92 protein-coding genes and 2 tRNA genes (1 of these 94 running past the window's edge) are annotated in these 115,343 nt (G+C 71.6%); 51 read left to right on the forward strand and 43 right to left on the reverse strand.

Annotation, left to right across the window (positions count from 1 at the left end; genetic code table 11):
• Positions 1 to 27: 27 nt before the first annotated feature.
• The 6 genes from HAV39_RS43030 to HAV39_RS33275 all read right to left on the reverse strand — a co-directional run bounded on the left by HAV39_RS43030 (position 28) and on the right by HAV39_RS33275 (position 7,994).
• Positions 28 to 540: a DUF559 domain-containing protein gene (locus HAV39_RS43030; RefSeq protein ID WP_239120416.1), complete on the reverse strand. Its 513-nt coding sequence runs from the start codon at positions 538 to 540 to the stop codon at positions 28 to 30.
• A gap of 534 nt (positions 541 to 1,074) precedes the next feature.
• Positions 1,075 to 2,070, reverse strand: coding sequence for a succinate dehydrogenase/fumarate reductase iron-sulfur subunit (locus tag HAV39_RS33255; protein WP_191843147.1), 996 nt, complete (start codon positions 2,068 to 2,070; stop codon positions 1,075 to 1,077).
• A 67-nt stretch (positions 2,071 to 2,137) separates the two neighbouring features.
• Positions 2,138 to 4,021, reverse strand: a complete 1,884-nt coding sequence (locus tag HAV39_RS33260) for a fumarate reductase/succinate dehydrogenase flavoprotein subunit (RefSeq protein ID WP_191843148.1) — start codon at positions 4,019 to 4,021, stop codon at positions 2,138 to 2,140.
• Between the two features lie 20 nt (positions 4,022 to 4,041).
• A complete protein-coding gene (locus HAV39_RS33265; RefSeq protein ID WP_191843149.1) occupies positions 4,042 to 4,848 on the reverse strand; it encodes a hypothetical protein in 807 nt (268 codons plus the stop codon).
• 331 nt (positions 4,849 to 5,179) lie between these two features.
• Positions 5,180 to 6,493: a TldD/PmbA family protein gene (locus tag HAV39_RS33270; protein ID WP_191843150.1), complete on the reverse strand. Its 1,314-nt coding sequence runs from the start codon at positions 6,491 to 6,493 to the stop codon at positions 5,180 to 5,182.
• Positions 6,494 to 6,557: 64 nt separating this feature from the next.
• The gene (locus HAV39_RS33275; RefSeq protein WP_191843151.1) at positions 6,558 to 7,994 is read right to left on the reverse strand and encodes a TldD/PmbA family protein; all 1,437 of its coding nucleotides are present in this window, start codon (positions 7,992 to 7,994) and stop codon (positions 6,558 to 6,560) included.
• Between the two features lie 240 nt (positions 7,995 to 8,234).
• Between HAV39_RS33275 and HAV39_RS33280 the strand changes: the two genes are divergently transcribed.
• The 6 genes from HAV39_RS33280 (at position 8,235) to HAV39_RS33305 (ending at position 14,912) form a co-directional block, all read left to right on the forward strand.
• Positions 8,235 to 9,302: an ABC transporter ATP-binding protein gene (locus HAV39_RS33280; RefSeq protein WP_191843152.1), complete on the forward strand. Its 1,068-nt coding sequence runs from the start codon at positions 8,235 to 8,237 to the stop codon at positions 9,300 to 9,302.
• Positions 9,299 to 10,312 carry an ABC transporter ATP-binding protein gene (locus tag HAV39_RS33285; protein WP_191843153.1) on the forward strand — a complete coding sequence of 338 codons (1,014 nt, stop codon included), beginning with the start codon at positions 9,299 to 9,301 and terminating at the stop codon, positions 10,310 to 10,312. The genes HAV39_RS33280 and HAV39_RS33285 overlap by 4 nt, the downstream gene beginning before the upstream one ends.
• Before the next feature lie 64 nt (positions 10,313 to 10,376).
• Positions 10,377 to 11,378, forward strand: coding sequence for an ABC transporter permease (locus HAV39_RS33290; RefSeq protein WP_191843154.1), 1,002 nt, complete (start codon positions 10,377 to 10,379; stop codon positions 11,376 to 11,378).
• A gap of 10 nt (positions 11,379 to 11,388) precedes the next feature.
• Positions 11,389 to 12,375 (forward strand): ABC transporter permease, encoded by a 987-nt coding sequence (locus tag HAV39_RS33295; protein WP_191843155.1) that lies wholly within the window; start codon positions 11,389 to 11,391, stop codon positions 12,373 to 12,375.
• A gap of 96 nt (positions 12,376 to 12,471) precedes the next feature.
• Positions 12,472 to 14,202, forward strand: coding sequence for an ABC transporter substrate-binding protein (locus tag HAV39_RS33300; RefSeq protein ID WP_191843156.1), 1,731 nt, complete (start codon positions 12,472 to 12,474; stop codon positions 14,200 to 14,202).
• 200 nt (positions 14,203 to 14,402) lie between these two features.
• On the forward strand, positions 14,403 to 14,912 hold the full coding sequence (locus tag HAV39_RS33305) for a hypothetical protein (RefSeq protein ID WP_191843157.1): 510 nt from the start codon (positions 14,403 to 14,405) through the stop codon (positions 14,910 to 14,912).
• Positions 14,913 to 14,921: 9 nt separating this feature from the next.
• Here the strand turns inward: HAV39_RS33305 and HAV39_RS33310 are convergent, their stop codons facing one another.
• Entirely contained in the window at positions 14,922 to 16,637 is a 1,716-nt protein-coding gene (locus tag HAV39_RS33310; RefSeq protein ID WP_191843158.1) for a S9 family peptidase, read from the reverse strand.
• Positions 16,638 to 16,705: 68 nt separating this feature from the next.
• On the opposite strand from HAV39_RS33310, the gene mshB reads away from it, so the two are divergent.
• Together mshB and HAV39_RS33320 are read left to right on the forward strand one after the other, a co-directional pair.
• The gene (gene mshB / locus HAV39_RS33315; protein WP_191843159.1) at positions 16,706 to 17,584 is read left to right on the forward strand and encodes an N-acetyl-1-D-myo-inositol-2-amino-2-deoxy-alpha-D-glucopyranoside deacetylase; all 879 of its coding nucleotides are present in this window, start codon (positions 16,706 to 16,708) and stop codon (positions 17,582 to 17,584) included.
• The gene (locus tag HAV39_RS33320) at positions 17,581 to 17,997 is read left to right on the forward strand and encodes a hypothetical protein (RefSeq protein ID WP_191843160.1); all 417 of its coding nucleotides are present in this window, start codon (positions 17,581 to 17,583) and stop codon (positions 17,995 to 17,997) included. Before mshB ends, HAV39_RS33320 begins: the two co-directional genes overlap by 4 nt.
• 90 nt (positions 17,998 to 18,087) lie before the next feature.
• Here HAV39_RS33320 and HAV39_RS33325 read toward each other — a convergent pair whose 3' ends face one another.
• Entirely contained in the window at positions 18,088 to 18,843 is a 756-nt protein-coding gene (locus tag HAV39_RS33325) for a bestrophin-like domain (protein WP_191843161.1), read from the reverse strand.
• Positions 18,844 to 18,901: 58 nt separating this feature from the next.
• On the opposite strand from HAV39_RS33325, the gene HAV39_RS33330 reads away from it, so the two are divergent.
• Positions 18,902 to 20,356, forward strand: coding sequence for a DUF6923 family protein (locus tag HAV39_RS33330; RefSeq protein WP_191843162.1), 1,455 nt, complete (start codon positions 18,902 to 18,904; stop codon positions 20,354 to 20,356).
• Positions 20,357 to 20,366: 10 nt separating this feature from the next.
• Here HAV39_RS33330 and HAV39_RS33335 read toward each other — a convergent pair whose 3' ends face one another.
• Complete coding sequence (locus tag HAV39_RS33335) at positions 20,367 to 21,776, reverse strand: DUF2254 domain-containing protein (protein WP_191843163.1); 1,410 nt, start codon at positions 21,774 to 21,776, stop codon at positions 20,367 to 20,369.
• Between the two features lie 90 nt (positions 21,777 to 21,866).
• Here HAV39_RS33335 and HAV39_RS33340 point away from each other — a divergent pair, with 90 nt between their 5' ends.
• Together HAV39_RS33340 and HAV39_RS33345 are read left to right on the forward strand one after the other, a co-directional pair.
• Positions 21,867 to 23,579: a VanW family protein gene (locus tag HAV39_RS33340; RefSeq protein ID WP_239120417.1), complete on the forward strand. Its 1,713-nt coding sequence runs from the start codon at positions 21,867 to 21,869 to the stop codon at positions 23,577 to 23,579.
• A gap of 10 nt (positions 23,580 to 23,589) precedes the next feature.
• Positions 23,590 to 24,039, forward strand: a complete 450-nt coding sequence (locus tag HAV39_RS33345) for a hypothetical protein (protein ID WP_191843164.1) — start codon at positions 23,590 to 23,592, stop codon at positions 24,037 to 24,039.
• A gap of 51 nt (positions 24,040 to 24,090) precedes the next feature.
• On the opposite strand, the gene HAV39_RS33350 is transcribed toward HAV39_RS33345, so the two are convergent.
• Both HAV39_RS33350 and HAV39_RS33355 read right to left on the reverse strand, forming a co-directional pair.
• Positions 24,091 to 24,909, reverse strand: coding sequence for a hypothetical protein (locus HAV39_RS33350; protein ID WP_191843165.1), 819 nt, complete (start codon positions 24,907 to 24,909; stop codon positions 24,091 to 24,093).
• A 34-nt stretch (positions 24,910 to 24,943) separates the two neighbouring features.
• Complete coding sequence (locus tag HAV39_RS33355) at positions 24,944 to 25,894, reverse strand: GNAT family N-acetyltransferase (RefSeq protein WP_191843166.1); 951 nt, start codon at positions 25,892 to 25,894, stop codon at positions 24,944 to 24,946.
• A gap of 106 nt (positions 25,895 to 26,000) precedes the next feature.
• Between HAV39_RS33355 and fdxA the strand changes: the two genes are divergently transcribed.
• From fdxA to HAV39_RS33375, 4 genes are read left to right on the forward strand one after another with little or no spacing between them, the layout of a single operon-like run.
• The gene (gene fdxA, locus HAV39_RS33360) at positions 26,001 to 26,327 is read left to right on the forward strand and encodes a ferredoxin (protein ID WP_120318129.1); all 327 of its coding nucleotides are present in this window, start codon (positions 26,001 to 26,003) and stop codon (positions 26,325 to 26,327) included.
• A gap of 32 nt (positions 26,328 to 26,359) precedes the next feature.
• A complete protein-coding gene (gene dapC / locus HAV39_RS33365) occupies positions 26,360 to 27,433 on the forward strand; it encodes a succinyldiaminopimelate transaminase (RefSeq protein WP_239120426.1) in 1,074 nt (357 codons plus the stop codon).
• Positions 27,434 to 27,493: 60 nt separating this feature from the next.
• Positions 27,494 to 28,021 carry an AAA family ATPase gene (locus tag HAV39_RS33370; RefSeq protein WP_191843168.1) on the forward strand — a complete coding sequence of 176 codons (528 nt, stop codon included), beginning with the start codon at positions 27,494 to 27,496 and terminating at the stop codon, positions 28,019 to 28,021.
• Entirely contained in the window at positions 28,018 to 28,242 is a 225-nt protein-coding gene (locus tag HAV39_RS33375; RefSeq protein WP_191843169.1) for a hypothetical protein, read from the forward strand. Before HAV39_RS33370 ends, HAV39_RS33375 begins: the two co-directional genes overlap by 4 nt.
• Positions 28,243 to 28,267: 25 nt before the next feature.
• Here HAV39_RS33375 and HAV39_RS33380 read toward each other — a convergent pair whose 3' ends face one another.
• From HAV39_RS33380 to HAV39_RS33395, 4 genes are read right to left on the reverse strand one after another with little or no spacing between them, the layout of a single operon-like run.
• Positions 28,268 to 29,554, reverse strand: a complete 1,287-nt coding sequence (locus HAV39_RS33380) for an AAA family ATPase (RefSeq protein WP_191843170.1) — start codon at positions 29,552 to 29,554, stop codon at positions 28,268 to 28,270.
• A complete protein-coding gene (locus tag HAV39_RS33385; protein ID WP_191843171.1) occupies positions 29,551 to 31,089 on the reverse strand; it encodes a hypothetical protein in 1,539 nt (512 codons plus the stop codon). Before HAV39_RS33385 ends, HAV39_RS33380 begins: the two co-directional genes overlap by 4 nt.
• Positions 31,086 to 32,018, reverse strand: coding sequence for a hypothetical protein (locus HAV39_RS33390; protein ID WP_191843172.1), 933 nt, complete (start codon positions 32,016 to 32,018; stop codon positions 31,086 to 31,088). Before HAV39_RS33390 ends, HAV39_RS33385 begins: the two co-directional genes overlap by 4 nt.
• Before the next feature lie 42 nt (positions 32,019 to 32,060).
• The gene (locus HAV39_RS33395) at positions 32,061 to 32,999 is read right to left on the reverse strand and encodes a DapH/DapD/GlmU-related protein (RefSeq protein ID WP_191843173.1); all 939 of its coding nucleotides are present in this window, start codon (positions 32,997 to 32,999) and stop codon (positions 32,061 to 32,063) included.
• Between the two features lie 18 nt (positions 33,000 to 33,017).
• On the opposite strand from HAV39_RS33395, the gene dapE reads away from it, so the two are divergent.
• Positions 33,018 to 34,088, forward strand: coding sequence for a succinyl-diaminopimelate desuccinylase (gene dapE / locus HAV39_RS33400; protein ID WP_191843174.1), 1,071 nt, complete (start codon positions 33,018 to 33,020; stop codon positions 34,086 to 34,088).
• A 34-nt stretch (positions 34,089 to 34,122) separates the two neighbouring features.
• Here dapE and HAV39_RS33405 read toward each other — a convergent pair whose 3' ends face one another.
• Positions 34,123 to 34,260 carry a hypothetical protein gene (locus HAV39_RS33405; RefSeq protein WP_191843175.1) on the reverse strand — a complete coding sequence of 46 codons (138 nt, stop codon included), beginning with the start codon at positions 34,258 to 34,260 and terminating at the stop codon, positions 34,123 to 34,125.
• A 161-nt stretch (positions 34,261 to 34,421) separates the two neighbouring features.
• On the opposite strand from HAV39_RS33405, the gene HAV39_RS33410 reads away from it, so the two are divergent.
• Positions 34,422 to 35,210, forward strand: a complete 789-nt coding sequence (locus tag HAV39_RS33410) for an LOG family protein (RefSeq protein WP_120318134.1) — start codon at positions 34,422 to 34,424, stop codon at positions 35,208 to 35,210.
• Positions 35,211 to 35,323: 113 nt separating this feature from the next.
• Here HAV39_RS33410 and HAV39_RS33415 read toward each other — a convergent pair whose 3' ends face one another.
• Positions 35,324 to 36,763, reverse strand: coding sequence for a DUF4407 domain-containing protein (locus tag HAV39_RS33415; protein WP_191843176.1), 1,440 nt, complete (start codon positions 36,761 to 36,763; stop codon positions 35,324 to 35,326).
• Between the two features lie 349 nt (positions 36,764 to 37,112).
• Between HAV39_RS33415 and HAV39_RS33420 the strand changes: the two genes are divergently transcribed.
• The 9 genes from HAV39_RS33420 (at position 37,113) to nudC (ending at position 52,996) form a co-directional block, all read left to right on the forward strand.
• Entirely contained in the window at positions 37,113 to 39,113 is a 2,001-nt protein-coding gene (locus tag HAV39_RS33420) for a glycosyl hydrolase family 28-related protein (protein ID WP_203736171.1), read from the forward strand.
• A 128-nt stretch (positions 39,114 to 39,241) separates the two neighbouring features.
• Positions 39,242 to 42,631 carry an ATP-dependent helicase gene (locus HAV39_RS33425; protein ID WP_373311676.1) on the forward strand — a complete coding sequence of 1,130 codons (3,390 nt, stop codon included), beginning with the start codon at positions 39,242 to 39,244 and terminating at the stop codon, positions 42,629 to 42,631.
• A 70-nt stretch (positions 42,632 to 42,701) separates the two neighbouring features.
• The gene (locus tag HAV39_RS33430) at positions 42,702 to 45,989 is read left to right on the forward strand and encodes an ATP-dependent helicase (RefSeq protein WP_191843178.1); all 3,288 of its coding nucleotides are present in this window, start codon (positions 42,702 to 42,704) and stop codon (positions 45,987 to 45,989) included.
• A 146-nt stretch (positions 45,990 to 46,135) separates the two neighbouring features.
• Complete coding sequence (locus HAV39_RS33435) at positions 46,136 to 46,288, forward strand: hypothetical protein (protein WP_170213157.1); 153 nt, start codon at positions 46,136 to 46,138, stop codon at positions 46,286 to 46,288.
• A 44-nt stretch (positions 46,289 to 46,332) separates the two neighbouring features.
• Positions 46,333 to 47,547 carry a S8 family serine peptidase gene (locus tag HAV39_RS33440; RefSeq protein ID WP_191843179.1) on the forward strand — a complete coding sequence of 405 codons (1,215 nt, stop codon included), beginning with the start codon at positions 46,333 to 46,335 and terminating at the stop codon, positions 47,545 to 47,547.
• Positions 47,548 to 47,765: 218 nt separating this feature from the next.
• On the forward strand, positions 47,766 to 49,277 hold the full coding sequence (locus HAV39_RS33445) for an FAD/NAD(P)-binding protein (RefSeq protein ID WP_191843180.1): 1,512 nt from the start codon (positions 47,766 to 47,768) through the stop codon (positions 49,275 to 49,277).
• Between the two features lie 84 nt (positions 49,278 to 49,361).
• On the forward strand, positions 49,362 to 50,675 hold the full coding sequence (locus HAV39_RS33450; protein WP_191843181.1) for a M16 family metallopeptidase: 1,314 nt from the start codon (positions 49,362 to 49,364) through the stop codon (positions 50,673 to 50,675).
• A gap of 58 nt (positions 50,676 to 50,733) precedes the next feature.
• On the forward strand, positions 50,734 to 52,056 hold the full coding sequence (locus tag HAV39_RS33455; protein WP_191843182.1) for a M16 family metallopeptidase: 1,323 nt from the start codon (positions 50,734 to 50,736) through the stop codon (positions 52,054 to 52,056).
• 37 nt (positions 52,057 to 52,093) lie between these two features.
• Complete coding sequence (gene nudC, locus HAV39_RS33460; RefSeq protein ID WP_191843183.1) at positions 52,094 to 52,996, forward strand: NAD(+) diphosphatase; 903 nt, start codon at positions 52,094 to 52,096, stop codon at positions 52,994 to 52,996.
• On the opposite strand, the gene HAV39_RS33465 is transcribed toward nudC, so the two are convergent.
• Both HAV39_RS33465 and HAV39_RS33470 read right to left on the reverse strand, forming a co-directional pair.
• Positions 52,919 to 54,175 (reverse strand): MFS transporter, encoded by a 1,257-nt coding sequence (locus HAV39_RS33465; protein WP_191843184.1) that lies wholly within the window; start codon positions 54,173 to 54,175, stop codon positions 52,919 to 52,921. The two genes, nudC and HAV39_RS33465, sit on opposite strands and share 78 nt — an antisense overlap.
• 30 nt (positions 54,176 to 54,205) lie before the next feature.
• Entirely contained in the window at positions 54,206 to 54,778 is a 573-nt protein-coding gene (locus HAV39_RS33470) for a winged helix-turn-helix domain-containing protein (protein ID WP_191843185.1), read from the reverse strand.
• Positions 54,779 to 54,987: 209 nt separating this feature from the next.
• On the opposite strand from HAV39_RS33470, the gene HAV39_RS33475 reads away from it, so the two are divergent.
• On the forward strand, positions 54,988 to 55,923 hold the full coding sequence (locus HAV39_RS33475; RefSeq protein ID WP_191843186.1) for a helix-turn-helix domain-containing protein: 936 nt from the start codon (positions 54,988 to 54,990) through the stop codon (positions 55,921 to 55,923).
• Positions 55,924 to 56,100: 177 nt separating this feature from the next.
• The gene (locus HAV39_RS33480; protein WP_120321679.1) at positions 56,101 to 56,349 is read left to right on the forward strand and encodes a hypothetical protein; all 249 of its coding nucleotides are present in this window, start codon (positions 56,101 to 56,103) and stop codon (positions 56,347 to 56,349) included.
• Positions 56,350 to 56,444: 95 nt separating this feature from the next.
• Here HAV39_RS33480 and HAV39_RS33485 read toward each other — a convergent pair whose 3' ends face one another.
• The gene (locus HAV39_RS33485; protein ID WP_120318147.1) at positions 56,445 to 56,705 is read right to left on the reverse strand and encodes a mycoredoxin; all 261 of its coding nucleotides are present in this window, start codon (positions 56,703 to 56,705) and stop codon (positions 56,445 to 56,447) included.
• A gap of 182 nt (positions 56,706 to 56,887) precedes the next feature.
• Here HAV39_RS33485 and HAV39_RS33490 point away from each other — a divergent pair, with 182 nt between their 5' ends.
• The 3 genes from HAV39_RS33490 (at position 56,888) to HAV39_RS33500 (ending at position 59,992) form a co-directional block, all read left to right on the forward strand.
• Positions 56,888 to 59,029: an ATP-dependent DNA helicase UvrD2 gene (locus HAV39_RS33490; protein ID WP_191843187.1), complete on the forward strand. Its 2,142-nt coding sequence runs from the start codon at positions 56,888 to 56,890 to the stop codon at positions 59,027 to 59,029.
• 128 nt (positions 59,030 to 59,157) lie between these two features.
• Positions 59,158 to 59,511, forward strand: a complete 354-nt coding sequence (locus HAV39_RS33495; RefSeq protein ID WP_191843188.1) for a hypothetical protein — start codon at positions 59,158 to 59,160, stop codon at positions 59,509 to 59,511.
• 121 nt (positions 59,512 to 59,632) lie between these two features.
• Positions 59,633 to 59,992, forward strand: a complete 360-nt coding sequence (locus HAV39_RS33500; protein WP_120318150.1) for a WhiB family transcriptional regulator — start codon at positions 59,633 to 59,635, stop codon at positions 59,990 to 59,992.
• 278 nt (positions 59,993 to 60,270) lie between these two features.
• On the opposite strand, the gene HAV39_RS33505 is transcribed toward HAV39_RS33500, so the two are convergent.
• The 3 genes from HAV39_RS33505 to HAV39_RS33515 form a co-directional block, all read right to left on the reverse strand.
• Positions 60,271 to 61,605, reverse strand: coding sequence for an ABC1 kinase family protein (locus HAV39_RS33505; protein ID WP_191843189.1), 1,335 nt, complete (start codon positions 61,603 to 61,605; stop codon positions 60,271 to 60,273).
• Between the two features lie 66 nt (positions 61,606 to 61,671).
• A complete protein-coding gene (locus tag HAV39_RS33510; RefSeq protein WP_191843190.1) occupies positions 61,672 to 62,793 on the reverse strand; it encodes a hypothetical protein in 1,122 nt (373 codons plus the stop codon).
• A 175-nt stretch (positions 62,794 to 62,968) separates the two neighbouring features.
• Complete coding sequence (locus tag HAV39_RS33515; RefSeq protein ID WP_166381884.1) at positions 62,969 to 63,124, reverse strand: DUF5679 domain-containing protein; 156 nt, start codon at positions 63,122 to 63,124, stop codon at positions 62,969 to 62,971.
• Between the two features lie 362 nt (positions 63,125 to 63,486).
• Here HAV39_RS33515 and HAV39_RS33520 point away from each other — a divergent pair, with 362 nt between their 5' ends.
• A complete protein-coding gene (locus HAV39_RS33520; protein WP_120318153.1) occupies positions 63,487 to 64,014 on the forward strand; it encodes a M48 metallopeptidase family protein in 528 nt (175 codons plus the stop codon).
• Between the two features lie 194 nt (positions 64,015 to 64,208).
• Here HAV39_RS33520 and HAV39_RS33525 read toward each other — a convergent pair whose 3' ends face one another.
• Complete coding sequence (locus tag HAV39_RS33525) at positions 64,209 to 65,498, reverse strand: zinc-dependent metalloprotease (RefSeq protein WP_191843191.1); 1,290 nt, start codon at positions 65,496 to 65,498, stop codon at positions 64,209 to 64,211.
• 108 nt (positions 65,499 to 65,606) lie between these two features.
• Between HAV39_RS33525 and HAV39_RS33530 the strand changes: the two genes are divergently transcribed.
• The 4 genes from HAV39_RS33530 (at position 65,607) to HAV39_RS33545 (ending at position 70,379) form a co-directional block, all read left to right on the forward strand.
• A complete protein-coding gene (locus HAV39_RS33530) occupies positions 65,607 to 66,680 on the forward strand; it encodes a YlbL family protein (RefSeq protein WP_191843192.1) in 1,074 nt (357 codons plus the stop codon).
• Between the two features lie 158 nt (positions 66,681 to 66,838).
• Complete coding sequence (locus HAV39_RS33535) at positions 66,839 to 69,730, forward strand: UPF0182 family membrane protein (protein ID WP_191843193.1); 2,892 nt, start codon at positions 66,839 to 66,841, stop codon at positions 69,728 to 69,730.
• An 88-nt stretch (positions 69,731 to 69,818) separates the two neighbouring features.
• Positions 69,819 to 69,892: transfer RNA gene (locus tag HAV39_RS33540), tRNA-Met, on the forward strand.
• Positions 69,893 to 69,953: 61 nt separating this feature from the next.
• Positions 69,954 to 70,379: a helix-turn-helix domain-containing protein gene (locus HAV39_RS33545; protein ID WP_191843194.1), complete on the forward strand. Its 426-nt coding sequence runs from the start codon at positions 69,954 to 69,956 to the stop codon at positions 70,377 to 70,379.
• A 23-nt stretch (positions 70,380 to 70,402) separates the two neighbouring features.
• Here HAV39_RS33545 and HAV39_RS33550 read toward each other — a convergent pair whose 3' ends face one another.
• Entirely contained in the window at positions 70,403 to 71,872 is a 1,470-nt protein-coding gene (locus HAV39_RS33550; RefSeq protein WP_191843195.1) for a cellulose binding domain-containing protein, read from the reverse strand.
• A 144-nt stretch (positions 71,873 to 72,016) separates the two neighbouring features.
• On the opposite strand from HAV39_RS33550, the gene HAV39_RS33555 reads away from it, so the two are divergent.
• A tRNA-Met gene (locus HAV39_RS33555) sits at positions 72,017 to 72,090 on the forward strand.
• A gap of 65 nt (positions 72,091 to 72,155) precedes the next feature.
• On the opposite strand, the gene HAV39_RS33560 is transcribed toward HAV39_RS33555, so the two are convergent.
• The 4 genes from HAV39_RS33560 to HAV39_RS33575 form a co-directional block, all read right to left on the reverse strand.
• On the reverse strand, positions 72,156 to 73,643 hold the full coding sequence (locus tag HAV39_RS33560) for a S1 family peptidase (RefSeq protein ID WP_191843196.1): 1,488 nt from the start codon (positions 73,641 to 73,643) through the stop codon (positions 72,156 to 72,158).
• Between the two features lie 51 nt (positions 73,644 to 73,694).
• On the reverse strand, positions 73,695 to 74,672 hold the full coding sequence (locus HAV39_RS33565) for a LysR family transcriptional regulator (protein WP_191843197.1): 978 nt from the start codon (positions 74,670 to 74,672) through the stop codon (positions 73,695 to 73,697).
• Positions 74,673 to 74,851: 179 nt separating this feature from the next.
• Positions 74,852 to 75,955, reverse strand: a complete 1,104-nt coding sequence (locus HAV39_RS33570) for a hypothetical protein (RefSeq protein ID WP_191843198.1) — start codon at positions 75,953 to 75,955, stop codon at positions 74,852 to 74,854.
• On the reverse strand, positions 75,952 to 76,470 hold the full coding sequence (locus tag HAV39_RS33575; RefSeq protein ID WP_191843199.1) for an RNA polymerase sigma factor: 519 nt from the start codon (positions 76,468 to 76,470) through the stop codon (positions 75,952 to 75,954). Before HAV39_RS33575 ends, HAV39_RS33570 begins: the two co-directional genes overlap by 4 nt.
• A gap of 129 nt (positions 76,471 to 76,599) precedes the next feature.
• Between HAV39_RS33575 and HAV39_RS33580 the strand changes: the two genes are divergently transcribed.
• From HAV39_RS33580 to HAV39_RS33590, 3 genes are all read left to right on the forward strand, one after another.
• Positions 76,600 to 76,965: an iron chaperone gene (locus tag HAV39_RS33580; protein ID WP_191843200.1), complete on the forward strand. Its 366-nt coding sequence runs from the start codon at positions 76,600 to 76,602 to the stop codon at positions 76,963 to 76,965.
• Positions 76,966 to 77,051: 86 nt separating this feature from the next.
• Positions 77,052 to 78,869, forward strand: a complete 1,818-nt coding sequence (gene recQ / locus HAV39_RS33585) for a DNA helicase RecQ (protein WP_191843201.1) — start codon at positions 77,052 to 77,054, stop codon at positions 78,867 to 78,869.
• A 108-nt stretch (positions 78,870 to 78,977) separates the two neighbouring features.
• Positions 78,978 to 80,411 (forward strand): glycoside hydrolase family 76 protein, encoded by a 1,434-nt coding sequence (locus tag HAV39_RS33590; RefSeq protein WP_191843202.1) that lies wholly within the window; start codon positions 78,978 to 78,980, stop codon positions 80,409 to 80,411.
• A gap of 221 nt (positions 80,412 to 80,632) precedes the next feature.
• On the opposite strand, the gene HAV39_RS33595 is transcribed toward HAV39_RS33590, so the two are convergent.
• Entirely contained in the window at positions 80,633 to 81,526 is an 894-nt protein-coding gene (locus HAV39_RS33595; RefSeq protein WP_191843203.1) for a siderophore-interacting protein, read from the reverse strand.
• 131 nt (positions 81,527 to 81,657) lie between these two features.
• Positions 81,658 to 83,304: an MFS transporter gene (locus tag HAV39_RS33600; RefSeq protein ID WP_191843204.1), complete on the reverse strand. Its 1,647-nt coding sequence runs from the start codon at positions 83,302 to 83,304 to the stop codon at positions 81,658 to 81,660.
• A gap of 118 nt (positions 83,305 to 83,422) precedes the next feature.
• Between HAV39_RS33600 and HAV39_RS33605 the strand changes: the two genes are divergently transcribed.
• Both HAV39_RS33605 and HAV39_RS33610 read left to right on the forward strand, forming a co-directional pair.
• Entirely contained in the window at positions 83,423 to 84,172 is a 750-nt protein-coding gene (locus HAV39_RS33605) for a TetR/AcrR family transcriptional regulator (RefSeq protein ID WP_191843205.1), read from the forward strand.
• Between the two features lie 30 nt (positions 84,173 to 84,202).
• The gene (locus HAV39_RS33610; protein WP_191843206.1) at positions 84,203 to 85,606 is read left to right on the forward strand and encodes a hypothetical protein; all 1,404 of its coding nucleotides are present in this window, start codon (positions 84,203 to 84,205) and stop codon (positions 85,604 to 85,606) included.
• Here the strand turns inward: HAV39_RS33610 and HAV39_RS33615 are convergent.
• The 4 genes from HAV39_RS33615 to HAV39_RS33630 all read right to left on the reverse strand — a co-directional run bounded on the left by HAV39_RS33615 (position 85,490) and on the right by HAV39_RS33630 (position 88,320).
• Positions 85,490 to 86,053: a hypothetical protein gene (locus tag HAV39_RS33615; RefSeq protein ID WP_191843207.1), complete on the reverse strand. Its 564-nt coding sequence runs from the start codon at positions 86,051 to 86,053 to the stop codon at positions 85,490 to 85,492. The two genes, HAV39_RS33610 and HAV39_RS33615, sit on opposite strands and share 117 nt — an antisense overlap.
• Positions 86,050 to 86,619 carry a hypothetical protein gene (locus HAV39_RS33620; protein WP_191843208.1) on the reverse strand — a complete coding sequence of 190 codons (570 nt, stop codon included), beginning with the start codon at positions 86,617 to 86,619 and terminating at the stop codon, positions 86,050 to 86,052. The genes HAV39_RS33615 and HAV39_RS33620 overlap by 4 nt, the downstream gene beginning before the upstream one ends.
• A gap of 70 nt (positions 86,620 to 86,689) precedes the next feature.
• Complete coding sequence (locus HAV39_RS33625; RefSeq protein WP_191843209.1) at positions 86,690 to 87,412, reverse strand: hypothetical protein; 723 nt, start codon at positions 87,410 to 87,412, stop codon at positions 86,690 to 86,692.
• Positions 87,413 to 87,486: 74 nt separating this feature from the next.
• A complete protein-coding gene (locus HAV39_RS33630) occupies positions 87,487 to 88,320 on the reverse strand; it encodes an aldo/keto reductase (protein WP_191843210.1) in 834 nt (277 codons plus the stop codon).
• Between the two features lie 281 nt (positions 88,321 to 88,601).
• On the opposite strand from HAV39_RS33630, the gene HAV39_RS33635 reads away from it, so the two are divergent.
• Positions 88,602 to 91,553, forward strand: a complete 2,952-nt coding sequence (locus HAV39_RS33635; protein ID WP_373311680.1) for a glycoside hydrolase family 48 protein — start codon at positions 88,602 to 88,604, stop codon at positions 91,551 to 91,553.
• Positions 91,554 to 91,717: 164 nt separating this feature from the next.
• Here the strand turns inward: HAV39_RS33635 and HAV39_RS33640 are convergent, their stop codons facing one another.
• The 5 genes from HAV39_RS33640 to HAV39_RS33660 form a co-directional block, all read right to left on the reverse strand.
• Positions 91,718 to 92,296, reverse strand: a complete 579-nt coding sequence (locus tag HAV39_RS33640; RefSeq protein ID WP_191843212.1) for a hypothetical protein — start codon at positions 92,294 to 92,296, stop codon at positions 91,718 to 91,720.
• Positions 92,297 to 92,299: 3 nt separating this feature from the next.
• Positions 92,300 to 93,133 carry a carbohydrate ABC transporter permease gene (locus tag HAV39_RS33645; protein ID WP_191843213.1) on the reverse strand — a complete coding sequence of 278 codons (834 nt, stop codon included), beginning with the start codon at positions 93,131 to 93,133 and terminating at the stop codon, positions 92,300 to 92,302.
• Entirely contained in the window at positions 93,133 to 94,116 is a 984-nt protein-coding gene (locus HAV39_RS33650) for a carbohydrate ABC transporter permease (RefSeq protein ID WP_373311681.1), read from the reverse strand. Before HAV39_RS33650 ends, HAV39_RS33645 begins: the two co-directional genes overlap by 1 nt.
• Positions 94,117 to 94,273: 157 nt before the next feature.
• Positions 94,274 to 95,638: an ABC transporter substrate-binding protein gene (locus HAV39_RS33655; protein ID WP_239120419.1), complete on the reverse strand. Its 1,365-nt coding sequence runs from the start codon at positions 95,636 to 95,638 to the stop codon at positions 94,274 to 94,276.
• A gap of 5 nt (positions 95,639 to 95,643) precedes the next feature.
• Positions 95,644 to 96,690, reverse strand: coding sequence for a LacI family DNA-binding transcriptional regulator (locus HAV39_RS33660; protein WP_191843214.1), 1,047 nt, complete (start codon positions 96,688 to 96,690; stop codon positions 95,644 to 95,646).
• Between the two features lie 247 nt (positions 96,691 to 96,937).
• On the opposite strand from HAV39_RS33660, the gene HAV39_RS33665 reads away from it, so the two are divergent.
• From HAV39_RS33665 to HAV39_RS33700, 8 genes are all read left to right on the forward strand, one after another.
• The gene (locus HAV39_RS33665) at positions 96,938 to 98,251 is read left to right on the forward strand and encodes a Gfo/Idh/MocA family protein (RefSeq protein ID WP_191843215.1); all 1,314 of its coding nucleotides are present in this window, start codon (positions 96,938 to 96,940) and stop codon (positions 98,249 to 98,251) included.
• Entirely contained in the window at positions 98,242 to 99,714 is a 1,473-nt protein-coding gene (gene uxaC, locus HAV39_RS33670) for a glucuronate isomerase (RefSeq protein WP_191843216.1), read from the forward strand. The genes HAV39_RS33665 and uxaC overlap by 10 nt, the downstream gene beginning before the upstream one ends.
• The gene (locus HAV39_RS33675) at positions 99,711 to 100,991 is read left to right on the forward strand and encodes an enolase C-terminal domain-like protein (RefSeq protein ID WP_191843217.1); all 1,281 of its coding nucleotides are present in this window, start codon (positions 99,711 to 99,713) and stop codon (positions 100,989 to 100,991) included. The genes uxaC and HAV39_RS33675 overlap by 4 nt, the downstream gene beginning before the upstream one ends.
• Positions 100,988 to 102,346, forward strand: a complete 1,359-nt coding sequence (locus HAV39_RS33680) for a mannitol dehydrogenase family protein (RefSeq protein WP_308440868.1) — start codon at positions 100,988 to 100,990, stop codon at positions 102,344 to 102,346. The genes HAV39_RS33675 and HAV39_RS33680 overlap by 4 nt, the downstream gene beginning before the upstream one ends.
• A gap of 22 nt (positions 102,347 to 102,368) precedes the next feature.
• The gene (locus tag HAV39_RS33685; RefSeq protein ID WP_191843219.1) at positions 102,369 to 103,484 is read left to right on the forward strand and encodes a Gfo/Idh/MocA family protein; all 1,116 of its coding nucleotides are present in this window, start codon (positions 102,369 to 102,371) and stop codon (positions 103,482 to 103,484) included.
• A gap of 178 nt (positions 103,485 to 103,662) precedes the next feature.
• On the forward strand, positions 103,663 to 105,021 hold the full coding sequence (locus HAV39_RS33690) for a pectate lyase family protein (protein ID WP_239120420.1): 1,359 nt from the start codon (positions 103,663 to 103,665) through the stop codon (positions 105,019 to 105,021).
• Between the two features lie 157 nt (positions 105,022 to 105,178).
• Positions 105,179 to 106,831, forward strand: a complete 1,653-nt coding sequence (locus HAV39_RS43425; protein ID WP_275413913.1) for a pectate lyase family protein — start codon at positions 105,179 to 105,181, stop codon at positions 106,829 to 106,831.
• 12 nt (positions 106,832 to 106,843) lie between these two features.
• Positions 106,844 to 108,451 (forward strand): pectate lyase family protein, encoded by a 1,608-nt coding sequence (locus HAV39_RS33700; protein WP_239120421.1) that lies wholly within the window; start codon positions 106,844 to 106,846, stop codon positions 108,449 to 108,451.
• A gap of 51 nt (positions 108,452 to 108,502) precedes the next feature.
• On the opposite strand, the gene HAV39_RS33705 is transcribed toward HAV39_RS33700, so the two are convergent.
• From HAV39_RS33705 to HAV39_RS33715, 3 genes are all read right to left on the reverse strand, one after another.
• Positions 108,503 to 111,376, reverse strand: coding sequence for a glycoside hydrolase family 9 protein (locus HAV39_RS33705; RefSeq protein WP_239120422.1), 2,874 nt, complete (start codon positions 111,374 to 111,376; stop codon positions 108,503 to 108,505).
• Positions 111,377 to 111,662: 286 nt separating this feature from the next.
• The gene (locus HAV39_RS33710) at positions 111,663 to 112,709 is read right to left on the reverse strand and encodes a LacI family DNA-binding transcriptional regulator (protein ID WP_191843220.1); all 1,047 of its coding nucleotides are present in this window, start codon (positions 112,707 to 112,709) and stop codon (positions 111,663 to 111,665) included.
• A 292-nt stretch (positions 112,710 to 113,001) separates the two neighbouring features.
• A protein-coding gene (locus tag HAV39_RS33715) for a glycoside hydrolase family 3 protein (protein ID WP_191843221.1) crosses the window boundary here: on the reverse strand, positions 113,002 to 115,343 show its 3' portion. It continues 538 nt past the right edge of the window; the window shows 2,342 of its 2,880 coding nt (coding positions 539–2,880); the start codon falls outside the window, past its right edge; its stop codon occupies positions 113,002 to 113,004.

The raw sequence follows: 115,343 nt of genomic DNA on the forward strand, positions 1-115,343 counted from the left end.
TGGGGGTGGGGGTGGGGTGGGGTGGGGTTAGGGAGGGGTGAGGAGGGGGTGGAGGGTGGTGAGGATGCGGGTGGGGTGGCGGTAGAGGTCGGTGTCGGTGAAGTGGCGCATGCGCCAGCCTCGGGTGGCCAGCCAGTTGCCGCGGTGGCGGTCGTGGCGGATGCGGTCGCGGGTGAGGTGCGAGGAGCCGTCGTACTCGATGCCGACCTTGAGTTCTTCGTATCCGAGGTCGAGGCGGAAGTAGCCGACCTGAAGCTGGGGTTCGGGGTGGGGGAGTCCGCCGTCGATGACGACCAGGCGCAACTGGCTCTCCTGGCGGCATTCGGCGCGGGCGTCGGCGAGGGGGACCAGTTCGCGGGCCTGGCAGACGCCGGGGAGGCCGCCGTGGGTGATGAGTTCAGCGTGCAGTGCCTCGAGGCTGACGGCCTCCGCGCGCAGTGCGGCGTCGAGGATCGGCAGGGCGTCGATGCGGCGTACTGTGCGCGCCAAGGTCACCGCGACGCGCTCGGGCGGCAGCGCCGGGACTCCGTGGAGCAACACCGGCGTGGGGAGCGGGAGGACCGACTCGCCGGACCGCACTCCAGTGAGCCTCGGGTGAGGACTGCCCTGCGGCACCGTCACATGGATCAGTGGAGAAGGCGACACCCCGAAGCCGTACCATGCCGCAGCCGTCGGCCCCGACAGCCGAGCACCCTCGGGGAGCAGCGCGAACAGCGCCTGCACCCGACTGATCTCATCCGTGTCCAGCGCATAGACACCCCGCCAGGGCCGGCTCAGATCACCACGGCCGTACGCGGTCCGCAGCGCCGACACCGAAACCCCTGCGGCTCCCAACTGCCGAAGCGTCCCAGGAACAGTCACGCCCCGCAGCCTGCGACGCCCCCGCCCCTAACTCCACCACCCCGCCCACACCCCTGTGGACAACCCCACCCTTGTGGACAACCCCCACCCACCCGGGCTCTGTGCTACACGCCCCAAGCAAGATCGCGACGATCTTGCTTGAACTGTTGAGGATATGACCGGTTTACCCGTGTCATACCCACAGTCCAAGCAAGATCGTCGCGATCTTGGGGGTCAGCGCTCGGGGTGGTAGTAGTTCAGGCTGTTCGGGTTGATGGGGAACGTGATGTCGTCGCCGAAGGGGGACGCGGCGGCGGCCCGGTCGGAGAGCATTTCGTTCAGGTTCACGTGGCCCGAGGGGTTGACCTCTGACGGCTGCGGCGGGGTGAGCTCGCGGCTGAAGTCGACCGGGGCCTGGCCGTCGGCGACCGTCACGGGGCCTGCGTGCACCGTGGGGCCGGCGGGCACGGTGGCGGCCAGCTGGTCACGGCGGAGAATCTTGCGTCCGAATACCACCAGCGGATCATACCGGCGATCCACGACCCGTTCCTTCATGGGGATGATGGCGTTGTCGGTGATCTTGATGTGCTCGGGGCAGACCTCGGTGCAGCACTTGGTGATGTTGCAGTAGCCCAGGCCCTGGGACTGCTGCGCGATCTCCTTGCGGTCGTGCCGGGCGTCGAGCGGGTGCATGTCCAGCTCGGCGGCGCGGATGAACAGGCGCGGGCCGGAGAAGGCCGGCTTGTTGTCGTCGTGGTCGCGCACGACGTGGCAGGTGTTCTGGCAGAGGAAGCACTCGATGCACTTGCGGAACTCCTGCGAGCGCTCCACGTCGATCTGCTGCATCCGGTACTCGCCGGGGGCCAGATCGGCGGGCGGCGCGAACGCCGGCATCTCCTGTGCCTTCTGGTAGTTGAAGGACACGTCGGTGACCAGGTCGCGGATGACCGGGAAGGTCCGCAGCGGGGTGACCGTGATGGTCTCGTCCTCCTCGAAGGTGGACATCCGGGTCATGCACCCGAGGCGGGGCATACCGTTGATCTCCATCGAGCAGGAGCCGCACTTGCCGGCCTTGCAGTTCCAGCGGCAGGCCAGGTCGGGTTCCTGGGTGGCCTGCAGCCGGTGGATGACGTCGAGCACGACCTCACCCTCGTTGACCTCGACCTTGTAGTCGTTCAGCTGGCCACCGGCGGCGTCGCCACGCCACACCTTGAACTGACGAACAGTCATGCCGTCACCTCGCTGCGCTCGGCTCCGTCATGACGGGCGTCCGACACGATGAGTTCGCTCCGCTCACTCATGACAGCTCCTTGTCGGTCATGTACTTGGCCAGCTCGGACTTGTCGAACAGGGCGAGCAGGTCGGGGGTCATCGTGGGGATCGGCTGGTGGGTGAGGTCCACGTCGCCGTCGGGGGTGAGCGCGCAGACCAGGTTGACCTGCCGCCACTTCGCGTCCATCTTCGGGAAGTCCTCGCGGGTGTGGCCGCCGCGCGACTCCTCGCGCTCCAGCGCCGCCTTCGCGGTGCACTCCGACACGACCAGCATGTTGCGCAGGTCGAGGGCGAGGTGCCAGCCCGGGTTGTAGCGGCGGCCGCCGGTCGCGCCGACCTTGCGGATGCGCTCGCGCAGTTCCGACAGGCGGGACAGGGACTCCTGCAGCTCGCCCTTGCGGCGGATGATGCCGACCAGGTCGCCCATGACGTCCTGCAGATCGCTCTGCAGGGTGTACGGGTTCTCGCCGCCGTCACGGGCCAGGGGCGTGAGCGCCTCCTCGACCGCGGCCGCGACCTGCTTGTCGTCGACCTTGGGCCGCTTACCGAGCGTGTCGGTGTAGCTCGCCGCGTACTCGCCCGCGCGCTTGCCGAAGACCAGCAGGTCGGACAGGGAGTTGCCGCCGAGGCGGTTGGAGCCGTGCATACCGCCGGAGACCTCGCCCGCCGCGTACAGGCCGAGCACGCCCGCGGACGCGGTGTCCGGGTCGACCTCGACGCCGCCCATCACGTAGTGGCAGGTCGGGCCGACCTCCATCGGCTGCGCGGTGATGTCCACGTCGGCCAGCTCCTTGAACTGGTGGTACATGGACGGCAGCTTCTTGAGGATCTCCGCGGCGGGGCGGCGCGAGGCGATGTCGAGGTAGACGCCGCCGGCCTTGGTGCCGCGACCGGCCTTGACCTCGGAGTTGATGGCGCGGGCCACCTCGTCGCGGGGCAGCAGCTCGGGGGGACGCCGGTTGTTGTCCGGGTCGGTGTACCAGCGGTCGGCCTCCTCGGGCGTCTCCGCGTACTGCTTGCGGAACACGTCCGGGACGTACTCGAACATGAAGCGCTTGCCCTCGGAGTTCTTGAGGACGCCGCCGTCGCCGCGCACCGACTCGGTGACCAGGATGCCCCGCACCGAGGGCGGCCACACCATGCCGGTCGGGTGGAACTGCAGGAACTCCATGTTGATCAGCTTCGCCCCGGCGCGCAGCGCCAGCGCGTGGCCGTCACCGGTGTACTCCCACGAGTTCGAGGTGACCTTGTAGGAGCGGCCGACGCCGCCCGTGGCCAGCACCACGGCGGGCGCCTCGAACAGCACGAACTCGCCGGACTCGCGGTGGTAGCCGAACGCGCCCGCGATCCGCTTGGTCCCGCCGGTCTCGTCGAGCAGCAGCTCGGTGATGGTGCACTCGGCGAACACGCGCAGCCGCGCCTGGTAGTCGCCGTGCTGGACCTTGTCCTCCTGCTGCAGCGACACGATCTTCTGCTGCAGGGTGCGGATCAGCTCCAGGCCGGTGCGGTCGCCGACGTGGGCCAGGCGCGGGTACTCGTGGCCGCCGAAGTTGCGCTGCGAGATCTTGCCGTCCTTGGTCCGGTCGAAGAGCGCGCCGTACGTCTCCAGCTCCCAGATCCGCTCCGGCGCCTCCTTGGCGTGCAGTTCGGCCATCCGGTAGTTGTTCAGGAACTTGCCGCCGCGCATGGTGTCGCGGAAGTGGACCATCCAGTTGTCGTTCGAGTTGACGTTGCCCATCGCGGCCGCCGCGCCGCCCTCGGCCATGACCGTGTGGGCCTTGCCGAACAGCGACTTCGAGATGATGGCGACCTTCTTGCCGGCCAGCCGGGCCTCGATCGCGGCGCGCAGACCCGCGCCGCCGGCGCCGATCACGACGACGTCGTACCAGTGCTTCTCAATGTTGATCATTTTGTGTCACCTATCCCGGCTCAGCCGATGAACCGCAGGTCGCTCCACCAGTTGGCGGCGAGACCCATGATGTAGAAGTCGGTGAGCGCCAGCGTCGCCAGCGTGATCCAGGCCAGTCCCATGTGCCGGGTGTTCAGCACGGAAACCCAGCTCCAGAGCTTGTAGCGCACCGGGTGCTTGGAGAAGTGCTTGAGCCGGCCGCCGATGATGTGCCGGCAGGAGTGGCAGGAGGCGGTGTACGCCCACAGCATGATCACGTTGATCCACAGGATCACGTTGCCCAGGCCGAACCCGAAGCCGCTCGGGGAGTGCATGGCCAGCACGGCGTCCCAGGTGTTGATGAGCGAGATCAGCACGGCGGCGTAGAAGGCGTAGCGGTGCGCGTTCTGGAAGATCAGCGGGAAGCGGGTCTCGCCGGTGTACTTCGCATGGCCGTCAGGGACGGCGCAGGCGGGCGGCGACAGCCAGAACGACCGGTAGTACGCCTTGCGGTAGTAGTAGCAGGTCAGCCGGAAGAGCAGCAGGAACGGCAGGGACAGCGCCGCGAACGGGATCAGCGGGTTGTCCGGGATGAACCGTCCGAACTCGGCGGCGGCCGGGTAGCAGCCCTTGGAGACGCAGGGGGAGTAGAACGGGGTCAGGTAGTGGTACGCGTCGACCCAGTACAACTTCTGCATGAACACCCGGAACGTCGCGTAGGCGACCCAGGCGGTGAGACCAATGACCGTCAGCACCGGTGCGAGCCACCAGCGGTCGGTGCGCAACGTCTTGGCCTCGATCGCGGCGCGCGGTTTCGCGCCGGCCGGCCTCGTTGCCGTCGTCGTCATCTTCGTCGCTCCCTGAGATACGCAGTCGTGGGAACACGTGCGTGGATCAATCACGGACACGTTACGCCGAAAGATGTCGATCATGTGACTCGGGACACTGTGATGTGTCGCATCGTTCCCTTGTCGAGGGTCGTCACCAGCGCTGATGCGGCAATCCGAGATCGATCCGCCACTTGTCGCACGACCGGGCGACGTCGTCTGTGCACAGGTGGCGGCCACCGCCGCGCCCATGACCGCTCGACTTGCCAGGCAGGTGTGCGAATGAGGGCTCAAGATACGCACAGGTGCCGGGCAAGTCGAGCGATCATGGCGGGTGGGCCGCCGGGTGGGGTCAGCCGCTGGCGTTGCCGGTGATGTTCCAGGAGGCCAGGTGCAGGGCGGGGGCGGTCCATGCGCCGAGGAAGACGCGGGACGGCTGCGGCACCGCTTCCGCGCCGACGCCGAGCACCGCGCCGGGACCGAGGGCCTGCGGGTACAGCTGGGTGAAGCGCATGTTGCGCACCGGCCGGGTCACCTCGCCGCCCTCGATCAGCCAGACGCCGTTGCGGGTCAGCCCGGTGAGCGCCAGCGTGCGCGGGTCGAGCACGCGGGTGTACCAGAGGTCGGTGATCAGCAGGCCGCGCTCGATCCGCGAGATCATCTCTTCGGTGCTGCTGACCCCGGGCGCGAACCCGAGGTTGTTGAGGATCGGACCCCAGGCCGCGCTGCCCCCGTGTCCGGTCGAGACGGACCCGGCCACCGCCGCGGTGCGCCGGTCGTGCGCGAGTGCCGCGGTGACACCCTTCTCGACCAGGGCGAGCCGGGTGCGCGGGGTGCCCTCGCCGTCGAAGGGCTCGCGCGGCTCGTCGTACAGGCTGATCGCCTCGTCGAACTGGGCCGCGCCCACCTCGGCGAACGAGCGCCGCTCCTGGACGGCCTTGGCGTTGAAGCCGAACAGGGCGAAGTTGGTGAGCAGGTCGGCGACCGCCTCGGGTTCGAGGACCACCTCGTACCGGTCGGGCGGCAGTTCCACCGGATCGGCCTGCGAGCGGGCCTTGCCCGCGGCGCGCGCGCCCAGTGCCGTGCCGTCGAGGTCGGACAGGCGCACGCTGGAGCGGCGAGCCACCCCGTCCGCGCCGGCGTCGCGCGCGATGCCGTCCAGCTCCGCGGTCGTGGCCTGGGCGGCCAGGGCCTGGCCCGTTGAGTTGCGGTACGCGCCGGACCAGTGGCCGGTCTGGCAGTAGCCGGCCGTCTCCAGGCCGCCCGCCGCGTCGACGAAGTCCCGCACGCGGGCCGCCCGGTCGTCGGGCGAGGCGTCCCGGGTCGCCTCGTCGACGACGCCGGGCAGGGCGAGCGGCGCCGCCGGGGCCAGGCCCGGCCAGCCCGGATCGCGTGGCGCCGAGCGCACCGCGGCAGCGGTCCGCGACACCAGCGAGGTCAGCCCTTCCGGGCTGGTCAGCGTCGTGGTGGTGGTGACGGTGCGGCCGTCGAGGTGCGCGCGCAGCCGCACGCTGACGGTGTCCTCGGCGACGTTCTGGTGGATGCGCGAATTCGCGAACCGGGTCAGCGCCCGGTGCACGGCGTCGGCCGTCACGTCGACCTCGGCCCCGGGCAGCGCCCGCACCGCGAGATCGAGCACCTGCTCAGCCGTAGTGGACACGTTCATGCCCGCTCCTCGCTGCGCTCGTCGCCGGCATGGCACCGGCTCATGATTCGCTCGCTGCGCTCGCTCATGCCCGCACCCCCACCCGCACGTTCTGGAAGCGGGCCGGGGCGGACGGGTGGCCGGTGTGGCCGACCTGCGTCGGCTGGCCCTTGCCGCAGTTCGGCGTGCCCCAGTACTCGATCTCGCTGGACAGCATGTCCATCGACTGCCAGAACTTCGGCCCGATCCCGGTGTACGTGGGATTGCGCAGCATCCGGCCCTTCTTCCCGTTCTTCACCTCGTACGCGATCTCGCAGCCGAACTGGAAGTTGAGCCGCTTGTCGTCGATGGACCAGGAGCGGTTGTGCTCCATGAACACGCCGTCGTCGGTCTCGGCGATGATCTGCTCCAGGGTGTGCGGGCCGGGCTCCAGGCCGACGTTGGTCATCCGCACCATGGGCAGCCGGGCCCAGCCGTCGGCCCGCACGCTGCCGCCGTAGTCGAGCCCGGCCAGCGCCGCCGAGTCGCGCCCGGCCAGCACACCGACCCAGATCCCGTCCTTGACCGCGTACCGCTTGGCCGCGGGGGTGCCCTCGTCGTCGAAGCCGAAGCTGCCCAGCGCGCCGGGCAGGGTCGGGTCGATGGTGATGTTCATCAGCTCCGAGCCGTAGCGCAGCGAGCCCAACTGCGACAGGTCCAGCCAGGACGTGCCCGCGAAGGCGGCCTCCCAGCCGAGGATCCGGTCCAGCTCGATGGCGTGCCCGACGGACTCGTGGATCTGCAGGAACAGCTGCTCGCCGCCCAGGATCAGCGCGGTCTCGCCGCTCGGGCACAGCGGCGCGGTCAGCAGCTCCCGCGACTCCTCGGCCAGGCGCGGCGCGTGGGCGAGCAGGTCCAAGCCCTGCACGAGCTCCCAGCCGCGGGTGCCGTACTGGCCGCGGGCGGCGGGGTAGGAGCGCACCTGCGTCTCGCCCTCGCCGATCGCGGTGGCCTGGATGCCCGCGCCGCACTCGCGTACGTGCTGGTCGATGCGGTGGCCCTCGCTGGAGGCGAACCACTTGCGGGTGTCCCAGATCTGGTAGACGCCGGTGGCCTGGTCCGCGCCGTGGTCGACCATCGTCTTGGTGGCGTGGGTCAGCAGGTCGCCCTTGTCTGACAGCGGCACCGCGAGCGGGTCGATGCGGCACTCGCTGGCCCAGGTGGCGGTGCTGACCGTGGTCGGCACCAGGTCCACGCCCGGCCCGGCGACGCGGGCGCTGGCCTTGGCGATCGCCGTGGCACGTGCCCCGGCCAGCCGGGCCGCGCTGTCGGACAGGTCCGGCACGGCGTAGAAGCCCCAGCTGGAGCCGACGAGCGCGCGTACGCCGATCCCGGCGGACTCGTCCGAGTTCAGCTCCTCGACCTCGCCGTTGCGGGCCTCCATGGACTCGTATCGCTTGTGCATCACCCGCGCGTCGGCGTAGCGCGCGCCCGCGTCCAGTGCCGCCGCCACCGCCGCCTCCGCGACGTCGAAAAAGCTCATGATCGCCACCCTAGCCCTCGAATGACCGATCCGGTGCCCTCGCGACGTGATCGTCGGACTTGCCTGGCAATCGGAGGAAACACGGACGCTCTTTCGCCCGTTTGCCAGGCAATTCGAACGATCAATCCGGTGGTGTTAGCCAGTTGTTACGTAGCGCGTCTGGTGACGACACGCCGGGGTCCGTTACCTTTTGGCCGACGAGTATGAAAGTTTTCTTCATCGGCAGGGACGGGAGCGGCAATGACGCACGATGCTGCAAGCCCCCCGTATCTGCAGGTCGACGACCTGCGGGTGCGCTTCGGCACCGCGGACGGAGAGGTCCGCGCGGTGGACGGGGTGAGCTTCGGCCTCCACAGAGGGCGGACGCTCGGCATCGTCGGCGAGTCCGGCTCGGGCAAGAGCGTGACGAGTCTAGCGGTCATGGGCCTGCACGACCCGGCCCGCACCAAGATCTCGGGCGCGATCAAGCTGGGCGGCCGGGACCTGGTCGGGCTGTCCGACGGCGAGATGCGCAAGCTGCGCGGCCGCGACGTCGCCATGATCTTCCAGGACCCGCTGTCGGCCCTGCACCCGTTCTACCCGGTCGGCCGCCAGCTCGTGGAGGCCTACCGCACGCACCACTCGGACGCGTCGAAAGCGCAGGCCAAACAGCGTGCGCTGGACATGCTCGACCGGGTGGGCATCCCGCAGCCGGACCGGCGCTTCAGCCAGTACCCGCACGAGTTCTCCGGGGGCATGCGCCAGCGCGTGATGATCGCGATGTCGCTGATGAACGACCCGGCGCTGCTCATCGCCGACGAGCCGACCACCGCGCTCGACGTGACCGTGCAGGCGCAGATCCTCGACCTGCTGGCCGACCTGCAGCGCGAGTTCCACAGCGCGATCATTCTGATCACCCATGACCTGGGCGTGGTCAGCCAGGTCGCCGACGAGGTGCTGGTCATGTACGGCGGCCGGGCCGTCGAGCACGGCTCGGTGGCGCAGGTGATGCGCGGTCCGCAGCATCCGTACACGTGGGGACTGCTGGCCAGCATCCCGAGCCTGCACGGCGACCCGGAGGTCGACCTCAAACCGATCAAGGGCAACCCGCCGAGCCTCATCAACGTGCCGGCCGGCTGCGCGTTCCACCCGCGCTGCGCGTACGCGATGAAGCCCGAGCCCTGTGCGGGACAGGTCCCGCAACTGCTCGCGGTGCAGGCCGACGGCGGTGACACCGGGATCCCGCACCGGGTCGCCTGCCACCTGCCCGAGCCGCAGCGCATCAGCACCTATACCGACGAGATCGCGCACGTGGGGGTGGCCCAGTGAGTGAGGCCTTGCTGAGGGTGCGAGGGCTGACCAAGCACTTCGCCGTGCGCCAGGGCGCGACCGGGGCGAAGGCCGCGGTGCGCGCGGTCGACGGGCTCGACTTCGACGTGCATGCGGGCGAGACGCTGGGCCTGGTCGGCGAGTCGGGCTGCGGCAAGACCACCACCGGCCGGATGCTGGTGCGCCTGCTGGAGCCGACCGCGGGCAGCATCGAGTTCCAGGGCCGCGACATCACCACATTGGGCCGCCGGGCGATGCGCCCGCTGCGGCAGGACCTGCAGATCATCTTCCAGGACCCGTACTCCTCGCTGAACCCTCGGCACACCGTCGGCAAGATCGTGGCGATGCCGCTGGAGGTCAACGGCATCAAGCCGGCGGGCGGTGTGAAGGCGCGGGTGCAGGAGCTGCTGGAGCTGGTCGGGCTCAACCCCGAGCACTACAACCGCTTCCCGCACGAGTTCTCCGGCGGCCAGCGCCAGCGCATCGGCATCGCGCGGGCGCTCGCGCTGCGCCCGAAGCTGATCGTGGCGGACGAGCCGGTGTCGGCCCTGGACGTGTCGATCCAGGCGCAGGTGGTGAACCTGCTCCGGGATCTGCAGCGGGAGCTCGACCTGGCCTTCGTGTTCATCGCGCACGACCTGGCGATCGTGCGCCACTTCAGCCGCCGGGTCGCGGTCATGTACCTGGGCAAGGTCGTCGAGATCGGCGACCGGGCCGACATCTACGAGCGGCCGCGGCACCCGTACACCAAGGCGCTGCTGTCGGCGGTGCCGGACGTGGCCGCGTTCGGCGAGCAGCGCCAGCGCATCCGGCTGACCGGCGACGTGCCGACGCCGCTGAACCCGCCGTCGGGCTGCCGCTTCCGCACCCGCTGCTGGAAGGCCCAGGAGGTGTGCGCGAGCGAGGAGCCGCCGCTGATCGCCCGCGAGGGCAGCGCGCAGCAGGTGGCGTGCCACTTCCCCGAGCCGGTGGGCGTCACATCCGAGCACGTGAGCGAGGTGGCCGCATGAGCGAGCGCAGCGAGCGAATCGGGTGCCGCCGCGATGCCGCCGACGAGCGCAGCGAGGAGATGGCATGAGCCTGTCGCAGATCGAGACGGACGCTGCGGGCGTCGACGCGACCGCGGTGCCGGTCGCGCCGCGGCCCGGCATGGTGGGCCGCTCGCCGGGGCGGCTGGCCTGGGCTCGGCTGCGGGCGAACCGCACCGCCATGGTCAGCGCCTGGATCATGGTGTTCTTCATCGTGCTCGGCATGGCCGCACCGCTGGTCGAGCTGCTGTACGGCATCAGCCCGTTCGAGCAGTTCCAAGACAAGATCGCCAACAACAGCCTGCCGCTGGGCTACTTCGGCGGCGTCTCCGGCGAGCACTGGTTCGGCCTGGAGCCGCAGCTCGGCCGCGACATCTTCATCCGGCTGGTGTACGGCCTGCGCACCTCGCTGTTCATCGCGACCTCGGCCGCGCTGCTGACCACGGCCCTGGGCATCGTGCTGGGGATCGTCTCGGGCTACCTGGGCGGCTGGATCGACGCGGTGATCAGCTGGGTCATCGACTTCGCGCTGGCGCTGCCGTTCCTCATCTTCGCGCTGGCGATCATGCCGACGGTGACCGCGCGCTTCTACGGGCCGCGTGACGAGATCCCGGTGCCGTTCCGCATCGGCGTCATGATCTTCCTGTTCGCGCTGTTCGGCTGGACCGGCACGGCCCGGCTGGTGCGCGGCCAGGTGATCTCGCTGCGCGAGCGGGAGTTCGTGGAGGCGGCCCGGGCCAGCGGCGCCGGCCTGTTCCACATCCTGTTCCGCCAGCTGCTGCCGAACCTGTGGGCGCCGATCCTGGTGTCGTTCTCGCTGGCGGTGCCGGGCTACATCACGGGCGAGGCGGCGCTGTCCTTCCTGGGCATCGGCGTGGTCGACCCGACCCCGGACTTCGGCGTGATGATCAACAAGAGCCTGAGCTACGCGCAGACCGACCCGGCGTACCTCATCTTCCCCGGCGTGGCGATCTTCCTGCTGGTGCTGGCGTTCAACCTGTTCGGCGACGGTCTGCGCGACGCACTCGACCCCAAGTCGTCCCGGTAGGAGGCACGAGATGCTGCGATTTCTGATCAAGCGCCTGCTGCTCGGCACGCTGACCATGTTCGCCGTGAGCCTGGTCGCCTTCGGCATGTTCTTCATGCTGCCCCGCGACGCGGTGGCCACCATGTGCGTGAAGAACTGCAACCCGGAGCGGCTGGAACGGGTGCGCGCCGAGCTGGGCCTCAAGGACCCGCTGATCGACCAGTACACCGGCTACATGAGGGGCATCTTCGTGGGCCGGGACCTGGGCAGCGCGCAGGGCGGCTTCTGCGACGCGCCGTGCCTGGGCTACTCGTACACCAGCAGTGAAGAGGTCTCCGACATCTTCGCCCGGGTGCTGCCGGTGACCCTGAGCATCGTCATCCCGGCGGCCGTGCTGTGGCTGGGCCTCGGCATCGGCCTGGGCATGATCTCGGCGCTGCGGCGCGGCACCGTCTTCGACCGGCTGGCCATCGGCTTCTCGCTGACCGGCGCGTCCATGCAGCTCTACTTCGTGGGCGGCATGCTGATGATCATCTTCGTGTACACCCTGAGGATCCTGCCCGTGCCGCACTACACCTCGCTGTGGGACGACCCGCTGGACTGGGCGAGCGGGCTGGTGCTGGCCTGGGTGGCGCTGGCCTTCCTGTTCTCCGCGGTCTACGCGCGGCTGTCGCGGGCGCAGATGCTGGAGACCCTGGCCGAGGACTTCGTGCGCACCGCACGGGCCAAGGGCCTGAGCAAATCGCGGGCGTACGGGCGGCACGCGCTGCGCGCGGCGATCACCCCGATCGTGACCATCGCCGGTCTGGACATCGGCGGCGCGCTCGGCGGCACCGTGATCACCGAGACCACCTTCGGCATCCAGGGCCTGGGCCGCACCGCCGTGGAGGCGGTCCGGCTCGGCGACCTTCCGACGATCATGGCGACCGTGCTCGTCTCGGCGGTCTTCATCGTCGTCGCCAACATCGTGGTCGACCTGCTGTACGCGGTCATCGACCCGCGGGTGCGGCTCAGCTAGCGCTCCCCGCCGCCGTATCGCAGGGTATGGCGAAATCCATCAATCACTGCTACACAGTTCGTAAGTTTCCTTCACACCACCGGCACGGGAGTGAATATGAGATCCAGAGCGGTACTGGCAGCGGGAGGCGTGCTCGCGCTGACCGTGGCCCTGGGCGCGTGCAGCGAGAACAAGAACACCGACAGCGACGTCGACACCGACCGCGTGGCCTCCGGCGCGATCGCGACCGACCCCAAGGACTCGATGGGTCCGGCGAAGGCGGTCGAGGGCGCGGCCAAGGGCGGCACGTTCACCGTGATCCGCCAGACGAAGATCTCGCACATGGACCCCCAGCGGGTCTACTCGTTCGTGGGCCTCAACACCGCCCCGCTCTACGCCCGCTTCCTGACCACGTGGAAGGACGACGGCAAGGGCAACGTGACCCTCGTCGGCGACCTCGCGGAGACGCCGGGCGTCAACGTCAACAAGGACTGCAAGGTCTGGGAATTCAAGATCAAGGACGGGGTGAAGTTCGAGGACGGCAGCGCGATCACCTCCAAGGAGGTCGCGTACGGCATCGCCCGCTCGTTCGACCCGGACCTGGCCGGCGGCCCGACCTACATCCAGGAGTGGCTGGCCAACGACGCGGCCTTCGACACCAAGTGGGACTTCAAGGCCAACAAGACCTCGCTGCCCCCGGGTCTGACCACCCCGGACGCCAAGACGCTGCGCTTCGAGTTCGCCAAGGCGCACTGCGACCTGCCCTTCGCGGCCTCGCTGCCGGCCACCGCGCCGCTGCCGCCCGCCAAGGACACCGGCGTCGAGCTGGACAACAAGCCGTTCTCGTCCGGCCCGTACAAGCTGGTCAAGAACACGGTCGGCGTGGAGATGCTGTTCGAGCGCAACGAGCACTGGGACGCCAACACCGACCCGGTGCGCAACGCGTACCCGGACAAGTTCGTCTACAAGTTCGGCCCGAACGCCGAGGCGCAGACCAACCGGCTCATCGCCGACGGGGCCGACGACCAGGCCACGCTCGGCTGGAACGGCGTGGACTCCTCGCTGGTGGCCAAGGTCGCCGGTGACGCCGCGCTGATGGGCCGTACCCTGCGCGAGCCCACCCCGAGCGCGTGGCGCCTGTCCATCAACACCCAGCGGGTGCCCGAGCTGTCGGTCCGCCAGGCGCTCAACTACGCGATCGACCGTCCCGGCATGGTCAAGGCCGCCGGTGGCGACCTGAAGGTGGCCGCGCTGACCACCCTGATGCCCCCGTCGACGCTCGGCTTCAAGAAGTACGACGCCTACCCGGCCGACATCGAGAAGGCGAAGTCCACGCTGGCGGGCAAGACCCCCGAGCTGGTGCTGGTCATCGGCGACGACTCGGGCGCGCAGGAGCTGGGCACCCAGGTCAAGAACAACCTGGAGAAGGCCGGCTTCAAGATCACCATCAAGGTCATCCCGGCGGACAGCAAGCTGGACGAGACCAAGAAGAAGGACAACCCCTGGGACCTGTACCTGGACACCTGGGCGGCGGACTGGCCGAGTGGCGCCGCGCTCCTGCCGGTGCTCTTCGACGGCCGCACCATCAAGGCCGAGGGCAACAGCAACACGTCCTACATCAACAATGACGCGATCAACGCGGAGTTCGACCGCGTGCTGGCCCTCGACCCGGCTGCCCAGGCGCCCGAGTGGGCCAAGCTGGACGAGCGGATCATGAAGGAGCTGGCCCCGGCCGTCCCGCTGTACGCGGACGTCATGTTCGTGATGCACGGTTCGAAGGTCGGCGGCGTCTACATCGACAGCATCTTCGGCTACCCGGCCTTCACCCGCGCCTTCGTCAAGCAGTAACCGCCAACCCTGCCTCATCGGGGCGGCGCCTGTCCGGGTGCCGCCCCTTTCTGGTCCCCGAAGAAACTGACTTTCGGGGGGTGCGGGAGCTGGCTTTCGACGGGTGCGCAAGGGCGGTGACCTGCGGGATCGTGAGAACTGCCCAGGGCGACGACGCCGTCGGCCAGGGCAGGTCACGGATTCACCCGGGAGGTCAGGTCATGGCAATGCGCACGAGCCGGTTCGCCGTTCTCGCCACACTCACCGCCGCGCTCTGCGCGCCCGTGCTCATGCATGCCACTCCGGCGCTCGCGGCCCCGCCGCCGCACCTGCTCGTCGAGTCGCCTGACGCCAGGGCCGCCGAGAAGGCCGCGCAGCGGGCCGCCACCGCGCAGGGTGTCGCCGACGAGACGGCGATTCAGGCCAGGCTGTCGGCCCGCGCCGCCGCCACGGCGAAGCAGCGCGCCGCAGACGCCAAACGACAGGCGAAGGCGGCCGCGGCCCAGCTGCGCGCCGACCTGAAGGCCCGGCTCGACGGCGCCCGGGTGGAACAGGACGCGCAGCTCGCCGACCGGGCCAAGCGGCGGGCGGCGAGCGCCGCCGAGATCGCGGAGCAGGCCGCCGTGCAGGCCCGCGTCGACGCCAAGGCCGCCGACAAGGCCCGCCAGAAGGCCGCCGCCGCCGAGGAGGTCGCCGAGCAGGCCGCCGTCAAGGCCCAGCTGGGCCGCTGACCGGCCCGCTCAGGTGGGGATCTCGACGGGTGCGGTCTCCTGGATGATCACGGTGGGCGGCAGGTCCTCCAGGGCGTGCCGCGCGTAGATCTCGCTGTCCAGCTCCTGCGGGCCGAGGTAGCGCTCGGCCAGCGGGGCGGGCAGCGCGGCCCAGTCCCACGGCTCGACGGCGACCGCCGCCCGCACCGTCTCCGGCCGCCGGGCCGCCAGCAGCGCGGCCAGCCACCCGCCGAAGCCGCGGCCGTACGCGGTGACCCGGGTCAGGTCCAGGTCGGAGTGCTTGTCGGCGATGATGCGCAGCGCTTCGGCATGATCGGCGACGGCCAGGTCGGCCACCCGCCGATGGGTCACCTTCTCGAAGCTCGGCGACACCCCGACGGTGCCCCGGCCGTCGACCATGACCACCGCGAAACCTGCCTCGGCCCAGTGCCGCGCCGCGGCGAACGCGCCGTGGTCGTTGCGCACCTGCTGCTGGGTCGGGGTGTCCGGCAGGCACAGCAGCACCGGCAGCCGGCGGCCGAAGACGTGGCCGGGCGGGTAGAGCACGGCGGTCGGCAGCCGCCGGTCGGTGACCCGGTCCAGCGCGGGACGGTTCGTCGTCGCGGGCACCGGGCGGCGCGGGGTCAGCTCGGCCACCTGGTTGCCGGCGAACCACACGGTGAGCTGCACGTCCTCGTCGTCGAGGCTGCGCAGGCCGGTCACCACGGTGTCGCCGCCGCAGGCGGCGCTGTGCCAGCCCGGCACGCTGGTCAGCCGGTGCACCACCATGCCGCCGCTGGTGCTGCTGCGCACCCGGAACAGGTGCTGCTCGGCGGGCTCGCCCTCGCTGGCCTCGATGAGCAGGTCGCCCAGCTCGCCGCCGGCCGAGCCGGGGCCGAGCCGGCCCACCACGCGCCGGACGTACAGGTTGGGCGGGGTGAGCAGGGTGCCGTCGGCGAACAGGCAGCGCGCGTCGTACCCGTCGTGGGAGATCTCGCCGCCGACCAGCACCCGGCCGTCGGCGAGGTGGCGCGGCGTGCCAGCGATCGGATTGACCCAGCGCGGGTCGGCCAGCTCGGCATGCACCTGGGTCTCCCCGGTGCGGCGGTCCACCGCCAGCACCAGGCCGTGTCCCTGGGAGCGGCGCAGCGCCGTGATCAGCGGGCCGCCGTCGGCCCAGCGCACCGTGCCCAGGTACGGGTAGATCTCGCGGTCCCAGTGCACGTCGACCCAGCCGCCGTCGAGGTCCAGCAGGTGCAGCGAGACCTGCTCGCCGCTGCGGCGGGTGGCCAGGATGCTCTCCCCGTCGGGCGCCCACCACCAGCCGGTGTGCCGGCCGAACCAGCACGCGTGCGGATCGGCCTCGCCCCAGCGGACCCCGTCCGGCTCGCCGGCCAGCAGCTCGTCCTCGCTGCCGACGGCCACCCGCAGCGTGCCTTCGTGCAGGTACGCGATGCGGCGGCCGGTCGGATCGGGCCGGGCCGTGTCGACCGGACCCGGCGTCGACGGCACGGTCACTCCGTCGGCGTCCCGGCGATACAGGCGGCCGCCCGAGGTCCAGACGACGACGGCGCCGGTGCGGTCGAAGGCGAAGTCGTCCACCGCCTCGGCCACGGTATGGACCCGGCCCGAAGCCGGTTCGCACACGTCCAGCACGTGATCATGCAGGTGGCCCACCCGAAGGCCGTCAGCACTGACGGCTATGCGGTGGCCAGGCCCCGGACCGTCAGGCTGCTGCGCCTCCATGGCCGCGATGCTATCGACGCGAGAGGCAGGCGCGTGGCGGTTTGCCTGATGCGGGCTAGAGTGACCGGGTGGCTCGCAGCATCCTCTTCGTGCACGCGCACCCCGACGACGAGTCGATCGGGACCGGCGCGACCATGGCTCACTACGCGGCGCAGGGCGCACACGTCACGCTGGTGACGTGCACCCTCGGCGAGGAGGGCGAGATCCACGTGCCCGAGCTCGCGCAGCTGGAGGCCGCCCAGGCCGACCAGCTGGGCGGATACCGGCTGACCGAGCTGCGGACCGCGCTGGCGGCGCTGGGCGACATCGACCACCGGATGCTCGGCGGCGCGGGACGCTACCGGGACTCGGGCATGATGGGCACCCCCGCCAACGAGCACCCGCGCAGCTTCTGGGGCGCGGACCTCGAAGCGGCGTCGGCACACCTGGTCGAGATCATGGACGAGGTGCGGCCCCAGGTCGTCGTCACGTACGACGCGAACGGCTTCTACGGCCACCCGGACCACATCCAGGCCCACCGGGTCGCCATGCGCGCCTCGGAGATCGCCGCGGAACGCGGCTTCGGCCCCTCCAAGATCTACTGGACGGCCATGCCGCTGAGCGTGCTCAAGGCAGGCGTGGAGGCGCTGGCCGACTCGACGGACAACCCGTTCGCCGCCGTCACCGACGTGGCCGACTTCCCGTTCGGCACGCCCGACGAGGAGGTCGCGGCCTGCATCGACGGCTCCGACCACCACGACGCCAAGGTCGCCGCACTGAAGGCGCACGCCACCCAGATCCCGGAGACGTCCTGGCTGTACTCCATCGCCGGCAACTTCGGCCAGGAGTTCATGGGCGTCGAGCACTACACGCTGGCGCACGGGGTCCGCGGTCGCGGCGACGGGCCGTACGGCTGGGAGACGGACCTGTTCAGCGGCCTGCCCGACGGCTCGCCCGCCGCGCGGTGAAGCTGCTCGACCTCGCCCTGCGCGGGTTCGGGGGCGTGCTCGCGGTCTTCCTGGGCGTCGCGTCGGCGGTGCTGGAGGCCGTCTACACGCCGTACCGCATCGGTGGCTGGCCCGCGGTGTGGCTCGTGCCGACGGCGCTGCTGGTCAGCCTGTTCCTGGGCTGGTTCGCCCGCACGGCCACGGGCCTGGCCTGGGGCTGGTGGCTCGCCGCGGTGCCGTGGTTCCTCGTCATGATCTTCGCGGTGGGCGGCACCCAGGAGGGCGACCAGATCGCCGCGACCTGGCTCGGCCTGCTGGTGCTCGCCACCGGCGGCATCGGCTTCGTCGGCCCGGCCGCTTACCGCGCCGGCAAGCGCACCACCGCGCCGCCGCCGCGGACCGCCGCCCCGCAACTCACGCCCCACCAGTCCTGACTGTATCCGCCCTGCTCAGAACCGCTGAGTGGTGAGGAAGGGCACCTTCCGCACCAATAGCGACAAGAAGGTGCCCTTCCTTCTGGCAGGTCAGGTGTTGAGGGCGTCAAGGCGGAGGACGACGTTCTGGTAGGCCGTCGGTGGGACCCGTTCGGTGCTGGTGAACGGGCGCTCGATCTGGTGGATCGTGAACAGCAGCAACGTGATCATGCCGACCACGGCGGTGGTCATGGCGAGCTGCGTGCCGATGTGGTCGAACCGGAAGAACAGGATCGGCATCCCGGCCAGCAGCGCGCCGAACAGCAGCGCGAACCAGGTCACATCGCCGATCCGCTTGTCCGCCAGGGCGAGCCGGTCCTCCCGGGCCTGCATCACCGCATGCACGGTGGCCTCCGGCGACTCGCTCTCGGGCGGCACCGGCACCCGGGCCGTCGCCTCCCGCAGATCGTTCAGCAGCGCCCAGCCCTGCTCGCCGACGGGCTTGCCGGCGCGCAGCCGGGGCAGTTCCTGATCGAGGATCTCGCGCAGGTAGGCGCGCGACAGCAGGTGGATCGCCGCGCGCACCTCCGGCGGGCCGCTCTCGGCGGCCCAGGCCACCGACTGCACCGCCTGCGCCTCCCGGTACGTGGCGTCGCGGGCGTCGTTGCCGATCTGCCACACGTCGATGAAGACGAACGCGGCGACCACGGCGTACAGCGTGCCGGTCATCGAGAACACCACGCTGAGCACGTCGTGGGTGTCGGCGCGGCGGTCCGGTGGCCACGAGCGGCGGATGAACACCACGGCCAGCGCCGCGATGCCGCAGATGCCGAGAAACCACAGGAGACCGCTCGCGTACGCCCGCATGAGTTCCTCCAAAAACACTATTCGCCCAAACGGGACGTTTAGGGCTATACAAGATGCTATGCGTGCGACGTCCAGAATTCGACCCCTCGTCGTCGGGCTGTTCCTGGCCACGGCCATCGGCCTGCCCTCGGCCGTCGCGCTGCTGACCCCGCGCGCGGCGCTCGGTCATGCCGCAGCGCCGGCGGGTGAACTGCTGCAGGTGCGTTCGGCGGTGCCCAACGCACCGTCCGAGCTGGTCAGTCTGCATCCCGGCACCGGCGCGGTGCTGCGCCGGGTCTGGCTGCAACACACCGTCAACGCCATCGGGTACGACCCCGCGCAGGGCCTGCTCTACGGCATCGCGGCCCGGTTCCGGCTGGTGCCGCTCGGGGGCGGTGGCCACCTCGTCGCGATCGGTCCGGATGGGACGGTCGTCGACCACGGGCCGGTCCCTGCGTCTCTGAGCAGCGCGAATGCGGGTGCCGTCGTCGGTGGGGAACTGCTGCTCCCGGTCGGCGGGCGGTTGATCGGGGTCGACGTGCGTGCCGGCGGGGCGACGTTCGGGCAGGTCACGAGGAACGTGGCGCTGTCCGTGCCGGTGCGCGTCGGGGACTGGGACTACGACCCGTACCGGCAGGCGCTGGTGGGGGTGGACGCGTCAGGGCCGTCGCCCCGGCTGATCGCGGTGGACCCGGTCAGCGGGCAGGTCAGCAGTAGTGCTCTCACGGGTGACCTGCGGCGGGGCGGGACATACGGCTCCGTGGCGCTGACCGGCGACACGCTGTACGTGACCGGCAACGGGCTGGGCCGGGCGCTGCGGCAGTACCGCATCGCGCTGTCCACCGGGGCGGCGACCCTGCTGGACACCTCGCAGCCGGTGTATCTCACCGACGCGGCCTGGCTGCCCGCCGCGCCGAGCCCGTCACCGTCGCCGAGCCCCAGTCCGTCGCCGTCCCCGTCTCCCTCCCCGAGCCCTTCACCCTCACCATCGCCGAGTCCTTCGCCGTCCCCGTCCCCGAGCCCGTCGCCATCTCCGTCGCCATCTCCTTCGCCGTCCCCGAGCCCGTCTCCGTCGCCAAGCCCCTCGCCATCACCTAGCCCCAGCCCTTCGCCGGCTCCATCGCCGTCCCCGTCCTCGAGCCCGTCTCCGTCGCCGAGCCCCAGCCCATCGCCGAGTCCAAGTCCCTCCCCGTCACCGAGTCCTAGTCCGTCACCGAGTCCATCACCGAGTCCGTCGCCGGCGCCGAGTCCGAGCCTGTCGCCGACACCGAGCCCGTCACCTGCGGTGGTGGCGCCGATCGTGCCGTTGCCCGAGCCGCAGGCGCCGCCGGAGCCGTCGCCCGAGCCGAGTCCGTCCCCGGAGCCGTCGCCGTCCGTCCCGCCGAGCCCGGTGCGGCGGTCCGTGGTGATCGCGCCGGAGCCGGTGCGGCACGTCCGGGATGTCGTCGAGACGGGCCGGAACACCGTCGTGATCTTCATCCTGGGCCTGTCCGGCAGTCGCCTGCTGCTCTCCGCTCGGCGGCGTCGCCGCTGACCTGCCGGGCTCAGGCCGGCCGGGTGACGGGTGGGCCGCCGCGGGCACCGGCCGCGGCGGCTTCCACCATGGCGAGGTCCGCGGGCAGCATGCCGGTGGCGCGTACGCCCGCGAGCGTCAGCTCGATCTGCTTGTCCAGCGCGGCGAGGGTGCGTACCCGGCCGGGGGTCACTTCGCCGCGGTAGCCGGACAGGCAGCAGTCACGCAGCATGCCCATGGTCCGCAGCAGCGGGATCACGACGCTGGGGTGCGGCGCGGCGTAGTGCCGCAGCTGGTTGAAGGCGTGCTTGACGTACTCGGTGTGGTCGAGGTCGCACGGGGTGAGCAGGACGCGGCCGTCCTGGTCGCGCATCGCCTGGGCGGGGCACTCGGCCAGCAGCAGCGGGCGCATGACCGTGCCGATACGCAGGATGACCTCGACCGCGGTGGTCGGGTCGTTGACGGCCTGGGACAGCGCGCGCAGGCCGACGTCGGTGAGCTGGCGCAGCCCGAAGTCGATGTCCTGCTGCATGGTGCGGGCGACGCCGATGATGACCGCCTCGGCGATCAGGCGGGCCGACGTGGCCGGGTCGTCCGGCGGCGGCCACATGGTGACCAGGGGCGTGCCCGCGGTCACGAACGCGCCGACGCGGGTCTCCAGCCGCACCACCGTGTCCGGCGGCACGGCCGCGACGATGGCGCGCCGGCTCAGCTGCTGCACCCACCCGTCGGTGACGGCGGTGACGATGAGCGGCCGGCCGAGGGTGCCGACGTCGGGCGGGTCGACCGGTTCGCCGATCTTGACGCCGATGCGCGGCCCGTACGGCATTTCGCTGATCAGGCTCTGGGTTTCCCGGGCGACCCGCTGCACGATCCGGCCGACGTACTGGTTGCGGCTGATCCGGTCCAGGTAGACGACGATCGCGATGACCGAGAGCAGGGTGAGCAGGAGGGCGAAGCCCACGGTCAGCGGGGGCGCGTGGTCGGCGGCGGTGTCGACGCGCGCCAGTGCCAGCACGCAGAACGCGAACGTGCTGAGCAGCAGGCCGACGAGCACCTGGCCGTGGCGGTCGCGCCAGAAACCGCGCAGCACCCGCGGCGAGAACTGGCCACTGGCCAGCTGGAGCGAGACCACCAGCAGTGAGAAGACCACGCCGGCCGTAGTGATCATGGCACCGGCGATGATGCCCAGCAGGGTGATCGCGACGTCCGGGGTGAAACTCATCACTTTGCCCGGGTCGGTCATGTAGCGCTCGTCGATCTCCGCGAGCAGCATCGCGATGATCATCGAAGCGGCGAGCATCAGGATCGGCAGGAACAGCAGGCTCTCCGCCAGGCGGTCGCGCAGCGCCCGGGAGCGCAACCGGCGCACGTGCGGGGCCACCTCGTGCTCGTAGTGGGCGGCCGTCCCACTGTCACCATGCCGGACAAACTCGGCCATTAGCCACCATTTTCTCGAATGTGGGCCAGCCTCATATAGCGCGCTAACCTGGTCGCCAACGTCTCCCACCAATGATGATGAGGTGCCGCCTTGTCCGTCGCCCCCGTTCCCCACCGACGCTGGCTGATCGCCGCCCTGGCTTCCGTCCTCGCGCTCACCGCGACCGGCGCCTTCGCCGGCCACGCCTTCAGCGCCGATGTGCCCCGCGGCGCGAAGGTGCTCGGCATCTCCATCGGCGGCACCGCGGCCGAGGCCGCCGACGCGCTGCGCACCGGCCTGGCCGGCAAGGCCGACCAGCTGGCCGCGCCGCTGACGGTGCGCGTCGGCGAGCAGACCGCCACGGTGCAGCCGCAGGACGTCGGCCTGGCGGTCGACGTGGACGCGACCGTCGCGCGGGCCGTGTCGCGGGGCCACAACCCTTTCGCCACCCTGTTCGGCGGCGCCGAGGTGGCACCCGTGGTCTCCGTCGACGAGGCGCGGCTCGCGGCCGCGCTGGCCCCGGCGGCGCAGCAGTCCGGCGCGGCGATGACCCTGCCGGGTGTCGGCTTCGACGGCACCACGCCCAAGCCCGTGTATCCGAAGGCGGGCCGCGGGCTCGACGCCGCCGAGGCGGCGGACGCTGTCCGCGACGGCTGGCTGCGGCGCGGCGAGGTCGAGGTGCCGCTGGGCGAGAAGGCCCCGGTCAGCTCGAAGGACGACGTCGACCGGATGGTCGCCGAAGTGGCGACGCCCGCGGTGTCCGCGCCGGTCACCGTCACCACGCCCAAGGGCGCCGTCACGGTGTCGCCGAAGGCGATCGCGGCCAGCCTCGTGATCACCTCGGACCCCAAGGGCGAGCTCTACAGCCGGGTCGACGCCAAGCGGCTGCGCAAGGCGCTGGGCAAGGAGCTGGCCAAGGTCGAGGTGCAGCCGAAGAACGCCACCATCGACGGTTCCGGCGGCGCGCCGCAGGTCGTGGCCGCCAGCGGCGGCACGCTGGTCGACACCGCGAAGCTGGCCGGCGACCTGCTGCCGGTGCTCAAGCGGAGCGCCGACCGTGCCGTGTCGGCCGGCTTCAAGGACGTGAAGCCCGCGACGACCACCGGCGACCTCGCCGAGCTGGGCATCAAGGAGCAGGTCTCCAGCTTCACGACGTACTTCACCGGTGGCCTGTCCAGCCCGCGCAGCAAGAACATCGTGCAGATCGCGAAGGAGGTCGACGGGGCGATCGTGCGGCCCGGCGAGACCTTCTCGCTCAACGGGCACACCGGTCCCCGCGGTTACGCCGAGGGCTACCACGACGCGCCCGTGATCATGGACGGCAAGCTGGTCCCGGGTGTCGGCGGCGGCGCGTCGCAGTTCACCACGACGATCTTCAACGCGTCGTACTACGCGGGCATGAAGGACGTCGAGCACAAGCCGCACTCGTACTACTTCACGCGGTACCCGGCGGTCATCGAGTCGACCATCATGTACCCGACGCTGGACCTCAGGTTCACCAACACCACCCCGTACGGCGTGCTCATCGACACCTCGCACACCGACAGCTCGGTGACGGTCAGCATGTGGTCGACCAAGGTCTACGACAGCATCACGACGCAGTACGACCCGAAGCGCGACATCGAGCAGCCGAAGAAGGTCGCTCTCGAGGACGGCCCGACCTGCATCGCTACTGAGGGTAGCGAAGGTTTTACTCAGGACGCCTGGCGTATCTTCCGCAAGGACGGTAAAGAGATCAAGCGGGAGAAGTTCACCTGGCGGTATAACGCTGAGCCACAGTTCGTGTGCGAGGCGAAGAAGCCGCCGTTGACTGCCAAGCCCTGAGGAGGCTTCGATGAAGGAGCGGTGGCTGCCGGTAGGCGTGATCGCCGGCGTGCTGTTCGTGGTCAATGTGGTCGCCCGATGGGTGGCCAAGGGCATTGACGATCCGGACACGGAAGCCACGGCGGGGTTCATCGCACTGGGTGTGATCGGGCTCGTGTTCTTCGCGATGGCGCTGTACTGGGGCCGCCTGCGGCCGTGGTCGCGCGTGGTCGCCGACCTGGGCGCCGCGGCCTTCGCCGCCTGCCTGCTGAGCATCTTCGTCGGCCCGCTCGCGGCCGGTGAAGGCCCGTTCGCACACGGCGCGGGCGCGTTCTTCAACCAGGTCTGGGTCTACGCCGCGGTCTTCGCCATCGGCACCGGCCTGGGCATGGTCGGCCTGATCGCGTTCGCCGCCGACTACCGCGCCAGGCAGCTCAAGCTCTTCGCCGAGCGCGCCAAAGCCCACCCCCGCCGCGTCTAATCAAAGGAAGGGCACCTTCCACAACGCTCCGCGTTGTGGAAGGTGCCCTTCTTAACGCCCGTCGGGCGGCGGGGCTGGGTCGGCGGGGGAGATGTGAAGGAGGTCGGCGACCCGTAGCAGTTGGGACGTCAGCCGCCGGGCGCGTTTCGGGGTGAGCGGGAGCAGCGTCCGGTGGACGATGTACAACTCGTCGTCGATGATCGCCCACGGAGGGATCTGCCTGCGCAGATGGGCGCGGCGCAGCTCCGCCGAGATCAGCTGGTCGGCGAAGGTCATGTCGTCGATGATGACCCGGTACTCGTTCCAGAACGCGTCCTCACCCTGCCCGCGCCTGCCGCCGGCCGCCCGCCGCTGCACGGTGGTGTACGCGTACCCGGTCGGCAGTTTCAGCACCGCGAACGAGCCCGATCCGGTGGACACCGTCACCGCGCCGCTCAGACAGGCCCCGTCCTCCTCCCACTTGACCCGGCCCACGACGACGGGGAAACCGCCGACGGTGGTCCGCACCGCGAAACCCACCGTGACCTGGCCGGTGGCTTCGCGCATGGCCCGCGGCCAGTCGGCGCGGTCGACGGACGCGGTTCCGCCGGACCGGACGGCCCACCGGGCCGCCGCGCGCCGGCCGAACCACTCGCACAGGCCGTACCCGATGGCGGCCACGCCGCCGGCGGCCAGCAGCAGCCCGTAGACCGGGAAACCGCCGACGTGACGGTCCAGCGCGGCTGCGCCGACCACCAGCAAACTCAGCCCGCAGCACAGGGCGAGGCTGAGCCCGAGGCAGCCGAGCGCGGTCGACCAGGAGCTGGACGCCCGGTGCGTGCGCACCGGGTCGCGGGACACCTTCCGGTTCGCGTGGGGGAGCTGGCGCACGCGGCAGACGGTAGCGCCGGGCGTCCAGCGCCGGTCAGCGAAGCTGGTAGCGGGTGTAGTGGTGGTGGCGGGTGAAGCCGAGCTTGGCGTACATCGCCAGGGCCGGCGCGTTGCGCGATTCGACCTGCAGGAAGGCGTCGGTCGCGCCGTGCCGTGCGGCCCAGCGGGCCAGCACGCCCATCGCCTCCTGGGCCAGGCCCCGCCGGCGCGCGGCGTGAGCCGTCTCCACGCCGAAGACACCCAGCCAGCGGCCGTTGCCGGTGACGGTGCCGCGGGCCCGGGCCAGTAGCTCTCCGCTGTCGTCGTACCGCTGGGCGAACACCAGCTCGGGCACCGCCGTCAGCACGTGCAGCGCGGCCTCGGGCAGCGGCCCCCGGTCGTCGGCCACCATCGCCAGGAAGCCCGGGGACATGTCCCGGCTCAGCTCGAACGCGTCGCCGGGCGGCGTCACCGCGATCAGCTCGTCGAGCGCGCACACCTGGACCTCGACCGTGCACTCGGCGTGCCAGCCGGCTTTGATCAGCTCCCGCTCGACGCTCGCGGCCAGCGGCAGCGGCACGTCGACCTGCGGAGGCAGTCCCTGGCGGCGGTAGAAGCCGACGACCGCGTCCAGCGCCGCGGGCAGCGGCAGGCCCGGGTCGCCGACCGGCAGCGCCGAGTTGGCCCGGCCGGTGTAGCCGCCGGCCGCCCGCAGCCGCCAGGCGCCCAGCTCCTCGACCACCGGCGGCGGCCAGGCCTCGGTGGCGGCCAGCTCCAGCGCCGCGATCTCACGGGCGGTCGGGCCGCGCCGCGCCGGCACGACCTTGGCTCGGTGCACCTCGGCCAGCGGCACGACGACCACTCCGTGGGAGGTCGCGACGGTGAGGGAGGAGTCCCCGACCTCGGTGAGATCGCCCAGCAGATCGGTGAACTGCGGGCGATCATCCCGGTATCCGGCGAATCTGCGTACCACCACGCGGGACCCGAGATCACTCTTAGCCAACACTGACTACCTACCTCCCTCACCCGGATACTAGGCTTTGACTTGGCCGCGTGGAGCGGCGGAACGTGCACTGTCATGTTCCGTATGAGAGTGCGTGGAGGGACGACCCGTGACCTACATCATCGCCGAGCCGTGCGTCGATGTGCTCGACAAGGCCTGCATCGAGGAGTGCCCTGTCGACTGCATCTACGAGGGCAACCGCATGCTCTACATCCACCCGGACGAGTGCGTCGACTGCGGTGCCTGTGAGCCGGTCTGCCCGGTGGAGGCGATCTTCTACGAGGACGACGTGCCGGAGCAGTGGCGCGACTACACCACCGCGAACTACGAGTTCTTCAACGAGCTCGGCTCGCCCGGTGGCGCCTCGAAGATCGGCAAGATCAGCGCGGACGCGCCGTTCGTCGCGGCCCAGCCCGCCAAGGAAGGCGACCACTGAGCACGCCGGTTTCCGGTGCAGGCCGGCGGAGGATCTCCGCCGGCCTGCCCGACTTTCCCTGGGACCTGCTGGAGCCGTCGAAGCGGCGTGCCGCCGCGCACCCTGACGGCATCGTGGACCTGTCCATCGGCACGCCCGTCGACCCGGTGCCCGCGGTCATCCGCAAGGCGCTGGCCGAGGCGTCCGACGCCCCCGGCTACCCGCTGACGGCGGGGACCGCCGAGCTCCGCCAGGAGATCACCGCCTGGGTCGCCCGCTCCTGCGGCGCCGCGCCCGGGTTCGGCGTGCTGCCGACGATCGGCTCCAAGGAGCTGGTGGCCTGGCTGCCCACGCTGCTCGGCGTCGGCGCGGGCGACACCGTGGTCATCCCCGAGGTCTGCTACCCGACGTACGAGGTCGGCGTGCAGCTCGCCGGGGCACGGGTGCTGCGGGCCGACACCCCGCCCGCGGGGGAACGCCCCGCCCTGATCTGGATCAACTCGCCGGGCAACCCGCACGGCCGGGTCGCCTCCGAGGCCGAGCTGCGCGCCTGGATCGCGTACGCCCGCGCCACCGGAGCCGTGCTGGTCAGTGACGAGTGCTACCTGACCCTGCCGTGGACCGCGACGCCGGTCTCGGTGCTGTCGCTGTGCGACGGTGACTTCACCGGGGTGCTGGCGGTCCACTCGCTGTCCAAGCGGTCCAACCTGGCCGGCTACCGGGCCGGCTTCGTCGCCGGTGACGCTGACCTGGTCGGCGAGCTGCTGGCGGTCCGCAAGCACGCGGGCATGATCATGCCCGCGCCGGTGCAGGCCGCCATGATCGCGGCGCTGGCCGACGAGTCGCATGTGGATGAGCAGCGGGCCCGCTACGCCGCCCGCCGCGAGCTGCTGCGGGGAGCGCTGCTCGGCGCGGGGTTCACCATCGAGCACTCCGAGGCCGGGCTCTACCTGTGGGCGACCCGCGGCGAGGACTGCTGGGCGACCGTCGACGCGCTGGCCGAGCTGGGTGTGCTGGTCGCGCCGGGCGCGATCTACGGACCCGGCGGCGCGAAGCACGTGCGGGTGGCACTCACCGCCACCGACGAGCGGGTCCGCGCGGCCGTGACCCGGCTGGACATCGGCTAGCGCGACTTCGGCGGAATGACGATTTTGCGAGGCTGACCCGTCCGGACGGTGAGGGCACGGATGTACATCACCAGGATCGAAGTTCGTAACATCCGGGGCTTTCGCGGTGCCAAGTCGGTGGACCTCGAACTCGGCCGGCGTGACGACGGCACCTACGCCGGCTGGACCGTCATCGCCGGGCGGAACGGGTCGGGAAAGACGTCGCTGCTACGAGCCGTGGCGTTGGCGGTGGGCGGCCCGGCAGCGGCCCGCAACCTCGTACCGGACTTCGAGAACTGGATATCCGTCGGCCAGCCTGACGCCGACGTGAAGGTTCACCTGGACTACGAGCCCTCATTCGACGAGTTCGCCGGCGCCGGCGGCCTTCCCCGGTCGCCCATCGTGGCCGGTCTCTCGTGGGCTCAGCCGGAGGTCGCTGGTTCCGGTCGGCAGCCGTCGCTGGGGGAGACAGGTCCCAAGACGGCTCCGCGGAGAGGCCCCTGGCAGGACAATCCCACCGGATGGTTCTGTGCCGCGCACGGGCCGTTCCGTAGGCTGGCCGCAACCGGCCCATCCTGGTGGAAGGCCGTCAGCGGGCACGTCGTGTGATCGCCGGCCTTGCCCTGCCCCGCTGGGCGCAAGCGTACGAGGAAGACGATCGCCGGAGCATGGCCGAATGCGTGCTCACCATCAGGAAGCAGCCGTTCGCGGAGGTCATCGCGGCGATGCTCGCCCACGCCATGCGGCCGGGCGCCGAAGTGGTCTTCTCGGGTCAGCCTGAACTTCCGCAGATCCTGCGGAACCGGCACCTCCGAGCGCAACTGCGCTAGGCGGCGGTCGCGGAGACCGGTGCGGTCAGCGGGCCGGGATGCGGTGCGGGGCGAGCCGTTCCAGGAAGGCCCGGTTGGCTTCCCAGCCGTCGACCTGCGGCGGGTCGGTGCCGAGCCAGACCGGCTCCGCCGCCGGGTAGGCGTGCAGCTGCTCGTCGACCCCCGCCCGGCTCACCACGACACACGCCTGCCGGTGCCGGGACGCCAGCACGCACAGCCGTCCCGCCTCCAGGTGGAAGGCGCTGGCGTCGCGCCGCCCGCTGAGCGGGTGCCAGGCCAGCACCACCTCGTACTGCCGCCCCTGCAGCCGGTTTGCCGTGTCGACGGTGACCTCGGTGATGCCCCGGCGCTGCAGTGCGGCTTCGACGTGTGCCTTCTGGTCGCGGTGCACCACCCCGACGGCGACGTCGGCCCGGCTCAGCGGCCGCGGCCCCGACGGGTCCACCGTGGACACCTCGGCGGTCACCAGCTGGTGCACCAGGTCGGCGAGCGTCGCGACCAGCGCCGGGTCGGTGCGTGGCACGTGTGCGGCGGGCAGTTCCAGCAGCGCCCAGCCGTGCTCGGCGGCATGCGCCAGCGCGGGGTGGGCGAGGCTGGCCAGTTCGAGCCGCCGGTCGGTCGGTGCGGCACCGGCGGTGAACGCGCGGGTGTAGAACGCGTCGGAGATCACCGGCGCGGTGTGCGGGGCGAGCCGCCAGCTCACCGGCAGCGGGATGACGGGGGTGTCCGGGTGGTGGCGCAGCAGGGTGCCCGCGGCGGTGTCCAGCGGCCAGGTGGCCAGCGAACGCACCGAGTGCTCGTCGGCGACGGTGAACGGGGCGAGCTGTCCCGGGTCGCCGACCAGCAGCAGCCGGTCGAACAGGTGGCCGACGCGCACCAGCGCCGCCGCCGACATCTGGTAGGCCTCGTCGATGACGCCCAGCGGCCAGGTGCGCTCGTCGGCCTTGACGTACGCCCACTTCGCGGCGGTGCCGACGATGACGTCACAGCCGCCGAGCTCGCCGAGCTTGGTGCCGGTGCGCACCTTGGTGCGCGGCCAGCCCGTCGGGGGCGTCCACTCCTGGCCGTGCAGGCGGCCGGTGGACAGCCCGGCCCCGGCGAGCGCGATCACGAGGTCGTCGGCCTGGTCGTTGGTCTGCACCACGATCGGCACGTTTTCGCCCACCGCGACCAGGCGTTTCGCGAGTTCCCGGACGAGGGTGGACTTGCCCGCGCCGGGCGGGGAGTCGACGACGACGGCCCGGTCGGTGCCGCGTACCCGATCCCAGACCTGCTCGATCGCGGCCTCATGCCGCGCGCCGGCGCTGCTCACTGCGCACCTCGCGGCTCGCGTGCCGGGTCCGGCACTGCTCGGGGCCCGGGAACGCGGCCGGGTGCGATGTCCGGATCGGTCGCGGTCCCGGATTGCCGGGCGGCGATCGCCAGGTCGGTGTCCAGGTCGTCGTCCAGCTCGGGTTCGGGGGCGGGTTTCGGGCGGGACGAGCGGGTCGGCCAGGGCAGCTCGTCGGGCAGGTTGTCGGGGAAGTACTGCTGCGGGCCGAACGGGGCCAACACCACCTCGGCGTCGGCGTCGGGCAGCAGGCCCAGCTTGGGCCGGGTCACCGCGCCGCTGGTGACCATCAGCTCGACGGTGTCGTCGGTGGAGCCGCGCACTGCCATGCCGACCTTGCCCCACCACAGTTCGGTGCCCGCGGGCCGGTCGAACGCGGACCCCGTGCGCACCCACAGCAGGGGCCGCAGCACCGAGCGGCCGCCGGAGTTGACCACCGTGTGCTCGGGGTCGCGCTTGATGACGACCCCGGCGACGGCCTCGCCGGTGGCCAGGTAGCGGGCCATGACCAGGGGATCGTCCAGGGCCATCTGCCGGTCCAGGGCGGCCGTGCGGGTCTCCAGCTCGTGCAGGAAGCGGTATGCCGGCACGTCGGACAGCCGCGCGCTGAACGACACCGTGCCCGCCAGCACCCGTTCCCGGTGCCGGGTCCACGACCAGCGGTCGGACTCCCAGCGCTTGGCCACGTGCTCGCCCGGCGGCAGCATCCGCACCAGGTCGATCGCCGCCCAGGTGTCGCGCCACGCCCCGTCGAGCACCTCGGCGGCGGCCAGCTTGAGCCGGCGTACGTCGCCCTGCTGCTTGGCCCGCTCCAGGGCGGGACGCAGCACGACCTGGTCCCAGGACGGGTCGCTGGCCGGGCCGGCCGGCGGCATCGCCTCGGCGTCGCGGGCGGCCTGCCAGGCGTCAACCCCGGCGGGCGGCTCGATCCAGGCCAGCAGCCGGCCCAGGTGCCCGTCCTCGGTGGGCAGCTGGCCGGTGCGCCAGTGCGCGGTGAGCAGGTCGGTCGCCGTCAGCAGCACGTTGGAGCCGGGCAGGTGGCGGCGCGAGGCGATCCAGCCCAGGTGCGCCCCGGCGGCGGCGAGCACCGGGTCGTCGAGGGTGCGCAGGTACTGCCCGAGCAGGCCGACCCAGTGCGCGGTGGCCTCGTTGGGCACCACCAGCTGCGGGGCGTCCACGCAGCACTGGTCGACGTCCAGCTCGCGGCCGTTGCCGGTGGCCCGGACGACGGGTTCGGTGACGGTGTAGCGGCTCAGGTAGGTGGCCAGGTCGCGGGCCAGGCCGCCGAGCGCGGCGAAGCGCAGCGCCCGGTCCCGCGGTTCGGCCACGGTGAGCAGCTTGGGGGAGTCGCGGAAGGAGCCGTAGCGGATCGCGACCGGCGCGGACGGTTCGCCTGCCAGGTGGTATCCGGTGAGCAGCCAGGGCCGTGGCGACAGGTGCCGGTGGGCGCGGGAGGCCGCGGGCACGGCACGGGCCCGTGACAGCGCGAGCAGCCGCTGGTAGACGTCGAGGCTCACGGGATGCTCCGTCCGCCGGTCGCCCAACCGTACGCCGCCGCGGCGCGGGCCAGCTCGTCCGCGATGGCCTGTTCCGCCTCCCCGGACGGGGTGCGCTCGCCGTGGGCCAGGGCCAGCGCGTGCACGGCCGTGCCGACCGGGCCGCACAGGTTCGCCGCGGCGCCGCCCGCGCGGGCGACCGTGCCGGTCTGCTCGGCGTCCTGGCGGCAGTGGGTGTACATCGGACAGCTCGGGCAGCCGTCGCCGAACCGCGCCTCGACCGCGGTCAGCGCGTCGACCAGCGCCGGTCCGCCCAGCTCGGGCACGCGCAGCCGCGCGGGCAGGTCGACGGCGTCGAGCCGGTCCAGCGACCAGCCCAGGCGGCGCACCTGGGGTGCGACGTCGAGCAGGGTGCCGACGGGGGCGAGGCCGAAGTTGCGCGGCAGCACCAGCAGGCAGCGGCTGCTGACCCGCTCCGGCACCGGGGCGGCCTGCCGCAGCGCGGCCACCACCACGGCCAGCTCACGGGCGGTTCCGGCGACCTTGGTCGGGTCGGCGTGACCGTCCAGGCAGGCGTACGACCTGATCTCGACCGGGAACAGGCGGGTGCCGTCGCCGGCCAGCACGATCTGGCCGGGGGTGACCGGCAGGTCGCGCAGGCGCAACTTCGGTTCGCGCCACAGCCACAGGCCCGCGCCGACCGGCAGCTCCGACGTCTCGACGGCGGCGGCGCAGTCGATGCCGAGGTGCCGTCCGACCAGTTCGGGCAGCCGAGCCGTGGCCAGGTGGGTGAAGGTGCCGTCGCGCTCCCGGGCGTACGGGCTCTGCCCGCCCGGCGGCGCGCCGATGGCGTCGGCCAGCAGCCCGAGGTCGACCTGCGCGGCGTCCAGGGCCTGCCGGCGACGGCAGCCGGGCGCGTCGAGCAGCCCGGCTATCCGTCGCGGATCCAAGCCAGCACCCCCAAAGCGCGTGCCTCCCCAGGCGTGGGCGGATCAGTCGTTGGCGTGCAGCGCCGCGTTGAGCACGATGCCGGTGCCGGTGCGCGGCCGGGCCTCGACCGCGCCGGTCACCGAGTTGCGCAGGAACAGCACGTTGGACGCGCCGGACAGGGTCGCCGCCTTGACCACCTCGCCGGTGGAGACCAGGGTGACCTTGGTGCCCGCGGTGACGTAGCAGCCGGCCTCGACCACGCAGTCGTCGCCGAGCGAGATGCCGATGCCGGCGTTCGCGCCGACCAGGCTGCGCTGCCCGACGCTGATGGTCTCCTTGCCGCCGCCGGACAGGGTGCCCATGATGGACGCCCCCGCGCCGATGTCGGAGCCCTCGCCGACGACGACGCCCGCGGAGATGCTGCCCTCGACCATGGAGGTGCCCAGCGTGCCGGCGTTGAAGTTGACGAAGCCCTTCTGCATGACCGTGGTGCCGGACGCCAGGTGCGCGCCGAGGCGCACCCGGTCGGCGTCGGCGATGCGCACGCCCGCGGGCACCACGTAGTCGGTCATCCGCGGGAACTTGTCCACGCCGTACACGGCGAGGTGGCGGCCGGCGGCGCGCTCGATCAGGCGCAGCTCGTCGACGCGGTCGGGCGGGCACACGCCGGCCGAGGTCCAGGCGTTGTTCGGCAGCAGCCCGAAGATGCCGTCGAGGTTGGCCTCGTGCGGCTGGATGAGCCGGTTCGAGAGCAGGTGCAGGCGCAGGTACGCGTCGGCGGTGTCGCGCGGCGGCTCGGCCAGGGTGGGGATGACCGTGTGGACCCGCGCGATGCGCAGGCCGGGCAGGGCGGGCTCGGCGCCCTTGAGGTCGAGCGCGGAGATGCCGCAGATGTCCAGGCCGAGCTGGCCGGTGGGATACCACACCTCCAGCGTCTGATCGCCGCTGACGGTGGCGAGACCGAAGCCCCAGGCGGGCCGGTCGGAACGTGTGCTGCTCACGGTGTCTACGCTACCGGTATGCCGAACCCGCTGACGCCGCAGGTGCTCGTCGATCCCGTCGCGTTGACCCGTGCGCTGGTCGACATCGAATCGGTCTCGGGAAACGAGAAGGAGATCGCCGATGCGGTGCAGGAGGTCCTCGAAGCCTGCGCGCACCTGCGCGTGGAGCGCATCGGGCACACCGTGATCGCGCGCACCGAGCTGGGCCGCCCGCAGCGGGTGGTGCTGGCCGGGCACCTGGACACCGTTCCGCTCGCGGACAACTTCCCGTCCACCGTGGACGACAAGATCATGTGGGGTTGCGGCACCTCGGACATGAAGAGCGGCACCGCCATCGCGCTGCACCTGGCCGTGACCTGCCCGGATCCCCGCTACGACGTCACGTACTTCTTCTATGAGTGCGAGGAGGTCGAGGCGGTCCGCAACGGCTTGAAGATCGTCGGTGACCAGCGGCCGGAGCTGCTGGAGGCCGACTTCGCGGTGCTGCTGGAGCCGACGTACGGCATCGTCGAGGCGGGCTGCCAGGGCACCATGCGGGCGCGGGTGCGGACCACCGGCGTGCGGGCGCACGCGGCCCGCTCGTGGCTCGGCGACAACGCGATCCACAAGGCGGGCGAGGTGCTCCGGCGGCTGTCGGACTACCAGGCGCGCGAGGTCGAGATCGACGGCTGTCGGTACCGGGAGGGCCTGAACGCGGTGGCCGTCAGCGGCGGGGTGGCCGGCAACGTGATCCCCGACGCGTGCGAGATCGAGGTGAACTTCCGCTTCGCCCCGGACCGCTCGGAGGAGCAGGCCGCGACGCACCTGCGGGAGGTGTTCGGCGGCTACGAGATCGAGATCACGGACTCGGCGCCCGGGGCGCTGCCGGGACTGTCGGCGCCGCCCGCGGCCGAGTTCCTGGCGCTGACCGGGGCGACGCCGGCGGCGAAGCTGGGCTGGACCGATGTGGCGCGCTTCGCGGCGCTGGGCATCCCCGCGCTCAACTTCGGGCCGGGTGACCCCAACCTGGCGCACAAGCGCGACGAGCTCGTGGAGCTCGACAAGATCGAAGCTGGCGCGGACCTACTGCGCCGCTGGCTGACGAGCTGATCAGGAGCCCGCCGCCTGGCTGGCTCCGCACGACTCAGCGGGCCGCGGTGGGCTCCTCGACCGGCTCGAACTCCTTGGCGTCGACCACCATGGCGATGCGGCGGGCGTGCACGGTGGCGCGGATGCGCTGGCGCATCGCCTGCCTCTGGCGGAGCACCTCGCTGCGGGTCATCACATTCATCGCCTCCCTCGTCGTCGGCCTTATTCAATCCACGCGGTATGACAACCTTGACGCCACAGCATGGCGAAAAGTTGCGGAATCCGCTGGGAATTTGCTGCGGATGTGCGCGCCGCGTCGTCACGTAAACGAGCGAGCCGGTCTACGGTGATGGCATGACGCAAAGCAACAATCGGCCCGAGCGGCACCGGGGCCCGGTGACGCTGCGCCGCGACGCGGTGTCCTCGGGCACTGCGGACCAGGCTCTGCTGGACTCGGCGGGGCGTCCGGATTGGAAGGTCCGCGACTCGTGGCGCACGCTGCGCATCCTGAGTGAATTCGTCGAGGGCTTCGACACGCTCAGTGAGCTTCCCCCAGCGGTGAGCGTGTTCGGCTCCGCCCGCAGTGCCGCCGACTCGCCCGAGTGCGAGCTGGCCGAGCGGCTGGGCGCGGCGCTGGCCCGGGCCGGATACGCCGTGATCACCGGTGGCGGGCCGGGGGTGATGGAGGCGGCCAACCGCGGATGCACCGAGGCGGGCGGGCTCTCCGTCGGCCTGGGCATCGAGCTGCCGTTCGAGCAGGGCATGAACGAGTGGGTCGACATGGGCATCGACTTCCGCTACTTCTTCGTGCGCAAGACCATGTTCGTGAAGTACGCCCAGGCGTTCGTGGTGCTGCCGGGCGGCATGGGCACCATGGACGAGCTGTTCGAGGCGCTCACCCTGGTGCAGACGGAGAAGGTCACCCGGTTCCCGGTGGTGATGATGGGCAAGGCCTACTGGAGCGGCCTGCTGTCCTGGATGCGGGACACCATGCTGGCCGACGGCAAGATCAACGCAGTGGACCTGGACCTCATCGTGTGCACCGACGACGTCGACGAGGCGGTCGAGCACATCGCGCACGCCGACAAGGCCCTCGCCGCCGAGCAGCAGGCCATCCGCTCCTCCGGCGGCATCGCCGACTGAGGCCGTGGGTCGGCTGCGGGCCATGATCGCTGTTTCGTGTCAGAAGGTGCGGTCACGCCGCAGTTTCCGACACGAAACAGCGATCATCGTCGCAGCGACCAACCCCCAGCGCGTCAGACGCGCTCGCTGAGGCGGTCGGCGGCGCGGTGCAGGCGGCTGTTGAGCTCGGCCTTGTGTTCCAGGATCTCCAGGTCGATCTCGGCGCGGCGTTTGCGGAGCACGGCCTCGCGCTCGGCGTACTCGGCCTCGATGTCGTGGTTGAGGTCGCGTTCGGCGACCGCGAGCTGGGCGCTGACCAGCTTGTCGTAGGTGGTGGAGCCGCCGACGAACTTCACCAGGATCGGCATGCAGTCGACCAGGATGAAGAAGATGCGCACCGCCCAGATGCCCACCGCCAGCACGCCGCTGGAGTCGGCCAGGTCGTGCAGCGCCCCGAGGCGCTCCAGCAGGCCGATCTTCCCCTGGTGGCTGCGCTCCTCGGCGACCCGGTCCTGGATCTTCGTCTCGCGTTCGGCCTCGAACGCGGCGTGCGAGGTGCGCGCCGCCGACTCCAGTTCCGAGATCTGGGTACGCAGGTTGACCAGCTTCACACCGTTGGCGTCGAGCTGGCGGGTGCGCTTGAAGGCATCGGCCTCGGCGCGCAGCCGGCGGCAGTTGGGGCCGACGCCGCGCTGACCGGTCAGCCCGGACCCGGAGTCGCCGACGCACTCCCGCCGGGCCATGTCGTTGATGGCGCGCAGCTGAGCCGAATCCCCGTCGATCGTCTTGGCCAGCGCTTCCGCGTCGGCGCGGCGGGTGCTCAGCTCGCGCAGCGTCGCCACCGGGGACTGGTCGAAGTTGAAGGTCTCGGTGGCCTTGCAGTCGGCGGGCGCGGGCGGCTCGGTGGAGCCGGGCACCGGGTTGCAGGTCTTGAGCCGCCCGGACAGCTGCGCCAGGGCCTCGGTGCGCTGGTCGGCGACGTGCTGGATGACCGCGGTCTCGAAGATGCGCAGCACCAGCGGCTCGGCGATGATCACTCCGAAGAAGAACGCCATCAGCACGCGCATCGCCAGCACGGGCACCCGGCGGAACCAGCCCTCCCCGAGCCGGCTGGAGACCAGCCACCGGTCCACGTTCAGGATGAACAGGAACCAGACCAGCACCGGGAACACGGCCAGCCAGCTCGACGCGCCCATCGCCTGGGTGATCGCGAAGTACATGGAGATGGCGGCGATGGTCGCGGTGCCCAGCACCACCCCGCCGAGTGAGGTGTACCAGGCGCGCTCCTGCGGCACCCGGTCCAGCAGCCGCTCGTCGACGCCGGCCAGCACCCGCAACCGCCGCCCGAGCTGCGCTTGCGGCAGTCGCCGCCGCGGCGGGCGGGGCTCAGCCGGTGGGGCGGGCTCGGTCGGCGGGCCGGGCTCCTCGGGTGCGGGGGCGGCCGTGGGCCGTAGCGGCACCGTGTCGTCCGGATCGGAGGGACGGGCGTGGCGGCCCGGTGGGTCGCCTTCCGGCTGGGCTGGGGGTTCCGAGGGGTACACGCCGAGCTCCCTGTCGGTGAGGTTGCGGTCCATCTTCCCGTCAACACACGCCTGTGTCTGTCCGGTGGTTGCCGGGGTCTGCCCCTAAGTGCGCCGTCGCCCATCAGGGATCGACATGAGTCTTCGCAAGGAATTGCGTTGAGAGCGCAACAACCTAATGGCTACTTGTATTTGCCGGGCCAGCGTTACGAAAAGATTACGCAGAACCTTGTGGTGGGCGACACAGGGAATCTAAAGTCACCTACACCTCCTGGCGTCCGCTCCGCCTCGAGCGTCTCAGGCGTTCCATCGTTCCTCCGTTCCCTCCAGAAACGAGTCTTCGATGTCACGGAGCATCACAGGAGCTGCGGCGAGGCACCGCCGGCCCCGGCGGTGGGCCCCGATGGCGGTCGCCTCGGCCACCGTCGCGGCCGTCGGTCTCAGCCTCGTCGGCAGCGCCGGCACGGCACTAGCCAGCACCACCAGCGCCGCGCCCGTGGTGACGCGCGCCGCGCTCGACCCGGCGCTCGTCGCGGGCCGGGGCGCCGGCGTCGGCTTCCTCGATCAGGAAGCCGAGAACGCGGCGACCAACGGCACCCTCATCGGCCCGGACCGCGCGGCGTACTCGCTGCCCGCGGAGGCCTCCGGCCGCAAGGCCGTCAAGCTGACCGGTGGCCAGTACGTGGAGTTCACGCTGCCGGCCGCGGCGAACGCGATCACCGTTCGCTACAGCATCCCGGACGCGCCGAACGGCGGCGGCATCACCGCGCCGCTCAACGTCACCGTGAACGGCAAGAACAAGCAGGTCATGACCCTGACCTCCGAGTTCTCCTGGCTGTACAACCAGTACCCGTTCAGCAACGACCCCAACGCCGACCTGCTGCACGCGGACTGGTGGATCACCGAGTGCGCGTGCGTGCCGGCGTTCACCGAGCCGAAGCCGGTCATCACCAAGCCGTTCCGCCCCATGCACTTCTACGACGAGCAGCGCCTGCTGCTCGGCAAGACGTACAAGGCCGGCGACAAGGTGCGGCTCACCGTCCCGGCGGGCAGCAACGCCGCCTGGACCGTCATCGACCTGCTCGACTCCGAGCTGGTCGGCAAGCCGCACGTGCGGCTCGTCGCGTCCAACGTGCTGGCCTTCGGCGCCGACCCGACCGGCCGCCGCGAGTCGGCCGACGCGTTCGACCGGGCCATCGCGTTCGCGAAGAAGTGGCACCTCAAGGTGTACGTCCCGCCGGGCGTCTACCAGGTCAACCGGCACATCATCGTCGACGACGTGACGATCGAGGGCGCGGGCAACTGGTACACGGTCATCCGGGGCAGCGAGGTCGCGCTGACCGAGCCGGCCGAGGACGGCTCGGTGCACACCGGCGTCGGCTTCTACGGCAAGTACGCCGAGGACGGCGGCAGCAGCAACGTGCACCTGTCCGGCTTCACCATCCAGGGTGACGTCAGCGAGCGCATCGACACCGACCAGGTCAACGGCATCGGCGGCGCGCTCAGCGACTCGACGATCGACGGCCTCTACATCCAGCACACCAAGGTCGGCATGTGGTTCGACGGCCCGATGGACAACATCAAGATCACTGACAGCATCATCGTGGACCAGATGGCCGACGCGCTGAACTTCCGCAAGGGCGTCACGAACTCGCTGGTGTCGAACAACTTCATCCGCAACACCGGTGACGACGGCCTGGCCATGTGGTCCGACGGCGTGGCGGACGCGAACAACGTCTACGACCACAACACGGTGCAGACCCCGACCCTGGCCAACGGCATCGCGATCTACGGCGGCACGAACAACACGGTGTCGAACAACCTGGTCGCCGACCCGATCCGGGAGGGCTCCGGCCTGCACGCCGGTTCCCGCTTCGGGGCGACCGCGTTCGACGGCCACCTCAAGTTCACGAACAACACCGTGGTCCGGGCCGGCACGTACGAGCTGAACTGGAACATCGGTCTCGGCGCGATCTGGATCTACGCGCTGGACAAGACCATCGACGCGGACATCCAGGTGACCGGGGACCACTACCTCGACAGCACCTACAACGCGATCATGATGGTCAGCGAGTGGGGCGTGAAGGACCTGGTCCAGATCCGCGGGGTCAAGTTCAAGAACCTGCGGATCGACGGTACGGGCACCTCGGTGCTCAGCGGCCGGGTCGAGGGCGGCGCGTCGTTCGAGAACGTGGACGCCCGCAACGTCGGCGCGGTCGGCATCAACAACTGCGGCTCGTTCCACTTCACCCCGGCCGGTTCCGAGTTCGTGGTGACCGACCTGGGCGGCAACGACGGCGGCGGCACCACCGGCCCCTGGATGGCCTCCTGGGAGCTGCCGAACACCATCACCTGCGACGACCGCCCGCCGGTCGTCGTGCCCCCGGCGCCGTCCCCCTGGTGACGACGCATCACTGCCAGACCGGATGAGGCACGGGCGGGCGTTCGAGTGCACAGACACCGGGCGCCCGACCGGAAATCCGGTACCCGCACCGGGCGGGATCCGAGCGCTAGCGGCTCGGATCCCGCCCGATGCCATCACAAACCGGCTCGGCTGCTGCCGCGGTGTCGCCCGGGCGTGCTGGAATGTTCGGCGTGAGCAGCGGCGTTCAGCGGGACTGGCGGCTGGTCCGGGGCAGCGGCCCCGACCGGCCGTCGTTGCGTGCCGACGCCGCCCAGCAGCGGGTGATCGCGCACGAGTCCGGCCCCCTGCTGGTGCGCGGCGGACCGGGCACGGGCAAGACGACGACCCTGGTCGAGGCCGTCGCGCGGCGGGTCGCCGACGGTGTGGACCCGCAGCGCATCCTGGTGCTGACGTTCGGCCGGCGTGGATCGCAGTCGCTGCGGCGGCGCATCGAGGCCCGCATCGCCCGCGGTGTCGGGCATGAACCGCTGGTCAGGACCTTTCCGGCGTACGCCTTCGGACTCCTGCGCCGCTCCGCGGCGCTGCTGGGCGACCCGTCCCCGCGCCTGCTCTCCGGTCCCGAGCAGGACCTCGTCATCCGTGAGCTGCTGCCCGGCGAGGACGCCGGCTGGCCGGACCGGCTGCTGCCCGCGCTGGGCACCCGCGCGTTCGCCGAGCAGCTGCGTGACCTGCTGCTGCGGGCCGCCGAGCGGGGCATCGGCCCCGCCGACCCGCTCTGGCAGCGGCGCGACGACTGGCAGGCCGCGGCCCGCTTCCTGCACGAGTACGAGCAGACGATGGCGCTGCGCGACGCATCCACCCGCGGCTCGGCCGGCTACGACCATGCCGAGCTGGTCCGGGCCGCCACCGCCATGCTGCGCCGCGACCCCGAGCTGCTGGCCGCGGAGCGCTCCCGGCTGTCCGCGGTGTACGTCGACGAGCTGGCCGACACCGACCCGGCTCAGGTGGAACTGCTGCAGCTGATCGCGGGCGGTCTGCCGCTGACGGCGTTCGCCGACCCCGACTCGTCGACCTACGCCTTCCGCGGTGCCGACCCGCAGATCGTGCGGACCTTCAGCGAGCTGTTCCCGGGCACGGAGCAGGTGGTGCTGGCCACCACGCACCGGGCCGCACCAGCGGTGCGCACCGCGACCGCGCGTATCGCCCGCCGCCTGCCCGGCCACCTGCCCGTCGTGCCCGCACCGCGTCAGGAGCAGACCGCGTCATTCGCGGACGGCACGCGGCCCGCGGCCGCTACGGACGGCGCGGCGCTGCCGACGGCCGTCACCAGCGGGTCCGCGCAGTCGTCGACTCCTGCGGGCGATGCCGGAGCGGGCGGGCGAAGCGCGCCGCCGGACGATCCCGATGTCGGGGTCGAGGTGGTGGCGCTGCGCAGCCGGGTCAGCGAAGCCGCGTTCGTGGCGCACCGGCTGCGGCGCGCGCACCTGGTCGACGGGGTGCCGTTCTCGCGCATGGCCGTCATCATGCGTTCCACGAACTCGCAGCTGCCCGCCTACGAGCGCGCGTTGCGGCAGGCGGGCGTGCCGACCAAGGTGCTGGCCGAGGACCTGCCGCTGCACCAGCAACCTGCGGTGAAGCCGCTGCTGATCCTGCTGCGCTGTGCGTTGAAGCCGGAGCTGCTGACCGAGGACGCGGCGGTCGCCCTGCTGCACTCGCCGCTGGGCGGGGCCGACCCGATGGCGGAGCGGCGGTTGCGGCAGGGCCTGCGCGCACTCGCGATCTCCGGTGGCGACACCCGCGCTTCGGGAGAGCTGCTGGTCGAGGCGCTGCGCGACCCGGCGGAGCTGGCCGCGCTGGACCGGCGCTGGGCCGCTCCCGCGACCCGGATCGCCATGCTGCTGGCCACCGCGCGGGAGACGGCGGGCCGTCCGCGGGCCACCGCGGAGGAGGTGCTGTGGTCGGTCTGGCGGGCCAGCGGCCTGGCCGAGCGCTGGGCCGCGGTCGCCACCGCGCCCGCGATGGGCCTGGACCAGCAGCGCCGTGCGGAGACCGCGGACCGGGACCTGGACGCGATCATGGTGCTGTTCGACGCCGCGGCGCGGTTCACCGACCGCCTGCCGGGCGCGCGCATCGACACGTTCCTCGAACACGTCGCCGACCAGCAGCTGCCCGCCGACTCGCTGGCCGCCAGCGGCGACCGGGGCGAGGCGGTGCGGCTGCTCACCGCACACGCGGCCAAGGGCCTGGAGTGGGACGTGGTGGTGGTGGCCGGAGTCCAGGAGGGCGTCTGGCCCGACCTGCGGCTGCGCGGCAGCCTGCTCGGCTCCGAGCAGCTCGTCGACGAGGTCTCCCAGCGCGCCCAGCCCGGTGCGAAGGCGCAGCGCGTCGCGCAGACCGCCGCCCTGCTCACCGAGGAGCGGCGGCTGTTCTACGTGGCGGCGACCCGGGCCCGGCGGCGGCTGGTGGTCACCGCGGTGGACTCCGGCGCGGTCGGCGGCGCGGACGGCGAGGACCGGCCCAGCCGCTTCCTGTTCGAGCTCGCCCCGCCGGTCAAGGTGGACGAGGACGAGGTCGCCGAGCTGGAGCTGGCCCGGCCGCCGCGGGCGCTGACGCTGTCGGCGCTCGTCGCCGAGCTGCGTTCGGCGGTCACCGGCCCGGACCCGGTCCGGCGGCACGCCGCCGCCCGCGAGCTGGCCCGGCTGGCCGCCGCCGGGGTGCCCGGCGCGCATCCGGACAGCTGGTGGGGGCTGCCGGAGCTGTCCGACGACGGCCCGCTGCACGGCCCGGACGAGCCGGTGCGGGTCACTCCGTCCACCATGGAGAGCGCGCTGCGCTGCGGGCTGCGGTGGCTGCTGGAGCGGCACGGCGGCGCGGCGGCCTCGACGGCCGCGCAGGGTGTGGGCAACCTGGTGCACGCCGCGGCGATGCTGGCCGACGAGGCGATGAGCGACCCGGCGGTGCTGGTGGACTACGTCGCAGCCCGGTTCGACGCGATCGAGCTGGCCGCGGCCTGGCTGGCCGGGCGGGAGAAGGACCGCTCGGCGGAGATGCTGGGCAAGCTGACCCGCTGGCTGGCCGAGAACCCCCGGCGGCTGGTCGCGATCGAGCGCGAGTTCACCGTGCGGCTGGCAGCCGAGCCGCCGATCGACCTGGTCGGCCGGGTGGACCGGTTGGAGGTCGACGACCAGGGCCGGCTCGTGGTCATCGACCTGAAGACGGGCAAGACCACCACCGCCACCCGCGAGGAGCTGCCCGAGCACCCGCAGCTGGGGGCGTATCAGGTGGCGGTCGAGGCGGGCGGGTTCCCCGAGGGCGACGAGTCCGGCGGAGCGGCGCTGGTGCAGCTGGGCACCACCCACCGGGACGCCAAGGAGCAGGTGCAGGACGCGATCGGCGAGACCGCCGACCCGCAGTGGGCGCACGCGATGGTGCACCGCACCGCGGCCACCATGGCCGCCTCCACCTTCGTCGCGAAGGTCAACGACAAGTGCCGGGTCTGCCCGGTGAAGAGCAGCTGCCCCGTCTCCGGCAAGGGCCGCCAGGTGGTGGAGCCGTGAGCGAGCGCAGCGAGCGAACCGGAAGCGCCGGGAAAGTTCACGGGAGCGCCGAGCGTAGCGAGGTGCGAGCGTGACAGAGCTTGTCAAGAAGGCTGTCGTCGAGGAGGGGCCGCGGTGGACGCCGGAGGAGCTGGCGTCGCAGCTGGGGCTCAAGCCGCCGACCGCCGAGCAGGCCGCGGTGATCAGCGCCCCGGTCGCGCCGCTGCTGGTCGTCGCGGGCGCGGGTTCGGGCAAGACGGAGACCATGGCGGCCCGGGTGCTGTGGCTGGTCGCCAACCAGCACGTACGCCCGGAGCACGTGCTGGGGTTGACCTTCACCCGCAAGGCCGCGGGTGAGCTGGCGCACCGGGTGCGGGTGCGGCTGGGGCAGCTGCGCCGGCACGTCGGCACCCGGTTCACCGAGGGGCTCGACGGTGAGCCGACGATCGCCACGTACCACTCCTTCGCCGCGCGCATCGTCACCGAGCACGGCCTGCGCGCCGGGTACGAGCCGAGCACCCGGCTGCTCACCGAGGCGTCCTGCTGGCAGCTGGCCGACGAGGTGGTGCGCTCGTACACCGGGGACATGTCGGCGGTGGAGGCCGCTCCGAGCACGGTGGTGTCGGCGGTGCTGGCGCTCGCCGGGGAGCTGGCCGAGCACCTGGTCACCCCGGACAGCCTGGCCACCTGGACGGGCCGCTTCCACGCGAGCGTCGACGCGAAGCCGGGCCGGGTGATGGCCGACGTGCGCGACCTGCTGGCCCGCCAGCGTGCCCGGTTGCAGCTGCTGCCGCTGGTGCGCAAGTACGCCGAACGCAAGCAGCTGCTGGAGGCGATGGACTTCGGCGACCAGATGTCGCGCGCGGCGCGGGTCGCCCGCGACCATCCCGAGGTCGGCGCGGCCGAACGCGAGCGGTTCCGGGTGGTGCTGCTCGACGAGTACCAGGACACCAGCCACGCCCAGGTGACGCTGCTGCGGGCACTGTTCGCGGGGGACGTGGCCGTGGTCGAGGGCGGGGTGTCCGGTCAGGGGCATCCGGTGACCGCGGTCGGCGACCCGTGCCAGTCCATCTACGGCTGGCGCGGGGCCAGCGCGGGCACCCTGGACCGCTTCCCGGGCGAGTTCCCCGACCGCGACGGTGAACCCGCCGCGCAGGCGCAGCTCGGACGCAGTTTCCGGAACCGGTCAGAGATCCTGTCGGTGGCCAACGCGATCTCCGCGCCGCTGCGCGACCGGGGCGCCCGAGTGGTCTCGCTGACCTCCGGCAGTGCCGAGCCGGGCATCGTGCAGTGCGCCCTGCTGGAGTCGTACCTGGACGAGGCAGAGTGGATCGCCGACCAGGTCGTCACCGCGTGGCGCAGTGAGGCGGGCACGGCCGACGACCAGAACCCGGCGCACATCCCCGTCGACCGGCGGCCCACCTCGGCGGTGCTGGTGCGGGTGCGCTCGCAGATCGCGCCGATCGAGGCGGCACTGCGGGCTCGCGGCCTGCCGGTCGAGGTGGTCGGCCTGGGCGGCCTGCTGGACACGCCCGAGGTGCGCGACGTGGTGTGCACGCTGCGGGTGCTCAACGACCCGACGGACGGGGCCAGCCTGCTGCGGCTGCTCACCGGCGCGCGCTGGCGGATCGGGCCCCGTGACCTGGTGGCGCTGCACCGGCGGTCGCGGGCACTGGCGCACGAGCGCCGTCCGGCCGGGGGCGAGGAGATCGTCACGGACCGGCTCGACGACGCGGTGCTGGCCGAGGCGCTGGAGGACCTCGGTGAGCCGGATCAGTACTCGCCCGCGGCGTTCACCCGGCTGTCGGCGTACGCGAAGGAGCTGGCCGGGCTGCGCGCCCGGCTGGACCAGCCGGTGAGCGACCTGATCGCCGACATCGAGCGCACGGCGGGCCTGGACGTCGAGGTCGCGGTGCGGGCGGGTGACGCGGGGCTGGCCCGCGCGCACCTGGACACGCTCGGCGAGGTCGCGGCCCGGTTCGCGATCGAGACCGACGGAGCGCCGCTGGGCGCGTTCCTGTCCTACCTGTCCGCGGCCGAGGACGAGGAGCGCGGGCTGTCGCCGGGCGAGATCGACGTGGCCGAGGGCGCGGTGCAGATCCTGACCGCGCACGCGGCCAAGGGCCTGGAGTGGGACGTGGTCGCCGTGGCGGGGCTGACCAAGGACGTCTGGCCCGGTCCGAGCAAGGGCACCGACCACTTCCTCAAGGGCCTGGGCGTGCTGCCGTTCCCGTTGCGCGGCGACCGCGACGGCCTGCCCGCGCTGGCCGTGAAGAGCGCCGCCGACCAGAAGGAGCTGGGCCGCGCCGTCGCCGACTTCGAGCAGCAGTGGAAGGAGCACGACGCGCGCGAGGAGCGCCGGCTGGCGTACGTCGCGGTCACCCGCCCGCGCACCTGGCTGTTCGCCTCCGGCTACTGGTGGGGCGACAAGGTGCGCAAGCCGCGCGGCCCGTCCGCGCTGCTGGCGGAGATCGTCGAGGTGTGCCGCTCGGGCGAGGGGCACGTCGACGTGTGGATTCCCGAGCCCGAGCCGGACGCGGTCAACCCGACCAGCGGCGAGGTCGTGACGACCTGGCCCAGCGATCCGCTGGGCGCGCGGCGGCGCACCGTCGAGTCGGCGGCCGACCTGGTCCGGGCCATGCTCGACGACCCGGACGGCGGCACCGTGCCGGTCGAGCACGACGAGGTGACCCGGCGCTGGCGGCAGGAGTCCGACCTGCTGCTCATCGAGCGCGACGAGCAGGCCCGCCGAGCGAACCGGGCCGACGTGCTGCTGCCCGCGCACCTGTCGGTGTCGCAGCTGGTGGCGCTGCGCAAGGATCCGGCCGCACTGGCTCGGCGACTGCGGCGGCCGCTGCCTGCCGCCCCGGACCCGTACGCCCGCCGGGGCACCGCCTTCCACCACTGGCTGGAGCAGCGCTACGGCGCCGACCAGCTGCTCGACCTGGACGACCTGCCCGGTGCCGCCGACGAGGACGCCGCGCCCGATGAGGCGCTGGGTGAGCTGAAGGACCGGTTCGAGCAGAGTGTCTGGGCCGACCGGGTGCCGGTCGAGGTGGAGACGCCGTTCGTGGTGGAGCTGGGCGGGACCGTCGTGCGTGGACGCATGGACGCGGTGTTCCGCGACGACGCGGGCGGCTACGAGGTGGTCGACTGGAAGACCGGCCGGGTGCCCGCCGGCGCGACGGCCACCGCGGCCGCGGTGCAGCTGGCGGCATACCGCCTGGCCTGGGCGGCTTTGGCAGGTGTGCCGGTGGCCAAGGTCAGCGCCGCGTTCCACTACGTGCGCGACAACCTGACCGTGCGGCCCGCCGACCTGCTCGACGAGGCCGGGCTGACGGCGCTGCTGACCTCGCTGCCCGCCCAGGACGCCGACTAGGCGGACGGGCGCCGGCTCGCCGGGTCATCCGTTGATGGCGGCGTCTCAGCCGAACCGCCGCAGAGACCAGTCCGGAAACCGACTGCGTGATGTCGCACGCAACGGGCATTGTGTGAGCGGACACACGCATCCGTGGGAGGTGCGCCGTGGAGTCGTCAATCCGGGAACTGCTCCTGGTGATGCTCCTTGCGCTGATCGGTGTCGGGGTCGCCGGTGCCGTGGTGCTCGCGCCGTGGCACGCGGCACAGGCCGGTATCGTCGTGGAGGTGCATCCGCCGGCCGCCCCTATGGCCGGTTGACGATGAATGTTGTGAACGCCTCGATACCCGCCGGAGTGCGCCCGATGTCTGGTCCAAAGTCCCTGGTCACGGCTGCTGTCTCGGTTGCCGTGCTGCTGCTGGGCGCGCCCGCGGCCGCGGCCGAGCCGGACGTGGTGCGCGGTATGCAGTGGCAGCTCACCGGTCTCGACCTGGCGGCGGTCCATCAGCGCGCGACCGGCGCCGGCGTGCTCGTCGCGGTGCTGGACTCGGGTGTGGATCGTTCCCACCCGGATCTGGCCGGCCAGGTGCTCGGCGGGCCGGACGCCGCCTCGAACACCGATGTGGACGGTCGCGGCACCGGCCTCGCTGGACTCATCGCAGGTCACGGCCATGTTCCGGCGGTGTCCGCCGGGGTGGTGCGACCGGCCGTGACGCCGTCCGCGTCGGCCGGCTGGCCCGCGCCGAGCCAGAGCGCCGCGGCAGGCGATCCCCGCACGGCGGGCGTGCTCGGGGTGGCGCCCGGGGCGCAGATCCTGCCGATCGCGTTCGCGCCCGCACCCGGCGCGACCGGCGACCCGGACGCGCTGGCCACCGCGATCGACCGGGCCGTGTTCGGCGGCGCGAAGGTCGTCTGCATCGGCCGCGGTGTCGTGCCCAGCAGCCGGTTGCAGGCGTCGGTCGAGGCGGCCGTGGCCCGTGGCGTGCTGATCGTCGCCGCCGACGCGGACCGCGCCGGCCGCCCGTTCACGCCCTGGCCGGCCTCGTACTCCGGGGTGCTCAACGCGATCCCGGCGGACCGCTCGGGCCAGGTGCCCGTCGCGCCGCTGAGCGGGCGCACCACCGGCATCGCGGTGCCCGGCGTCGACCTGATCACGACCGGAGTGGGCGGCGGCTACCGGATGGACGGCGGGTCCAGCGCGGCGGCGGTGCTGGCGGGCGCGGCAGCGGTGGTCTGGTCGGCATATCCGCAGGCCACGCTGGCCCAGGTGCTGCAGCGGCTGCGGATGACCGCCACGGACGCGGGCGCGCCCGGCGCGGACAGCCGGTTCGGCGCGGGCATGCTCAACCTGTCCGCGGCGCTGGCCGCGAACCTGCCGCAGGAGGCCGCGCCGAGCGTGTCGCCGAGTCCGGTGGCGTCGAGCCCGGCCGCGTCGCCGAGCGGGTCGCCCCGGCCGGTCGCGCTCGCGGACAGCCGGGACTGGCGGCGCTGGCTGGTGGTGCTGCCGTTGCTGCTGTTCCTGGTGGGTCTGACGGGGTGGGCGGTCCGGTCGGCCCGGGTGCGGCAGCAGGCAGCCTGATCCCGTCCACCTGGCGGGACCGCGGCCGTATCGGTCGCGGGAGGGGTTAACGGATCGTTGCCGATGACGGCCGCTCGCGTCCTGCGGGCGTCCGCCGCTGGTGCATGTAAGCTGTATCTCCTATCGTGCCGGTAGGTTATATGGGTTTTCCGGTGGCCTCCCCGCGTTCCGCGGGCGGGCGGCGCTAACTTGATCAGCGACACGGAGGAGGTACGGCCATGGGCATCGCGGTGGTGGTCGGCGGCGGCTGCAGTGGCGTGCTCGCCACCCGTGAGCTGCTGCGCAACGGCTGGCACGTGGTGCTCGTCGATCCCGGCGCCCGCCCCGGCCGCGGGCTGGCCTACAGCACCGCCGCCCCGTGGCACCTGCTGAACTCGCCTGCCGCCGCGATGAGCGCCGACCCCGACCGGCCCGACGACTTCCTGCGCTGGTGCCGGCTGCGCGACCCGCGCACCGGCCCCGCCGACTTCGTGCCGCGCAGCTGGTACGGCGACTACCTGACCGAGACGCTGCGGGCGGCCGACGAGACCGCGCAGGGGCGGCTCACCGTGCAGCGCGGCCGGGTGGCGCGCATCTTCGAACCGTCCGGCCACGGCGGCCCGCTCACCGTGCTGCTCACCGACGACGTGGTGATCCCCGCCGACCGGGTGGTGCTCGCGCTGGGCCACCCCGCCCCGTCCGCCCCGGCCCGGCTCGACGCCGCCGCGGCCCGCTCGGGGGCGTACGTGGCCGACCCGTGGCGGCCCGGCGCGCTGGACGACCTGCCCGAGGGCCCGATCCTGCTCATCGGTACCGGGCTGACCGCCGTCGACGTGGCACTGACCCTGGCGAACGCCGGCCGGCACGACCTCACCGCGGTGTCCCGGCACGGGCTGCTGCCGCAGCCGCACCGGCGGCCTGCCGGCCCCGGCCCGGCCGCCGCGAGCCAGGTCACGCAGCTCGCTTCGGGAGCCACGGCATCCGCCGCAGTCTCCGCGCTCGCGTCGGCGGCCGCCGACACGCCGGGCGGGGTGTCCGCGCCGGTGTCACCCGCGCAGGCGGCCGCACAGGTCCAGGTCGCGCTGCCCGAGCTGCTGGCCGCCCGGTCGGCCGCCGGGCTGCTGCGCTCGCTGCGGCGGCTGGCCGCCGAGACCGGGGACTGGCGGGCCGTGTTCGACGCACTGCGGCCGCACTGGGACGCGCTGTGGCAGAGCCTGCCCGAGCCCGGCCAGCACCGCTTCCTGCGGCACCTGGCGCGCTACTGGGAGGTGCACCGGCACCGGATGGCTCCCGACGTCGCGGACAGCATCACCGCGCTGCGTGACAGCGGCTCGCTGCGGGTGCGCGCGGCCGAGCTGTGCGGCATCGAGGCCGCCGACGAGGGGGTGCGCGTGGTGCTGCGCGAGCGGCACGGCGGCGCCATCACCGCGCCGACGTTCGCCGCGGTGGTCAACTGCACCGGGCCGGGACGCATCGTCGAGTCGGACCCGCTGGTCCGGGCGCTGGTCGCGGAGGGCATGGCCCGGCCGGGCCCGTACCGCCTGGGGCTGGACACCGACCCGCACGGCGCGCTGCTGCGCCGTGACGGCTCGGCGCACCCGGCGCTGTGGACGCTCGGCCCGACCCGGCGCGGCGTGCTCTGGGAGACCACCGCCGCGCCCGAGATCAGGACACAGGCCCGCGCGCTCGCCGTCGCGCTGGGCGACGCGGGGCACGACCGTGCGCCGATCGCGGAGTGCGTGGAGTCCTAGACCGTCCGCGGCGGCGGCTGTGGGCGAACATTTCACAGCCGCTGCTGCCGACGCCTCCTCCGGCAGCTTGCTAGGGTCGGCTTTGTGTCCACCGAGACCAGCATCCAGATCCCGCGCACGGCGTACGAGGTCGAGCGGTTCACGCTCCCCAACGGTTTGCGCGTCGTGCTCAGCCCGGACCGCAGCGCACCGGTGATCGGTGTCGCGGTCGTCTACGACGTGGGAATCCGGTCCGAGCCGCAGGGCCGCACCGGCTTCGCCCACCTCTTCGAACACCTGATGTTCCAGGGCTCGGCCAACCTGGAGAAGCTGGCCCACTTCCGGCATGTGCAGGGGGCGGGCGGCACCTTCAACGGCTCCACCCATCTGGACTACACCGACTACTTCGAGACGGTGCCGAGCAACGCGCTGGAGCGCATGCTCTTCCTGGAGGCCGACCGCATGCGCGGGCCGCGGCTGACCGAGGAGAACCTCAAGAACCAGATCGACGTGGTCAAGGAGGAGATCCGGGTCAACGTGCTGAACCGCCCGTACGGCGGTTTCCCGTGGCTCAAGCTCCCGCCGGTCATGTTCGACACGTTCCCGAACGCGCACGACGGCTACGGCTCCTTCAGCGACCTGGAGGCGGCCACCGTCCCCGACGCCGCCGAGTTCTTCGACAAGTACTACGCCTGCGGCAACGCGACGCTCAGCGTCTCCGGCGACTTCTCGTCCGCGCACGCCCGGATGCTGATCGAGCGCCACTTCAGCGACGTGCCGGCCCGCCCGGCACCGTCGCGGGCCGACTTCGCCGAGCCCGACCTGACCGCCGAGCGGCGCGAGTCCTACGTGGACAAGCTCGCCCCGCTGCCCGCGGTCGCCTCGGCGTGGCGGGTCCCGGACCCGATCACCGACTTCGCCGGCTACCTGCCGTACGTGGTGCTGGCCGAGGTGCTCACCGACGGCGACGCGTCGCGGCTGGTCGAGCGCCTGGTCCTGAAGGACCGCAGCGTCACCAGCGTCGGCGGCTACCTGGGCTTCATGGGTGAGCCGTTCGAGGTGCGCGACCCCACGGCGCTGCTGCTCCAGTCGCACCTGCCGCCCGGCGGCAGCGTGGACAAGGTGCTGGTCACCATCGACGAGGAGCTGGACCGGCTGGCCACCGACGGGCTGACCGCGGGCGAGCTGGCCCGCACCCAGGCCCGGATGGCCACCCACCTGCTGCGCGAAACCGACGCGGTGCTGGGCCGCGCGCTGCGGATGGCCGTGCTGGAGCTGCAGCGGGGCAACCCGGGGCTGCTCAACGACCTGCCGCACTCGATCGCGGAGGTGACCGAGGAGCAGGTCCGCGCCGCTGCGGCCGCCCTGCGCCCGAACCGCCGGGCGTCCATCGAGGTCGTGCCCGGAGGCAACCAGTGAGCGAGCGTATCGGTGGGCTCAGCGGAGCTCGTGCCGTCGAGCGATGCGAGGAGCAGGCATGAGCGTGACCACCCTTCCCGAGCTGGATGAGAACCGGCCGCTGGTGCTGCCGGTGGAGGTCGAGCAGACGCTGCCCAACGGGCTGACCGTGCTGGCCATCCGCCGGCCGAGCGTGCCGCTGGCCGAGGTGCGGCTGCGTGTCCCGTTCGCCAAGGCCGAGCTGGCCGAGGCGGCGGTGCTGGCGCAGACCCTGTTCTCCGGCACGAGCAAGCGCAGCACCGTCCAGATCGCGGCCGAGTTGCAGACCGTCGGTGGCGGCCTGGGCGCGGGCATCGACCCGGACCGCCTGCAGGTCAGCGGCAATTCGCTGGTGTCCGGGCTGGACCGGCTGCTGGAGCTGCTGGCCGAGGTGCTCGACGACGCCGTGTACCCGGAGGGCGAGGTCGTCACCGAGGTGGAGCGGCTGGCCGACCGGATCCAGGTCGCCCAGAGCCAGCCCGCCCACCTGGCCCGCGTCGCGCTGCTCAAGCGCATCTACCCGGGACACCCGTACGCGGTGCAGACCCCGTCGGTGGAGGAGGTGCGCGCGGTGAGCCCGGAGGCGCTGCGCGCCCTGCACGCCCGGCGGCTGCACCCGGCCGGGGCGACCCTGGTCATCGTCGGCGACCTCGACCCGGAGCAGGCGGTGCAGACCGCGGCCAAGCGGCTCGGCGGCTGGAACGGCAGCGGCGAGACGGCCGACCTGCCGCCCATCCCGCTGCTGGTGCCCGGCCCGCTGCTGCTGGTGGACCGGCCGGGCGCGGTGCAGTCGTCGCTGCGCTTCGCGCTGCCGGCGGTGGGCCGCACGCACCCCGACCACGCCGCGCTCCAGCTCGCGAACATGATCTTCGGTGGCTACTTCTCCTCCCGCTGGGTGGAGAACATCCGCGAGGACAAGGGTTACACCTACGGCCCGCACTCGGTGATCGAGCACTCGGTGGCCGGTTCCACGCTGACCGTCTCCGCCGAGGTGGCCACCGAGGTCACCGCGCCGGCCCTGGTCGAGACGCTGTACGAGCTGGGCCGCATCGCGGCGCTGCCGGTCCGCGAGGACGAGCTGGAGCAGGCGCGGCAGTACGCGCTGGGCACGCTGCAGCTGGGCATGTCGACGCAGTCCGGGCTGGCCGGGCTGGCCAGCACCTACGCCGGGTTCGGGCTGCGGCTGGACTTCCTGGCCGAGCACTCGGCCCGGCTCGCCGCGGCCACCCTGGAGGACGTGCACCGGGTCGCGGCGACGTACCTCGCGCCCGCGGTGGCGGCCCCGGTGATCCTCGGCGATGCCGAGAAGATCCAGGCCGCGGTCTCGGCGATCGTGCCGGTGACGGTCGAGTCGAAGCCGTGAGCGGGCTTCGCGGAGCGAAAACGAGCGAGTTGCACAGATGAGTGAGACGCCTGCGGCCCGGTCGGATCTCGACCGGGCCGCGTTCCGGCGCGCCGACCCGCAGTGGCTGGCCGACGCGTGGTCCCGCGGCCGGGTGGTCGTGATCGGAGACGACGGGCGCGCGCTGATCCGCGACGACCGGCTGGTGCTGTTCGGATCGGACCAGGTCGGCGCCGCCGGCCCGGCCGGCGAGCCGCTGTTCCTCGGCGTCGACGCGGGCGGCACGGCCTACTTCGCGGTGAACCGCGAGCTGCCCGAGGTGCCCGGCGCCGAGCCGAAGCACCTGTGGGAGGTCGGCGCGGACCTGCCGCCGCGCGAGACGGCGCTGCTGACCCAGGCGCTGGCCCTGGTGCGCTGGCACCGCGACCACCTCTACGCCCCGCGCAGCGGTAAGCCGACCACCGTGGAGCAGGGCGGCTGGGTGCGCCGGGACGCCGACGGGGAGCTGCACTTCCCGCGCACCGACCCGGCCGTGATCATGGCGGTGCACGACGGGGCGGCCGGTCCGCAGGGCCGCATCCTGCTCGGGGCGAACGTGGTGTGGGCGGGCGCCGCCAAGCGCCGCTACTCGGTGCTGGCCGGCTTCGTCGAGGCGGGGGAGACCGCCGAGGACGCGGTCGCCCGCGAGGTGTACGAGGAGGCGGGGGTGCGGGTGTCCGACATCCGTTACCACGGCAGCCAGGCCTTCCCGTACCCCCGCTCGCTGATGCTGGGTTTCCTCGCAGTGGCCGACCCGGCGGCCGCGCCGCTGCGCACCGACCCGGACGAGCTGCTCGACGCGCAGTGGTTCACGCGCGAGCGGATCGCCCGGGTGCTGGACGGGTCAGACGACTCCTTCACGCTCCCGAACCGGTCCTCCATCGCCCACCAGCTCGTGCTGCGCTGGCTCCGGGAGGGCTGACGGCGGCGTCAGCCCGCGCGCGACCCACAGGTAGAGCGCCGACACCGCCATCACGACACTCATGGCGACCAGCAGCAGCCGGAAGTCGACCAGCTCGATGAGCACCGCGCCGAAGCCGATCGCGAGCGTCTGCGGTGCGCTGATCAGCGCGTCCATCGCCGCCGAGACCCGGCCCATGAGGGCGGCGGGGGTGGCGCGCTGCATCAGCGTCATCAGGCCGACCAGCAGGTAGGGCAGGCCGAACCCGGAGATCAGGCAGGTGGCGAAGGCCAGCCAGAGGTTCGGGGTCAGGCTGGTGAGCAGCAGCGGCAGGAACAGCGCGATGCCGATGGCGTTGGCGGACAGCTCGCCGACGCGGCGGATCAGCCAGGCCGAGGTCAGGCCGCCGAGCAGGCCGCCGACGCCCTGGACGCTGATCAGCACGCCGATGAACGCCGGCGGCCGGTGCAGGCCCTGGTCGACGAAGGCGAAGAAGACGGTCTCGCTGAAGCCGAAGACGAGGATCGAGATCACATTGCCGATCAGGGCGCGGCGCAGCGGCACGCTGCCGGTCAGATGGCGTACGCCCGCGCCGACCTCGGCCACCCAGCGCTGCTCGGTGCGCTCGGGCTTCTGCTCCTGCACCCGCAGCATGGTGATGACACCGGCCGCGATGAGGAAACCCGCCATGCCGAGCGCCGCCAGGCCCCAGCCCTTCGTGGCGGCGTAGAGCGCGGCCCCCAGCAGCGGCCCCACCAGGCGCAGGCCCTGCCGCACCGTCTGCAGCGCGCCGTTGGCCTCGGCCAGCAGCTCCGGCGGGATGACCTCCTTGATCAGGCCGTTGAGGGAGCCGCTGACCAGGATGTAGGAGACGCCGTAGCCGACCGCGACGGCGAAGATGATCCACAGATCCGCGCGGCCGTCCACGGCGAGCAGCGGGGTCAGCATCACCGCCGAGCCGACCAGGGACGCGATCAGGAACGGGCGGCGGCGGAACCGGTCCACCACGACGCCGAGCAGCGGCGCGAACATCACCGGCAGGACCACGCACAGGATCGCCGCACCAGCCATGCCGTCGGAGCCGGTGAGGTCCTTGGCCCAGATGGCCAGCGCGAGCACCAGCATCGACTCGGCGGTCATGCTGAAGAACAGGCCCGCGAAGAGCAGGCGGAAGTCGGGTCGGCGCAGCACAGCGCGCATGAGGAGTCCCTCCGGGGGTGGTGGTGGGGGTCAGCTGGGGTTGGGGTTGGCCCAGGTGACCATGCGGACCGGGCGGGAGCCCTCGGGCCGGGAGGCCGGGTCCGTGATGCGCTGGTTGTGCTTGGTCAGCACCGCGACCAGTTCGTCCTCCAGCGCCTTCAGCTCGTCGGCGGTGAGCCAGGTGACGTTCTGGACGGTGAAGGCGGCGTGCCGCCATGAGGTGTCGTCGCTCTGCCGCTGCTCGTCCCACTGGTTGCGCAGCGCCAGCTCCTGGGCCAGCAGCGTCGCGTTCAGCTCGCTGCCCGCCTGCATCAGCTCCGGCGGCTCGTCCGGCCCGCCCCACCGGTTGCCCATCGGCACCCAGCGCCACGGCCGGTTGCGGCCGACGCCGCCCTCGGCCTCTTCGATGAACCCGAACTTCGCCAGCTGCCGCAGGTGCCACGAGCAGTTCGCCGCCGACTCCCCGACCCGCTCGGCCAGTTGCGTGGCCGTGGCCGGCCCGTGCAACCCGAGCTCATTGATCAGCCGCAACCGCAAGGGGTGCGCCATCGCCCGCAACATCCGCGGGTCGGTGATGTCCCGCATCGGCAATCTCTCCGTCACATCAAAAGCATCCTTTCAAAAGAACCCTTTCGTCAACCCCTTTCTGCGTTGATCATGAACCTATGGGCGGGTTCGGCGGCGTGTCGTGGCCACAACTTCATGATCAACACGGGGCGAGTGGGTGATCCGCCAGGTGAAGGGCGTGTCGGTGCGGGGGTGGGGGCGGGCGGGCGGCTTAGCCTGAGGGCTGGTCACCGACGGAGGTCCCCTTGCCGCGAGGATCCAGCCCGATCGTCCGCCGCCAGCGCCTCGGCGTGGAGCTGCGCCGCCTGCGTGAGACCGCCGGTCTCACCGGTGAGCAGGTCGTCGACCAGGTGGGCTGGGCGGCCAAGTCGAAACTGTCGCGGTTGGAGAACGGGCGCAGCCGCCCGGACCTCGCCGACGTGCTGGACCTGCTCGACCTCTACCAGGTGTGCGGGCGGGACCGGGACCAGCTGGTGGCGATCGCGCGGGACGCCGGCAACACCCGCGGCTGGCTGCGCGCCTATCCGGTGATGACACAGCGGCAGCGCGGTTACGCCGAGCTGGAGGCGGGCAGCGCCCGCATCAGGGAGTACGGCCTGGCGATGATCCCCGGTCTGCTGCAGACACCGGAGTACGCGCGGGCCCGCATCCTCTCCTCGCGCCCGCTGTCCGGGGTGGCGTCGCCGGCCGACCCGGTGCCGGCGCAGCGGTCGAACCCGCAGGTGGGGCCGGTGGCCGAGCTGCCCGCGCCGCAGGAGCCGGACACCGAGGTGGCGGCACGGCTGGCCCGCCAGGCGATCCTGACCCGGACCCCGGACGCGCCGAGCTACGAGGCGATCCTCGACGAGCAGGCGCTGCTGGGCCGCGGCGCGCCGGACGAGGTGCGGGGCGGGCAGCTGGCCCATCTCGCGACGCTCGCGCAGTTACCGAACGTGACGATCAGAGTACTGCCGCGCGCGGCGACGGTCGGCCAACACTTCATACCGCATACGGGATTTTCTATCTATCACTTTCCCGACCCGGACGACCCGGAGACGGTGGCCGTGGAGACACTCGCCCGTGAGCTGGTGCTCACCGACCGCAACAGTGTCGAGCGATACGCGCGCGTCTTCGGCTGGCTCGGTGAGGCCGCGTTGGACCCGGCGCGGTCCTGGGCGTGGATAAGCGCCCGGATCAGCTGATCTCCCCGGCGGAAAATTACGCTCCGTCACCCGTTCGGGCGGTGCTGCTCGACGATCGTCGCGTCTTGCTTGATTCCCACTGGGGAGATGCACAAGCATGACATCAGCCGAATGTGGAATTTCCACCCATGGACTCCACAGTCGACCTCCGCCCGGCAGGCAGTGACGGAGCAGCGCATGCGGTACCTGATCGTTCGCACCGAGGTTCGACCCTTCGCGCCCGAGGATGTGGTCGCGTCGTTCCTCGATGAGCAACCGCTGCGCGACGAGACGGCCACCCCCGAGCAGCGCCGCCAAGTGGCGGAGGCGGACAGCCTCGACGCCGCGCTCCAGCTCGCCCGCGCCCTGGCCTCGGTCGGCGCCGTCCGCTCCGGCCGCCAGCGCGTCAAGGTGGTCCGCCTGGACGCCCCCCGCTGGCCCAGCTGACCACAGGGCACGCAAAGATCGCTGTTTCGGCCGTCAGGCGAGGTCAGGCCTCAGATCTGACCCGAAACAGCGATCCGGGAAGTGCGCGACGATCCTCAGGCCGGGTCGGCGGCGGTTTCCGCGAGCGCGGCAAGGTGGGCCTTGACCTGGACGATGCTGGGGTTGGTCAGCGCGCTGCCGTCGGCGAAGCGCAGCGTCGGCACGGTCTGGTTGCCGCCGTTCACGCTCATCACGAAGTCCGCCGCGTTGGGGTCCTGCTCGATGTCGATCACCGTGTAGGTGATGCCCTCACGGTCGAGCTGGCTGCGCAGCCGGTGGCAGTAACCACACCACGTGGTCGAGTACATGGTCAGCATGGCGATCCTCGGGTCGGGGGAGCGGGGGCTCCCGGGGACTCTAGCGGTGGCAACATCAACGACACCTGGGATGATTCCCTGTTGTGACCCGAGACGCTGGCCCCGACACGGCCCGACCGCTGGTGGGGAGTCCTCGGCGGTCCGCCGTTCAGGCGGGGCGCCGGGACGAGCCACCAGCGGAGGTGCTCAGCGGCCTGGACGAGGAGCAGGCGGCCGCGGTCACGGCCCCGCCCGGGCCGGTGTGCATCCTGGCCGGCGCGGGCACCGGCAAGACCCGGGCGATCACCCACCGCATCGCGCACCGCGTGGTCACCGGACAGGTCCAGCCCAAGCACGTGCTGGCGGTCACCTTCACCGCGCGCGCGGCGGCGCAGCTGCGCGAGCGGCTCGCCGGGCTCGACGCGCACGGTGTGCAGGCCCGTACCTTCCACGCCGCCGCCCTGCGCCAGCTGCGCTTCTTCGCGCCGCGCCTGCTGCGCGGCCGGGAGATGCCGGAGCTGGTCGAGAGCAAGGCGCGGCTGATCGTGCTCGCCGCGGCGCGGGCCGGGGTGCGGGCCGACCGCACCGGCGCGCGCGACCTCGCCGCCGAGATCGAGTGGTCGAAGTCGTCGCTGGTGGAGCCCGGCGAGTACGTGGTCGAGGCGGCCAAGGCCGGCCGGGAGACCCCGCTGGACGCGGCCCAGGTGGCCGCCGTCTACACGGCGTACGAGCAGGTCAAACGCCAGCAGGGCGTGATCGACTTCGAGGACCTGCTGCGCGCCATGTGCTGGGGCATCGAGGAGCACTCCGACGTCGCCGAGCAGGTCCGCGCGCAGTACCGGCACTTCGTCGTCGACGAGTACCAGGACGTGAACCCGCTCCAGCAGCGGCTGCTGGAGGCATGGCTGGGCAACCGCACGGACCTGACCGTGGTCGGCGACGCGGCGCAGACCATCTACTCGTTCACCGGCGCGACCTCCTCCTACCTGGTGGACTTCGCGCGCAACCACCGCAACGCGACCGTGGTCCGGCTGGTCCGCGACTACCGGTCCACCCCGCAGGTGGTGGGCCTGGCCAACGCGGTGATCCGGCAGGCCAGGGGGAGCGAGGCGCGGCTGCGGCTGGACCTGGTCGGCCAGCGCCCGGCCGGGCCGGAGCCGGACGCGCGGGTCTTCGCCGACGAGCACAACGAGGCGGTCGCGGTGGCCCGCCGCTGCGCCGACCTGATCGCGGCGGGCACCCCGGCCTCGGAGATCGCGGTGCTGTTCCGTGCCAACGCCCAGTCGGAGACGTACGAGGAGGCGCTGGCCGACGCCGGGGTGCCGTACGTGCTGCGCGGCGGGGAGCGCTTCTTCGAGCGGGCCGAGATCCGCCAGGCGATGGTGGCACTGCGCTCGGCCTCTCGTGCCGACGGCGGCGACGACCTGGTCGGCACGGTCAGCGCGGTGCTGGTCGGGCTGGGCTGGCAGCCCGAGCGCCCGCCGTCGGGCGGGGCCGCCCGGGAACGCTGGGAGGCCCTGGCCGCGCTGGTACGCCTGGCCGCCGAGTTCCGCCCCGCGCCGGGTGCCGAGGAAGGGCTCGCCGGGTTCACCGCCGAGCTGGGCAGGCGCGCCCACGCGCAGCACGCCCCGACCGTGGCCGGGGTGACGCTGGCCAGCCTGCACTCCGCGAAGGGCCTGGAGTGGGACGCGGTGTTCCTGGTCGGGCTCGTCGAGGGCACCATGCCCACCGCGTACGCCCGCAGCGCCGAGGCGCTGGAGGAGGAGCGGCGGCTGCTGTACGTCGGCATCACCCGGGCGCGGCGGATGCTGTGGCTCAGTTACGGCGAGGCGCGCTCGTCCGGTGGGCGGGCCCGGCGTCCGTGCCGGTTCCTGCAGGGCGTGCCCGGGTTGGCGCCGTTCGGCGGGCAGACCGCCGCCCCCCGGGCGGAGCGGCCCGCGCCGGGTGCGCCGCGGGTGCCGCGCAAGACCGTGATCGTGAGCTGCCGGGTGTGCGGGGCGACCCTGCTCGCCGGGCCGGAACGCAAGCTCGGCCGGTGCGCGGGCTGCCCCTCCTCGCTGGACGAGGAGCTTTTCGAGCGGCTGGGCGACTGGCGGGCCAGAGTCGCCGCGGCGGCGAAGATCCCCGCGTACGTCGTCTTCACCGACGCGACCCTGACCGCGCTGGCCGAACGTCAGCCATCCGACAGAGCGGGCCTGGTGGAGATCGCCGGCATCGGCCCGCGCAAACTCGAGCTGTATGGCGAGGCCGTTCTCGCCCTGTTGAAGGGCGCTTCGGTGGCGGATTTGCTGCCTGAACAACCGACTTCAGAAGATCTCCAAAAAGATTTGGCAACAGAGCCGTAAAACCGTTTGCGCCCTCCCGCCCGGGAGGCATAACCTTCGGTCACACCTTCAAGAGCACACATCCGTGCTGCTCCTGGCTGGTGATTCACGTTCTGCACCGACGAGGGCAAGTAGAGGAGGCGAGTCCCATGGAGATCACGTTCATCACCCCGAACGCTGTTGTGCCGGCGCTCGCCGCTGCCTGCGCTCCGTCGGTCACCGTCTCGCCGAACGCCCTGCAATTGGCACCCGCCGGCCACGCCACGCGTGGCGCAGTGGGCGCACTGGGCCTGGCGACCGTCACCGGTCTGCCGGTGGCTCAGCTGCCGGTCCTGCGACAGCTGGCCTGGAACCCGAACCCGATCAAGGTGGCCCCCATCGGTGCCGCCAAGCCGAAGAACAGCACCACCAGCACCACCCTGGCCTACCGGAACCAGGAGTCCTCGGGCATGAAGCTCGATGGATTCAGCGGGCTCCCACCTCGAGGTAAACCAAAGGTCTAAACCAGACCACCGGCTCACCTCGAGGCCGCGGAACCCGTACACCGGGATCCGCGGCCTTAGTTATTTCCACCCCCATGGAAAGCGATCCACGAGATCGAGATGAAAGGAAGGTGACCGGAAGATGAGTCTGGCGTTGGCCCCAGTACTCGACTTCAGCGTCGAGCTGGGTGCGGAGCTGCCCTGCCGGAAGTTCGACCCGGACCTGTGGTTCTCGGACGCTCCCGCGGAGCTTGAGCTGGCCAAGTCGCTGTGCGGCGAGTGCCCGCTCAAGGTCGAGTGCCTCTCCGGGGCACTGGAGCGCGAGGAGCCCTGGGGCGTCTGGGGCGGCGAGATCTTCGAGCGTGGTGCGGTCGTGGCGCGCAAGCGTCCGCGTGGCCGTCCGCGTAAGGACGACCTCGCTCGCGAGGCGGCCCTGGTGGCCGAGACCGAGGCGCGTGTCGCCGCGGTCACCGCTCGCGAGTCGGTCCGGCTCGCTGCCTGAGCAGCAACTCCGCATCACCCAATCCAGCCGCCTGCCGGCTAAGTCACTACCAGCGCATCGGAGAGAAGCAATGAGAAACGCCATCAGCGACATCTATATGATCCACGAAGCTATGAGTCGGGCTCGAATGCTTGAGCCTCAGAACATCCCCTCTGAGGCTTCCCGTTCCGCCCGTCAGATCACCGTCGCCGCGCGTCGGCGTGCACGTGAGCTGTCGCAGCGATAAGTGAAATACGGATGCCCGCCGGTTTCGCCGGCGGGCATCCGTGTATTTCGAGTCAGTGTGCCGGTTCGGCGAAGCCGGGAAGCCAGCGCTCCAGGATGGCGCGGTAGTGCGCCTTGGCCTCCAGCTGGCACAGCACGCCGATGGAGCCCAGCGTCACCCGGTGGATCATCAAGTAGGACGGCGGCAGGTTCAACTGCCGGCCCAGCGCGTACGCCGGGCTGCGCGGACTGGCCAGCCGGGCCGCCTCCTCGCGCAGCCAGGCCCGGGTGAAACGGAACTCGTCGGCGGCCAGCGGCTCCAGCATGGGCCGCACGTAGTCCAGCACCGCCTGCGCGTCGATGTCGGCGTTCGCGCGCACGAACCCCTCACCCTGCAGCCCCTTGAGCACCTCGTCAGCCCGCCCCGCCAGGGCCAGCCGGGTGATCCGGCCGACCGGCTCCGGCAGGCCCTGGGGCAGGCGGGCGACCGCGCCGAAGTCGATGACGGCGAGCCGGTCGTCGGGCAGCAGCCGGTAGTTGCCCGGGTGCGGGTCGGCGTGCAGGAGCCCGGCCCGCTCGGGGGCGGAGAAGTGCAGCGCGGCCATGAGCGCGCCGGCCCGATCGCGCTGCGCCACCGTGCCGGAGCTGATGATCTTCGAGAGCGGGATGCCCTCCACCCACTCGGTGACCAGCACCCGCGGGGCGGCGGCCAGCACCTGCGGCACGAGGATCTCCTCGTCCCCCGCGTACGCCGCCGCGAAGGCGCGCTGGCTGGCCGCCTCCAGCTCGTAGTCCAGCTCCTCGACGACCCGCGCGCGCAGCTCGGTGACCAGCGGCTTGACGTCCAGTCCGGGCTGGATCACCTTGAACAGCCCGGCGAGTCGGGACAGCTGGGTCAGGTCGGCGATCAGCGCGTCGCCCGCCCCCGGATACTGGATCTTCACAGCGACCGGGATGCCGGTGCGCTTGCGCGGCACCTTCCACTCGGCGCGGTGCACCTGGCCGATGCTGGCCGCGGCCGCGGGCACGTCGTCGAACTCGCGGAACAGGCTGCGCCAGTCGCTGCCCAGCTGCTCCGCCAGCACCTTGTGCACGGTGGCCGCGGGCAGCGGCGGAGCCGCTTCCTGGAGCTTGGTCAGCGCCTCGCGGTAGGGCTCCGCCAGCGCGTCGGGCAGGGCCGCCTCGAACACGCTCAGCGCCTGGCCGAGCTTCATCGCGCCGCCCTTGAGCTGACCCAGCACGCTGAACAGCTGCTCGGCCGTGCGCTCCTGGATCTCGGCGGAGATCACGTCGGTGGCCATCCCGGTGACCCGCTTGCCGAACCCGAGCACGGTCCGGCCGGCGAAGCCCAGGGGAAGAGATGCCAGCTTGGCGGTGCGGGAGACGGCGCGGCGCGGGATGTCGGTCACCGTGCCATTGTTGCCGACTCCCTGGATTTCGGCCGGTTCCGGCAGGTGAAGACCCTGTGGAGAATGTCAGCCACGCCGCCGCCGGGCGCAGTCGCAGGACGGGTGAGGTGACCAGGTGCGCCGCCGCCAGGGCAGCACACCGTTGATCTCGACAGTCGTGCCGATCGTGGTGGGGTCACCCCCGTCGAGGTAGGCCAGCACCTCGGCCGCGGCAAAGCCGGCGGCGGTGAGCCGGGTCGCCGCCGGGCACGGGTCGCCCCCGGCTGCCACCTGGGCGAGCTGGGCCACCAGCCGGGGCCAGGACGGGTCGCGGTCGGTGCGGTGCAGATCGAGGCAGTGCAGGCACGGCCCGCCGGAGACGGGCACGAGCGGCCCGACCACGGCGACCCCGTCGCGTACGGTCAGCGCCAGGTGGGGCACCCTGCGGCGGGTTCCGCGGGTGGACACGGCGTAACCCACCTGCACCCGGAACGTCGCGTCCGTGGCCCGCAGGGTGGCCGCAGGAGGCCCGCCTCCGCTCGCCGCGGGTGGACTTCCCTGCTGCCCCGCGTGCGGGCCCGTCCCGGCCTGCTCAGGCGAGCTGTGCACGGTGGCCGCCGGGTGGGGCGGGCCGGGCAGGGTGGCCGTCTGCGCGGGCGCGCTGTGCGGCGTGGTCGCCTGCCCGGGCGGGCTGTGCAGGATGGCCGCCGCCCCGGGCGAGGCCACCGTGCCCACCTTGCCCACCCCGGCGTCCAGCAGGGCCGTGGCGACCAGGCGGGCCGTGGGGCCCGATCCTGCGATGATCACCCGTGCCTGGCCTCGCCGCTGGAGCACCCTGGCCGGGCTGCCCGCGCTCTCGCGGCGCAGGGCGAGCGCGGCCGCCTCCTCGGCGAGCCGGGCCCGGTGCTCGGCGGGCAGTGCCGCGGGCATCAGCGCGTGGGCCGGCAGGACCAGGCCTCGCTGGGTCAGCGCGGCGAGCACCTCGCGCACGTCCTCGGCCCGCATGCCGAGCCGTGCCATCTCGGCCAGCAGCGCCCGCTCGGTGCGGGAGCCGTCGAGCAGTTCGAGCAGCCGGCCCGCCGACCGGTGCGACAGTTCCAGCACGACCGCGTGCTCGGGGTCGGTGCCCAGCTGGACGGTGTGACGGTCGCGCCACATCGGGCGCAGCCCCGGCAGCAGGGCCGGACGGGACATCGGGGAGCGGCTCACAGCCGTGAGGGTGCCAGCGCCAGAGGGCGGTCGGCCGCGGTTATCCACAGCCCGTCCCCCGTGATCAAGAGGTTTTCCACAGTCCTGACCTGGGTTATCCACAGATCTTGGGGAAGATTGTCGGAAAAGCGACAGGAGCCCGCAGTGTCTGCGGGCTCCTGTCTCGCGTTGTTCCTCAGGCCTTGCCGAGAATGCGGTTCACGGTCGTCCCGCAGACGGGGCAGGGCCCCTTGGCCATCCGCATGCCAGTCTTGGAGATCTCCACCTTGCCGGTGAAATCACGCTTTTCCTTGCACTTCACGCAGTAGCCGTTGTACTTCTCTTCGGCCACGGTTCCTCCTCATGATCCACGGTGACTCGTCCCGGCGGCTTGCGCTGTGACGGTCGAAGTCTGCCTGCCCGAATCGATCTGAGTAGTCAGGTTACGCGGGACACGCCGGAGTCATCACGCTTGCAGAAAATGAGGCATTTTCTCGTAGTCGTCTGTGCATTGAGTTTTATCCCTTATGCGAACCAGTGGTGCGGGTCACGGTCAGAAGAATTTTCTTGGCGAAGACCACCTATCCCGGCAAATCTGGCGATGATCACAAGATTGACTCTTGCGCCACCCTGGCACCGGGCCGCTAGCGTCCTTGCCGTGAGTAACACCCCCCTGGTTGCCCCCGGGTGCCCCCTGGTCTGCGCCGGTCGCTAATGGCCGCCGCACGCAAGCCCGTGGTAGAAGTCCGACGCAGTGAGCGCCGGCGGCGGACGGTGTCCGCCTACCGCGAGGGGGAGCGGGTAGTGGTGCTCATCCCCAGCCAGTTCTCCCGCGCCGAGGAGAGCGAGTGGGTCAGCAAGATGCTCGCCCGGCTCGCCGCCCGCGATCAGCGCAGCCTGCGCAGCGACGCCGAGCTCGAAGCCCGCGCCCGCCAGCTCGCCTGCCGTTACCTCCCCGAGTTCGGCGCCGTGGCGGTGCCCGCCACCGTGCGCTGGGTCGGCAACCAGCACGGCCGCTGGGGTTCCTGCACCCCCGCCGACCGCACCATCCGCCTGTCCGAGCGGGTGCGCGAGATGCCCGCGTGGGTCGGCGACTACGTGCTGCTCCACGAGCTGGTGCACCTGATCGTGCCCAGCCACAATGCGCGCTTCTGGGCCCTGGTCGGCCGCTACCCGCGCACCGAGCGCGCCCGCGGTTACCTCGAAGGCATCGCCGCCGCCGAACACGCCCGCGCCGAGTAGACGCACTCCCGCGCCCGCCGCACCCACCGGCCACCAGCTCGCCTCGGCGCATGCGGGCCACCGTGCGAATTCATAGACGCTGGCCTATTACATCGAGTATTTGTAGATCAAACTCGATGTAATAGGCCAGCGTCTATGTAAGGATGGTCGGTCGACGCACGTCGGCGTGGGCGGAGTGCCCGACCGGGCTCGGGTCAGTCCTGCTTGGGGTCGGCGTCGGGCTCGTCCCCGGTGTTCGGGGTGCCCGCGTCGTGGCTCGGCAGGTCGTCGAGGCCGCTGAGGTCGAGGACCGTGGTGTCGGCGGCGGTGGCGTACGCGACCGGGTCCGCGAAGTCCTCGTCGTCGGGCAGCAGGTCGGGGTGGTCCCACAGGGCGTCGCGGCCGGACACGCCGCGGTGCTCGGTCAGCGCCGCCCACAGCGCCGCGGCCTCGCGCAGCCGGCGGGGCCGCAGCTCCAGGCCGACGAGCGCGGCGAAGGTCTGCTCCGCGGGGCCGCCTGCCGCGCGGCGGCGGCGGAACGTCTCGGAAAGGCGTACGACATTGGGCAGGCGGTTGCCCGCGGCCTGCTCGACCACGTGCGTGACCCAGCCTTCGACCAGGGCGAGCACGGTCTCCAGGCGGCGCAGGGCGGCCTGCTGCTGCGGGCTGTCGTCGGGCGTGAAGATGCCTTCGAGCTGCAGTTCGGCCATCGACTCGGGGTCGGCGGGGTTGACCCGGCCCAGCGCCTCCTCGATGGCCTCGCGGTCCACCCGGATGCCGTTGGCGTAGGCCTCCACCGCGGTCAGCACGTGTCCGCGCAGCCACGGCACGTGGCCGAAGAGCCGCTGGTGGGCGGCCTCGCGCAGGGCCACGAACAGGCGCAGCTCGCCCGGGTCCAGCTCCAGGCCCGCGCCGTACGCCCGGATGTTGGCGGGCACGAGCGCGGCGGTGCCGTTCGGGCCGAGCGGCAGGCCGATGTCGCCGGCCGAGAGCACCTCGACGGCTAGCTTGGCCAGCGCGGTGCCGAACTGGCCGCCGAACAGCGCGCCGCCCAGGCTGCTGATCATCGCGGCCATCGGGCCGAGCTGGGCGCGGGCCTCCGGCGGGACCAGGTCGCCCATGGCGTTGACCATGCGGTCGGCGACCGGATCGGCCAGCTTGCGCCAGACGTCCAGGGTGTTGAAGATCCACTCGTTGCGGTTCCACGCGGCGGTGGTGAGCACGCCGCTGGGCAGGGAGGTGGCCGGGTCGAGCCACAGGTCGGCCAGGCGCAGCGCCTCGTCGACCTCGCGGCGGTCGGCGGCGGACACGGCCGGGTCACCCTCGCTGTTGAGCGAGGTGGTGGCGACCTGCCGGGCGAGGTCCCAGTTGACGGGGCCGCCGCCGCTGGAGCTCATCGCCATCAGCTGCTGCAGCCCCGCGAGGAACTGCTGCATCTGCTGCGGGTCGTTGGGGTCTGGTGGTTGGCCGCCAGGAAGGGCGAACCCGAACGGGGTGTCAGGCACGCCCTCCACCGTACGCGAAGTTGAGCCCAAGTGACTCATACCCACCCCGTGATAGGGGACAAGTCAGGGTTCAGCGAGTGCCCGGACCGCCCGGATAGGCTGGCCGCCATGAGACGTCGCGGGTTGACTGTGGTGCTGGGCGCCCTCCTGGCCGTGCTGCTGCTGTTCGCCATCGGGCAGGTGAAGGTGCCCTACGTGGTGGAGAGCGCCGGCCCGACCGTGGACACCCTGTCGGCCGTCGACGACCAGGGCGAGGTCTGCACGCCGGGCGCACCGGGCGCCTCGGCGAGCTGCCACGACGTCATCTCGGTCACCGGCGGCCCCGCCGCCACGAAGTCCGACGGGCAGCTGCGGCTGGTCACCGTCAACGTGCAGTCGTCCACCGATCTGGTCTCGGTGATCCGGGGCTGGTGGTCCGACGAGGAGGCGGTCGTCCCGTACGAGCTGCTCTACCCGCCGGACGCCAGCCGCGAGGAGATCGACCAGCAGGGTCAGGAGGACTTCAAGAACTCGCAGTCCAGCGCGGAGACCGTGGCGCTGCGCGAACTCGGCTACCCCGTGCGCATCGCGGTGGAGACGGTGGTCGCGGGCGGCGCCTCCGACGGCCGGCTGAAGCCGGGCGACGTGATCGACACCGTCGACGGCACCGCGGTCACCTCCAACGCCAAGCTGCTGGAGCTGATCCAGGCCAAGCCCGCCGGCAGCACCCTGAAGCTCGGGGTGACCCGCGACAAGACCCCCACCACGGTGGAGGTGACCACCAAGCCGGCGTCGGCCACCGACGACACGCCGCGGGTGGGCATCGAGGTCAAGACCGACCAGCCGCACCCGTTCACGCTGAACATCAAGCTCGACGACATCGCCGGCCCGAGCGCCGGCCTGATGTTCACGCTCGGCATCATCGACAAGCTCAAGCCGGAGGACCTCACCGGCGGCAAGGTCATCGCGGGCACCGGCACCATCGACGACGAGGGCAACGTCGGGCCGATCGGCGGCATCCCGCAGAAGCTGTACGGCGCCAAGGCGGCCGGCGCCAAGATCTTCCTCACCCCTGCCGCGAACTGCGAGGAAGCCAAGGCCAACGCGCTGCCCGGACTGCCGCTGGCCAAGGTGAGCACGCTCCAGGACGCGCTGGCCGCGCTGGCGACCGTGCGCGCCGGTGGCACGCCGCCTTCCTGTTAATCAGCTGAGAAAACGCGGGGCCCCGTCCGCCGGGGTCCCGCGTGAAACAGCACGTCAGGCGACTCACCACGGTTTCGTAAGGCCTGCCATCAGTGCCGCGCTCTTGCACGGCAACGTAGGCTTCCACCGTGGTGACCCGATCAAGTCAACTGCCGCACATGAGCCGTCGCGGACGAGCCTGGCTCATCGTGCTGACCGGCCTTCTTGTCTTCTTCGCCGTCCTGGGCTGGGTGGTGGAGGCGTGGACCGAGTGGCTCTGGTTCGACGAACTGGGTGCGACCCAGGTCTTCGCCGGTCAGCTCGGCACCCGGATAGGGCTGTTCGCGGTGTTCGGCCTGATCATCTGGGCGTTCCTCTTCGGCAACCTGTACCTGGCGTACAAGCTGCGCCCGTTCCTGCCGCCGACCGGGGTCGAGCAGCAGGCGCTGGAGCGCTACCGCTACCTGCTCGGCCCGCACCTGATGCGCTGGTTCGCGCTGGCCGCGGGCGCGGTCGCGTTCTTCGCCGGGCTCGCCGCGCAGGGGCACTGGCAGCAGTGGCTGCTGTTCGAGAACGCGGAGCCCTTCCACCAGAAGGACCCGCAGTTCGGCATCGACATCGGCTTCTACGTCTTCAAACTGCCGTTCTGGCAGTACCTGCTGAACACCGGCTTCACCGTGACGGTGCTGGCGCTGATCGGCGCGCTCGGCGTGCACTACCTCTACGGCGGGGTGCGGCTGTCCGGCGCCGGTGACCGGATGACCACCGGCGCGCGGGCCCACCTGACCGGGCTGGTCGCGCTGTTCGTCAGCCTCAAGGCGATCGCGTACGTGCTGGACCGCCGGGCGCTGCTGCTGGACACCATCTCCGGCACCGACCTGACCGGCGCGGGTTACACCGACATCCAGGCGCTGCTGCCGGCCAAGGAGATGCTCACCTACATCTCGGTGATCGTCGTCATCGCCATCCTGATCTTCTCGAACGCGGTCATGCGCAACCTGGTGTGGCCGGGTGTCGCGCTGGGCCTGCTGGCCATCTCCGCGGTCGCCATCGGCGGCATCTACCCGTGGGGCGTGCAGACGTTCCAGGTGGACCCGAGCCGCAACGTCAAGGAAGCGCCGTACATCGACCGCACCATCGCGGCCACGCGCGCGGCATACGGGCTGGACACCGCGACGACCACGCCGTACGCCTCGGACACGGTCGAGCCGCCCGCGTCGCTGGCGCAGGACAAGACGATCGTGCCGAACATCCGCCTGCTCGACCCGGCCGTGGTCGCCGAGACCTACACCCAGCTGTCCCAGGTGCGCAGCTTTTACCAGTTCGGCGACAAGCTCGACATCGACCGCTACACCATCGGCGGCAAGACCGCCGACTACGTGGTGGGCGTACGGGAGATCGAGTACAGCAAGCTGACCACCGCGCAGAGCAACTGGATCAACAAGCACACCGTCTACACCCACGGCTACGGTCTGGTCGCGGCGCCCGCCAACACCACGGTCTGCGCCGGCCAGCCGCTCTTCGTGTCCGGGTTCTTCACCGGGCAGGCGCAGAGCAGTGAGCAGGGCTGCTCGTCGGCCACCGACCAGCTGCCCGTCGAGCAGCCGCGCATCTACTACGGCGAGCGGATGGGCGAGTACGCCATCGTCGGCAAGCCCGACGGCGGCACCAGCGCCGAGTACGACCGGCCCACCGGCGAGGCCACCGACGCCCGCTACACCTACACCGGTTCCGGCGGCGTCGACCTGGGCTCGACCTGGCGGCGGCTGCTCTACTCGATCAAGTACGCCGAGTCGAACTTCCTGCTGGCAGACGCGGTCAACGACAACTCGAAGATCCTCTACGAGCGTGACCCGCGCACCCGGGTGCAGAAGGTCGCGCCGTTCCTGACGCTGGACGGCGACCCGTATCCGGCCGCGGTCGGCGGGCGCGTCGTGTGGATCATCGACGGCTACACGACCAGCGCGAACTACCCGTACGCGCAGCGCATCGACCTGCAGGACGCGACCAGTGACTCGCTGACCGGCGACGGCACGTTCCGGCTCGCCCGGCAGGACATCAACTACATCCGCAACTCGGTGAAGGCCACCGTCGACGCCTACGACGGCACCGTCACGCTCTACGAGTTCGACGACAAGGACCCGATCCTCAAGGCCTGGAACAACGCCTTCGGCGGCAAGCTGATCACCGAGAAGGCGAAGATCCCGGCGGAGCTGGCGCAGCACTTCCGCTACCCGGCGGACATGTTCAAGGTGCAGCGCGACCTGCTCACCCGGTTCCACGTGAACAACGCCAACGACTTCTTCAACGCGCCCGACTTCTGGGCCGTGCCCAACGACCCGGCCACCGCCGGCACCTCGGCCAAGCAGCCGCCGTACTACCTGCTGACCCAGCTGCCCGGGCAGACCGAGCCGCGCTTCCAGCTCACCGCCGCGGTGACCCCGCGGGAACGGCAGAACCTGGCCGCGCTGATCTCCGGGTCGTACGTCGACGGCAAACCGACACTGCAGGTGCTGGAGCTGAGCAAGGACGGCCGGATTCCCGGCCCGGGTCAGGCGCAGCAGCTGATGGAGAACTTCGATTCGGCGCGAACACAGCTCAACATCTGGGGCAACAACGTCGTCAAGGGCAACCTGCTGTCCCTGCCCTACGGCGGCGGCATGCTCTACGTCGAGCCGATCTACCTGCGCTCCAGCGGGGAGAAGGCGTACCCGCTGATGAAGAAGGTGCTGGTCAGCTACGGCGACAAGGTGGCCTTCGCGGACACCCTCACCGACGGCATCAAACAGCTGGTCGGGACGACCACCGGCACACCGCCGGTGACCACGCCCGAGCAGCCGCCGCCGACGACCGGCACGCCGAACCTGAACGCCGCCGCGGAGAAGGTCAACAAGGCCATCGACGACGTGCGGGCCGCGCAGCAGTCCGGCAACTTCGAGGCGTACGGCAAGGCGCTGGCCGCCCTGGAGGCGGCGATGAAGGAGTTCGAGCAGGCCAGCGGAACGACGCCGCCCCCGGCCAGCTCGCCCTCCCCACCGGCGCCCACGCCGACGCCCGCCACCACGGGCTGACGGACGACACGGGGTGAGCGCTGAGACGGCGCTCACCCCGTGTCGATTTGCGGCCCGAGCGATCAACCGGCTATGGTTTAGAGACCGACGCGGGGTGGAGCAGCTCGGTAGCTCGCTGGGCTCATAACCCAGAGGTCGCAGGTTCAAATCCTGTCCCCGCTACGAACGAAGGACCCGGTTCCGATGGAACCGGGTCCTTCTGCATGTGGGTAGGGTGACCAGAGTGACCAGGGAAGACCTCATCCGGCTGCGGCAGGCCCGCGACCGGGTCGACCGTGACTACGCGCAGCCGCTGGACGTGGCCGCGCTGGCGCGCACCGCCCTGATGTCACCCGGGCACTTCGCCCGCAGCTTCCGGGCCGCCTTCGGGGAGACCCCGCACAGCTACCTGATGACCCGCCGGATCGAACGCGCCCAGGCCCTGCTGCGCCGGGGCGACCTGAGCGTCACCGAGGTCTGCCTGGCCGTCGGCTTCACCTCGCTGGGCTCGTTCAGCAGCCGGTTCACCGAGATCGTCGGCGAGAGCCCGAGCGCCTACCGGGCCCGGGACCACTCCTGGACGGCGAACCTGCCGGGGTGCGTGGCCAAGCGATACCTGCGCCAGGTCCGCAACGGCGAAGCCGGCCGCCGGGCCGGGACAGCGGCCTGACGACCGGCTCGCCGCCGCGTAGGTCAGGGCGTGACCGCGATGTTGGTCAGGCCGGTGGTGGCGTTGGCGACGGTGTTGGAGGCGTACACCACGTTGAGGTTGCCGGCGCACTTCGAGGTCGAGGTGACCCGGATCGCGTACTGGCCGACCCCGCCCAGGTCCGAGCTGTTGGCGCGCCACACGTTGCCGCAGCCGTTCAGGAACGACGGCGTGGTCGCGGGGTTGTGCGTCTCGTAGCCGTTGACGAACGTGCCCGGCGCGGCGAACGTGCCGGTGTTGTTCTCGATGAGGTAGCCGATGCCCTTGGCGTCGACCCAGGAGTCGGCCGAGTTCTGCCCGGAGATGCCGCGCCCGTCGAAGGTGTTGCCGCGGATGACGCCGTCGAAGGTGCCCTCCTTGACGTCGATGTGCTCCGCGGCGACGTACGGGCCGATGCGGTTGTTCAGCACCTGGACCCGGTCGGAGCGGTCGACGCCGCCGGAGTTGCCGTGGCAGGCCCAGTTGGACCCCGCGGAGCCGAGGTAGACGCCCTCGCCGTAGCCGGGCTGCACCAGGCCGGTGTACTCGACGATCGAGTCGCGGATGATCCCGTCGGCCGAGGAGCGGCGGAAGTGCACGCCCTCGTCCTCGGTGTGGTGCACGTACACGTTGCTGATCGTCACGTGGTGCGAGTTGTCGAGCACGATGCCCTTCTTCGACTCGGCCACGGTGAAGCCGGTGAGGTTCCAGTAGGGCGCGTCGAACAGCCACAGTCCGTAGCCGGAGTCCCAGCCCGCGGTCGGCGCGGGGCAGGACGGGCCGGCGCCGCTCGGCCCGTCGTTGATCAGCACCGCGGTGCGCGGCCCGGTCAGCGTGATCCGGGCGTCGGCCGTGCCCGCCCGCGTGGTGGCGAACGCGCCGCGATACGTGCCCGGCGCGAGCCTGATGGTGACTCCGGGGCTCACGGTGCTCAGCGCGCTGCTCAGCTGGGCGGCGGTGGCCACGTCGATGACCGGTCCGCCGGGAGGCGGGGAGGACGGCGGCGGCCCTGACGGCGAGGGTGACGGCGACGGGGGAGCGGACGGCGACGGGGAGGCCGACGGGGCCGGGCCGCCCGCGCAGGAGCCGCCGTTCACGGTGCAGTTGACCGGGGTGCCGAGCCCGGCGGCGTTGAAGCCGAACGTCTGCGACGCGCCCGGGTTGACGGTGCCGTTCCAGCCCACGTTGGTGAAGGTGTAACGCTGCCCGCTCTGGGTGCGGACCGAACTCCACGACGAGCTGACCGTGCTGCCGGCGGGCAGGTCGAACGAGACGGTCCAGCCGGTGGCGGGGGCGTCGCCGGTGTTGGTCACCGTCACGTCGGCGCCGTATCCGGTGGCCCACACGCTGACCTGGGTGACCGTGGCGCGCAGCACCGGACCGGCGGCGTGTGCGGCAGTGCCGGTCAGGTAGGGGACCGCTGCGCCGAGCAGGGCGACCGCCGCCGTGACGGCCACCGCGCGGAGGGATCGCATCGACTGGCTCCTTTCTAGAAGGATTGTTGCCAGTCATCGAACACTGTGGCAGCCGTGCTGCCAAGAGGACGAGGTCCGTGAATGTCGGCGATTAACCGATTGGACACGGTCGACAACGGTGACATAGTCTGTGCAAGCACCCGACGCGGGGTGGAGCAGCTCGGTAGCTCGCTGGGCTCATAACCCAGAGGTCGTCAGTTCAAATCTGGCCCCCGCTACGAAAGACCGAAGCCCGGTTCCTGGCCAGGAACCGGGCTTCGGCGTATGCGGGGTCAGGCGGCCGTCACGGGTTGGTGAAGCCGAGCGCGTAGGAGCCCGAGCCGCTGTACGCGTGCACCCGGTACCGGTAGTAGCCGGCGGTGCCCGAGTAGGTCAGCGTCTCCGTGTTGGACGGGGTCGCGCCCTGGGCCACGTTGGCCCACGCCGAGCCGTTCCACTTCTGCAGGTAGAGGTCGAAGTCCGTGCCGGACGGACCGGCCACGCAGCCGCGGTGCGTGCCGGAGGCGGTGGACTGGTAGTAGCTGTTGTCCGGCTGGTAGGCGCTGCCGCCGCTGGACAGCGAGCCGCTGCGGGAGAACTCGTAGCCGGTGCAGCCGCTGCCGCCGGGCGGCGGCGACGACGGCGGGGTGCCGCCGCCGGTCATCAGCGTCAGGCTGTACGCCGACAGGATCTCGTTGACCGGCTGGAAGTAGGTGGTGCCGCCCGACGAGCAGTTGCCGGAGCCGCCCGAGGTGACACCCTGGGCCTGGTTACCGGCGATGAGCGAGCCGCCGGAGTCGCCGGGCTCGGCGCAGACGTTGGTGCGGATCAGGCCGTTGACGGTGCCCTGCGGGTAGGTGACCGAGGAGTTGCGGGCCTGGATGGTGCCGCAGTGCCAGCCGGTGGTCGAGCCGGACCGGCAGACCGACGCCCCGACCGCGGCCTCGGTCGAGCCGGACACCGTCACGGTGCCGCCCGCGTAGTTGTTGACCAGGCCGCGCGGGGTGTTGCCGGAGGCCACCTGCACCCACGCGTAGTCGTTGCCGGGGAAGCTGGAGCCGCGGAACGTGCCGCTCGGCTGGGTCGTCGTGGACCCGGTGGTGCCGCAGTGCCCGGCGGTGACGAAGCCGCCGCTGACCGGGAAGCCGACCGAGCAGCGGCTGCCGCTGCCGATGTAGTACGCGTTGCCGCCGATGACGTCGATGAACGGCACCGGGGTCTCGGCGGTCGCCTCGATGCGCACGGCGGCGGCGTCGGCCCCGGCCTGCTTGACGAAGGCAGCCGCGTCGGCACTCGACTTGGCGAGCACCACGACCTGGTTGGCGGTCACGTCGACGTACCAGCCGGGCACGGCCTTGGGGGCCTTGGCCGCGTGCGCGTCGAGCCGCGCCTTGATCGCGTCGAGCTGGTCGAGACTGCGGGTGACCAGCTTCGGGGTCGCGCCGGCGGCGCGCACCTTGTCCGCCTGCGCCTGGCTGGTCACGCCGACGGTGAAGGTCTTCGCGTCGGCCGACAGCCAGCCGCCGGCGTAGGTCGCGCCGAGGGACTTGCGCAGGGTCAGGTCGGCCTTGCCGGCCTTCTGCTCGTCGGCGAGCCGGGCCTGCACGCCCGCGGGGTCGAGTTTGAGGTCACGGGCCAGTGCCTGGAGGACCTGGGGCGAGATGCCCGCCGCGGTGGCGGCGTCGGCTGCCGCGTCGGGGCCTTGTCCCGCCGCGGCCGGATACGTCAGTGCGACGGTGATCCCCAGGGTGAGGGTGGCCGCCGCCGAAGCGAAGAGGAGTCTGCGGTTCATGCTGGGGAAGTTATGCGGTATATATAGGCAAGGGTAGATATCGCTTGGGTCCTACCGCGATGCGATGGAAACCCGGGGGCCGAACTGCGGGTTTGCCTTGCCCCATGCGAGGTAGTGCGGGTTGCGGGCGGCCGATTCGGCGTACGCCGCCGCGGCGTGGGCGAGCATGACGTCGGCGTATCCGGCGGCCTCGCTGCGCGGATGCCAGCCGAGCAGGTGCCGCCACCGCAGCGGCCCGCCCGCCAGCGGCACCGTGGCGATGCCGTCCACGCGGCGGAAGGTCGCCTTGCACAGCCCGACCGCGTGCCCCGACAGCACCGCGTCGACGGCGTTGCCGATGTCCATCTCGTACATGGTGCGCGGGGTGAACCCGGCCCGCGCGCAGGCCGCGGCGAAGCAGTCGCCGAAGCAGCCGTCGCCCGGCATGCTCGCCCACTGCGCGTCGGCCAGCTCGGACAGGTCGATCTCCCATCGGTGCGCCAGCGCGTGGTTCTCGGGCAGCATCACGAAGATGGCGTCGATCGCGATCTCCCGCCAGATCAGCCCGTCCTCCGGCGTGCCCGGCACGGTGTCGCCGCACACGCCGACGATGCAGAAGTCGAGCTTGCCGGCGACGGCCAGCTCGCAGAGCTGATCGGCCCAGTGCGACGGGTGGGTCAGCACCTCCACGCCGTCCTTGTCCGCGGCCAGCCGGGACATCAGCCCGCCCAGGATCGGGCCGTTGACCGCGCCGATGCGCCACTGGTTGGGCCGGACGCGGGTGCCGGAAAGCTGTGCCGCGTCCTCCTGGAGGCCGCGCATCGCGGGCAGCACCACCCGGGCGCGGGCGAGCACCAGCTCACCCAGGGCCGTCGGGGTGGCCCCGTGACGGCCGCGCTCGAACAGCGGGCCGCCCAGCGCGCGCTCGATGCGCTGCAACTGCGCGGTGACCGCGGGCTGGGCCAGCCCGAGCAGCGAGGCCGCCTTGGTCACGCTGCCCGTGTCCGCGATCGCGCAGACCACTCTGAGATGCCGGATCTCTAGGTTCATGGCCGCTCCAGTCTGGAGGGTGCAACCGGAGTAGAGAGATCCACGCAGTCTAGACTGGTGATAGATGGCTGTCACTTCGTAGGCGGGTGGTTGCTCCTTTCGTTACCAGGCGGAACCCCGCGTGTCGGCGCCCTCGCGCCGCGTCGCCGACCCGCGGGCGCCGGCCGGCCCGCGCCGCGCTACCGCGCTGCGGTGGCGGACGGGCTCGCCCAACCCGCCGCGGGCCGGAACAGGTACTTCCACCGTTCCTGCCGGACCGGCACCGGCTCGCCGCCTCCGGGTGACGACGCGGGCCCGCTGCCCGCCGTCGCGACGCCGATCAGCTCGACGTGCCCTTCCAACCGTCCCGTGCTCGGCTCGAACAGCAGCTCGTCGGCGATCGTGCCGCTGGTCAGGCGTACGGCGTAGAACCGCTTGCCGGACGCGGTGAAGGCCTCGGTGGCGGTGAGGCCGGCGAGCCTGGCCAGCAGCCGGTGGAAGGCGGCGCGCTGGGCGGCGGGCAGCAGCGGGTCGACCCGGGTCAGGAAGCGGCCGTACTGCTGCCAGCGGGTGAGGTCGTCGACCTCGGCGGGGCCCCGCGTGCCCGCTCGGAAGCCGGCGAGCAGCAGGTCCGGGTCGGTGGGCAGGGCGGCCAGCCAGACCGCGGTCGGGTAGCCCCAGCCGGGCCCGGCCGCGGCGAAGCCGTCCCGCGCGGCCGCGAGCTGCTCGGCGGGGGACTGTCCTTTGACCTCGCCCGGGCTCGCCTCCGGCGCGGGCACTTCGAGCAGCCCTTCCGGTTCGAAGCAGCGCACCTCTGCCTGCGCGGTAGCCGGTGCGCTGCCGGGCGCGGGCGCGGGGCCGGGCCGGGTGAGCACGGTGGCGTGCGAGCACAGCAGCTCGCCCGGGCGCGGCGCGGCCAGGGCGGTGCCGGCCGCGGCTCGGTCCAGCTCGGCGAAGACCGTGGAGACCGGCACCGGTGCGCCGTACTTCAGCCACAGCGCGGCGGTGCCCTCCGGCGCGGTGGGCGCGGTGCTCGCGAGGCGCGCGGGTCCGCCGGTCGGCCCGCCCGGCTGCGGTGTCCCGCGGTCGGCCGCGCCCAGCATCGCCACCCCGCCGACCACGGCGGCCACCACGGCCGCTGCTGCGGCGGGCGCCGCCCAGCGGGGGAGGAGCAGGCGGGGCGCGTGCGGTGCGGCCGGCGCGGTCTGCACGCGCCGGCGCACCCGGTCGAGCGCGCCCGGTGCGACGCCCGGCCGCTGCTGGTGGAATTCGCGCACGCTGCGCAGGTCGGGATCGTCGGTCATCGGGAGCCTCCGTCAGGGGATGCGGTGGTGGCAGGGTCCGTGGCGAGGGCGGCGCGCAGTTTCACCCGCGCGCGGTGCAGTGCCGACTGGACCGAGCCGAGCGGGATGTCCAGGGTGCGGGCGATCTCCTCGTAGCCGAGCTCCGCGACCGCGTACAGCAGCAGCACGTCGCGCTGGCGGGCGGGCAGCGCGGCGAGCACCGCGGCCAGCCGCCGGGTCAGCGCAGACGCGTCCGCGCGGGCGGCGGCGCCGTCGGCGATGTCGGTCTGGTCGAGGTCGCGCCCGGTCCGGGCCAGCGCCCGCAGCGCCCGGGTCTCGCTGCGCCGGTGCCGGCGCAGCAGGTTGCTGGCGATGCCGTAGAGCCAGGCCCGCGCCGGGCCGTCGGCGAGGCGGTGCCGGCGCTGGTGCGCGATGAGGAACGTGTCGGCCACGACGTCCTCCGCGACCGTCGGGCCGACCCGGCCGGTGCAGTAGCGCAGCAGCTCGGCACCGTGGGCGTCGAAGAGGTCTGCCACGTCCGGAAGGCTTCGGCGCGGCTCGGCCATGAGGTGCAACATACTCATGACTGCCCGCACGGCGGTCCGCTGTTCCGCGCCGCTCGGGCCGGGCTGCCGACTGCGGGCCGCAGGCGCGATGATGAATGAATGGCGGCCCGGTTCACCACGATCGACGACTACATCGACTCCTTTCCCACTGAGGTGCAGGACGTGCTGCAGCAGGTCCGGCGGACGATCCTGGCCGCCGCGCCCGCGCAGGCCGGGCAGGCCATCAGCTACGGGATCCCGACCATCACCCTGAACGGGCGGTATCTCGTGTACTTCGCCGGCTGGAAGCACCACGTCTCGGTCTATCCGGTGCCCGACGGGGACGCCGCGTTCGAGGAGGTCGTCGCGCCGTACCGGGCGGCCAAGGGCACGCTGCGGTTCCCGCTGCGCGAGCCGGTCCCGTACGACGTGATCGCCCGGGTGACGGCCGCGCTGGTGACGCAGCGGAGCGCGTCCGAACGGTGACCCGGCGGTGAGCCATCCGCCCCGGGTCGTGTCACCGTCGTCGCACCGGCATGCATGCCGTCGGGGGCGGTCCATAGGATCGACGGGTGCAGGATGCTTCGCAGGTGTTGAGCAGGATCTTCGGCTATGACTCGTTCCGCGGCGAGCAGCAGGAGATCATCGACCATGTGATCAGCGGCGGCGACGCCCTGGTGCTCATGCCGACCGGCGGCGGCAAGTCGCTGTGCTACCAGATCCCGGCCCTGGTGCGGCCCGGCGTCGGGGTGGTGATCTCGCCGCTGATCGCGCTGATGCAGGACCAGGTCGACGCGCTCACCGCGCTGGGTGTGAAGGCGGGCTTCCTCAACTCGACCCTGGATCTCGACGAGCGGCGGGTGGTCGAGGCGCAGTTCGTCGCGGGCGAGCTGGACCTGCTCTACCTCGCGCCGGAAGGGCTCAGCTCCGGCGCGGCGCTGCGCCTGCTGGAGCGCGGCAAGATCTCGCTGTTCGCCATCGACGAGGCGCACTGCGTGTCGCAGTGGGGCCACGACTTCCGGCCCGACTACCTGGCCCTGTCCGTGCTGCACGAGCGCTGGCCGGACGTGCCGCGCATCGCGCTGACCGCCACCGCGACCACCGCCACCCGCACCGAGATCGCGCAGCGCCTGCAGCTGACGCAGGCCCGCCTGTTCGTCTCCAGCTTCGACCGGCCCAACATCCAGTACCGCATCGTGCCGAAGAACGACCCGAAGAAGCAGCTGCTGGAGCTGCTGCGCACCGAGCACCCCGGCGACGCGGGCATCATCTACTGCCTGTCCCGCGCCTCGGTGGAGAAGACCGCCGAGTTCCTGGTGCAGCAGGGCATCGACGCGCTGCCCTACCACGCCGGGCTCGACGCGGCCACGCGTGCCGCCAACCAGTCCCGCTTCCTGCGCGAGGACGGGCTGGTCATGGTTGCCACCATCGCGTTCGGCATGGGCATCGACAAGCCGGACGTGCGCTTCGTCGCGCACCTGGACCTGCCGAAGTCGGTCGAGGGCTACTACCAGGAGACCGGGCGCGCGGGCCGCGACGGGCTGCCGTCGACGGCCTGGCTGGCCTACGGGCTGCAGGACGTGGTGCAGCAGCGCAAGATGATCGACGGCTCGGCCGGGGACGCGGCCTACCGGCGCGGGCTGGCCGCGCACCTGGACGCGATGCTGGCGCTGTGCGAGACGGTGCAGTGCCGCCGGGTGCAGCTGCTGGCCTACTTCGGGCAGTCCAGCGACGCGTGCGGCAACTGCGACACCTGCCTGGTCCCGCCGGAGTCGTGGGACGGCACGGTGCCCGCGCAGAAGCTGCTGTCCACCGTGCTGCGGCTGCAGCGTGAGCGCAACCAGCGCTTCGGTGCTGGGCAGTCGATCGACATCCTGCTCGGCCGCAAGACCGACAAGGTGGCGCAGCATCGCCACGACGAGCTGACCGTGTTCGGCATCGGCACCGAGCTGCAGGAATCCGAGTGGCGCGGCGTGGTGCGCCAACTGTTGGCGCAGGGGCTGCTGGCGGTGCAGGGCGAGCACGGCACACTCGCGCTGACCGACGCGAGCGCCGACGTGCTGGGCCGCCGCCGCGAGGTGATGATGCGCCGCGAGCCGGAGCGCGCGGCCCGCTCGTCGGGCTCGTCGCGCAAGGCCTCGGCCGCCGCCGCGGTGGCGGAGCTGCCGGCCGACGCGCTGCCCCGGTTCGAGGCGCTGCGGGCCTGGCGCGCGGCGACCGCGAAGGAGCAGGGCGTCCCGGCCTATGTCATCTTCCACGACGCGACCCTGCGCGAGATCGCCGCGCAGGCGCCGGACTCGCTGGGCAAGCTGCGCGGCATCAGCGGGGTCGGCGAGAACAAGCTGGCCAAGTACGGCGAAGGCGTGCTGGAGACGCTGGCCGCGGCCTGAACGCGGTTGGCATTCCATCGACGTTGACGAAACTGTAAACCTCCTGTTACATGAGTGCTCAGTGAGAGCGCTCTCCTGCATCCAGGTTTCCTGAGCAGGAGGTTCAACATGCGACTACCGGTACGTCTCCTGGCCGCCGGGCTCGCCGTCGCGGGCCTGGTCACCGGGCCGATGGCGAGCGTTGCCGTGGCGGCCCCGATCTGCAACCGCTACTGCGACGGCAGAGACCCGGCGCTGTCACCCGGCGACCGGGCACCGGTCAGCGCCGGCGTCTGGGGCCGCCAGATCGTGCTGCACTTCGACGACGCCGACGCGATGGGCTGGGCGAGCATCGGCAACGGCAACGCCGGTGACCGGGTCTGGCTCGACCGCTCGTTCAACGGCGGCCGCACCTGGACCGGCCTGCTCGGCGACAGCGCCGTCCCGGCGGGCCAGCGCGGCTGGCGCACCCCGATGTTCAACGTGGACGACTGGGCCGCGCTCGGCGTCGGGGCGCTGCGCGCCTGCGGCAAGGCGGGCGACCGCCCCGAGATCGCCTGCACGGCCTGGGCCCGCACCACCTGGAACGCCGGCAACCGGCGCACCGCCGCGGCCACCGGGCTGATGACCTCCTACAACCTGTCCACCGGCCGGTTCGACACCACCGGCTGGTGGAACACGGCCAACGCGCTGACCGCGCTCATCGACAACGTCCGGGTCACCGGCATGGGCAGCTACCGCTACGCGATCGGCCGCACCTACGACCTCAACCTGGGCGCCTACCAGGGCAGCTTCCGCAACGAGTACATCGACGACACGGGCTGGTGGGCGCTGGCCTGGATCGCCGCGTACGACCTCACCGGCGAGGCCCGCTACCTGAGCACGGCGCGGGTCGCCGCGGATCACATGGCGGCGTACTGGGACGGGGTCTGCGGCGGCGGGGTCTGGTGGAGCACCGCGCGGACCGCGAAGAACGCCATCGCGAACGGTCTCTACCTGCACGTCAACGCCGCCCTGCACAACCGGATCGCGGGCGACGCGGTGTACCTGAACCGGGCACGGGCGACGTGGACCTGGTTCCAGGGCACCGGGATGATCAACGCGTCGTCGCTTATCAACGACGGGGTGAACCTGTCCACCTGCCGGAACAACGGCCAGCCGGTGTGGTCGTACAACCAGGGTGTGCCGCTGGGCGGGCTGGTCGAACTGCACCGGGCCACCGGCGACGCGAGCCTGCTGGCCACCGCGCGGCGGCTCGCCGACGCGTCGACCACGACCGGGCTGCTTCACGTCAACGGCATCCTGCGCGATCCGTGCGAGGGCGGCGACTGCGGCGCGGACGGTCCCTCATTCAAGGGGGCGTACGTGCGCGGGCTGGCTGCCCTCAACAGCGCCCTGCCCGACCACCCCTACACGGCCTACCTGCGCCGCCAGGCCGACGCCGCGTACGCCGCCGACCGCACCCCGCTCGACCTCTACGGCCTGCGCTGGGCCGGACCGGTCGACAAGCTCGACGCCGCCCGCCAGCAGAGCGCCCTCGACCTGATGAACGCCGCCCCATGACCGCACCTCGCGGTGCGGCCGCAGGTGACCGCTTGGCGTCGGCTGCGGTGATCGCTTGGCGTGGGCGGCGATGATCGCCGTTTGGTGTCATGGTCTGCGCTCTGACGCGCAGACCATGGCACCAAACACTGATCTTCGGCCGGGCCGCGCGCCGCGGGCCGGTCGGCGGGTCGGGTCGGGTCGGGTCGGTGGGTCGGGTCGGGTCGGTGGGGAGGGACGGGTCAGCCTTCTTCGGTGCGGCCCTGGCGCCAGTAGCCCATGAAGGCGACCGCCTTGCGGTCCAGGCCGCGCTCGCCGACCAGGTGGCGGCGCAGGGTGCGGATGACCGCGGCCTCCCCGGCCAGCCAGGCGTAGAGCCGCCCGCTCGCGGTCTCCTCGGGGACCTCCCACAGGATGCCGTTGTCCACGTCGACGTCCTCGACCGCCTCGGCCGTGCCGGGTGCGGGCACCAGCCGCGCCGCGGCCTGCTGCACCGCGGGCACCAGCAGGCTGCCGTGGGCCGCGCCGTCACGGGCCAGCCAGCGCACGTCCACCCCGGCGGGCGCGGTCAGCGGCAGCGCGTCGGCGGCGTACGGCACCTCCAGCAGCGCCGCGCCGACGGTGTCCGCGGGCAGCCGCTCCAGGATCGCCGCGATGGCGGGCACCGCGGTCTCGTCCCCGGCGAGCAGCACCGGCACGCCCGGCGCGGGCGGCACGAACTCGACGCCGCCGTGCGGGCCGGGGTGTACGGCGTTCGGTCCCATCAGGACGAGTTCGTCGCCGGGACGCGCCGCCCGGGCCCAGCGCGAGGCGGGTCCGGCGTCGCCGTGCAGAGCCACGTCCACGTCGACCTCGCACTGCCCGGCGCGCACGTATCGGGCGGTGTACGTGCGGACCGGGTTGCGGACCTCCTCGGGCGTGCCGCGCCAGACGGTGTACCAGTCCGGGCCGCGCTCCAGTGCGCCGAAGCCGCCGGTCGGGGCGGGCAGCACCAGCTTGAGGCGCAGGTCGTAGCCGCAGTCGGCGAAGTCGGCGAGCTCGGGCCCGGCGAAGGTGAACCGCTTGAAGGTCGGGCTGAGTTCGGTGACGGACTGCACCTGCACGGTGAACAGCCGCCAGACCATGGGCTCGCTCATGCGCGGGATCTCCTCCAGGGACCGGACGACAGAGGGGCTGCCGAGCAGGGCCGCCGGCCCCGTGGCACTCCACGAGAAGCCGGCGGCCGCGCAGCATGACGCCTAGGTTAGGTTAGGCTTCCCTCCATTTGTCAAACGGCTGCCGTCGTGTCCTGCGCCGCCTCGCCCACGGCGGGGCCGGGCCCAGGCGACGGCACGGACCCGGCAGGCCAGCCCGGCTCGGCTCCGGCGGGCTCGGGCGAGTAACCGGCGGTGGCCGTGACGCGGTCGGGTTCACCCCCGCGCAGGGTGCGCATGGCGAGTGCCGCGGCCAGCACCATCAGCACGGCGGCGGCGATCGCCGCCGCGTGCAGGCCGGACATGAAAGCGGTGCGGGCGCTCGCGAACAGCGCCTCACCCACGGGACCGGGTGTCCCGCTCGCGACGACGGCCGCCCCGGCCAGCGTCTCGCGGGCGGTGTCCGCGGCCTCGGCGGGCAACCCCGCGGGCACGTCCAGGTGAGCGCGGAAGACAGCGGTGCCGATGCTGCCCAGCACGGCCATGCCGAGCGCGCCGCCGAACTCCGAGGCCGTCTCCGACAGCGCGGACGCCGAACCCGCCCGCTCCGGCGGGGCGGCCCACAGGATGAGCTCGGTGCTCAGCGACAGCACCACGACCAGGCCGCAGGCATACAGCGCGGCGCAGACCATCAGCGTCCACAGGGGTGAGTCGGCGGCCACGGCGGTCATCGCGGCGAACCCGGCCAGCGCGATCAGGAAGCCGCCCGCGACCAGGCGGCCGCGGGGCACGCCGCGCTGGGCGAGCCCGGCGGCGATCGGGGTGACCGCGCCGACGCCGAGCGAGGGCACCAGGCTCCACAGCGCCGCCTCCAGCGGGGACATGCCCCACACGGTCTGCAGCAGCTGGGTGGTGAAGATGGCGAAGCCGATAAGAGCGAACATCGCGAGCATGTTGACCGCGACGGCGCCGCTGAAGGCACGGCCCCGGAACAGCGCGAGATCGATCATCGGGTCCGGCGACGTGCGCTGCCGGTGCAGGAAGACCGCGCCGACGGCGAGGCCGGCGACGATCGCCGCGCCCGCGAGCCGGCCGTCGCCGCGCGCGGCGAACTCCTTGACGCCCCAGATCACGGGCAGCACCGCGGCCAGCGACAGGGCCGCGCCGATCAGGTCGAACCGGCCGCCGGCGACCCGGCGCGACTCGGGCACCAGCAGCGGCGCGAGCACGACCAGCAACAGCATGAACGGCACGTTGATCAGGAAGACCGAGCCCCACCAGAAGTGTTCGAGCAGCAGGCCGCTCAGGATCGGGCCGAGCGCGACGCCGAAGGTGAGCGCGGCGGTCCAGATCGCGATGGCGGTGGCGCGCTGCCTGGCGTCGTGGAACATGTTGCGGATCAGCGCGAGGGTGCTCGGCATCAGCGTCGCGCCGCCGATCCCGAGCAGCGCGCGGGTGGCGATCAGGGCCTCGGCGCTGCCCGCGTACGCGGCGGCGGCCGAGGTGAGGCCGAAGGCGGCCGCACCGATCATGAGCAGCCTGCGGCGGCCGATCCGGTCGCCCAGCGCGCCCATGGTGATGAGCAGTCCGGCCAGCACGAAGCCGTAGATGTCGAAGATCCACAGTTGCTGGGTGGCCGACGGGGCGAGGTCGGCGCTGATGAACGGGACGGCGAAGTAGAGCACCGACACGTCCATGGAGACCAGCAGCAGGGGCAGCAGCAGCACGGCGAGGCCGATCCACTCGCGGCGGCCGGCGAGGGGTGGGCTTGGCTCGTTCATCGAGGACCAACCTTCTGTGTATGCGGTACGCGCTTCTGTGTATGTCATACGCCGTTCTGTGTACGTTATACGCAGTACTAGGATGTGCAGTCAAGCGTCCGAGGTAGAAGCAGGTGTGATGGAATTCGACAGCGCCGGGGTCCCGGCGAACATCGCCGCCGCGTGGGGCCTGCGCGAGCGCCCCGGCAAGGGGCCCAAGCCGGGGTTGAGCCTCGACGGCATCGTCGCGGCCGGCATCCGCGTCGCGGCCGCCGACGGCATCGGCGCGGTCTCCATGAGCCGGGTCGCCGCCGAGGCGGGCGCCTCGACCATGGCGCTCTACCGGTACGTCCGGGCCAAGGACGAACTGCTCGAACTGATGATGGACGCCGCCATCGGCGACCCGCCTCCGCTGGACCCGGACAGCGGCTGGCGCGCCGGGCTCACCGCCTGGTCCTGGGCCTGCCGCGAGCTGTATCTGAGGCAGCCCTGGGTGCTGCGGGTGCCCGTCAGCGGCCCGCCCGCCACCCCCCACCAACTGGCCTGGATGGACTCCGGGCTGGCCGCGATGGCGCAGACCGGCCTGCGCGAGGAGGCGAAACTCTCGATCGTCCTGCTGCTGACGATGTACGTCCGCAACGAGGCCACGGTCGCCGTCGACATGCAGACCGCGGTGCAGGCCCTGGGCAGCTCACTCGACGAGGCCATGTCGGCATACGGGAAGCTGCTGAAACTGCTCGTCGACCCGGCCCGGTTCCCGGCGCTGGCGCGCGCGATCGCATCGGGGGTGCTCGACCGGGCCGACGATCCGCACGAGGAGTTCGTGTTCGGACTGGACCGGATCCTGGACGGTGTCGGGCTGCTCATCGAGCAGCAGGCGGACGGCTGACGTTCCGGGGTGGACGGTACCGTCACTGTCGTGACGGACCTCTCCTCTCCGGCCGCCCCCTCGCCTTTCCCGGCGACGCCCGCACCCCGGCACGGCATCGCCTGGTCGCTGCGCCACCTCGCGGCGGTGCTCGGCACCGTCGGTGTGCTGCTGCTGCGGCACTGGCCGGTGCTGTTCGCGCTGGTGTTCGCCGGTTTCGCGGCCCGGCGCGGGGTGACCCTGGTGGCCGTGCAGGCCAGCGACCTCGACGGCGTCTTCGGCTTCCTTGTCTTCGCCCTGGTCCCGGTCGCGGTGATGACCGCGCTGGTGCTGATGCTGCGGGTGCTGTCGCGGTCACTGCCGACCACGACGCCGGGCGGCGAGCCCGGGCAGCGCTTCCGCACCCTGGCGCACGTGGCGAGCGTGCTGCTGCCGTTCATCGTGGTGTACGCCTCCTACGGCTACTTCGAGGCCGACCGGGACAGCTACCTGCTGGAGATCATCGCCGACGAGAACAGCAAGGCCGAGGCGGTCACGAACCCCTCGGCGCTGGTGCTCGACGAGCGCCTGCCGTTCACGCTGAACACGACGCTCGTCGTGGTGTCGCTGGCCGCGCTGCTGCTGCGGTTCCTGCTGGGGCTGCGCGCCGACCGGCTGTGGAGCTGGATCGGCTTCGTGCGGGCCTACCTGGAGGTGCTGTCGCTGACGCTGGTGGCGGTGTTCGTCTCCGGCGTCAGCGACAAGGTGCTGCCGTTCGTCGAGCACCGGCAGGCATACCAGTGGGCCCTGTCGGGCTGGCATCACGTGGTCGCGCAGCTCGGGCCGCTGGAGGAGCCGGTCCGGGCGGCCGGCACGTGGTTCTCGGAGCTGTTCCTGTCCCTCGACGTCGTGCTGGTCGTGCCGCTGGCCTGGCTGATCGTCGGCGCGGTGGTGTACGGGCAGAGCCTGGGCACGCCGCCGCTGAGCCCGAAGGCCGCCCGGCGCGCGGTGCGCGCGGCCCGCCGCTGGGCGAAGCTGCCCGCACCGGTCCGCCGGCTGGGCGCGGCGAGCACCGCCAACGTGCGCGAGACGATGACGCCGCTGGCGCAGAGCTTCCGGCTGCTGGCACACGCGGGCAAGGTGCCGATGCTGATGTTCTGCGTGCTGTTCCTCGCCGTGCAGACGCTGCCGACCTGGCTGTGGGAGCTGGAGCGGACGCTGATCGGCGCGCAGGACCTGAACTTCGTGTGGCGGCCGCTGTCCGGCCCGCTCAGCATCGTCAACGACGCGATCAGCATGGTGCTGCTGCTGTGCCTGGTCGCCGCCACCGTCGACCGGGTGCTGCGGGTGCAGGCGCCGCTACCGGTCGAACCGCACGTACCGGGTCTGGTCCACGCCGCCGAAGAAGACCCGCACCGCGGCGATGTCCACCCCGCGCGGCGTGACGAAATGGGCGACGGTCTGGTGCCTGCCTGACGCGGCGGGCACCGGACTGTTGTCCGGCTTGCAGTTGCCCAGCGGCGTGCGCGCCGACGACAGCTCCTTCGGGTTGTCGGCGTACAGGTTGCCGGCGGTGTCCTCGATGCTGATGTCGCAGAACGGCACCTGCTCCGGGTCGGTCGGCCCCTCGACGTCGAGCACCACCCGCCAGGCGGTCATGTTGTCGGGCACGACGAACGGGCGATCGAGGCCGCGCTTCAGGTCCGTGGCCTGGACCAGCTCGGCCACCCGCACCCGGATCCCGGCGAAGTCGGCCGTCCCGTCGGCGGCGGGCAGCACCACGGCCGGCTTGCCACGCTGCCAGAACTCCAGATCCGAGTATCCGGCCGCGGCCACCATCAGGACCAGCATGGGCAGCAGGGCGACCAGGCCCCAGACGTTGCGCCGCCACCAGCCGCGGCCCAGCGAGTCCGGGCCCCTCATGACACGGCCTTCGGGGCGAGCAGGGTGGTGGGCTCGGCCGAGCAGGCATTCCCGTCGGAGATCGGCAGCCCGATCTCGGCCATCGAGTCCATCCGCTGGTCGAGGCTGTTGTCGGCGAGCAGCAGGGTCAGGCTGCCCGCGGACGCGGTGGGCACCTCGATGGCGATCTCCCCCTCGTAGGGCAGGCCGGGCTGCATGGTGAGCCCGCCCGAGACCAGGTCCAGCGAGACCCGGTCCGTGGTCTGGTAGACCTTTCCGGCGCCGTCGCGCGCCGCGGCGTACGCGATGCTGGTCGGCTTGAACCGCGCGCCCACCCGCAGCTTCGCGATGATCCAGACGCCCTGGGTGTCCAGCACGTGCTCGCCGATCCGCAGCGCGGCGGCGCAGCGCACCAGCTGCACCCGGGCGGTGAAGGTGCGGGCGGCCACCTCCGCGCCGACCTCCCCGGCCACCGGGAAGGGGCGCAGGGCGTGGTTGACGCTCGGCTCGGCGGAGTGGACCGCCTGTCCGGCGGCGAGCGCGGCCAGCACGAAGGCGGCGGTTCCCAGGCGGCGCAACAGCTTCACGCGTCGTCTCCTCGCCTCAAGGCAGCGGTCCGGCTCACCGCAGGGGTCCGGCTCATGGCAGCGGCGCGGCTCACGGCGTGGGCCCGGCGCTCGGCGTGCGGCTGGCGGCCGGCTTCGGGCTGGTCGGGGGCGACGCGGCGGCCGAGGACGACGGGCTCGCGATCAGCGGTGGCAGGTCGGTTCTGACCGGCACCGTGACCCGGCCGGCGGGCTCGTCCTCGCCCTCGCCGTCCACGTCCATCCAGTACCACGCGCCGCTGAGGCTGTCCTCGCGGTAGGTGCGCTGCTCCACCGCCACGGTGATCGAGGCCGGCACGGGCGCGTCGCCCGACTGCTCCCAGATGAACAGGATGCGCTCCGGCATGTCCGGCTGCAGCAGGCGCAGGCGGCTCTTGTCCCGGTCGAGCGCCTCCTCGGCCGGGGTCGGGCTGGTCAAACCCGTCACACCGGTCAGCGTCAGCAGGTCGGACGGCGGCATGGTGCTCTCGTGGGCGGTGATCCGGACCGTCGCGGTCACCACCAGCCAGCGGTCGGTCTCCTTCTCCAGCCGCAGCTTGCCCATCTCCCGGTAGACGGCCGCCGCCTCGACGGTGACCTCCCAGGGGCCGCCGTGGACGGTCGTGCCCGCCGCGACGGTCTCCGCCGGCGGCTCGGGCACCGTGTCGAGGCCGCCGAACAGCCCGGACACCCCCAGCAGCACCACGGCCGCGACCCAGCGCAGGCCGGGTGTGACCTGGTCGAGGAGCCCCCTGGTCAACCTGCGGCTCAGGCCGCCCTGCCCCGTGACAGACACGTCGGCGAGCATAACGAGACGGACGCCCTGCGGCATAACCGAGCCGGAAGGCGTCCGTCCGCAATGGACTTCCTTTATCCCATCCAGGCGAAGACGGCCGGGTCGGGGCCGATGCGACCGCCGTTGTCCAAAGTGGCGATCGCCGCCATGTCCTCGTCGTCGAGGGCGAAGTCGAAGACCGCGATGTTCTCCGCGATCCGCGACGGGGTCACCGACTTGGGGATGACCACGTTGCCGAGCTGCAGGTGCCAGCGCAGCACCGCCTGCGCCGGGGACTTGCCGTGCTTGGCCGCGACGCGCGCCAGCACCGGGTCGTCGAGCAGGCCCTTGCCCTGGCCCAGCGGGCTCCACGCCTCGGTCGCGATGTCGTGCACCGCGTGCAGCTTGCGCAGCTCCTCCTGGGGGAAGTGCGGGTGCAGCTCGATCTGGTTGACCGCGGGCACCACGTCGAACTCGTCGAGCAGGCGGCTCATCGTCTGCACGGTGAAGTTGGACACGCCGATGGCGCGCACCCGCTTGTCGGCGTACAGCTTCTCCATCGCGCGCCAGGCATCGGTGTACAGGTCCTGCGACGGCACCGGCCAGTGCATCAGGTACAGGTCCAGGTAGTCGAGGCCGAGCGAGGCCAGGCTGTCGTCGAAGGCGCGCAGGGCCTTGTCGTACTGGTGCTCGGTGTTCCACAGCTTCGTGGTGACGAACAGCTGCTCGCGGGGCAGCCCGCTCGCGCGCAGCGCCCGGCCGACGCCCTGCTCGTTGCCGTAGATCTTGGCGGTGTCGATGCTCCGGTAGCCCGCCTCCAGCGCCGTGGTCACGGCGTGCTCCGCCGCGTCGTCGTCGACCTGCCACACGCCGAAGCCGAGCTGGGGCATCAGAACGCCGTTGTTGAGGGTCACGTCAGGAACGATCATGCGGTCCATTCTTCCAGTGGTCGGGCCGCCGGTCGCGGCAGTCTGCCCGGCACGGACCGGTGAATCGACGCGCGGCGTGCCGCCGGACCGGCCGGGCAGTGACCCCTTGCGATGGAAGCGCTCCCATGCAAGACTGATCAGAATTCGCGACCGGGAGCCATCGTCGCGCGACACGGCACGTCAGGGCATGGATGCGCCGAAGCGGCACCACCGTCCTCAGCGACGGTCCGCACAGGTTCCCCGCCGGGACGTGGTCCCGGCACATTCGCGAGGAGATCGTCTTGTTGTACCCACTGCGGCGTTCCCGCCCCAGTCTGCTGCGGCGCCTCGGCGCCGTCGCCACCGCGGCGCTGGTCGCCGGCGGCGGCCTGGTGGTGGCGGCGAGCCCGGCCCAGGCCGCAGTCGCCTGCGAGGTCGTCTACACCGCCAATCCCTGGACCGAAGCCCCCGGCTCGGGCGGCTTCACCGCCAACCTCACCCTGAAGAACCTTGGTGACCCGTGGACGAGCTGGACGCTCGGCTTCACGCTGCCCTCCGGGCAGACCGTCACCCTGCCCGGCTGGTCGGCGAACTACGCCGTGTCCGGCCAGAACGTCACCGCGACCAACCTCGGCTACAACGGCAACGTGCCGACGAACGGGTCCACCGGCATCGGCTTCAACGGCCGCTGGAGCGGCACGTACTCGTCGCCGACGTCGTTCACCATCAACGGCACGGCCTGCACCGGGGCCAACCCGGCGCCGACGGTGAGCATCACCGCCCCGGCCAGCAACACCCACTACACCGCCCCGGCGTCGTTCACCATCGCGGCCACCGCGGCGGACACCTCGCCGGGCACCGTGTCGAAGGTGGAGTTCTACCGCGACGGGCTGCTGCTCGGCTCGGACACCGCCGCCCCGTACACCTGGGACGTCTCGGCGCTGCCGGTCGGCACGTACGTCTTCCAGGCGAAGGCGACCGACAACGGCGGCGCGACCGCCACGGCGAACACCACGGTCGTGGTCGACGCCTCCGTCGCGCCGAAGGTGCTGGTCAACGCGGCGAGCACGGCCGCGGTCAGCGTGCCCGAGGGCGGCACCAGCACGTTCAATGTGAAGCTGTCGGCGGCGCCGTCGGCCAACCTGACCGTGGCCGTGGCCCGCACCGCGGGCGACACCGACGTGTCGGTCTCCGCCGGCGCGACGCTGACGTTCAGCACCAGCAACTGGGGCACCGAGCAGACGGTCACCCTGGCGGCGGCGCAGGACGCGGACAACGCCTCCGGCTCGGCGACCATCACCGCCAGCGCCACCGGGTACGACCCCGGCGTGGTCACCGCGACCGAGGCCGACGACGAGGTCAACGTCTACACGCAGCGCTTCATCGAGCAGTACAACAAGATCAAGAACACCGCCAACGGGTACTTCTCGCCTGAGGGCGTGCCGTACCACTCGATCGAGACGCTGATCGTCGAGGCGCCCGACTACGGCCACGAGACCACCAGCGAGGCGTTCTCCTACTGGCTGTGGCTGGAGGCCTACTACGGCCGGTTCACCCAGGACTGGACGAAGTTCAACCAGGCCTGGACGGTGATGGAGCAGTACATCATCCCGTCGGCCGCCGACCAGCCCAACGCGGGCGTCGCCGGCACCCCGCAGTACGCGGCCGAGCACCTCACCCCGGCCAACTACCCGTCGCAGCTGCAGCCCAGCGTCCCGGTCGGTGCCGACCCGCTGCGCAGTGAGCTGACCAGCACCTACGGCAACGGCAGCATCTACGGCATGCACTGGCTGCTCGACGTCGACAACAAGTACGGCTTCGGCCGGTGCGGCAACGGGACCACGCGCCCGGCGTACATCAACACCTTCCAGCGAGGTCCGCAGGAGTCGGTGTGGGAGACCATCCCGCAGCCGAGCTGCGACAACCTCAACAACGGCGGCCCCAACGGCTACCTGGACCTGTTCGTCAAGGAGTCCAGCGCGCCCGCGGCGCAGTGGAAGTACACCAACGCGCCCGACGCCGACGCCCGCGCCATCGAGGCGGCCTACTGGGCGCTGACCTGGGCCACGGAGCAGGGCAAGCAGTCGCAGATCGCGTCGACCCTCAGCAAGGCCGCGAAGATGGGCGACTACCTGCGCTACGCCATGTTCGACAAGTACTTCAAGAAGATCGGCAACTGCGTCGGGGCGACCACCTGCGCCGCCGGCACGGGCCGTGACTCGATGCACTACCTGATGTCCTGGTACTACGCCTGGGGCGGCGGTCTCACGTCGGCCTGGTCGTGGCGCATCGGCTCCAGCTTCAACCACTTCGGCTACCAGAACCCCATGGCGGCGTACGCGCTGGCGAACGTCAACGAGCTGAAGCCGCTGTCGCCGACCGCGAACGCGGACTGGACCAACAGCTTCAACCGGCAGCTGGAGTTCTACCAGTGGCTGCAGTCGGCCGAGGGCGGCATCGCCGGCGGCGCGACCAACAGCTGGGCCGGCTCGTACGCCACGCCGCCCGCGAACACGCCCACCTTCTACGGCATGTTCTACGACGAGAAGCCGGTCTACCACGACCCGCCGTCGAACCAGTGGTTCGGCATGCAGGTCTGGTCGATGGGCCGCATCGCCGAGCTGTACTACGCGACCGGCAACGCCAAGGCCAAGGCGCTGCTGGACAAGTGGGTGCCGTGGGCCGTCGCCAACACCACGGTCAGCGGCACGAACTTCGCCGTCCCGTCCGAGCTGGGCTGGTCCGGCGCGCCCGCGACCTGGAACCCGTCCAGCCCGGCGACCAACACCGGCCTGCACGTCACGGTGACCAGCACCGGCCAGGACGTCGGCGTCGCCGCGTCACTGGCCCGTGCGCTGCTGTTCTACGCCGCCAAGTCCGGCAACGCCGCGGCGAAGACCACCGGCAAGGGCATCATCGACGCGCTGTACGCCCGCGCCGAGAGCAAGGGCGTCTCGACGACGGAGACCCGCGGCGACTACTCGCGGTTCGACGACACCTACAACGCCAGCACCGGCCAGGGCATCTTCGTCCCGTCCGGCTGGACCGGCGACATGCCCAACGGCGACATCATCACCGCGGGCAAGACGTTCCTGGACATCCGGTCCTGGTACAAGTCTGACCCGGACTGGTCGAAGGTGCAGACCCACCTCGACGGCGGACCCGCGCCGAGCTTCAACTACCACCGGTTCTGGGCGCAGAGCGACGTGGCGATGGCCTTCGCCGACTTCGCCGCCCTGTTCCCCAACGGCTGACCTCACTCAGCCTCGCAGCAAACGGCGGGCGTCTCTTCGGGGGCGCCCGCCGCCTTGCGTTTTCTGCGGCTTGTCCCGCAGCAAGATCCGTTTTTGTGGACGCTGGACGTCGCTATAGCAGCTTCCAGCGTCCACAAAAACGGATCTTGGAACGCCGGGACGGCTCAGGCGGTGGCGGCTGACGGGACGCGGCGGGCGATGGTGTGCAGGGCGAGCAGGACGTAGCCGGTCAGGAGCGGGGCGGTGATCGGGAGGATGGAGCCGATCAGGAAGGCGATGCCGATGACGCCCGCGCCGGTGACGATCATTGCCGGGCGGGACAGCGCGGTGCGCAGGGCGCTGCGGTAGGTGTACGCCCGGCCCAGGAGCGGGATCGCGAGCGCGACCAGGCCGATCAGCGCCACCCCGACGATGGCCGTGAGCGCCAGCAGCAGTTCGCCGCCGGGGGCCATGCCGCGGCGCAGCCAGAAGATGTTCAGGGCCAGCAGCAGCCCGGTGGCCAGCACGGCCAGCGTGGCCAGTGCGCCGGGGAGCAGGCGGCGGCCGAAGGTGCGGAGCAGGTCGCGCGGGCCGGGCCAGCGGCCGTCGGTGAAGCGCAGGTGCACGGCCTCGGCGCCGACGGCGACGGCGGCGCCGGTCGTCACGACCGGCACCGCCGCGACGGTCACCAGGATGCCGACCAGGGCGAGGTCGGCGGCGTCACGCAGGGTGTCGCGCCAGTCCGTGGTGGTCGTCGCCGTCATCGTTCAGCCCTTCAGCCCGCTGGTGTTGATGCCCTGGACCAGGAAGCGCTGGAAGCCCAGGAAGAACAGGAACACCGGAAGCAGGGACAGTACCGACATGGCCAGCATCGGCCCGATCGAGGTCTGCCCGCTGGAGTCGATGAACAGCCGCAGCGCCACCGGCACGGTGTAGCTGGGCACGCTGGGCAGGTAGACCAGCTGGGTGAAGAAGTCGTTCCAGGTCCAGATGAAGGAGAAGATCGCCGTCGTGATCAGGGCCGGCCGCGACAGCGGGAGGATGACGTGCCAGAACGTGCGGTACGGGTCGCAACCGTCGATCTTGGCGGCGTCGTCGAGCTCGCGGGGGATGCCCCGCATGAACTGGACCATGAGGAAGATGAAGAACGCCTCGGTGGCCAGCAGCTTGGGCAGGATCAGCGGCAGCGGGGTGTCGATCCAGCCGAACTCGCTGAACAGCACGTACTGCGGCACGATCAGCACGTGGCCGGGCAGCAGCAGCGTCGCGATCATGAGCGCGAAGTAGCCCTTGCGGCCCCAGAACCGCAACCGCGCGAAGGCGTACGCGGTGACCAGGCAGGACGCCGCGTTCGCGACCACGGTGGCCAGCGAGATCACCATACTGTTGCCGAAGAACCGGGCGAAGCTGACGCCGGGGATGTAGCTCCAGCCGTCCGAGTAGTTCGACCAGGTCAGTTCCTGCGGCCAGACGGAGAGGTTGCTGCTCACCTCGGTCGGCGACTTCAGCGAGGAGCCCAGCACCCAGATCAGCGGGTAGAGCACGATCGCCAGCACGCCGAGCAGGGCCAGCACGCGCACCCATCCACGTACGCGGGCCATCAGTTCTCTCCGTCCGAGTAGTGCACCCAGAACTTGCCGGTGCTGAAGAAGACGATCGTGATCAGGCCGATCGCCGCCAGGAAGATCCAGGCCAGCGCCGAGGCGTAGCCCATCTGGAAGTCGGTGAAGGCCTTGTCGTAGATGTGCAGGGTGTAGAGCTTCGTGGCGCCCAGCGGGCCGCCGGTGCCGTTGCTGATGACGAACGCCGAGGTGAAGCCCTGGAAGCCGTTGATCGTCTCCAGCAGCAGGTTGAAGAAGATGACCGGCGACAGCATCGGCAGCGTGATGTGGAAGAACTGCCGGCGCTTGCTGGCCCCGTCGACCTGCGCGGCCTCGTAGAGCTCGGTGGGCACCTGCTTGAGGCCGGCCAGGAAGATGACCATCGGGGCGCCGAACTGCCACACCGTGAGCACCATCAGGGTGGCCAGCGCCCAGTCCGGATCGTTGATCCAGTTCTTGCCCTCGATGCCGAACAGGCTCAGGCCGGCGTTGAACGCGCCCTCGCCGTTGAACATGGCGACCCAGACCAGGGCCAGTGCCACCGAGCCGCCGAGCAACGACGGCAGGTAGAACATGCTGCGGAACAGGCCGACGCCGCGCCGTTCCCGGTTGAGCAGCAGGGCCACGCCCAGCGAGGCGGCCAGCTTGAGCGGGATCGCGATCAGGCCGAAGGTGAGGGTGACCCGCACCGACTGCCAGAAGGTCGGATCCAGGGTAAAGATCTTCTTGTAGTTGTCGAAGCCCACCCACTCCACGAATTCCCAGCTCGACAGGACGTCGTAGTTGGTGAAGCTCAGGTAGAGCGAGAGCAGCATCGGGAACGCGGTGATCGCCATCAGGCCGATCAGCCACGGGGAGAGGAAGACATAGCCCGCCAGGCCCTCGGAGCGGCGGGCGGCGTAGTTCTTGCGCCGGCCGCGCGCCGGTGGCGGCGCTGACGCCGGAACCGGGAGGGCCGGACGGGAGGCCGTGGTGAGTGCCACGCGCGGTCCCCTTCCAGGAAACGAGATCGATGAACGGCGAAATGGAACGGGCCCGGCCCCGGCCCGGGATCGGCCGGGCCGGGCCCGTGTCCGCCGGCGGATGGTCCCGGCGGCCCGCCTGTACCGCGGGCCGCCGGGGAGTCCCACCAGCGTCAGGTCACGCCAGAGCGGCGGCTGCCTCGGTGAAGAACTGCTTGGCCGCGGCCGCGGGGGTCTGCTTGCCGTACGACACCGTCTCGGCGATGTCGCGCAGCGTGTTGCGCAGGCCGCTGTGGCCCTTCGGCGGCGGCGCGGGGGCCGGGCCGAACTTCGGCGTGATCTCGTTCTCGAAGGTGACGGTGTCCTTCATCTTCTGGTCGGTCAGCGCGTCGGAGACCGCCTTGCGCACGTCGAGATTGTTCGGCAGGCCCCGGTCCACGCCCAGGATCTTGCCGGCTTCCACGTCGTTGACCAGGAAGTTGATGATGTCGGCCACCACGTCGGGCGCCTTGGTGGTGCGCGAGGCCGCCCAGTAGGTCGACGCGCGCGCCCACTGGCCCTTCGGGTCGCCCGGGTATGCGGTCATGCCGAGGTCGTTCTTGGTGGCCTTCTGCATCTCGGAGAGCTGGTTGGACCACATGAACGACACGGCGGCCTTCTTGGTGACCACCAGCTGGGTGGCGACGCTGCCGGTGACGGCCTCGTGGCAGATGTCGGCCGGCGGGGTCGCGCCCTTGGTCCGGGCATCCACCCACAGCTGGAACCACGCGGTCAGGTCCGCCTCACTGAAGGCGATCTTGGGGCCGTCGTAGAACTCCTTGCCCTGGGCGCGCAGCCACAGCCACAGCGCCTTGTAGTCCGAGCTCGGGTCCATCAGGCCCCAGTACTTGCCGCCGGCCTTGGTGGTGACGCCGGCGCCCCAGGTGATGATCTGCTCGTACGTCCAGCCGATCTGCGGCGCCTCGATGCCCAGCTCGGTCAGCTTCGTCTTGTCGAAGATGATCGCCGGGGTGTTCTCGCCGGTGGCGATGGCCACCTGCTTGCCGCCGAGCTGCCCGTACTTGGTGAGGCTCTCGGGGTGCTTCGACACGTCGATCTTCTTGTTCGCCGTGTACTTGGACAGGTCCAGGGTGACGTTGCGGCCGGCGTACTCGGCCAGGCCGTTGTCGTCGATCTGGAAGATGTCCGGCGCGTTGCCACCCGCCGAGATCGTGGCGAGCTTGTCGTAGTAGCCGGTGAAGGCCTGCCAGGTCGGCGTGATGGTGACGTTGGGGTGCTTGCTCGTGTAGAGCTTCAGCGCCTCCTCGGTCAGCTTCGCGCGGGCCTCGCCGCCCCACCAGAAGAAGGAGACGGTGACCGGCGCCTTCGGGTCGACCGCCGGCTCCTCCTCGCCGCCGCAGGCGGCCAGCAGGCCGGCCGCGGGAACGGCAATGGCCGTTCCGGCGAGCATGCGCAGCAGGTGGCGGCGATTCCAACCGGCCGCCGGCAGGCTACCGTTGTGCTGCGTCGGCTCGTCGGCCGGCGCGGGTGTCGCTGGGTGCATAGCTTTCACTCCCTGCTCTCGGAAGCGACACCGTCAATGGGCGGTTGCTGCCGCCTGCCCGGGCCCGCAGTGCGATGCGGGCCCGGGCCTGACGAGTCGCGGATGACCAACTCGGTCTGGAGCGTTACCAGTGCGGTGGTGCGGCGGTCGTCGCCATGCTGGAGCAGCATGTCGACGGCTGCCCGTCCGGCGGCCGCCGTGGGGGTGGCCACCGTCGTCAACATGGGGCGGGTGCGGCGGCTCAGCGCGGTGTCGTCTATCCCGACGACGCTGATCTGATCCGGCACCTTGACCCCGCGGTGGTCGAGCGCGTCGATCAGGCCGACGGCCATGAGGTCGTTGTACGCGAGCACGGCGCTGACGCCGGCCCGCAGCACGGCCTCGGCCTGTGCCGACCCGCTCTCCTCGGTGGGCGCGTTGGGCCCGAGGACGACCAGCTCGGCCCCGGCGGTGCGGGCGGCCAGCGTGGCCGCGCGGCGGATCTCCCGGTTCGTCCAGGACCCGCGCGGGCCGCCCAGCAGGGCGATCTCGCGGTGGCCGAGGCCGACCAGGTGTTCCATCGCGAGCCGGGCGCCCTGCGCGACGTCCATCACGACCGCGGGCAGACCGGGCACCGGCCTGTTGACCACGACCAGCGGGACCTCGCGGGACAGCTGCTCGATCTGCGTGTTGCTCATGCGGGGACTGCACAGCAGCACCCCGTCCACCTGCTTGGCCAGTGCGAGCACCAGCTCCTCCTCGACACCGGGGTCCTCGTTGGTGTCGGCGACGAAGACGTGGTAGTCGCGGCCTCGGGCATGACTCTCCGCCGCCTTGATCAGCGGCGGGAAGAACGGGTTGGCGATGTCGGCCACGATCAGCCCGATGTTGTGCGTGCGCCCGGTGATCAGCGCGCGGGCGGCCCGGTTGGGCCGGTATCCCAGCAGCTCCGCCGCGGCGAGCACGTGGGCCCGGGTCTCGGCGTTCACCAACTGCGGTGCGCTGAACGCGCGGGACACGGTGGAGACGTGCACGCCACTGGCCTTGGCGACATCGCGGATAGTGGCCGGCACCTGCACTCCTTTGTGTACACGCGATCCTGTGTTGGCTATCACGGTGGTGACCCATTAATGCAAACGGTTGCGACGGTGTCAACGGTCGAAGATGTCGATCTGGTTTCGACAGTGGACCTTGGTGGCATCGGCAGTGGGAAAATTCGGGACAATCAAGGCTGATTCCGGGGCAGCCATTGACGCGATCGGAGCGCGATGGTTAGTTCTGCTGCAAACGTTTGTAGTCGCATGAGGCCCAGGAGGCCGGATGACCACGCGGTACGCGATCGTGGGGACCGGGGCTCGAGCGCAGATGTTCGCCCAAGCCCTGACCAAGCACGGCGAGCTTGTCGCACTAGCCGACGTCAACCCCGCTCGGATCGCCGCCCAGCAGCGCCGCCTGCAGGCGGCGGGCGCTCCGCCCGCCGCGGCCTACGACGCCGGCGACGTGCCGGCGATGCTGGCCAAGGAGCGCGTCGACACCCTGGTGGTGTGCAGCGTCGACGCCACGCACGACGAGTACATCGTCGCCGCGCTGGACGCCGGGTGCGCGGTGGTGACGGAGAAGCCGATGACCGTGGATGTGCGCAAGTGCCGGCGCATCCTGGAGGCGGTGCGGCGCAACGACGGCATGGTCGGGGTCGCCTTCAACTACCGCTTCCACCCGGTGCACGAGCAGGTGCGCACGCTGCTGGCCGAGGGCGCGATCGGGGAGATCGGCTCGGTGCACTTCGAGTGGCTGCTCGACGTGCGCCATGGCGCGGACTACTTCCGCCGCTGGCACCGCGACCGGGCCAACTCCGGCGGGCTGCTGGTGCACAAGGCGACGCACCACTTCGACCTGGTCAACTGGTGGCTGAACAGCACGCCGGTGCGGGTCACCGCCGAGGGCCGGCTGTTCCTGTACGGCGAGAACGGCGCCCGCCACGGCTACGCCCGCGACTACACCCGCGCCCACGGCGCGAGCGCGGCCCAGGGCGACCCGTTCGCGCTGCACCTGGCCGACAACCCGAACCTGGCCGAGCTGTACCTGGATGCCGAGTCCCACGACGGGTACCACCGCGACATGAACGTGTTCGCGCCCGGCACCGACATCGAGGACGACATGGCGGTGCTGGTCCGCTACGCCAGCGGCGCGACCATGTCCTACCACCTCACCGCGTACTCCCCCTGGGAGGGCTACCGGATCGCCTTCAACGGCAGCCGGGGCCGGCTGGAACTCGACATCGTCGAGTCCGACCACGTCGCACCCGGGGTGGCCGGCGCGGTCAAGGGCCACTCGGCCGCGCTGCACGGCGTGGAGGCGGCCGCCGAGTCCGGCAGCGTCTCGCTGCGGCTGCGCCGGTACTGGGAGCCGCCGGTCGAGGTGCCGGTGGCGGCGTACGACCGGCAGGGCCACGGCGGTGCGGACGTACGGATGACCGGGGTGCTCTTCGGCGGCGACGCCGACCCGCTGCACCGGTCCGCGACGGCGCTCGACGGCGCGCGCTCGCTGCTGACCGGACTGGCCGCGAACGCGTCGATCGCCTCGGGGCGCAGCGTGGACGTGGCGGAACTGCTCGACATCTCGGAATGGGAGTGACGGACGTGGACGACCTGCTGTTCCCGGCGGAGGCGCGTACCCGGGCGATCGCCCGGGAGCTCTACACGCACGCGCGGAACCTGCCGCTGATCAGCCCGCACGGCCACGTCGACCCCGGCATCCTGGCCGAGGACGCGCCGTTCCCGGACCCGGCCCGGCTCATCATCGTGCCCGACCACTACGTGACCCGCATGCTGCTCAGTCAGGGTGTGACGCCCGACCGGCTGGGCGTGCCGCGGGTCGACGGCGGCCCGACCGAGACCGACCCGCGGGCCATCTGGCGCACCTTCGCCCAGCACTGGCACCTGTTCCGGGGCACGCCGTCGCGGCTGTGGCTGGAACAGACCTTCAAGACCGTGTTCGACATCGAGACCCCGTTCGGGCCGTTGACCGCCGACCGGGTGTACGACGAGCTGGCCGCACGCCTGGAGCAGCCGGAATACCGGCCGCGGGCGCTGTTCGCCAAGTTCAACCTGGAGGTGCTGGCCACCACCGAGTCGCCGCTGGACGACCTGTCCCGCCACGCCAAGCTGGCCGCGGACGGCTGGGGCGGCCCCGGCGGGCGCGTGATCACCACGTTCCGCCCGGACGACCTGGTCGACATGGACTGGCCCGACTGGGCCGCCCGGGTGGTCCGGCTCGGCGAGATCACCGGCCTCGACACCGGCACCTACGACGGTTACCTCGCCGCGCTGCGGCAGCGGCGGCTCGACTTCATCGCGGCGGGCGCGACCTGCTCCGACCACGGGCACCCGACCGCGGCGACCGGCGAGCTGGCCCCCGTGGACGCGCAGGCCCTGTTCGAGCGGGTGCTGCGGGACGGCCTGGCGGTGACGCCCGACGGCACTCCGGTGACCTCCGGTCCGGCGGCCACGCCGGCCGAGGCCGAGGCGTTCCGGGCGCACATGCTGATGCAGTTCGCCCGGATGTCGCTGGACGACGGACTGGTGATGCAGCTGCACCCCGGTTCGTCGCGCAACCACAACGCGGCACTGTTCCGCACGCACGGGCGCGACGTGGGCGGGGACATCCCGGTGGCCACCGAGTACACCAACGCGCTGCGGCCGCTGCTGGACGAGTTCGGGCACGACCCGCGGTTCCGGGTCGTCGTCTACACGCTGGACGAGTACACCTTCACCCGCGAGCTGGCCCCGCTGGCCGGCGGCTACCCGGCGATGTTCGTCGGCGCGCCGTGGTGGTTCCTCGACGCGCCGGAGGCGCTGCGCCGCTGGCGGGAGGGGGTCACCGAGACCGCCGGCTTCTACAACACGGCCGGGTTCGTCGACGACACCCGCGCGTACTGCTCCATCCCGGTGCGCCACGACGTGGCCCGCCGGGTCGACGCGGGCTTCCTCGCGCGCCTGGTCGCCGAGCACCGCCTCGGCCTCGACGAGGCCGCGGAGACCATCGCCGACCTGGCATACCACCTGCCCAAGAAGATCTTCCGAGTAGGACAGTCATGAAAATCATCGACGCCAAGGTGCACGACGTACGCTTCCCGACCGCCGCTGCGGGCGACGGTTCGGACGCGATCAACCGCGGGGACTACTCCGCCGCGTACGTCGAGCTGCACACCGAGTCCGGCCTGTTCGGCGCGGGCTTCACCTTCACCAACGGCCGCGGCAACGAGATCGCCTGCGCGGCGATCGAGGCACTGGCGCACCACGTCGTCGGCCGCACGCTGGAGGAGATCTTCGCCGACCCGGTGGCGTTCTGGCGGTCGCTCTCCGCCGACGTGCAGCTGCGCTGGCTGGGCCCGGAGAAGGGCGTCATCCACATGGCGACCGGTGCGCTGGTCAACGCGGTGTGGGACCTGCGGGCCAAGGCCGAGGGCAAGCCGATGTGGCGGCTGCTGGCCGAGATGCCGGCCGAGGAGCTGGTGGCCAGCGTCGACTTCCACCACATCACCGACGCGATCACCCCGGCCGAGGCGCTGGAGCTGCTGCGCCAGGACGAGGGCTACGCCGAGCGGCTGGCCGTGCTGGAGCGCGACGGGTTCCCGTCGTACACCACGTCGGTGGGCTGGCTGGGCTACCCGGACGAGCAGGTGCGCGAGCTGACCCGGGCGGCGTACGCGCAGGGCTGGCGGGCGATGAAGATGAAGGTCGGCGGGCCGATCGAGGACGACATCCGCCGTGCGCGGCTGATCCGCGAGGAGATCGGCCCGGACGCGCTGCTGATGATGGACGCTAACCAGGTCTGGGACGTCGACGAGGCGATCGCCAACATGGCGGTGCTGGCCGAGGTGAACCCGTACTGGATCGAGGAGCCCACGCACGCCGACGACGTGCTCGGGCATGCGGCCGTGGCGCGGTCGGTGCAGCCGATCAGGGTCGCCACCGGCGAGGTCGCCGCGAACCGGGTCATCTTCAAGCAGCTCATGCAGGCCGACGCGATCGGAGTGTGCCAGATCGACGCATGCCGGGTCGGCGGCGTCAACGAGGTGCTGTCGATCCTGCTGATGGCCGCGAAGTTCGGCGTGCCGGTGTGCCCGCACGCCGGCGGCGTAGGGCTGTGCGAGTACGTGCAGCACCTGTCGATCTTCGACTACCTGCGGCTCGGGCGCTCGCTGGACGGCCGGATGGTGGAGTACGTCGCCCACCTGCACGAGCACTTCGAGGACCCGATCACCGTGGTCGGCGGCCGCTACCAGCTGCCGAGCAAGCCCGGCTACTCGGTCACCTTCAAGCCGGAGTCGATCGCCGAGTTCTCCTTCCCGGACGGACCGACATGGCGATGACCGTTCCCGCGACCCGGCTCGGCCGGGCGACGCTGTCGCGGCTGCCCGCCGAGAGCCGCCCGGCCGTGCTGCCGGGCGAGGCGAAGGCCGGCATCCTGCACCTGGGCCTGGGCGCGTTCTTCCGCGCCCACCAGGCCGTCTACATCGAGGCGGCGATGGCTGCGCGCGGTGGCGACTGGGGCATCGTGGCGGTCGCGCCGCGCTCGCGGGATGTGCTGGAGGCGCTGCGGGCGCAGGACCACCTCTACAGCGTGGTGACGCTCGACGCGTCGGCCGAGCGCACCCGGGTGCTGGGTGCGCTGACCGGCTCGGTGCACGCCGCGAGCGACCCCGAGGCCGTGGTGGCGCTGCTGGCCGACCCGGCGATACGGGTGGTGACGCTGACCGTGACGGAGAAGGCGTACGCGCCCGACGCGGCGGTGCCGCGGCTGCTGATCGACGGCCTGGTCGCCCGCGCCCGCGCGGACAGCGGCCCGATCACCGTGCTCAGCTGCGACAACCTGCCGTCGAACGGCGTCGTGCTCGGCAAGCTGCTGGCGGGGATGATCCCCGACGCGCAGCGGGAGTGGTTCGAGAGCTCGGTGCGCTGCCCGTCGAGCATGGTGGACCGGATCGTGCCCGCCACGACGGCCGCCACGCTGGCGACCGCCGAGCGCTGCCTGGGGGCCCGTGACCTGGCCGCGGTGGCCGGGGAGCCGTTTCACCAGTGGGTCATCGAGGATGCCTTCGCCGGGGCGCACCCCGACTGGGCGGCGGCGGGCGCGGTGCTCACCGGCGACGTCACGCCGTGGGAGCACCTCAAACTGCGTGCTCTCAACGGCGTGCACAGCGCGCTGGCCTACCTGGGCGCGCTGGCGGGCTGCGAGAGCATCGCCGAGGCGCTGGCCCTGCCCGGCATGGCCGACCTGCTGCGCCGGTACGTCGCCACCGAGGTCGCGGCCTCGATGACGCCGCCGGACGGGGTCACCGTCGCGCAGTACGGCGACGCGGCGCTGGAGCGGTTCGCCAACGCCCGGCTCGGCCACCGCTGCCTGCAGGTGGCCCTGGACGGCACGCAGAAGCTGCCGCAGCGGGTGCTGTCGGTGCTCGACAGCGTCGCCGATCCGGCCCTGGCCACGCTGATCGTGGCCGCCTGGGCGAGGTTCGCGGAGGGCACGGGCGACGCCGGACAGGCATTGCCGCTGGACGACCCACGGGCCGCCGAGGTTCGTGCGGACCTGAGCACCGAGGCCCTGTTCGGCCCCGGCGGCGTGCTCGAGGTGCCGGATCCGGCCCACCGCCGCATGATCGAGGCATGGCGCACCGCACTGTCCACGCACGGCGCGGCGGACCTGGTCCGGACGGCGGTGCGGTGACAGTGGCGCGAAGGAGGACGGCATGACGGCCACATCGGTGGCGCTGATCGGCGCGAACGGGCACGGGATGCACCACCGGCGGCATGTCGCCGAGTTCGCCGAACGCGGCCTGGTCCGGCTGGTGGCGCTCGCCGACACCCGGCCGGTGGTCGACCCGCCGGAGGGCGTACCGGTCTACACCGAGCACGCCGCGCTGCTCGCCGAGACGAAGCCCGAGGTGGTCATCGTGTGCACGCCACCGCACACGCACCTGGCGCTGACCCGCGACGCGCTGCGCGCGGGTGCGGACGTGCTGCTGGAGAAGCCGCCCGTGCTCGACCGGGCGGAGCACGACGCGCTGCTGGCCGAGCAGGACGCCACCGGCCGGGTGGTGCAGGTCGGCTTCCAGTCGCTGGCCTCGCCGGCCCTGGTGCGGCTGCGCGCGGCGGTCGCCGCGGGCGAGCTCGGCACGGTGCGCCAGATCTCGGTGCTGGGCTGCTGGCGGCGCGACGACGCGTACTGGTCGCGTTCGCCCTGGTCCGGGCGGCGCACCGTCGACGGCCGGCCGTCGCTGGACGGCGCGCTGGCCAACCCGTTCGCGCACGCCGTGATGCAGACGCTGGCGGTGCTGGACGCGCCGGTGCTCCGGGTAGAGATCGACTGGCTGCGGGTGCGCCCGATCGAGGTCGAGGACACCGCCACGCTGCGCGTCACCCTGGCGGGCGGGGCGCGGGTGCTCGTCGCGGTGACGCTGGCGGGGGAGGAGCACGTCGACGGCGAGCTCACCGTGTACGGCGACCGCGGCGTCGCCGAGCTGGCCTTCCGCTCCGACCTGCTGCGGCTGCCCGCCGACCCGGCTGCCGTGCTGGTCGAGGGGCGGGAGTCGTTGCTGGAGAACCTGCTGGCGCACCGCGCGACCGGGGCCCCGCTGCTGTCCGGGCTCGCCCGCACCGCCGCGTTCACCACCGTCATCGAGCAGTTGCGGGTGGCCACACCGCCTTATCAGGTCGCGCCGCGGGCGCTGGCGGTCGACGGCGGGCACCGGACACTGGTCGGGGTGAACGCGGTGTTGCGCCGCTGCGCCGCCGAGGGGGCCCTGATGAACGAGCTTTCCACGCCGTGGGGTGCAAACGGTCCGGACAGGACTGCAAACGGCTGAACAAGCGCGGCAAGACCCTTTTGAATAGCCGCTGCATCCAGCTCTTTCAGGGGCTGGAGCAGGGGTTACTGTGCATTAATCGCTGCAACAAAGCTGCTATTGCAATCCATTGACTTCACTGTAGCCGCCTTCTTATGTTCCTGATGAGGTAACACATCGGATACATATGGAGAGCGCGATGCGAATGCGAGACAGTGTGGTCGGTCGCCGCCGGGTCCGGCGGGCGGTCGCCGGATCCGCCCTCGGCGTCCTGTTGCTGCTGACGGGCGCGTCGCCCGCGGCGGCGACCGGCGACCCCAGCGGCCCCGGCTGGTGGGCGCGGCAGCTCGCCCGGCAGCCGCTCGCGGCAGCCGACGGCTGGGCCGCCTCCGGCGCCGGCACCACGGGCGGTTCCGCCGCCGACGACGCCCACGTGTTCGTGGCGCGCAACCGCGACGAGCTGGCCGCCGCACTGACCGGCGCCGAGCCGAAGATCGTCTTCGTCGAGGGTGTCATCGACGGCCTGAAGACCGCCGACGGCACGGCGCTGACCTGTGCGGACCTCGCCGACCCGGGTTACACGCTGGAGAGCTACCTCGCCGCGTACGACCCGGCCGTCTGGGGCCGGGCCACCGACCCGAGCGGCCCGATCGAGCAGGCCCGGGTGCGCTCGGTGGCCAACCAGCGGGCCCGCACCGAGCTGAAGGTCGGCCCGAACACGACGGTCCTGGGCCTGGGCGACGCCACGCTGCGCCACCTCACCCTGATGATCGACGGCGGCAACAACGTGATCGTCCGCAACCTGAACTTCGAGGACGCGGCCGACTGCTTCCCGCGCTGGCGGCCGACCGACGGCGCCGAGGGCAACTGGAATTCCGAGTACGACCTGGTCTCGGTGCGCCGCTCGACGAACGTGTGGATCGACCACAACACCTTCAGCGACGGCGACAACCCCGACTCGAACCAGCCGGTCTACTTCGGACGCCCGTGGCAGGTGCACGACGGCGCGTGCGACATCACGCACACCTCGGACCTGGTCACCGTGTCGGCGAACGTGTTCACCCACCACGACAAGACCATGCTCATCGGCTCCTCGGACACGGTCGGCCCGGACGTCGGCAAGCTGCGGGTCACCCTGCGGCACAACATCTTCGACGGGGTCGGCCAGCGCGCCCCGCGGGTGCGGTTCGGCCAGGTCGACGTGTACAACAACACGTTCCGCATCGCCGAGTTCTACGACTACAGCGTCGGCCTGGGCATCCAGTCCGCGGTGTACCTGGAGAACAACCACTTCACGCTGACCGACGGCATCACCGCCGACCGGGTGCTGAAGGACTGGAAGGGCACCGCCGTCACCGAGCGCGGCAGCTTCGGCCGGGTCGGCAACGGCCGCCCGGGGCCGCTGAACCTGCTGGCGGCGTACAACACGGCCCACGACCCCGACTTCGGCGCCGACGCCGGCTGGACGCCGACGCTGCGCGCGTACCAGCCGCTGCCCGGCTGGGCGGTGCCGCTGGCCACCCTGCTCTCCGGCGCCGGCCGGCTGGGCGCCCGCTGACCCGGTGTCCGGCGGTCGACCCCTGCCCGGCCGCCGGACACCGCCGCCGCGGTGGCAAGGTCCGCCGACGGCAACAGAGCTCCCGCACCCTGGTGGCGCCCTCCGGCACACCCGTGCCGGACCACCGGGTGCGGTTCCTCCCAAGGAGGTATCGCTCATGTCCATCTCCATGCGCGCGGCTCCACGGCGCCGCAGACTGGCCGCGGCGTTCGGCGCGGGCTGCACAGCCCTCGTCGTGGCGCTCGGGGCAACCTGGTTCGGCGGGACCGCGTACGCGGCGACGCTGTTCTCGGACAACTTCGAAGACGGCAACTCCACCGGCTGGTCCAAATCCGGCGGCAGCTGGGCGGTGACGGCCGACGGCAGCCAGGTCTACCGGCAGACCAGCACCGGGGCCGACGCCAAGGCACAGGCCGGCGCGACCTGGACCGGGCAGTCGGTCTCGGCCCGGGTCAAGCCGATCGCCTTCGGCAACAGCACCCGCTCGGTCGGCGTGGCCGCCCGGCTGCAGAGCCTGTCCAACTACTACTCGCTGGTGCTGACCGGCTCCGGCACGGCCCAGCTGCGCCGGGTCTCCGGCGGCGGGGTCACCACGCTGGCCACCGCGAGCGTCGCGGTGTCGCCGGGCACCTGGTACACGCTGCGGCTCGACGCGTTCGGCTCGTCGCTGACCGGATACGTCAACGGCGCGCAGGTGGCGGCGGCCACCGACAGCACCTTCTCCGCCGGCAGGATCGGCCTGATGGCGTCGTACGCCAGCGTCGCGTTCGACGACGTGACGGTGTCCGACACGGCCGGCCCGGGCACGCCCACCCCGTCGGGTTCGCAGCAGCCCCCGTCGCCGTCGCCGTCGCCGAGCAGCTCACCACCGCCGCCCGGCACGTGCAACACCGGCGGCAGCCCGGTCGGCTTCGCGGCCGTGAACGCCTGGGGCCGCAACGGCACCACCGGCGGCGCGGGCGGCGCGACCATCGAGGTCGACACCGCCGCCGAGCTGATCGCGGCGATCGCGCAGGCCGGCCCGCTCAACATCTGCGTCAAGGGCCTGATCACGATCCCGGCGGGCATGTACAACGTCAGCTCGCACAAGTCGATCATCGGTGTCGGCTCCGGTTCCGGCATCTCCGGCGGCGGCTTCAACATCGGCCTGACCATCGACGACGCGATCACGTCACCGCCCGCGAACGCGGTGCAGAACGTGATCATCCGCAACATGATGTTCCGCAACGCCAGCGACGACTCGATCAACGTCCAGATGTTCTCGCACCACATCTGGCTCGACCACAACGACCTCGCCCAGGGTTACGACGGTCTGATCGACGTCAAGCGCGGTTCGTCGTACGTGACCATCTCGTGGAACCACACCCACCACCATGCCAAGAACATGCTGCTGGGCCGCGACGACGCCGACGACCTGCAGGACACCGGCCGGTTGAAGGTCAGCTACCACCACAACTGGTTCGACGAGACCCCGCAGCGCAACCCGCGCGTGCGCTACGGCGAGCCGGTGCACGTCTACAACAACTACTACTTCCACAACACCGACGTCGGCGTGGCCTGCCAGACCGACGCGGGCTGCGTGGTCGAGGGCAACTACTTCGAGAGCGTCGAGGAGCCCGTCACGAACAGCTACGCAGGTCCGGGCGGTCGCTGCGTGGCTCGCAACAACGTCTACACCGGCAACGAGCCCGGCGCCCCCGACTGCTCCGGCACCGTCGAGGAGCCCAGCGCCTACTACGGCTACGTGCTGGACAACCCCGCCGACGTGAAGGCCATCGTGATGGCCGGCGCCGGCGTCGGAAAGATCTGAGGAGGATCTTCCATGCGACACGCGCACAGCCCGGGCGCGCACCGCGCCAGGCGAGCCGGTCTGGTGACCGCCGCCGCCACCGTTGCACTGGCCGTCGTGATGACAGCGCTACTGAACCTGACCGGCGGCGTCGCCATAGCCGCCACGCTGTTCTCCGACAACTTCAACAGCGGATCGGCCACCGGCTGGTCCAAGTCCGGCGGCGACTGGTCCGTGGTCACCGACGGCACCGGCACCTTCCAGCAGGGCAAGGTCGACAGCGAGCTGGCCCGCCAGTTCGCGGGCAGCACCTCGTGGACCGACTACACCGTCACCGCACGGGTGAAGCCGACCGGCTTCTCCGGCTCCGGCCGCTACGCCGCGCTCGGCGCGCGGTCCACCGGCTCGTCGACCCGCTACCAGCTGGCCCTGCTCAACTCCGGGCGGGCCGAGCTGCAGGCGGTCAACGGCAGCAGCGTCACCGTCATCGGCGGCGTGAACCTGACCGTGAGCACCGGCACCTGGTACACCCTGCAGCTCACGGCCAGCGGATCCACGCTGACCGGCTGGGTCAACGGCAACCAGGTCGCGTCGGGCTCGAACAGCCAGTTCGGCGCGGGGCGCATCGTGCTGGTGACGTCGTACGCCACGGCCCGGTTCGACGACGTCGTGGTCAGCGACGCGGCCGGCCCGGCTCCGACCACCGGCGGCCCGCAGCCGTCGGCGTCTGCTTCACCGCGGCCCCCGTCGGCGTCGCCGTCCGTGCCGAGCAGCCCGCAGCCCCCGGCCGGCGGCCTGGTCGGCTGGGCGACGGTCAACGGCTCCACCAGCGGCGGTGCGGGCGGCAGCACGGTCAACGTGACCAGCGCGTCCCAGTTCCTCAGCGAGATCAACTCATCCGGGACGAAGACCATCACGTTCTCCGGCACGTTCAGCATCAGCGGCATGAACAAGGTCGCCTCGAACAAGACGATCCTGGGTGTCGGCTCCAACGCCACCCTGGTCGGCGGCGGCCTGACCTTGAGCAACGTCTCCAACGTCATCATCCGGAACATCAACTTCCGGGACTGGGACGACGACGCGATCAACGTGGAGACCAGCTCGCACCACGTGTGGATCGACCACAACAGCCTGAGCAACGGCTACGACGGCGCGATCGACATCAAGCGCGGCTCCGACTACATCACCGTGTCGTGGAACCGCATCTTCAACCACGACAAGAGCATGCTGCTCGGCCACAGTGACGACAACGGCAGCCAGGACATCGGCCACCTGCGCGTCACGTACCACCACAACTGGTTCGACGGCTCGGGCACCCGCCACCCGCGCGTGCGCTTCGGCAACCCGGTGCACGTCTACAACAACTACTACCGCGGCAACGAGTACGGCGTCGCCTCCACCTGCGGCGCGGGTGTGCTCGTGGAGGGCAACTACTTCGAGGACGTCGACGAGCCGACCGCGGTCGGCTACGCGGACTCGCCGGTGGGCGCCATCGTCCAGCGCAACAACTACTTCGTCGGCTCCGGCAGCCCCGCCAGCGGCGGCGGCTCCGTCAACAGCATCCCCTACTCCTACACGCTCCAAGCGGCGTCCTCGATCAAGTCGATCGTGACGTCCGGCGCCGGCACCGGCCGCATCTGATGAAGGAAGGGCACCTGCACAACGCGGAGCGTTGTGCAGGTGCCCTTCCTTTCAGCTGACCGTGCAGGTGGCGCCGTTGATTTTGAAGGTGGTGGGTTCGGGGTTGCTGGTGGTCCAGAGGCCGTTGTAGCCGATGGTGGCGGAGGCGTTCGGGGCCAGGTTGGCGTTCCAGGAGAGGTTCGTCGCGGTGACGTTGAGGCCGCTCTGGGACCAGTTCGCGCTGTGGCCGCTGCTGACCGCCTGCCCGGTGGCCGGGAAGGGGTAGGTCAGCGTCCAGCCGTTGATCGCTGCGGTGCCGGTGTTCTTGATGGTGACCTTGGCGCTGAAGCCGCCGGGCCACTGGCTCTCGATCAGGTATGCCACGTCACAGCTCGCGCCGCCGCCGGTGCCCGAGGTGGTGAACGTGACGGGCGAGGAGGCCGTGGACGTGTTGCCCGCGCCGTCGACCGCGACGACGTAGTAGGCGTACGAGGTCGAGGCGGTCAGGCCGGTGAGCGCGAACGAGTTCGTGGTCGGCGAGCCGGCCAGCACGTCGGTCGTGCCCGCCTCGCGGTAGACCCGGTAACCCGCGAGGCCGCTGCCGCCGCTGTCGGTGGAGGCGGTCCAGCTCAGCGTCGCCGACGAAGACGTGATCGACGAGGCCGTCGGCGTGCCCGGCTGCGTCGGCGCGGTGGTGTCGTTGGGCGGCGCGGTGGTGCTGAAGGTGACCGGCGAGGACGCGGTCGAGGTGTTGCCGGCCCCGTCGACCGCGACCACGTAGTACGTGTACGAGGTCGAGGCGGTCAGGCCGGTCAGGGCGAAGGAGTTCGTCGTCGGCGAGCCGGCCAGGACGTCGGTCGTGCCCGCCTCGCGGTACACGCGGTAGCCCGCGAGGCCGCTGCCGCCGGTGTCGGTCGACGCGGTCCAGCTCAGGGTGGCCGAGGTGGACGTGATCGAGGACGCGGCCGGGGTGCCGGGCGTGCTCGGCGCGACCGTGTCCGGGGTGCCGCCGCCGGGCGCGTCGCCCCACACCTTGGTGGTCCCGTCGTACAGCGTGATCTTGCTGTTGCGGGCCATGGTCGCCTGGTAGGACCAGTCGTTGGCGACGTCCCAGGTGCCCGAGCTGGTGATCCGGAACTGCACCTCGCGCCGCCAGTCGGACTGCCCGGCCGGGATGATGTTCTGCCCGGCGCAGGAGATCGTCACGTAGTACACGTTGCCGCTGTGCTGGGTCGGCCCGGTCGGCGTGGAGCACTGGCTGTACGCCACCGACAGGCTGATCTGGCTCGGCGTGGTCGACCCGTCGAGGGTGAAGTAGTACCGGAACGAGCCGTTGGACAGCGCCCGAGCGGGCCACGCCGACTTGTTGTAGACCAGCGCCTTGACCTCGGTGAAGGTGGTGCCGGTGGTGTTCAGCCCGGACTCGACGTACAGCTCGGCGTCGTCGGGCGTCTCCGTCGGGGGGAAGCTCGCCAGGGGCGTGCCGCCGTACTCGCTGTACATGCGTACCAGCGCCGAGGTGAAGCCGCCGTTGTAGTCGGTGGCGACCTCGTTCATCTGGTAGTTCTGCCGGTCGTCGGTGTAGGCGTCATTGGCCGAGCCGGGCCCGCCGACCAGCGCGCCGTAGAGCACGTGCCGGTTGTTCGTCGGGCTGGTCAGCTGGTCGGTCCACGAGCCGTGCGCGGTGCGGTGGTGCGGGTTGCGCGGCGGGTTGGCCCCGAAGCCGTTGACGTAGCTGCGGTTGTTCGGATTGTCGCCGAGGATGTAGTTGATCTGCCGGACCGCGAAGTCGTGGTAGCGCGTCTTGCGGGTGGCGTCGCTGATCCAGTCGGCGTACACGAACGCGACCCAGGCGGTGTTCGCCGAGTAGCGCAGCGAACCCCACTGCTGCAGCCAGGCCTGTCCGCCGGGGGAGTAGGTGATGCGCTGGCCGTTGACGCCGACGGTCCAGTAGTCGAGCCACCGGTTGGCGTCGTCGACGTACTGCTGCTTACCGGTGAGCTTGGCCAGCAGCACGTACGAGCCGTAGGTCTTGTCGTCCCAGTCGTGCGTCCACTTGTAGGAGTGGGTGCTCGACTGCGGCTCGGTGCCCAGGTTGGCGTAGTAGGACTCGGCCTTGCTCAGGTAGGCCGCCTCGCCGGTGGCCCGGTGCAGCCAGATCGCGCCCCAGACCAGCTCGTCGTTGAACCCGCTCCACGAGTTGTAGTAGCTGCTCGCGTCGGTGATGCACTCGCTGTACTTGCGCCGCACCGTGTCGGCGAAGGTGTACAGCTGGCGGGCGTGGCTGACCAGGGTGTTCGCGTACGTCGGGTCGGTGGGCCGGAAGACCATCGAGGCCGCCGCCATCGCGGCCGCCGTCTCCGCCGCCAGGTCCGTGCCGCCGCAACTGGAATCGATCTTGTACGCGGGCCGTGCCATCTTCATCACCTCGGCCGGACCCCACCACTGGTGGTCCGTGCCGCCGTTGCCGACCTGCCCGTAGAGCACGTTGGCCGACGGGTGCGCCTTGATGAAGTAGTCGTTGACGAAGCGCAGGTTGTTCAGCAGCGGCGTGAGCTGCCCGGACGCGGAGTAGGCGGACCGGTACTCGACCGCGCCCCAGGCCAGCATGGTGGCCGTGGCCGCCATCGGGAAGCCGAACTTGACGTGGTCGCCCGCGTCGAACCAGCCGCCGGTGAGGTTCACGCCGACGTCGGAGCCGTCGTTCAGGGCGGAGTCGCCGCGCCAGGAGACCCGGTTCCACGACGGCTTGGGCCCGGCGGCCTGCGCCTCGTAGAAGAACAGGGACTTCTGCAGCGCCTCGCCGTAGTTGTACTGACCGGCGGCCTGGGCGGGCGCTGCGGACAGGCCGGTCGCCAGGGAACTGACGATGAGGACGCCGCAGGCTCCGGCGAACAACCGACGCCACCGGCCCGGAGGGCGGATGCCGTCACTGTGGGTAGGCACTAGGATTCTCCTGTCCGTGGAGCCGCGCGACGCGAGTCGCTGCGGTAGGGCACAGGTGGGGCGGATGTGGGCGCATCCGCCCCACCGCTATCGCAGTTCGCGGTGCGGTGGGTTAGTCAGGGCTTTCCTGTACGTTTCGGTCGACATCGATGGAAGCGCTCCCATCTCTGTCAAGCACGATTTAACCGCGCGGTTGCCGTCTTGTGAAGCCCCGATTTCGCCGAAGTCCCTGCCCGCCAATGGTCATGGCCTGACCAGGTGCGTTGTGGACGCTGCCGGTGTGGCGTCAGGCCGCGGCCCGCGCGGTGCTGGCGCGATGGGTGAGGATCGGCGGCAGCAGCGTGGCCGGCGGCACCGTGCGCTCGTCGAGCTTGCGCATCAGCAGCTCCACCGCCTGCCGGCCGACGTCCTCGGCCGGAATCTGCACCGAGCTCAGGGTCGGTGACGAGCGCTCCGCCAGCTCGTCCGGGCAGATCGCGACGACGGAGACGTCGTCGGGCACCCGGCGGCCCAGCGCGCGCAGCGAACTCAGCACGTGCGCCACCGCGGCCTCGTTGTGCACCACCAGGCCGGTCAGCCCCGGATGGTGGGCGAGCAGCTGAGCCAGCGACTCCTGCACCGCCTGCGGGTGCTCCTCGAACGGCTGCGCGTACGCCGTCAGTCGCAGCCGCTTCGCGGCCTCCACGAACCCGTCCCGGGTGCGGTGCGCGAAGCCGGTGTCCCGGTCGTAGACCACCCGCGGCGCGCCGAGCAGTGCCACCTCCCGGTGCCCCAGCGCGGCCAGGTGCTCCACGCACACCGCCCCCGCGCGGTGGAAGTCCAGGTCGACGCAGGTCAGCCCGGCCGAGTCGGCGGGCAGCCCGATCAGGACGCTGGGCCGCTCCAGCCGCCGCAGCGTCGGCACCCGCGGGTCGTGCATCTCCACGTCCATGAGCACCAGGCCGTCCACCATCGCGCCCGCGGCGACCCTGCGCAGCCCGGCCGGACCCTCGTCGGCGGTCACCAGCAGCACGTCGTGGTGGTACTGCCGGGCACTGGTCACCACCGCGGTGGCGAACTGCATCAGCACCGGCAGGTGCATGCCCTGCCGCAGCGGCAGCACCAGGGCGATCACGCTGGACCGCTTGCTGGCCAGCGAGCGCGCGCCCGCGTGCGGGTGGAAGCCCAGCGCGCGGATGCTGGCGTGCACCCGGGCGCTGGTCGTGGCGGAGATGGCCCGCTTGCCGCTGAGCACGTACGACACAGTGCTGGTGGACACGCCCGCGTGCCGGGCCACGTCGGCGATGGTCACCACGCCGTCGCGCTGGGACGACCGCCGCGGCCGGCTCCTCATCGGCGGCACCTCCCCGCTGCTCCCGTTCACGCCCGCCCCGCTCCGCCCTCGTCGCCCGCGCCGGGAACCGACATCATGACCTGTCCGCTCATGCCTTCTCCTCGCTGCGCTCGTCGGCAGCATCACCGAGCCCGCTGATTCGCTCGCGAAGCTCGCTCATGCCTTCTCCTCGCTGCGCTCGTCGGCAGCATCACCGAGCCTGCTGATTCGCTCGCGAAGCTCGCTCATGCCTTCTCCTCGCTGCGCTCGTCGGCAGCATCACCGAGCCTGCTGATTCGCTCGCGAAGCTCGCTCATGAGAAGACGAGTTCGCTGACGATGATGCCCGGTGCGTCGTAGACCAGGTATAGGTCGGTCCGGCCGGATGTGCTCAGCGGGCAGCTGATCTTCTGGTACGCGTACCGGCCCGCACCCGCGCCGACCGCCTCGGCCAGCACCTCGCCGTCGAGTGGGTCGTCGGCCATCAGCGCCACCCGGCCCGCGCCGCCCGCGACGGCGAAGACGACCTCGTCGCAGCCGGTCAGGTCGGTCGCACCGAACGACAGCCAGGCGCCCGCGTCGGTGGCGCGCACCGCGTCGCCGCGCTCCGGGGCGGCGTCGACCAGCACCACGGCACACGCCTCGTCATGGTCGATCGCGCGCAGCGGACCGGGCAGCCGGCGGGCGCCGATGCGCTCGCCGCGTACGGTCAGCGTGGCGCACCCGCGGATGTCGGTCGCCGAGCGGCCCACCATCACCTTGTGCCGGGCCGCCTCGACCACGGGCCGTCCCGTGGTCACGTCCCAGAAGGACAGGTCCGCGGCGGCCAGCTCGATGCTGACCACGGCCCGCTCGCCGGGTTCGAGCCGGACGCGGCGGAATCCGCGCAACCGCCGCAGCGGCTGCTTCACCCGCGAGCGCTGCTGGTGCGTGTAGAGCTGGACGACCTCCTCGCCGGGCCGCTGCCCGACATTGGCCACCTCGACCGTGACGGTGACCGTGCCGTCGGCGTCGATCGTGTCGGAGTCCAGGCCGACCGCGCTGTACTCGAACTCGCCCCAGCTCAGGCCGTGCCCGAACGGGTACAGCGGGGTGCCGCGGTAGTACAGGTAGGTCGCGTCGCTGGTGATGATGTCGTAGTCGTAGAGGTCGGGCAGCTCGCAGTGGCTGCGGTACCAGGTCTGCGGCAGCCGCCCGGCGGGCTCGGCATCGCCGAACAGCACGTCGGCGAGCGCGTGGCCGAACTCCTGGCCGCCGTGGCTGCTCCACAGCACCGCGGGCAGGTGCACGTCGGCCCAGCTGATCGCGTACGGGTAGCTGCTGGTCAGGACGAGGGCGGTGCGCGGGTTGGCGGCGTACACCGCGCGCAGCAGGGCCTCCTGCGCGGGCGGCAGGGACAGGTTCTCCCGGTCCTCGGTCTCGCGCCCGTTGACCAGCGGGTGGTTGCCGAGCACCACGACCACGGCGTCCGCCTGGGCGGCCACGGCGGCGGCCTGCTCCGCCCCGCTGTGGCGCACCTCGACCTGGAGCCGGCTGGCCTGCTCGAAGGTCGCGCCGACCGCGGCCACCCCGTCCTCGCCGACGACCAGGTAGCTGCGGGTCAGCTCGTGGTGCAGCGACAGCGTGCCGTCGGCCCGCTCGACCAGCCGGAACGTCTCGTGCACGTCCCACCCGTGCGGGCCGGGCGCGTCCGCGACCAGCAGGTTGTCGCGCACCGTCAGGTGCCGCCCGTTGGCGGCCGAGCGCAGGGCCAGCACGCTGGTGCCGTGGTGCCCCGCCGGGCCGGGGTGGCTGCCCCAGTCGAACACGTCGAAGCCGTGCGGATCGGCGAACGCCCGCCGCACCGGTGCGGCCTCGGTGGCCGGCGCCTCCGCGCCGTCCGCCCCGGCTCCACGTGCCCCGGCGGGGTCGGCGACCGCGAGGTAGCCGCCGCCGATCAGGCGCAGCGCGACGCGGTCCGTGCCCTCGGCGAAGGCCACCTGGTCCGCGCCGAGCCGGGCGGCGAGCCCGGCGCGCGCGGTGACCTGGTAGGGCAGCGTGCCGCTGTACCAGTCGGCCATCAGCTGGTCGCCGAGCGGCCCGACCACGGCGACCCGGCGCACCTGCGCGCGGTCGAAGGGCAGCAGCCGGCACTCCTGCTTGAGCAGCACGATGCTGCGGGTCGCCGCCTCGCGGGCCAATGCCTGGTGCGCGGGGCAGTTCACCGTGTCGGGGTCGAGGCTGGTGAACGGGTTGGCCTCGGCCGGGTCGAACTCGCCCAGCCGCATCCGGATCGTCAGCACGCGGCGCACCGCGGTGTCCACATCGGCCTCGGTGATCAGTCCGCGCTCCAGGGCCTCGGTCAGCCGCCCGATGGTGACGTGCGAATTCGCGTCGGCGTCGGTGAAGCTGTCGACCCCGGCCCTCAGCGAGGCGGCGTGGCTGGTCGCGTGGTCGGGGAAGTAGGCCTGCTGGGCGGGGTCGGCCAGGTTGCTCGGCGCGTACGCGTCCGAGACCACCAGCACCTCGTCGCCTGTCCAGGACCGCAGGTCGTCGGCCAGGTGCGGGCTGACGTGCGCGGGACGGCCGTTGACCAGGTTGTACGACGCCATGACCGCGACCGCCGCGCCGCTCTCGATCGCCGGGCGATAGGCGGGCAGCTCGTACTCGTGCAGCA

The sequence above is a fragment of the Catellatospora chokoriensis genome, assembly GCF_011297315.1.
Classification (GTDB): domain Bacteria; phylum Actinomycetota; class Actinomycetes; order Mycobacteriales; family Micromonosporaceae; genus Catellatospora; species Catellatospora citrea.

Excerpts from the sequence above, each read along its gene's own strand:
- HAV39_RS33405 (WP_191843175.1), bottom strand. The coding sequence starts at position 34,260 with ATGACCCGCAGCGAGGTGCTCCGCCAGAGGCAGGCGATGCGCCAGCGC.
- HAV39_RS33295 (WP_191843155.1), top strand. The coding sequence starts at position 11,389 with ATGCTGCGATTTCTGATCAAGCGCCTGCTGCTCGGCACGCTGACCATG.
- HAV39_RS33425 (WP_373311676.1), top strand. The coding sequence starts at position 39,242 with ATGCCATCACAAACCGGCTCGGCTGCTGCCGCGGTGTCGCCCGGGCGT.
- HAV39_RS33420 (WP_203736171.1), top strand. The coding sequence starts at position 37,113 with ATGGCGGTCGCCTCGGCCACCGTCGCGGCCGTCGGTCTCAGCCTCGTC.
- HAV39_RS33600 (WP_191843204.1), bottom strand. The coding sequence starts at position 83,304 with ATGAACGAGCCAAGCCCACCCCTCGCCGGCCGCCGCGAGTGGATCGGC.
- HAV39_RS33535 (WP_191843193.1), top strand. The coding sequence starts at position 66,839 with ATGAGCCGTCGCGGACGAGCCTGGCTCATCGTGCTGACCGGCCTTCTT.
- HAV39_RS33255 (WP_191843147.1), bottom strand. The coding sequence starts at position 2,070 with ATGACTGTTCGTCAGTTCAAGGTGTGGCGTGGCGACGCCGCCGGTGGC.
- HAV39_RS43425 (WP_275413913.1), top strand. The coding sequence starts at position 105,179 with ATGTCCATCTCCATGCGCGCGGCTCCACGGCGCCGCAGACTGGCCGCG.
- HAV39_RS33345 (WP_191843164.1), top strand. The coding sequence starts at position 23,590 with ATGAAGGAGCGGTGGCTGCCGGTAGGCGTGATCGCCGGCGTGCTGTTC.
- HAV39_RS33300 (WP_191843156.1), top strand. The coding sequence starts at position 12,472 with ATGAGATCCAGAGCGGTACTGGCAGCGGGAGGCGTGCTCGCGCTGACC.
- HAV39_RS33675 (WP_191843217.1), top strand. The coding sequence starts at position 99,711 with ATGAAAATCATCGACGCCAAGGTGCACGACGTACGCTTCCCGACCGCC.
- HAV39_RS33455 (WP_191843182.1), top strand. The coding sequence starts at position 50,734 with ATGAGCGTGACCACCCTTCCCGAGCTGGATGAGAACCGGCCGCTGGTG.
- HAV39_RS33580 (WP_191843200.1), top strand. The coding sequence starts at position 76,600 with ATGGCGGCCCGGTTCACCACGATCGACGACTACATCGACTCCTTTCCC.
- HAV39_RS33565 (WP_191843197.1), bottom strand. The coding sequence starts at position 74,672 with ATGAACCTAGAGATCCGGCATCTCAGAGTGGTCTGCGCGATCGCGGAC.
- HAV39_RS33480 (WP_120321679.1), top strand. The coding sequence starts at position 56,101 with ATGCGGTACCTGATCGTTCGCACCGAGGTTCGACCCTTCGCGCCCGAG.
- HAV39_RS33645 (WP_191843213.1), bottom strand. The coding sequence starts at position 93,133 with ATGGCCCGCGTACGTGGATGGGTGCGCGTGCTGGCCCTGCTCGGCGTG.
- HAV39_RS33485 (WP_120318147.1), bottom strand. The coding sequence starts at position 56,705 with ATGCTGACCATGTACTCGACCACGTGGTGTGGTTACTGCCACCGGCTG.
- HAV39_RS33370 (WP_191843168.1), top strand. The coding sequence starts at position 27,494 with ATGTACATCACCAGGATCGAAGTTCGTAACATCCGGGGCTTTCGCGGT.
- HAV39_RS33640 (WP_191843212.1), bottom strand. The coding sequence starts at position 92,296 with ATGACGGCGACGACCACCACGGACTGGCGCGACACCCTGCGTGACGCC.
- HAV39_RS33310 (WP_191843158.1), bottom strand. The coding sequence starts at position 16,637 with ATGGAGGCGCAGCAGCCTGACGGTCCGGGGCCTGGCCACCGCATAGCC.
- HAV39_RS33520 (WP_120318153.1), top strand. The coding sequence starts at position 63,487 with ATGGCCGCCGCACGCAAGCCCGTGGTAGAAGTCCGACGCAGTGAGCGC.
- HAV39_RS33680 (WP_308440868.1), top strand. The coding sequence starts at position 100,988 with ATGACCGTTCCCGCGACCCGGCTCGGCCGGGCGACGCTGTCGCGGCTG.
- HAV39_RS33665 (WP_191843215.1), top strand. The coding sequence starts at position 96,938 with ATGACCACGCGGTACGCGATCGTGGGGACCGGGGCTCGAGCGCAGATG.
- HAV39_RS33495 (WP_191843188.1), top strand. The coding sequence starts at position 59,158 with ATGGAGATCACGTTCATCACCCCGAACGCTGTTGTGCCGGCGCTCGCC.
- HAV39_RS33615 (WP_191843207.1), bottom strand. The coding sequence starts at position 86,053 with ATGAGGGGCCCGGACTCGCTGGGCCGCGGCTGGTGGCGGCGCAACGTC.
- HAV39_RS33330 (WP_191843162.1), top strand. The coding sequence starts at position 18,902 with ATGCGTGCGACGTCCAGAATTCGACCCCTCGTCGTCGGGCTGTTCCTG.
- HAV39_RS33325 (WP_191843161.1), bottom strand. The coding sequence starts at position 18,843 with ATGCGGGCGTACGCGAGCGGTCTCCTGTGGTTTCTCGGCATCTGCGGC.
- HAV39_RS33290 (WP_191843154.1), top strand. The coding sequence starts at position 10,377 with ATGAGCCTGTCGCAGATCGAGACGGACGCTGCGGGCGTCGACGCGACC.
- HAV39_RS33550 (WP_191843195.1), bottom strand. The coding sequence starts at position 71,872 with ATGCGATCCCTCCGCGCGGTGGCCGTCACGGCGGCGGTCGCCCTGCTC.
- nudC (WP_191843183.1), top strand. The coding sequence starts at position 52,094 with ATGAGTGAGACGCCTGCGGCCCGGTCGGATCTCGACCGGGCCGCGTTC.
- HAV39_RS33605 (WP_191843205.1), top strand. The coding sequence starts at position 83,423 with ATGGAATTCGACAGCGCCGGGGTCCCGGCGAACATCGCCGCCGCGTGG.
- HAV39_RS33265 (WP_191843149.1), bottom strand. The coding sequence starts at position 4,848 with ATGACGACGACGGCAACGAGGCCGGCCGGCGCGAAACCGCGCGCCGCG.
- HAV39_RS33335 (WP_191843163.1), bottom strand. The coding sequence starts at position 21,776 with ATGGCCGAGTTTGTCCGGCATGGTGACAGTGGGACGGCCGCCCACTAC.
- HAV39_RS33275 (WP_191843151.1), bottom strand. The coding sequence starts at position 7,994 with ATGAGCTTTTTCGACGTCGCGGAGGCGGCGGTGGCGGCGGCACTGGAC.
- HAV39_RS33655 (WP_239120419.1), bottom strand. The coding sequence starts at position 95,638 with ATGCACCCAGCGACACCCGCGCCGGCCGACGAGCCGACGCAGCACAAC.
- HAV39_RS33445 (WP_191843180.1), top strand. The coding sequence starts at position 47,766 with ATGGGCATCGCGGTGGTGGTCGGCGGCGGCTGCAGTGGCGTGCTCGCC.
- HAV39_RS33270 (WP_191843150.1), bottom strand. The coding sequence starts at position 6,493 with ATGAACGTGTCCACTACGGCTGAGCAGGTGCTCGATCTCGCGGTGCGG.
- HAV39_RS33410 (WP_120318134.1), top strand. The coding sequence starts at position 34,422 with ATGACGCAAAGCAACAATCGGCCCGAGCGGCACCGGGGCCCGGTGACG.
- HAV39_RS33595 (WP_191843203.1), bottom strand. The coding sequence starts at position 81,526 with ATGAGCGAGCCCATGGTCTGGCGGCTGTTCACCGTGCAGGTGCAGTCC.
- HAV39_RS33465 (WP_191843184.1), bottom strand. The coding sequence starts at position 54,175 with ATGCGCGCTGTGCTGCGCCGACCCGACTTCCGCCTGCTCTTCGCGGGC.
- HAV39_RS33500 (WP_120318150.1), top strand. The coding sequence starts at position 59,633 with ATGAGTCTGGCGTTGGCCCCAGTACTCGACTTCAGCGTCGAGCTGGGT.
- HAV39_RS33590 (WP_191843202.1), top strand. The coding sequence starts at position 78,978 with ATGCGACTACCGGTACGTCTCCTGGCCGCCGGGCTCGCCGTCGCGGGC.
- HAV39_RS33560 (WP_191843196.1), bottom strand. The coding sequence starts at position 73,643 with ATGAACCGCAGACTCCTCTTCGCTTCGGCGGCGGCCACCCTCACCCTG.
- uxaC (WP_191843216.1), top strand. The coding sequence starts at position 98,242 with ATGGGAGTGACGGACGTGGACGACCTGCTGTTCCCGGCGGAGGCGCGT.
- HAV39_RS33530 (WP_191843192.1), top strand. The coding sequence starts at position 65,607 with ATGAGACGTCGCGGGTTGACTGTGGTGCTGGGCGCCCTCCTGGCCGTG.
- HAV39_RS33305 (WP_191843157.1), top strand. The coding sequence starts at position 14,403 with ATGGCAATGCGCACGAGCCGGTTCGCCGTTCTCGCCACACTCACCGCC.
- dapE (WP_191843174.1), top strand. The coding sequence starts at position 33,018 with ATGCCGAACCCGCTGACGCCGCAGGTGCTCGTCGATCCCGTCGCGTTG.
- HAV39_RS33690 (WP_239120420.1), top strand. The coding sequence starts at position 103,663 with ATGCGAATGCGAGACAGTGTGGTCGGTCGCCGCCGGGTCCGGCGGGCG.
- HAV39_RS33685 (WP_191843219.1), top strand. The coding sequence starts at position 102,369 with ATGACGGCCACATCGGTGGCGCTGATCGGCGCGAACGGGCACGGGATG.
- HAV39_RS33630 (WP_191843210.1), bottom strand. The coding sequence starts at position 88,320 with ATGATCGTTCCTGACGTGACCCTCAACAACGGCGTTCTGATGCCCCAG.
- HAV39_RS33700 (WP_239120421.1), top strand. The coding sequence starts at position 106,844 with ATGCGACACGCGCACAGCCCGGGCGCGCACCGCGCCAGGCGAGCCGGT.
- HAV39_RS33570 (WP_191843198.1), bottom strand. The coding sequence starts at position 75,955 with ATGACCGACGATCCCGACCTGCGCAGCGTGCGCGAATTCCACCAGCAG.
- HAV39_RS33440 (WP_191843179.1), top strand. The coding sequence starts at position 46,333 with ATGTCTGGTCCAAAGTCCCTGGTCACGGCTGCTGTCTCGGTTGCCGTG.
- HAV39_RS33710 (WP_191843220.1), bottom strand. The coding sequence starts at position 112,709 with ATGAGGAGCCGGCCGCGGCGGTCGTCCCAGCGCGACGGCGTGGTGACC.
- HAV39_RS33280 (WP_191843152.1), top strand. The coding sequence starts at position 8,235 with ATGACGCACGATGCTGCAAGCCCCCCGTATCTGCAGGTCGACGACCTG.
- HAV39_RS33415 (WP_191843176.1), bottom strand. The coding sequence starts at position 36,763 with ATGGACCGCAACCTCACCGACAGGGAGCTCGGCGTGTACCCCTCGGAA.
- HAV39_RS33260 (WP_191843148.1), bottom strand. The coding sequence starts at position 4,021 with ATGATCAACATTGAGAAGCACTGGTACGACGTCGTCGTGATCGGCGCC.